Genomic DNA, 111,259 nt, shown 5'->3' on the forward strand with positions numbered 1-111,259 from the left:
GTAAAATATGGAACTGACGCCAGGTTTTTTGATGCGCATGATGCGTGACACGCTTGCAGCCCCGCGTGTGGCCGCGTCCACCATTCTGGGATTTGGTTTTGCGCCGGTGGTCGGTTGGCTGTCGTTGTTGTTGATGGCCGTTGCCTCTACGCTTTTGACCCATGTCAGCTTTGCGATGATGCCAGCCGATGCGCAGGCGTTTTGGGGAACTGCGATGGGCAGCCCGTTGCGCACGGCGATGCTGCAATGGGTGGTTTTGCTGCTCTCGGTGCACGCAATCCACAAAGTCGGGCGCAAGCTGGGCGGTAAAGGCGACCTTGGAGATGCGGTTGTTCTGCTCGCCTGGTTGCAGTTCATCTTGCTTTGCGTGCAGATCGCACAACTGGTTGCACAAGCCCTGGTGCCGCCTTTGGCCGATCTGTTGGGCATTCTTGGGCTGGTGCTGTTTTTGTGGTTATTGACCAATTTTACCGCCCAATTGCATGGGTTTAAAAGCCTTGGGCTGGTGTTCTTGGGGATCATACTTACGATTTTCAGTGCCTCTGTCGTATTGGCCTTTGTCTTTGCGATGGTGATCGGCGCACCTGTCGTGGGAGAGTAAGCAATGTTTGATGTGCAGAAAATTCGTTCCGACTTTCCCATTCTATCGCGTCAGGTGAATGAAAGGCCCTTGATTTACCTGGATAACGGGGCGTCAGCGCAGAAACCGCAAGTTGTGATTGACGCAATGAACCAAGGTTATTCGCATGAATATGCCAATGTTCACAGGGGCTTGCACTATCTTTCCAACTTGGCGACCGATAGGTATGAGGCGGTTCGTGGCAAAGTCGCCCGTTTTTTGAACGCGCCATCTGAAGATGAGATTGTCTTTACCACCGGCACGACCGAAGGCATAAATCTGATTTCCTATGCGTGGGCCGCCCCACGGTTCCAGGCGGGCGATGAGATCGTGCTGTCGATCCTTGAGCATCACGCCAATATCGTGCCCTGGCATTTTTTGCGCGAACGCTTGGGCGTGGTGCTGAAATGGGTGGACTGTGACGCCAATGGCGATCTGGACCCGCAGGCGGTGATTGACGCGATCGGGCCGCGTACCAGGCTGGTGGCAATTACCCAGATGTCCAATGTTACCGGCACCGTGGTTGATGTCGCCAGCATTTGCCAAGCCGCACGGGTGCGGGGGGTGGCAAGTTTGGTTGATGGCTCGCAAGCGGCTGTGCATATGCCGGTGGATGTGGCCGCGATGGGCTGTGATTTTTACACGATCACCGGGCATAAGCTATATGGGCCAAGCGGTTCCGGGGCGATCTTTATCCATCGCGACCGCATGGCCGAAATGCGCCCGTTTCTTGGTGGCGGCGATATGATCCGCGAGGTGACACGCGAATCGGTAAGCTATAATGATCCGCCAATGAAGTTTGAGGCCGGCACCCCCGGCATTATCCAGCAAATCGGCATGGGCGTGGCGTTGGATTATATGATGGGCATCGGGATGGAGGCCATCGCCACGCATGAGCGCGCCTTGCGAGATTATGCGCGCGACCGATTGGCAGGCCTTAACTGGCTGAATGTCCAAGGAAATTCCTCTAACAAGGGCGCTATCTTCAGCTTTACGCTGGACGGGGCAGCCCATGCGCATGACATCTCGACCATCCTTGATAAACGCGGCATCGCGGTGCGCGCGGGGACCCATTGCGCCATGCCGTTGCTGGATCATTTGGGGGTAGGCGCCACCTGCCGCGCGTCATTTGCGATGTATAATACGCAAGACGAGGCCGACAAGCTGATCGCTGCGCTGGAATTTTGTCATGAGCTCTTTGGATGAGCGTTTGACGCGATAAACCCGTTGCAACCCGGCTCTGGTTTCGCTACCTAGTCCCTGTCCGCACCCGTAGCTCAGCTGGATAGAGCGCTGCCCTCCGAAGGCAGAGGTCACTGGTTCGAATCCAGTCGGGTGCGCCAATCATTTCAATGATTTAGCGGTGTCGATGCGGGCCAGAATGGCCGTGCAATCAGTGACACGTCACAACAACGCGCCAAATCACCCCAAGACATAGAAAACCCCGGCGCGCTGCCGGGGCAAATTGAAAGAGCATCAAAAGCCTTGCGGACGAATCGGACATTGAACGCCTTGACTGCGGCCAGTGTCTCGGGGCTTTATGGCGCTTCGCCTTTGGCCTGTTACATAACGCGTTGAAAACCTTGATGTCAGCCCGCGCTATGTGAGGAAGGTTTCAAGACGAAATACTTTAATCGGTATTTACGATGCCTGTTTGTGTGGCTATATTTCCAGCGTCGTCTGTTTTACGATGCGAAGACTGGTTTAAGCGTGCCATCAGCCTGGCTGTGGCCTGTCGTCTGAACCAACAAAAGCGTGGAAGGCTCAGGATGTTGCGCTGCTGCTTTGGCTATCCCCGACCGGAGGTTTTTTCGCAAGGAATTGGTCGCGGATTTCAGGGTTCTAACCACCACAGGGCAGGGCGATAAAGATGGATGAGACGTCAGCATTGTTACCTTGTCAGCATCACAGTGCGCCAACCGAAGGCCCTGCACAACGGGAAGCCGATTGCAAAAAGCTCTCCCACGAAAAGATTACTGTCAACCCTGCGGTTATACTCGTTGATGTCGAGGTTTGTCCGCCGAACAAAAGTCACACCGATGGTGATCTTGAGCGCCTGATCGTTGCTATTGCGGAAAAGACCGGGTTGGAGCCTGACATCGAATTTGAGGTGCTGGCGTCGTTGCAGTCAACGCTGCGCGCCGCCGATTGGCGCGTAACCTGTGTGATAAGGCGTGGCAACCGGCGCCACGGCCCCAAAGTGATCGACATTTGGCCCGGTGATTGCACACAAAGCGCCTATGGAATTGCCGTCGACATCGGCTCAACAACGATTGCGGTATATCTGTGCGACCTCGTGACGGGTAAGACGCTGGGCACATCCGAAATGACCAATCCGCAAGTGTCTTATGGCGCGGATGTGATGTCGCGCGTAAGCCATTCGATGATGCATCCGGGCACGCATCTGGATATGACAGCCGCCGTGCGTGAGGGTTTGCGCCAGTTGATCGGGGAACTGACCGAAAAACACCGCGTCTCTTCCTCGCAAGTGTTGGATGCGGTCGTTGTTTGCAACCCTATCATGCATCACCTTTTTCTGGGGTTTGATCCCTATGAGTTGGGGCAGTCACCGTTTACCTTTGCGACGTCCAAGGGCCTGAGCGTTGCGGCGCGCGACGTCGGTTTGCCAATTCATCCACGGGCGAACGCCTATCTTCTGCCCGCGGTTGGCAATCATGTTGGCGCAGATGCCGCCGCGGTTTTGCTGTGTGAAAACCTTCAATCAGCGGCAAGCATGACGCTGATCATCGACATCGGCACCAATGCCGAGTTTTTCTTGGGCAATAGCGCCGGCATCGTTGCCTCGTCTTCACCGACCGGGCCTGCCCTGGAGGGCGCGGAAATCACCCATGGGCAAAGGGCGGCACCCGGTGCAATTGAGCGTGTTCGCATTCACCCGGTCACAAAACATATATGTTTCAAGGTGATCGGGTCGGATCTATGGTCAGACGATCCCGCGTTCGAGGCGTCTATCCGTGGCATCGGCGTCACCGGCATCTGCGGTTCTGGGGTGATTGAGATGGTGGCCGAAATGCGCATGGCAGGCATTATTGACCAGACGGGCCGTATCGGTGGGCGCGAGGAAACGGGTTGCGCGGCCTGCTTTCAAGATGGCCGGACGGTTGCAGTATTGGTGTATCAAGGAACAACCAAGATCATTTTCACCAATAATGATGTTCGCGAAGTGCAAATGGCCAAGGCCGCACTTTACGCAAGCGTCCGTTTGCTGATGGATGCATTGGGCGTGCAGGCCGTCGATCGGATCGTTCTTGCTGGTGCCTTTGGCAGCCATATTTCCATCAAACACGCGATTGTTCTGGGGTTGATTCCTGATTGCGCGTTTGAAAACGTAACGGCTGTGGGTAATGCGGCGGGGGCCGGTGCCTGTGTCGCCCTGCTGGATATTGACGCTCGATACCAGATCGAAAGCGCCGTGCGCCATATCACCAATGTTGAAACTGCAACCCACCCGGATTTTCAGCGCTATTTCCTGAGTGCGTCAGACATTCCAAACGCCGATGACCCATTTTTGCTGCTGGCAAAACATCTGGCATTGCCCAGGGTTGATTTTCGCAAACGCTCCAACCGTCAGCGCGCCAGGCAATAGGCGTTTCGGAGGAAAGCTGAAGCGCCAATACCCTGCCGCGCTACGCGCTCGGTGATCTTGTTACGATCGCGTTCTGGTCTCTCAACTCATTTAAAGCGTTTCGATTGAGGGCTAGGGGGCTTTTGCTGCCTGATTATGAATGTCGGTGGCGCGGGTTATGGAACCCATTGATATAGTGCAAGATAGCACCTTCGGCTTGGCGGCATGTGCCCCAGCGGTTGCGCCAGATCAGTTCAGCCTTGATGGTTTGAAGGCCGTCTCAACCCTGACTTGCCCCCCCCCTCGCAGGCTTGCGTTGCCGGACAACGGGACGGGGCCTGTTTTTACATGCCCGACAAGGGGGCCAGCGGGCCCCCGCCTATTTAGGGCGCTCATCGCCTTGCCATTTCATATCTCTTTCATGGCAAATAGTGCTTGGAAGAGACAGGAACCAAACCGGGGCAAGACCAACAGGTCACGGGGCCAAATTTGCCGCGCCACTTCGGGCCGTTACACAGCAAAGATGAAACGCATTATTTGCCTGGGCGCAGGCGCATCTTCGGTCGTACCGCCGCTTGCACCCATCCACGCCTCAAGTTAAACGGGGGAAACGTTGAAAAAAGGGGCCGTCATGTCCATTGATATCGCTACCGCGCGCAGGGTCGCGAAACTTGCCCGGATCCGGGTTGAAGAGGCCGATTTGCCAGCCCTTGCAGGCGAGCTTTCTGGCATTCTCGGCTTTATGGAACAGCTGAACGAAGTGGATGTGGAGGGGGTCGAGCCGATGACCTCTGTCACCCCTATGCGCCTGAAGCGCCGCGAAGATGTGGTGACGGATGGCGATATCCAAGCGCAAATTCTGAAAAACGCGCCAGACGCGCGCGAAGGGTTTTTTGCAGTGCCGAAGGTGGTGGAATGACACATCTGAATGAGCTTACCATCGCTGCTGCCCGCGATGCCCTGCGCTGCGGCGAGATTACGGCGACAGATTTGACCATGGCCTGTCTGACCGCGATTGATGCGGGCGATGGATTGAATGCTTTTGTCCATAAAACGCCCGAAATCGCGCTTGAGATGGCCCAGGCCGCCGATGCCCGGATCAAGGCAGGCAATGCGCCCGACATGTGCGGCATTCCGCTGGGGATCAAGGATCTTTTCTGCACCAAGGGCGTGCCGTCTCAGGCGGCAAGCGCCATTCTGAAAGGCTTCAAGCCAGAGTACGAATCAACGGTCACGACCCGGCTTTTCGACGCTGGCGCGGTGATGTTGGGCAAGCTGAACATGGATGAATTCGCGATGGGCTCATCCAATGAAACATCTTGTTACGGAAACGCGATCAACCCGTGGAAGGTGGATGATCGCACCCTCACACCGGGCGGGTCCTCTGGCGGGTCGGCGGCGGCGGTGGCGGCGGATATGTGCCTTGCTGCGACGGGAACCGACACCGGCGGCTCCATCCGCCAGCCTGCGGCCTTTACCGGCATCGTTGGAATCAAACCGACCTATGGTCGCGTCAGCCGCTGGGGCGTGGTGGCCTTTGCCTCGTCGCTTGATCAGGCGGGGCCGATGACGAAATCGGTGCGGGATGCGGCCATCATGCTGGGCGCGATGTGCGGACATGATGCCAAGGACAGTACCAGCGCGGATTTGGCCGTGCCGGATTTTGAAGCCGCGCTTACCGGCGATATCCGCGGCAAGAAAATCGGCATCCCGCATGAATACCGTATGGACGGCATGCCTGCGGAAATTGAAAAGCTGTGGGCCGATGGCACGGCGATGCTGAAGGATGCGGGCGCGGAAATTGTTGATATTTCCCTGCCGCACACGAAATATGCCTTGCCCGCCTATTATGTGATCGCCCCGGCCGAGGCATCTTCGAACCTGGCACGTTATGATGGGGTGCGCTATGGCCACCGCGCGGCGCTGGGGGCGGGTGATGGCATCACCGAGATGTATGAGAAAACCCGCGCCGAAGGCTTTGGCCCAGAGGTGCAGCGCCGCGTGATGATCGGGACCTATGTGCTTTCTGCCGGGTTCTATGATGCCTATTACAATCGTGCGCGGCGCGTGCGTGCGCTGATCAAGCGCGATTTCGATCAGGTGTTTGCGGCAGGCATTGATGCGATTCTGACGCCCACAACCCCATCTTCTGCCTTTGGCTTGGGCGAGATGGCAAATGTGGACCCGATTCAGATGTATCTGAATGACGTGTTCACCGTGACCGTTAACCTTGCAGGCCTGCCCGGAATTTCAGTGCCCGTGGGGCAAGATGCGCAGGGCCTGCCGCTGGGCCTGCAAGTGATCGGCAAACCCTGGGATGAGGCTGGTTTGCTAAATCACGCCTATGTGCTTGAACAGGCCGCCGGTTTTGTGGCCAAAGCCGAAAAATGGTGGTAGATGCCAGTGCTGACCCAAATGCTACCGGAGCAGCACATGCATTCGCCTAAATTGCTTCTGGCCTGTCTGGCCCTTGCCGCGTGTTCAACCGCCGTTCCCGATAGTGGGGCCGGGGTTGGTTTTGGCGACTATTCCAGTTATGTGCGCCAGCGTGAGGCGGCTGCATCCGGGCAGGGGGCGCAGCCCTTGGGCGCGGCGGCAAGCCAGCCGGTTTTCTCGACCGATGCTGTTGGCGCGGCGATTGATAATGCCGCAAACAAAACCACCCCGCCCACGGGCCGCGTCATCGGGCAGGCCGCTGCGGCGCAAACCCCTTATGCCGCCAACCGCCCGCGTGGCGATGCGCCCGCTGGGATAAAGCAGGAAGCTGGCGAAATGGTGGGCGGCGGCCGTATTTCGGATGAGCAGGATTTCAGCGCGGTTGCGGCGCGCGAGAGTATTGAAAGCGATGCCGAGCGCCTTGCCGAACAGCGCGCGCAATATGAGGTGATTGCGCCGACTGCGCTGCCACAGCGTAGCGGCGGCCCGAATGCCAGCATTGTGCAATACGCGCTGTCCACGACAAACGCGCCGGGCGTGCAAATCTATGACCGCAGCAGTTTTTTCAAACGTGACCCCCTGAAAACCTGCGCCAAATATTCATCCCCCGACTTTGCGCAAGAGGCGTTCCTGGCGAATGGGGGGCCGCAAAAAGACCGAGACGGGCTGGACCCGGATGGCGACGGCTTTGCCTGCGGATGGGATCCGCGCCCGTTCCGCAACGCGTTGAAGTAAACCGCCCCATGCCGCTATCCCCGAATTTTGGCGAGCGGCGGGGTGGGCTGTTGCCAGAATTTGTGGTGCTCCACTATACGGCGATGGAAAGCTGCAAGGCGGCGATGGCGCGGCTGTGTGACCCGGCCTCTGAGGTTTCTGCGCATTACCTGATTGATTATGATGGCACGGTTCACGCGCTGGTCCCCGAGGCCGCGCGGGCCTGGCATGCCGGTGCCGGGCAATGGCGCGGGCTGGATGACCTCAATTCCCGCTCGATCGGGGTTGAGCTGGCGAATGACGGGGCTGAACCCTTTGCCGCGCCGCAGATGGCCGCGCTGGAACGGCTTTTGGCCGGGATCATGGGCCGTTGGGGCATCGAACCTGCCGCGGTGATCGGACATTCAGATATGGCGCCGGGCCGAAAATTTGACCCCGGTGCGCGATTTGATTGGCGGCGTCTGGCGCGGTCTGGCCTGTCGGTCTGGCCTGATGAGATGGCGTTGGCGCGGCCAGAGGGCCATTTTGCAGCGGCAAAGACCCATGATGCCTTTGCCGATGCGCTGCGGGCGTTTGGCTATCCTGTTCCCCCAGATCTGGCGGCAGGCTCTGCCCTTGCGATCTCCTTGCTGGATACATTTCGCAAGCGGTTCAGGCCGGGGGCCGGGTTTGGGGCAGGGCGGCCCGTTGAGCCCGCAGATATCTTGATTGCCCAAAACCTTGCCATGCGGTTTGGAGTTGAACACGGCCCCCTGAACGCTTAAGTATCGCTTTGCGCGGATGGCCGGATGACCGCGTGTTTGGCGTAGTCTTGCAAGAGAAACCGTCAGATGCGAGGAAAGTCCGGACTCCATGAGGCAAGGGTGCCGGGTAACGCCCGGCTGGGGTAACCCAAGGGAAAGCGCCACAGAGAAGAGAAAGCCTCGGTGTTTTGCGTGCAAAACGCTAAGGCAATGGTGAAACGGTGGGGTAAGAGCCCACCGCAGACGTGGTAACACGGATGGCAAGGCAAGCCCCACCCGGAGCAATGCCGAATAGGGACCTCATGCATGCGCTCTTTTGGGCAAATGCAGGGACGCTTCAGCCCCGAGGTCCGGGTTGGCAGCTAGAGCGCGTCAGTAATGGCGCGCCCAGAGGAATGGTCATCGAAGGGAGGCAACTCCCGGAACAAAATCCGGCTTACAGGCCATCCGCGCAGATTTTGGCCGCAAAGCATCTGTATTCCTTGGTTTTCAGGCTTTTGGGCCGGGCCTGCGGGCGATTGCAGCAGAGTGAAAATACTTCGGTTAAAAACAGGAATATCGCGTTGACTCGGGCCGCTGAGATGGGCATAAGCGCGTCTCATAAGGATTTCGCGTGGAAAGGTCTGTTTCCCACGCACGCAGGAGAAACGACTATGGCGAAGCCAGCGACAATCAAAATCCGCCTGAACTCGACGGCAGGCACTGGCCACTTTTATGTGACCAAGAAGAATGCGCGTACGCTGACCGAAAAGATGGTTGTACGCAAGTACGACCCGGTAAAGCGTGAGCATGTCGAGTATAAGGAAGGCAAGATCAAGTAAGATCTTGCCAAAACGAACAAAGAACAAGGCCGCACCGTTTGGTGCGGCTTTTTCTATTTCACCCTTGCAGTTAAAAGGCGGCGGCTGATCTTAGCGGTTCAAACTTGGCCCGCCGCCGGGGTGTTCGGCGGCTGACAGCGCCGTGTAAATCCGCAAACCAGCCTGTAAAAAGAAAAGGGCCGCCCGAAGGCGACCCCAGTCATCCGTCAATGTTGGGTGCTTATTCGCGGTTGCCCATGAAGCTGAGCAAGAACATGAACATGTTGATAAAGTCGAGGTACAGGCGCAGCGCACCCATGATTGCAGACTTTGCCAGCCATTCGCTATTGGCCTGTTGCGCCTGTGCGACATATTCAGTCTTGATCGACTGGGTGTCATAGGCGGTAAGACCCGCAAAGATCAGCACGCCGATGGTCGAGATGGCAAAGGCCAGCGCCGAGGAGGCGAGGAAGATGTTCACGATCATAGCAACGATCAGCCCGATCAGGCCCATCATCAGGAAGGTGCCCATGGCCGACAGATCTTTTTTTCGTCGTGTAGCCGTAAAGCGACAGACCCGCGAAAGCGATTGCGGTGATCAAGAAGGTCTGCGCGATCGACGCGCCTGTGTAGATGAGAAAGATCGACGAGATCGAGACGCCCATCATCACGGCAAAGCTGTAAAAGAACAGTTGTGCCGCGCCATAGGACAGACGGTTGATCATTGCACTAAAGGCAAAAACCATGATCAGCGGCGCAAACATGATCACCCATTTCAGCGGCGACAGGTAGATTGCCTGACCAAGGCTGGTCAAGAGGGTGCCATTGCCAAGCTGTACGGTCGCCAAATTGGGGTCCAGCGTGGTGGAAAGGCCCGCAATCGCCCAAGCCGCCGCGCCCGTCATCAACATGCCGACCGACATCAGCCCGTAGACCTTGTTCATATGGGCGCGAAGCCCCGCGTCGATCTGTGCAGAACGGGTGCCTGCGCCGACCGAATTGATGGTGTGATACTCAGCCATTAAAGCCTCCGTTATAATTCCAGTGCGAGGGATGCATTCGCAAACCTACCTGCCACAGGATATTGGAGGGATGGGCCGCAATATCAAGTGTTTCCATCTGCATTTCTTCATTTAAGCGCCGTATTTGTCTAAAATTGATTGGGCGCTGGGGGTAAGCGATTTCAGCGCACCCGATGCGGCGGCGCCTTTTCAGGTTGCGCGGTGGCTTTTGCCGGTGGGCGGGGCCGGTAACGTGCCGTTGTTCCGAAACGTGCCGCCACGCCGGGGCCGGCACGTTGCGCCGGCCTCTGTTTGCCACGCGTGTCAGGTCGTTCTGCCAAGTTGAGACACCGCCGAGGGCAATACCCGCAGATCAGATTGCGGCAACCATCTGGTATCCGGGGGCATAGCAAAGCCGAACTGCCGTGATTGGCAGGGCCCCGGCCCAAGTGGTTCGATCCACGGTGAAAAGGGCGGCGCCGGGCGCGCAGTTCAAATGCTTGGCAACGCTGTCCGGCGCGTTGATGGCACCAAAAGCAAAGTCACCAAGAGAGAAGGTCGCGTTTTGTACCAGCCATTCATTGGCGCTGATGGTGGTTAGATCTGCCTCGGCAATCTCGGGCACGGCGGTTGGGTTGATCCAGCGATCCTCAAGGCAAAAAGGGGCGTCATCGGCCAGATGCAGCGCCAGCACATGAATCATCGGGGCTGTGGCATCCAGTTTGAATTGGCTGCAAACAGCAGCAGGCGGGGCGGCATCGCTATGGCTTAGCAATCTGTAGCTATAGCTGTGGCCGCGCTCCTCGATGTTCTGGCGGATGATCGGGATGTCCAGCGTTGCCTTGCGTACCGGGTTCATGGGTACGCGTGTGCCGGCCTTGCGGCGGCGTTCCAGCAGCCCCGCCTCGGCCAGTTCACGCAGCGCCCGGTTTACCGTGCCCCGCGCGCAGCCAAGTTCCGCCGCCAGATCGGCCTCATGCGGAATTTGCCCACCGGGCGGCCATTCGCGCGACCGAATACGCCGCAAGGCCTCGGCCTGAACCGATTGCCAGGTGATCGTGGTCACAGCGCGCGCAGTTTGGTCACGGTGGCAGTATAGCCAGCCGTGATGGCGTCATGCGCATGGTGCCGCCCGCCGGTTACCAGATGGCGGCCTGCCGACCAAAGATCGGACACCATGCGGTCATCCCCGGCAAAGATATAGGCGTCAAGCGTGGTATCGCCCTGATGCCCCGCCATATCTGGGCCAGTGCTGTTCAATGCGACCAGATCGGCCAACTTGCCAACCGCAATCACGCCGGCATCGCGGCCCGCCGCCTGTGCGCCGCCCCGTGCCGCGGTTTCAAACAGAACCCGCCCGGTGGATTTATCAGCACTGGCAAGGGCCGCGCGCGACCGATCACGCAGGCGTTGGCTGTAATCCAGCGTGCGCAGCTCCTCGGACAGCGCGATGCGGATATTGCTGTCAGAGCCGATGCCCCAGCGGCCCCCTTGGGCGGCATAGCTGACGCCATCGAATATCCCGTCGCCCAGTGATGATTCGGTGATCGGGCACAGGCCCGCAACCGCGCCCGATGCAGCCAGACCGCTGGTTTCATGCGGCTCCATCTGTGTGCAGTGGATCAGGCACCAGCGGGCATCAACCTGCGCATTCGCCAGCAGCCATTCGGTGGGCCGTGCGCCGCGATGGGCCAGCAGCTCATCCACCTCGGCCACCTGTTCGGCCAGATGCATATGGATCGGCGCGTTGGGGCGCAGGCTGGCGGCAAAACCCAACCCATCAACCGACACGGCGCGCAGGGAATGGGGGGCAACGCCCAGCACGGTATCTGTTGGCAGGGTGGCCAATGCGGCCTCGGCCCCTTGCATCAGCAGGGCAAATTCATCGGGTGTATTGCCAAAGCGGTTCTGGCCGGGGCCAAGGCTGCGGCCATCGCAGCCGCCAAATTCATAGAGCACCGGCAGCAGCGTCAGGCCCAGCCCGGTTTGTTCGGCCGCAGCGGCCACCCGTGCCGCCATTTCAGCAAGGTTGGCATAAGGCGTGCCGCCGGGGCCGTGGTGCAGATAGTGAAATTCAGCCACGGCAGCATAGCCCGCCTCGGCCATTTCCATCTGTACGAAGGCGGCAATCGCCTGCACATCCTCGGGCGTCAGCCGATCAAGAAAGCGGTACATCAACTGCCGCCAGGTCCAGAAACTGTCGCGCGGGTTGGGGCCACGCCTTTCGGTCAACCCGGCCATCGCGCGCTGAAAGGCGTGGGAATGCAGGTTGCTGGGGGCAGGCAGCAGCACGCCAACGCGCTGGCCCTGCGGGGCAGCACCCACAGCGATGTTCGCAATCTTGTCGCCCTGCAGGGTAATGGCCACGTTTTTCGCCCAGCCATCCGCCAAAAGTGCCTGCTCTGCCCAGAGTATCGTCATGCTGTAGCCCATCCCAATTTCACGCGCAGCGTGTTGACAGATTTAATATGTATGTACATAATAACCGAAATGCGGGAGGAATCAAGATGGAAATCGGGACGCAAACGGTCATCCTTGGCGGCGGTGTGACGGGCGCGGGGGCGTTTTTGCCGCAAGGGGCTGTGGTGCTGGATCAGGGGGTGATCCGCTGGGCCGGGGCACAAGCAGACCTGCCGGCGGAATACGCAAGCTGGCAGCGCAGCGACTTGCAGGGCCGCTTGCTGACCCCGGCTTTCATTGATTGCCATACCCATATCGTGCATGGCGGCCACCGCGCGCGCGAATTTGAAATGCGGCTACAAGGCGCAAGTTACGAAGAAGTTGCCCGCGCCGGTGGTGGCATCATCTCAACCGTCACCGACACCCGCGCGGCAGATGAAGACAGCCTTGTGGCGCAGGCCTTGCCGCGTCTGGATGCGCTGATCGGCGAGGGGGTTTCTTGCGTCGAGGTGAAGTCCGGCTATGGGCTGGACGTAGAGACCGAATTGCGGATGCTGCGCGCGGCGCGGCGCTTGGGGCAAATGCGCCCGGTGCGTATACGGACCAGCTTTCTGGGGGCGCATGCGGTGCCTGCCGCCTATAAATCCCGCGCTGACGCCTATATTGATGATCTGTGCATCCCCGCCCTGCGTGCTGCCCATGCCGAAGGGCTGGTCGATGCGGTTGATGGGTTTTGTGAGGGAATAGCCTTTGATACCAAGCAGATCGCCCGCGTCTTTGATGTAGCGCGCGAACTTGGTTTGCCGGTAAAGCTGCACGCTGAACAACTGTCGCATATTGGCGGAACCGCGCTTGCGGCACGGTATGGCGCGATGTCGGTCGATCATGTCGAATATGCGACGGAAGCGGATGCCAGGCTGCTGGCCGCCTCTGGCACAGTGGCGGTGCTGCTGCCCGGCGCGTTCTATGCCATTCGCGAAACCCAGATGCCGCCGGTCGCGGCCTTTCGCGCCCACGGTGTGCCGATGGCGCTGGCGACCGATTGCAACCCCGGCTCCTCGCCTTTGAATTCGCTTTTGCTGACGATGAATATGGCCTGCACCCTGTTCCGGCTGACCCCGGATGAGGCGCTGCGCGCGGTGACGGTGAATGCCGCCCGGGCGCTGGGCCTGAACGATACGGGCAGTATTGCGCCGGGGATGCGCGCCGATCTGTCGATCTGGAACGTCGAAACCCCGGCCGAACTGGCCTACCGCTTTGGCTTTAACCCGCTGCATCAGCGGATCTTTGGAGGCGCGATATGAAGCTGACACCGGGTGCTACCACGCTGGAGCAACTTGAAACCTTGTGGCGCGGGGACGGTATCGCGGTGCTGGACCCTGCCGCGCGGGGGGGCGTTGAGGCTGCCTGTGCGCAGGTTGCCGCCGCCGCTGCCGGAACCGTCGCAGTCTATGGCGTCAACACCGGCTTTGGCAAACTCGCCAGCGTCAAGATCGCGCAAGAAGATACCGCGACGCTGCAACGCAATCTGATCTTGTCGCATTGCTGCGGCGTGGGTGAGGCGCTGGATGAGGGCGCGACCCGCCTGATGATGGCGCTGAAGCTGCTGTCACTGGGCCGCGGTGCGTCTGGTGTGCGCTGGGCGGTGATTGAGCAGATCGAGTCGCTGCTGGCGCAGGGCGTGATTCCGGTCATTCCGGCGCAGGGTTCGGTTGGGGCGTCGGGCGACTTGGCACCCTTGGCCCATATGACCGCAACCATGATCGGCGCGGGCGAGGCAATCTATAAAGGCAAGCGCATGGCCTCGGGCGAGGCGCTGAAGGCGGCGGGGCTGACCCCGCTGGTGCTTGGCCCCAAAGAGGGGCTTGGCCTGATCAACGGCACCCAGTTTTCCACGGCGCTGGCCTTGGTCGGCCTGTTTGAAGGCTGGCAGAATGCGCGCGCATCGCTGGTGACAGCCGCCATGTCGACCGATGCGATCATGGGGTCTACCGCCCCGTTGCAGCCCGAAATCCATAGCCTGCGCGGCCATCGTGGCCAAATCGACGTGGCCCATGCCTTGCGCATGATCATGGAGGGCTCGATCATCCGCGAAAGCCACCGTGAGGGTGACACCCGCGTCCAGGACCCGTATTGCATCCGCTGTGTGCCGCAAGTGGTGGGGGCCGCCGTAGACCTTTTGCGCTTTGCTGCCACAACGCTGGAAACCGAGGCGAATGCGGTTACCGACAACCCGCTTGTTGTCAGTGCGGGCATCATTTCCGGTGGTAACTTCCACGCAGAACCCGTTGCTTTTGCTGCCGATATCATTGCGTTGGCCCTGGCCGAAATTGGGGCGATTGCGCAGCGCCGCGTGGCGCTGATGGTGGACCCGACGCTGAGCCACGATCTGCCGCCGTTCCTGACGCCGGCACCGGGCCTGAACTCTGGCTTCATGATCGCCGAGGTTACAACGGCGGCGCTGATGAGCGAGAACAAGCATCTTGCCAACCCCTGTTCGACTGACAGTACCCCGACATCCGCCAACCAGGAAGATCACGTTTCCATGGCCGCCCATGGCGCGCGCCGCTTGGGGCGCATGAACGCCAATCTTTCGGTGATCCTGGGGGTAGAGGCGCTGTGTGCTGCGCAGGGCATTGGCTTTCGCGCGCCTTTGGAAACGTCATCCGCCTTGCAAGCGGCAGTGGCCGCGCTGCGTCAGGTTTCGCCCGCGTTGAAAGAAGATCGCTACCTTGCCCCCGATATCGAGGCCGCTGCCGCCCTTGTCCGCACCGGCGCGCTGACCGCTGCTGCCGGGTTGCAGGTGACACTTTGAAGCCGCTTGCAGGCATCCGGGTGCTGGACCTGACCCGCGTTCTGGCAGGCCCTTTCTGTACCGCGTTGATGGCTGATCTGGGGGCGGAAATCATCAAGGTAGAACCCCCGCAGGGGGATGATTACCGCCATATCGGCCCGTTTGTGGATGGCCATTCGGCGCTGTTTGCCTTGACCAATCGCGGCAAATCTTCGGTCGTGCTGGACCTCAAGACCGCCGAGGCGCAGGCGCTCGCCCGCCAGATCGCCGCAACCTGCGATGTGGTCGTGGAAAACTTCCGCCCCGGCGTTGCTGCCAAACTGGGCTTGGGGGCCGATGCCCTGCGCCATGAGAACCCCGCGCTGATCTATTGCTCGATTTCTGGCTTTGGCCAGGATGGTCCGTTCAGCGACCTGCCCGCCTATGATATCGTGGTTCAGGCGATGTCGGGCCTGATGGAGGCGAATGGCGAAGAAGGCGGCGCGCCGCTGAAAGTGGGCGAGGCGCTGGGCGACCTGATGGCGGGGCTTTACGCCGCCTGGGGTATCGCTGCGGCGCTTGTGGGGCGGGCGCAAACCGGGCAGGGTGCAAGCCTTGACGTTGCGATGTTCGACGCGTTGTTTTCGCTGCTGCCAACCAGCCATGCCATTCATTTCTATGCGAAATCTGCGGTGGAACGGGTCGGCAACCGCCACCCGCTTTCCACCCCCTTTGGCGCCTATGCCACCTTGGATGGCCACGCGATTATCGCCGTGCTGGGCGACCGCCAGTTTGCAGCCCTGTGCGGCGTGATCGGCGTGCCCGAGGCGGCAAGCGACCCGCGTTATGCCACCGATACGACGCGCACCCAAAATGAACCCGCGCTAAAAGCGCTGATCGAGGCGTGGTCGCGCCAACACACAACCGCACAGGCAGTTGAGGCCCTGCGCGGCGCCTATATCCCGACCGCGCCCATTCTGACGCTGGCGCAGGCCGCAAACAGCCCGCATGCCGCCGCGCGCGGTCTTGTCTCTGACCTGCCGCATCACGGGCTTGGCACCGCGCCCATCATCGGCCAACCCGTAAGATTTAACGGCGAAAAGCCGGTTGCCAGCACCGGTGCGCCCGCATTGGGCGGGGGATCACGCGATGTGATGGCCGCGCTTGGCCTGACCGAAACCCAAATCAGCGGCCTGATCGCCGCCGGAATAGTGAGGGCCACATGACCGACATGTATTATATGCTGGATGAGGGCGAAGCCGCTTTCATCACCCAACTTGAACGCTTTGCCAGCGATGAGCTTGCGCCAAAGGCCCATGCCACCGACGAATCCGGTGCTTTCGTGCATGAGCAAATTCGCGCGCTTGCCCAAACCGGGATGATGGGCGCCAACCTGCCCGAGGTTTGGGGCGGCGCAGATATTTCGGCGCAAGCGCTGCTGCGGGCCGTCAGCCTTATTGCGGGTGCCTGTGGCTCTACCGTTTCGGCCCTGACAGCGCATTACCTTGCAACCGATTCCATTCTGCTTGGCGGTGATGATGCCATTCGCGCGCGCTATCTTCCCGATGCAGCCACCGGCGCCAAGCTTGGCGCTTTTGCACTAACCGAACCTTTTGCGGGGTCAGACCCGGCAGATATGCGCACAAAATCTACAAAAACCGAACAAGGCTGGCATCTCAAGGGGCGCAAGTGCTTCATCTCGAACGGCGGTGTGGCCGATTTTCTTGTGGTTTTCGCTGTCACCGATCCTGCCGCTGCACATCGCGGTATCTCGGCTTTCGTGGTTGATAAAGGCACCCCCGGTCTGGAACCGGGCCGCGCCGAAAAAACCATGGGCCTGAAAGGGGGCCATGTCTGGGAATTGGATTTTGATTGCCATCTGCCCGCAACCGCGATGCTTGGCCCCGAAGGCTCGGGCTTCAAGACCGCGATGAAAGTGCTGGACAATGGTCGGCTGGAGGTGGCTGCCATGTGTATCGGCATCGCCCGTGCCGCCCTTGCGGCTGCGACCGAATGGGCCAAGACCCGCATCATCGGCGGCGAGGCCCTGGCGCAAAAACAAGGTATCCGCTGGCAATTGGCCGATATGGCGCTGGACCTGCATGCATCCGAGACGATCGCGCTGGAGGCAGCCCGTCTGCGTCAGGCCGGAACGCGCTTTTCCATGCAAGCGAGCATGGCCAAACTTCACGCCTCGGAAATGGCCGGGCGCGTCACGGACGGCGCAATTCAGATCCACGGTGGCTATGGCTTTACCCGCGATTTCCCGCTGGAACGCTATGCCCGCGATGTACGGATCATGCGCATCTATGAAGGCTCTTCCGAAATTCAACGCAATATAATCGCCGCCCATCTGCTGGCTTGAACGGAGAATATCATGACAAATCCCCCAAATAATCCGCGCCACAACACCCGCGATATCTATCCGGCAACGGGCACCGAGATCAGCGCGAAAAGCTGGCTGACCGAAGCCCCCTTGCGGATGCTGATGAACAACCTGCACCCGGATGTGGCCGAAAACCCGCATGAATTGGTGGTGTACGGCGGCATCGGCCGCGCTGCCCGCACATGGGAAGATTTCGACCAGATTTGCGCCAGCCTGCGCGACCTGAACGATGACCAGACCCTTTTGGTGCAATCGGGCAAACCCGTCGGCGTGTTTCGCACCCACAAGGATGCACCGCGCGTGCTGATCGCCAACTCCAACCTCGTGCCGCATTGGGCGACCTGGGATCATTTCAACGAGTTGGATAAGCGCGGCCTTGCGATGTATGGCCAGATGACCGCTGGTTCATGGATTTACATTGGCACCCAGGGCATCGTGCAAGGTACCTATGAAACCTTTGCTGAGGCTGGCCGCCAGCACTACCAAGGCTCGCTGAAAGGCAAGTGGATATTGACCGCCGGTCTTGGCGGCATGGGCGGCGCGCAGCCGCTGGCCGCTGTAATGGCAGGCGCGTGCTGCCTTGCGGTGGAATGTGACGAAACCCGCGCCGATTTCCGCATCCGCACCCGCTATTGCGACGAAAAAGCCCATACGCTGGATGAGGCATTGGCCCTGATTGACAAATGGACCAAGGCAGGCGAGGCGAAATCCGTAGCCCTGATCGGCAACGCCGCCGAGGTATTCCCCGAACTTTACGCCCGCATGAAAGCCGGTGGGCCGCGCCCCGATATGGTCACCGACCAAACCTCGGCGCATGACCCGATCCATGGCTATCTGCCCTTGGGCTGGACCGTGGCCGAATGGCGCGCCAAGCAGGAATCCGACCCCAAAGCGGTAGAAAAAGCCGCCCGCGCCAGCATGAAAACCCATGTTGCGGCGATGGTTGATTTCTGGAATGCCGGCGTGCCAACACTGGATTACGGCAACAATATCCGCCAAGTGGCACTGGAAGAGGGCCTTGAAAACGCCTTTGCCTTTCCCGGTTTCGTGCCCGCCTATATCCGCCCGCTGTTTTGCAAAGGCATCGGCCCGTTCCGCTGGGTCGCGCTGTCGGGCGATCCCGAAGATATCTACAAAACCGATCAGGCGATGAAAGAGCTGTTCCCGGAAAACGCACATTTGCACAATTGGCTGGATATGGCCCGCGACCGCATCGCCTTTCAGGGCCTGCCCGCCCGCATCTGCTGGATCGGCCTCGGTGATCGCCACAAGGCTGGCCTGAAATTCAATGAAATGGTCGCATCCGGCGAACTCAAGGCGCCCATCGTCATCGGCCGTGATCACCTCGATTCAGGCTCTGTCGCCTCGCCCAACCGTGAAACCGAATCCATGAAGGACGGCTCCGACGCAGTATCCGACTGGCCACTGTTGAACGCGCTGCTCAACACCGCTTCGGGCGCAACCTGGGTCAGCCTCCATCACGGTGGCGGCGTTGGCATGGGCTTCTCGCAGCATTCGGGCATGGTGATCGTTGCTGATGGCACCGAAGATGCGGCGCGCCGTCTGCATAACGTGCTGTGGAACGATCCGGCGACCGGCGTCATGCGCCACGCCGATGCTGGCTATGATATCGCGCTCGATTGCGCCCGCGACCATAACCTGAATCTCCCCGCCATTTTGAAATAATGCGCGGCCCCTGCTTTCTTTTCGGCACAAATATCCCACGGGGGTCCGGGGGCGTGAAGCCCCCGGCGCTTGCCACATAAAGGACCGTAAACATGTTTCTCAAAAACGCCTGGTACGTCGCCGCATGGGACCATGAGGTTTCCAATACCCTCAAGCAAATCATGGTTTTGGGGGAAAAGATCTGTATCTACCGGAACAGCAGGAACGAAGTCATCGCGCTCGATGATGCCTGCCCACATCGCAAGCTGCCCCTCTCCAAAGGCCGCTTGAAAGGCGATCAGGTTGAATGTGGTTATCATGGCCTCACCTTTGATTGTGCGGGCAAATGCGTCTGGGCGCCGGGTACCGGGCGCATTCCCTCCAACGCCAATGTCCACGCCTATCCTACCCATGAAAAATACGGGCTGGTCTGGATCTGGATGGGCAACCCCGCCATGGCCGACGCCACGGAAATCTTCGAGATTGAGCATTGGGGCGACCCCGCCTGGGGCATCAACCGCGGTCAGGCGATGGAACTGCCCTGCAATTACCTGCTGATGTGCGACAATCTGCTTGATCCGACCCATGTTGCCTGGGTCCATGCCGGATCCTTTGCGCAAGATGCAACCAAGGATACCCCGCTGCGGGTCACCAAAACCGACAATGGCATCATTGTGCATCGCTGGATGATGAATGTCGAACCCGCCCCGTTTTACAAAAAAGTCGTGCCCTTCACCGGCAATTGCGACCGTCTGCAGCATTATGAGGTGCGCTATCCCAGCCATGCCCTGATCCGCGCGGTGTTCACGCCCGCCGGCACCGGCGGCCCGGATGGACCACTTCACAAAGACACGTTCATCATGGACAGCCTGAATTTCATGACGCCGACCAGCGCCACGGAAACCCGCTACTATTGGTTCCAACTGCGCAACATCCGCCCCGATGATGACGCGCTGAGCGCGATGATGACCGAAGACGTGCAGCACGCGTTTGAGGAAGATCGCGCCATCCTGACCGAAGTGCAAATCGGTATGACCAATAAAACCACGCCGCATATTGACTTGCCGATCGACGGCGGCCAACTACGCTTTCGCCGCAAGCTGGAGGCGATGATCGCTGAAGAACAGGCTGTCGACATCAAAATGCAGCAATGACAAAGATCAAGGCAGGCCCTCAAGACGCCCGTCTGTCTGATACCGAAGACGACCATCCAAAAAAGGGAGAAGACCTATGAAAAGACGTAACTTTATCACCGCCGCAGCGGGTGCCGGTATCGGTGCTGCCGCATTGGCCACACCTGCCATCGCGCAAGACGTGCGCAAGTGGCGCCTTGTGTCGGCCTGGCCGAAAAACCTTCCCGGTCCCGGTGTTGCAGCCCAAATGCTGGCTGACCGCATCACCGCGCTTTCGGGTGGCCGGATCGAGGTCGAGCTTTTCGCCGCAGGCGAAATCGTTCCCGGCCCCGGCGTGTTTGACGCGGTGGGCGAAGGCACCGCCGAAATTTATCACGCCGTTCCCGCCTATTGGGGCAGCAAATCCAAAGGCATCCTGCTGTTCGGCAGCCAGCCCTTGGGCCTGACGGCTATTGAGCAGCAAGGCTGGATGATGCAGGGCGGCGGGCAGGCGCTTTACGATGAAATGTACGCGCGCTTTAACGTCAAACCTTTCCTGACCGGCAACTCCGGTCCGCAATGGGCTGGCTGGTTCCGCAAGGAAATCAAGTCGTTGGACGATCTGAAGGGCCTGAAATACCGCACCACCGGCCTGAACTCTGAAGTCATGTCCAAACTTGGCGTCGCGGTTGAGGCGATGTCGGGCCCCGCCATGTTCCAGGCCCTGCAATCCGGTGCGCTGGATGCGGGTGAGTTTATCGGCCCCTGGACCGATAGCGCGCTCGGCCTTTATCAAGTCGCCCCCTATTTCTACGGCCCCGGCCCCGGCGAGCCTTGCTCGGCCGAGGAATGTGGCATCAATCTTGCGGCATGGAACGACCTGCCGGATGATCTGAAACAGGCGGTCGAGGCCGCAACGCAGTCGATGTATAACCCGGTTCTGACCGAGTATAACACCAAGCATGCGCTGGCCCTGCGCGAACTGGTTGCGACCCACGGCGTGCAGTTGCGCCAATGGCCCGAAGAAATCACCATCGCCATGGGCAATGCCATGGGTGAAGTGATCACCGAGCTGCGCAACTCTGACGATGAGCTGGTGCGCCGTATCACCGAAAGCTTCCTTGAGTATCGCCGCCTGATGGTTGAATACATGCCATGGGCCGATAACGGCCAGATGAACGCCCGCAATCTGGCATTCAACTACGGCGACTGATCAAGTTCGCGGCCCCTGACAATTCGGGGGCCGCAGCCACTTAAAAGGGCGAAACAAGGGGGTACAGGATGGAGCGTTTTGCAGATCGGTTGGATCAGATCAACCGCGCCGTGGGCGGCGTGGTGATGTGGACCGCCCTTGCCATGGTGCTGCTACAATTTGGCATCGTGCTGCTGCGCTATGTCTTTGGCTACACGTCTATTTTTATCAATGAAACGGTGCTGTATCTGCATGCCTCGCTGTTCATGCTGGGCGCGGGCTATACCTTGTTGATGAATGGCCATGTGCGGGTTGATATTTTCTACGCCCCGCTTTCGGCCCGTAAAAAGGCGATGGTCGATATCTTTGGCCATCTGTGCTTGATGCTGCCATCCCTTGCGATCCTGCTTTATTACAGTTGGCCTTCGGTGCGCCGTGCCTGGGCAATTCTGGAAGGGCCGATTTCGGTCGGCGGGGTGCCTGCCTCGTTTTTGCTTAAATCCCTGATCCCGGCCTTTTGCGTTTTACTGCTGATCCAGGGTCTGTCGGCGCTTATTCGTGATGTTATCCGGCTGGGAGGCCCAGAATGACCCTGCCACTTGACCTGATGATGTTTGCGGCCCTGATCATCGTGATCCTTATGGGCTATCCGGTGGCCTTTTCCATCGCGGGCGTTGCCACGGGTTTTGCCTTGCTGGGCTGGGCGCTTGGCGTGTTTGACCTTGGGTTGATGGGCGCGCTGGCGCAACGCTTTTTTGCAGTGATGACCAACCCGGTGCTGACCGCGATTCCGCTTTTCGTGCTGATGGGGGTGGTGCTGGAAAAATCCCGTATCGCCGAGGATTTGCTGGAAACCATGGGCCGCCTGTTCGGTGCCATGCGCGGGGGCTTGGGCGTGTCGGTGATGTTGGTCGGCGCGCTGCTGGCGGCATCGACGGGCATCGTTGGCGCCACGGTGGTCGCCATGGGCATGATCGCGCTGCCTGCGATGCTGCGCAATGGTTACAACCCGCGCCTTGCGGCGGGTATGGTGGCGACAGCGGGCACATTGGGGCAGATCATTCCGCCTTCCACCTTGCTGATCATTCTGGCCGAGGTGATGTCATCGGCCTTTCAGCAAGCGCAATATGAGCAGGGCAAGTTTTCGGTTGAAACCATTTCGGTCGGCCAGACCTTTGCCGCCGCCCTGGTGCCGGGGTTGCTGCTGGTGGTGATCTACATCCTTTATATCTTTGGCCGTGCCTGGCTGATTCCCAAAGACGCGCCCGCGATGCGTGAACGAGCCATCAAGCCCTCAGTCGTCGAGGTGTTCGGTGCGATCGTCCCGCCCGTGCTGCTGATCTTTGCCGTGCTGGGGGCGATCCTTGGGGGGGTGGCCAGCCCGAATGAGGCGGCATCGGTTGGCGCTGTCGGCGCAATCTTGCTGGCGGGTCTGCGCCAGGGGGCGCCGCGCTGGCTTATCCTTTCGGGGGCGGGGGCGCTGCTGATCCTTGCCTTTGCCGCAGGGCTGGCCCCGGTGCGGTTGCAACGCTCCGATGCCGGGGTTTTGGAATATGCGATGGCGGCCACCTATACCGGCCTTGCGCTGATCGGCGTGGCCGCGATTGCGGCGGCGCTGTTGGCGACGTTTCGCAAAGGCATCATGTTCGCGGCGATGGGGCAAACGCTGATCGTTACCTCGATGATCTTTGCGACCATCCTCATGGCTTCCTATTTCAGCCTTGTTTTCGTTGGTTTGGGCGGCGAGCACCGCGTGGCTGACATTTTGCAATCGCTGCCGGGCGGGCCAACGGGCGCGCTGATCTTTGCCATGGCGTTCATCTTTGTTCTTGGTTTTTTCCTTGATTTCGTTGAAATCTCGGTGATCTTGCTGCCGCTTCTGGTGCCACCGCTTATCTTGATGGGGCATGATCCGATCTGGCTGGCGGTGCTGATTGCGGTGAACCTGCAAACCTCGTTCCTGACGCCGCCTTTCGGATTTTCGCTGTTCTACCTGCGCGGCGCGGCCCCGCCCGAGATCACGACCGGCATGATTTACCAAGGCGTTGCCCCGTTCATCTTGCTGCAAATCGTTGCCATGGCGCTGATCTGGGCCTTTCCCACCATCTCAACCTGGCTGCCGAACCTTGTGTTCTGAAACATAAAGGGGGCCCCGGTGGCCCCCTTCAAACCCAAATCAACCGTCGATCCGCGCGCCCATGATCGAGATCGCCTCTTGGTACACGCTTGCAGCGTTCCAGTCCTTTAGAACAGCATAATTGGGCTGGCCTTTCTGATAGCCTTGCCCCGGCTGCCAGCCCTTTTGCCGCAGAAAGTTGGCGGTAGAGGTCAGCGCATCAACGCGGTTGTTCAAATCCACCCGCCCGTTGCCATCGCCATCAACCCCGTATTTCAGCGCATTGCCCGGCAGGAACTGCGTATGCCCCCATTCGCCATGCTTGGCCCCGACTGTCTCGGCGCTGATCGACCCGCGATCCACCAGGATCAGCGCCGCCATCATATGCGGGTGAAAGAAATCAGAGCGCCGACAATCATATGTCAGCGTTGAAATGGCCGCGACAATCCTTGTATTGCCCATGAAACCACCAAAGGCCGTCTCCATCCCGTGAATCGCAATCAGCACGCCAGCCGGCACGCCATATTGCCGTTCGACCGCCGCAAAAAATGCGGCATTCTTGGCCTTGTGGCCGCGCCCTTGCTTGATGATTGTATCCGCGCCGCGCAGCTGCATGAACTTTTCAAGACTGTATTTGAAGCTTTTCTGGTTGCGATCAGCCGCAATGGTTTCGCGCGAATAACTGGTTCCCATCAGTGCTGCGATCCCCTTGGCCCCCACGCCTTGCGCAGCGGCCTCTGCAGCAATTTCTGCTTTCCAGCCGTCATACCCGTTGCCCGAATCAGAGCAGGAGGCCGCCACCGCAGCCCCCCCCCGCCATGGACAGCCCAGCTACGACCGCAAGTGTCATCAGAACGGGTTTCATTTTTGGCATATGCACACTCCCAAATCAATCTGGCGCAAGTTTACGGGGAAGCTACAGCCATTCAAGGGCCTGATTTCAATAAGATACAGCATAAAGCGCTTGCCAAGAAGAATGTTGCGCCTGCGTTCGCTTTTGACCAGCTACGCCTTGTCCTGACAGGCGTGTCGCGCCTCATCGCTTTTGGCGCCATGGCAAAAGCCATTGCTTTCATCACGCATCTTTTCGGCGGCCCGTCTTTCGGCGGATTTTTCCTTTTTGCCAGCCTGTTGGGTTTGCTGCGTAGTCGCTGCCATGCACAGGTCCACATTTCTTGCACGCGCGGCGGTTAGATGGGGGGCGGGGCGAAGGCAGCATGTGCCGCGCCCCCATTTTGTCCCATCGCCAAGGCTTGCGCGCAGCTTAGAAACAACAAAACCCCTTACGGGGCTTTGCCAGCGGGCAGTAGTATTTGGGAAATATGGTGGAGCCAGGCGGGATCGAACCGCCGACCTCTTGAATGCCATTCAAGCGCTCTCCCAACTGAGCTATGACCCCACCGGATGTAGCCCCGTTTGGACTACTTGGGCTATTTAGGTGAGGGAGGCGGGCGCTGCAAGAGGAAAAATCATTCTTGCGGCGCAATTTTCTCTCACGTCGTTTCAGGCGTCGTGGTTAAGTGTTGCCGCCTCAGCTATCATCGTCAGGGTTGCTGACATCGGCGATCTCATCCAGCGAAACGCTGTCATCATCTTCATCTTCAAGCAGATCATCGTCGACGCCATCCGTATCGTCGTCTTCGACAACGGAAAGCAGATCGTCATCTGTATCCAGATCATCAATCACGGCATCCTTTTCCGTGGCCTTGGCCGCAGCAGGGCGGCTGGCAGCCGAAGAGATGATCTTGCGCCGAGCGCTTTCAATATCCACGACTTCGCCCGTATAGGGGCTGATGATCGGGGTTTTGTTCAGGTCGTAAAAGCGCTTTCCGGTGGTGGGGCAAAGGCGCTTGGTGCCCCATTCTTCTTTGGGCATGGTTTTTCCCTTATGTCATCAGCATCAAACGGGGTCCGTGATGGGCCCAGCAATTCCAGCAAAAACGTCGCTTGCCACAGGCGCGGGCGGGTGTCAAAGCCTTTTGCATGAAAACCGATATGGCCTAGATTCCGGGGCCAATCAAGGTGCAGCGGTAAATTGCACAGCGGATGGCCTGCGGCCGCAATCAGGCTTGCGGCAGGCGGCCTGTACGGGCATCCTGCGGCCCATAATGACAAGAGGGTATATGCCGATACTTCCCGGATCGCCGCCCGTTGAGGTGACCTTGCGCCGCACCGCGCAGGCAAGGCGCATGTCTTTGCGTGTGTCGCGGTTGGACGGGCGCGTCACGTTGTCCATGCCAACGCGCATGCGTGAGGCGGAAGCGATGGCATTCTTGCGGGCGCAAGAAGATTGGATCCGGCAGGCGCTGGTGGCTGTTGTGCCAAGCGGCGTGGTGGCAATCGGCTCTCAAATCCCGGTCGAGGGGCGGGCGCTGCGTCTGGTGGCAGGCAAGGGCCGCAGCCCGGTGGTTGCCGGCGATGAGTTGCAGGTGCCGGGGGATGAAGCCCGCGCAGGGGTGCGGGTTGCGGCCTATCTGAAACATCTGGCGCGTGACCGGCTTGCGCTTGCGTCTGATCACTACGCGCAGCGGATCGGGCGGCGCTATCACCGGCTGACATTGCGCGACACGCGCTCGCGCTGGGGGTCTTGCACCGCCGATGCGGGGTTGATGTATTCGTGGCGGCTGATCATGGCCCCGCCTTTGGTGTTGGATTATGTGGCCGCGCATGAGGTGGCGCATCTGGCTGAAATGAACCATTCTTCACGGTTCTGGGCGATCGTGGCCGATCTGATGCCAGATTATGAACGCCACCGCCGCTGGCTGAAAACCGAAGGCCATGCCCTTCACAGCTATCGGTTCACGGATCGGGGGGCGGCATGAGCGCCGGCATCCCAAACCCTGTGGCAAGGGGCAGACGCGGTGGTGCGCCATGCTGAGCGCGCGCGCCACGTCGCTTTCCCGCCCGGTTGACCCGAACGCTGCCGCACATGAACGGCTGTATCGCACCCTGCGCAGTCAGGTGATGCATGGCGAGTTGCCGCCCGGTCAGGCGCTTACGCTGCGCGGCCTTGCGCGCACCTTTGGCGTTTCCATGACCCCCGCGCGCGAGGCGGTGCGGCGCTTGGTTGCGGAAGGCGCATTGTCGCTGTCGTCATCCGGGCGGGCCGCTACGCCGGAACTCAGCCCGGAACGCATCGAAGAGCTGGCCTCTATCCGTGCCTTGCTGGAGCCGGAACTGGCCTCCCGCGCGCTGCCGCGGGCGCATTTCGCGCTGATTGATCGGCTGACGGCGATCAATGCCGCGAATAGCGAGGCGGTGCTGAAGCAAGACGCAGTGGCCTATATCCGCACCAACCTGGAGTTCCACCGCACGCTTTATCTGCGTGCCCAGGCCCCGGCAATGCTGGCGCTGACTGAAACTGTCTGGCTGCAGCTTGGCCCTACAATGCGGGCGCTTTATGGCCGCTTGCGCCGGAATGAGCCGCCACCGTATCACCGCCTGATTCTTGCCGCGCTGAAGGCCGGGGATGAGCCGGGGCTGCGGCTGGCGATTCGTACCGATGTGACCCAAGGCTTGCGGCATTTGACGACCTGACACGGCCTGCCGCCAAGCCGTTTCAGGTAACCGTGCAAATGATCTGGATCATGGCCCGCGCGTGGAAAAACTGTTCCCCTAAATCTGGCGGATATCCGACCGAGGGGGCTTTTGATGTTCGATATTCTGAAAATCACCTTCGCACGGTGGCGTAAACAGGCCGAGCTGGACAGGCTGACAGATCAAGATTGTGCCGATCTTGGTGCCAGTCGAACCTCCCTGCGCAATTATGTCGCGATGTCTGCGGCGGTGCCAAAGCGCTTGGCACAAATGGCCGTGGTTTTCGGCGCCGATCTGACCAAGCTGCAGCACAGGCGCGATAGTTACCTTAACGCGCTTGAGGTCTGTCAGGGCTGCGGCGCAGTGAAAAGCTGCAAGGCGCTTCTGGCCAATAGGGGGGCAAATATGGTGTTGCCGGCCCAAGCCGGGTTTTGCCCCAACGCAAGCCTTTACACGCAGCGCCGCTTTGCGCAGGCCGCTGGCCCCAAACACTGACCCGGCCTGCGTTTTGGTCTTTCCTATGGGCTGCTTCGTGCCTATCCTGCCCCAAGATACAGGAGAGCATGATGACCGTTCATATTGGTGCCAAACTTGGCGAGATTGCCGAAACCGTTCTGATGCCCGGTGATCCCTACCGCGCGCGTTGGGCTGCCGAAACATTTCTGACTGATGCCAGGTTGGTCAATGAAGTGCGCGGCATGCTGGGCTATACTGGCACATGGCAGGGCCACCGCGTCACGATTCAGGGATCCGGGATGGGGATGCCATCGCTGTCGATCTATGCGAATGAGCTGATCCGCGATTACGGCGCACAAACCCTGATCCGCATCGGCTCGGCAGGGGCGATGCAGCCAAATATCAAGGTGCGCGATCTGGTGCTGGCGATGTCGGCCTGCACGCTTTCAACCCCGTCTCGTGGAATTTTCAAAGAGCTGAATTTTGCCCCGACCGCCGATTTTGGCCTGTTGCAAGCGGCCTGGACGGCGGCGGCGGGGCGCGATGTGGCGACCCATGCCGGGCAGATCTATTCGTCCGATGTGTTCTATGACGAACGCCCCGACCTGACCGAACAGATGCAGCGCCATGGCGTTCTTTGCGTGGAAATGGAGGCGGCCGAACTTTATACGCTTGCCGCCCGCTATGGCCGCCGCGCCTTGGCTATTCTGACCATTTCCGACCATCTGCTGACGCATGAGGCCCTGCCATCGGACCAGCGTGAACGCAGCTTTGGCGATATGGTGGAAATAGCTCTGAAAGCGGCCTTTGCATGACATCTTGCAGCAATTTGGCGACCTTACGGCGTGCCGCACCGCTGCCAAGACGACCGCAAAGGCTGCCATAAAATCCCTTTCGGGACCAATCCTCGTTCTTGACCAAGGACCATGCAATGCCCCATCTCGCTCCACGCCCTTGGGTGCCAGCCGCCTGCGAAGCCCTGATTCAACAAATTGCCACCCAGACGGCAGGCACGTCGGCGCAGGTGGCGACGCGCCTGGAGGCGCTGATCGCCCGCAACACCGAAATCCACGATTTTGAGTGTTTCAACCTGAATCCCGCCACAAATGTGATGAACCCGGTGGCCGAGGCTGCCCTGTCGCGCGGTCTTGGCTCTCGTCCCAGTCTTGGCTACCCCGGTGACAAATATGAAATGGGGCTGGAGGCGATTGAGGAGATCGAGGTGATCGCCGCCGAACTTGCTGCCGAAGTTTTCGGTGCAAGATACGCCGAGATCCGTGTCGGCTCTGGCGCGTTGGCCAATCTTTACGGCTTCATGGCGCTGACCAGGCCGGGGGATGCCATCATCGCCCCGCCGGGCTCGGTGGGCGGCCATGTCACGCATCATGCAGCCGGTTGTGCTGGTCTTTACGGGCTTCTCAGCCATGCCGCCCCGGTGAATCCAGATGGCTATACCGTTGATCTTGTTGCCCTTCGCAGGTTGGCGCACAAGGTCAGGCCAAAGCTCATTACAATCGGCGGCTCGTTGAACCTGTTTCCGCATCCGGTAGCCGAGGTGCGTGCGATTGCCGATGAGGTTGGCGCATCAGTGCTGTTTGATGCGGCCCATCAATGCGGTATTATCGCCGGGGGGGCCTGGGCCAATCCGCTTGACCAAGGGGCGCATCTGATGACGATGAGCACCTATAAATCGCTTGGTGGCCCGGCGGGTGGCTTGATTGTAACAAATGACGCTGCCATTGCCGAACGCCTGGACGCAATCGCCTTTCCCGGCATGACCGCGAATTTCGATGCAGGCAAGACGGCCGCGCTGGCGATCAGCCTGCTGGATTGGCGCGACCATGGCGCAGCCTATGCAGGCGCGATGATAGAGGTGGCGCAGACCTTGGCCGCAGAACTTGCCAGCCTTGGCCTGCCGGTCTTTGGTGCTGATCGTGGCATGACCCAAAGCCACCAATTCGCGATTGAGGCGGCGGGTTTTGGCGGAGGCCAGACCGCCTCCAAAAGGCTGCGCAAGGCGGGCTTTCTGGCCTGTGGCATCGGCTTGCCGATTGCCGAAGTGCCGGGAGATATGAACGGGTTGCGCATCGGAACGCCAGAATTGGTGCGCCGTGGTGTGACGCCTGCGGATGTTCCGGCCCTGGCTGCGCTGATCGCCGAGGGCCTGCGCGCAAACAACCCGGCCAGTGTTGCGCCGCGCACAAAGGCGTTGCGTGCGCAGTTTCAGGACATGCATTTTATACGTCGGGCCTAGGCCAAACCGCGCCTGCAGGCTGTCTTTTGTGGCCGGTTCAGGGCTGCCTTTCAGGCAGAGTCGGGGCGCTTGCGCAAACAATCGCGCGGCAGTTTACCGGGGGCGGTATCTGTTTCGGCATCGCAGGCAGCGCAACGATAGTGGTTTGCCCCGCCCGCCTTGTCGAGTCGCCAGCGGCAGGCGCGGGTAAGCGTGGAGTTGCGGCGCGACAGCCACATATACAGCAAAGTGCCAAGCAAGAGGACGAGTAACAGAAGGGGCATGCCGCGCCTAGGCCATGCCCGTTAGCAAGCGCAAAGCCAACAGCATTTCAAGCGGCGGCAAAGTATTCGAAATACTCTTGCGGCTCTGGCTGTGTTGCTTGCGTAGCTTTTGGCGCATCATAATAGGCATAGGCTTGATCAAGAACCTCCAGCGCCAGGGCTGCGGCAGTTTCAGTTTGGTTTTCCATGTGAACCTCGGGTATCGCGGGGTTCCTCCCGGTTGCAACCTAAGTCTGCATGGGGGGCGGCGCAACCATCGTTTTTGCAACGCAGCACTGCTGTGACGTCAGGTCTTACCCTAGGGCAAGGCGGTTTGGTTTCAAGCGGTTGGCGGAAATCACCACGGCTTTCGGGGCGCGTGGGCAGCGCAAGAAAAGGCACCGCCGGGCCGGGGCCGCAGCGATGCCTTTGTGTTGCGCAATCGGCCCTATACCACGCGTTCAACCATTTTCTTCTTGATCTCAGCGATTGCCTTGGCCGGGTTAAGCCCCTTGGGGCAGGTTTTGGCGCAATTCATGATGGTATGGCAGCGATACAGCTTGAACGGGTCTTCCAGGTCGTCAAGCCGCTCTGGGGTCGCCTCATCGCGCGAGTCGATGATCCAGCGATACGCGTGAAGCAAAGATGCCGGGCCAAGATAGCGATCAGAGTTCCACCAATAGGACGGGCAAGAGGTAGAGCAACAAGCGCACATCACACATTCATAAAGCCCGTCAAGTTTGGCGCGATCCTCGATGCTTTGCTTCCATTCCTTGGCGGGGGTGTTGGTTTTGGTTTCCAGCCAGGGCATGATCGAGGCATGCTGCGCGTAGAAATGCGTAAGATCGGGGATCAGGTCCTTGACCACTGGCATGTGGGGCAGGGGGTATATTTTTACGTCGCCCTTCACTTCGTCGAGCCCATAGATACAGGCCAGCGTGTTGATGCCGTCGATATTCATGGCGCAAGAGCCGCAGATACCTTCGCGGCAGGAGCGGCGAAAGGTAAGGGTCGGATCAATCTCATTCTTGATCTTGATCAGCGCGTCAAGAACCATCGGGCCGCAGCTATCCATATCGACAAAATAGGTATCGACCCGCGGGTTTGCGCCATCATCCGGCGTCCAGCGATAGATGTTGAATTTGCGAACATTGCTGCCGCTGGGTTTCGGCCAGGTTTTTCCAGTGCGGATGGTCGAATTTTTGGGCAGGGTGAACTGAACCATGGGTCCGTCTCCTTTAAGAAGCGAGTGTTGTAGGGGCCGGGGCGCGGGCGTGCCACCGGGTAAACAGAACATCCATCAGGCGCGGCGCGCCGCCGCCTTTGCCATCGCCGGTCATTCGCAGAACGTCGCGAAATTCAAGGCCAGCGGCGGCAAGGCGGGTGATGAGGCTGGAGGGCGGGGCGATACCTTCAAAGCGCCGGATCAGCGACATCTCAAGGATCACAAAGTCAGTGCGCAGCAGGGTTTCGGTGGCGCCTGCCAGCACCTCATCCTCAAACCCTTCGGTATCAATCTTCAGGCCGACGCGGCCTTTGAAAGCGCTGGCGATCGTGTCAAGCGTGGTGACAGGAACCTCGCGCGCGTCTATCCGGTTGAATTTGTCCGACAAACTGTCGGTACGGTGGCGCAGGCTGGCCATCGCCCCTTGTTCGCCCTTGTCGGAATGGGGGATGTGGAGGGGCAAACTGCCGGGAATCGCCCCCAGCGCCGTTTCAAAGAAGACAGCAGAGCGGGGGGCATTTGGCCCGCTAAGGGCCACACGGGATTCGGCGCGCGGGTCGATCAGCACGAAATGCGCGCTGGGGAAAGCCTGGTACAGGAATGGCGTGCCCAGATCGACACCAACGTCAAAGACGATCTCGGGCGCAAGGCCAAAGCTTTGCAGATGAGCGGCCTGTGATTTATCGGCGATGGCCGTCAGCCCCTTGCGCCGCAAAAAGCGGTTTACCTGGGCGCGGTCGATCAAGCTGGGGTCTGGTGCCATGCGCTACCCCTTCCAATCGGGATGAGAGTAGAGGGGGCGCGTGGGGGGCTGACCGGATTTTTGAAAGACGCATTGATCATACAGCGCCGAGGGGTCGCGCCCCATCAGATAATCGCTGGTGATACCAAGTTTGACGCGGCCGCGCGCCTTGCCATCGGAAATACCCACGGCCACTTCGCCATGGGGGCCGGTGGCGTCATGGGCGCGTATCAGGCATTGGCGCTCGGCGTCTTGTACCGGGATCGGGCCGCAGGCGGCTACCAGAACCAGCGCGAGCATCAAGGCAAGTGGCCGCGTCATAGCGCCAACCCCGGAAGGCCGGCCCCTAGCACGCATTGCACGGTGTTGGGGCGTTGCAGGATGGTGGCGATAGTTTGCACCGTGCGGCTGCCCGCGCGGTTGCCGACATCCTTTGCCAGGGTCATGATTTCATCCGTGTTGGCATTGTCGATAACGCAAACGGCGACCGCCTCGGCCTGCGGGCCGGGAAGGCGTTGCTGAACCACCGGCAAGACCACCGATTTCGCGGTGCTGCGGGCGATTTGCTCAACCGGGTTGACGGTGGTGCAGGCCGCAAGCAAAGCCAATGGGATGAAGATGCGGATCATGCGGGCCCTTTCAGCGGTTTGCCATGACGATGCCGTGATCGTTCAGGCAGCGTTGTGTTTGCGCACGGTGGATGATGGCCCGCGCGATGCGGCGTGTGGCCGCGTTGGGTGCGGTGGCAATCGCGCCTTGCAGGCGGTCAAGCTCGGAAGCGGTGGCGTTGCTTGCGGCGCAGGTGGCGATTGCGGGCATCAGATTTTGCGGCGCGGTTCCCACCAAAGACGCCGCGATCACCGCTTTGGCCCGCTGCGCGGGTGTATCGGGCATGCTGACGGGGGCGGTACACCCTACGGCAAGCAGGCCCAAAGCAATGATCGCGGCGTGATGCATCAGTACACCCGCGCTTTCGGCGCGATTTTCTTCAGGTCAATCCCGCCGTCTTCTTGTTTGGTCAGGGGGGTCATATGCACCGGCCGCGACGACAGGGTCACCTTGTTGCCGTTGACATGGGCCAGCGAATGGACGCGCCAGTTCTTGTCGTCTCGGTCTGGGTAATCCTCATGCGCGTGGGCCCCGCGCGATTCCTTGCGCGCCTCGGCGGCGACGATGGTGGCAAGGGCGTTGGGCATCAGGTTGCCCAGCTCCAATGTCTCCATCAGGTCCGAGTTCCAGACCATTGAGCGGTCTGTGACCTTGAGATCATCCATCTTGGCCGCGATTGCGGTCATTTTCACCACGCCTTCCGCCAGCGTTTTATCCGTGCGGAACACGGCGGCATCGGCCTGCATGGTTTTTTGCATTTCCAACCGCAGATCTGCGGTGGGGATGGCGCCGTTGGCGTGGCGCACAGCGTCGAAACGCCCCAGCGCCTTGTCAACCTCGACCTTGTCAACCGGATGCGCGCGCTCGCCGGGCTTCAGGATTTCACCGGCACGGATCGCGGCGGCGCGGCCAAAGACCACGAGGTCAATCAGCGAGTTGGAGCCGAGACGGTTTGCACCATGCACGCTTGCGCAGCCCGCCTCACCCACAGCCATCAGGCCGGGGAAGACGGCGTCGGGGCTGTCTTTGGTCGGGTTCAACACTTCGCCAAAGTAGTTGGTCGGAATGCCGCCCATGTTGTAATGCACGGTCGGCAGCACCGGGATCGGCTCTTTTTGCAGGTCCACCCCGGCAAAAATGCGGGCAGATTCAGAAATGCCGGGCAAGCGCAGATCAAGCGTTGCCTTGGGCAGGTGGTTCAGGTTCAGGTGGATGTGGTCCTTGTTCGGGCCAACGCCGCGCCCTTCGCGAATTTCAATCGTCATGCAGCGTGATACCACGTCGCGCGACGCCAGATCCTTGTAGGTTGGCGCATAGCGTTCCATGAAACGCTCGCCTTCGGAATTGGTCAGATAACCGCCTTCGCCGCGTGCGCCTTCGGTAATCAGACAGCCCGAACCGTAGATGCCGGTTGGGTGGAATTGCACGAATTCCATATCTTGCAGCGGCAGGCCAGCGCGGGCGACCATGCCGTTGCCATCGCCGGTGCAGGTATGGGCCGAGGTGGCGCTGAAATAGGCGCGGCCATAGCCGCCGGTGGCCAGCACAACCATCTTGGCGTTGAAAACATGGATGGTGCCATCGTCAAGCTTCCACGCGACGATGCCGGTGCAACGCCCATCGGTGATGATCAGGTCAAGCGCGAAATATTCGATGAAAAATTCGGCGTTGTGCTTAAGGCTTTGGCCATAAAGCGTGTGCAAAATGGCGTGGCCTGTGCGGTCGGCGGCAGCACAGGTGCGTTGCACCGGCGGGCCTTCGCCAAATTCGGTGGTGTGGCCGCCAAAGGGGCGCTGGTAAATCTTGCCCTCTTCGGTGCGCGAAAACGGCACACCGTAATGCTCCAGCTCATACACCGCCTTGGGGGCTTCGCGGGCAAGGTATTCCATCGCATCGGTATCGCCCAGCCAGTCAGACCCCTTTACCGTGTCATACATATGCCACTGCCAGTTATCGGGCCCCATGTTGGACAGGCTGGCCGCAATGCCGCCCTGTGCGGCCACGGTATGCGAGCGGGTCGGGAAAACCTTGGTCACACAGGCGGTGCGCAGGCCTTGTTCCGCCATTCCAAGTGTTGCGCGCAGGCCAGCACCGCCAGCCCCCACGACAACAACGTCATATTCATGCGTTTCATATTCGTAAGCGGTCATGGTCAGTCCTTCAGAGCGCGATGCGGATCAGGGCGAAAAGCCCGGTCGCGGTGATCGCGTAAGAGAGTGAAATGGCGAGGATAACGAGCGCCTTGCGAACGGAGCCCTGGGTGTAATCCTCAATCATCATGGTGGCGCCTTTGGCAAAGTGGCGCATGCCGACAAAGATCACCAGCCCGGTCAGAACAGCGGGGAAAGGCCGCGAGAAGGTGGCGAGCACTTGCTCATGCGTGCCGCCAAGGGCCGAGCCGAAGATATAAAGCCATGTCGGCACCATGAAGGCGAGGCCGACGGCCGAAACGGTCATATGCCAGTGATGTTCGGTGCCGGAATGAGCCGAGCCCTTGCCCATGGCGCGCTTGCGGTCGGTTAGGTAACGCATGGTTGCCCCCTTATTGCACAAGAATGATGGTGATGATGGTCAGCACAACCGACCCGATGATGACAGCCCAGCCCGTCTTTTCAGCCGTGGGAATGTCAAACCCTTTGCCTGCGTCCATGTAAAGGTGACGTAGCCCGGCGAGGTAGTGATACCAGATCGCCCAAAGTGAGCCGGTAAAGACCAGATCACCGAACCAAGAGGTGGCCACCGCGTTGGCGGTTGCAAAATGCTCGGGCGAGGTCGCCGCAGCCGCCAGCCACCAGACTGCCAGCAAGGTGCCAACAATCAGCCCATTGCCCGTGATGCGCGTCAAAATCGAGACGATCGCCGTAAGTGGCATGCGGTATATTTGTAAGTGGGGGGAAAGGGGGCGTTGCACCCGCTTTACTTCGGCCATTGTCTATCCCTCGTGGCTGTGCCCGGCGGGATCGGCCCGCGCTTAGGCTTTCTGCTTTGCCTATGAATACCGTATTTTTTGCCCGAGTCACGAGTGCTGACACAAATAAACACGGCTTTTCCAAGCTGCGCTTGCAGAAAGATGGGTAACGTGATCACACAGCCGCCAAGTGTGATCACAAAAGGCGCGCGTATCGCGGCGCAGATTGCCTGTCACTGTCAGCAGATTGCCTGTCACCGTCAGGGTAAATCGCCGTTTCTGCAAAGCCGGGTGCAGCCAGGGGCGGGTTTACACAGTGAGTCACGGAGCGTTGTGATCACAAATCATTCGCAATCGCCTGCCGTTCCAGAAAATCAACATATTCGGTGCAGATCGTTATGGTCGCGGTATTAGCGTCATAAAACGCGTTCTCTTCCCCACAAGCGGCAAGTTCCACCGTCACCGTATAAGGCAGGGTGTAGATCGCGTTCAGGTCATTGACCTCATCAGCCAAAAGCGCACCGACTTCGCTTGTTCGGTCGCCGCGGAACCGAATGCTATTGCCGGGCGTATCGGCCTCCAGCGGTTCCAGCACGCCGCCCCAGGACGCTGCGGCAAGCTCAAACTCCTCAACGCAGGTCGCGGCACGCTCTGCGGGCAGATCAAAATCATCAATGAGGGATGCGCGCGCCTCGGGGTTGGCACCGTAAAACAAGCAGACCTGATTGTAATAGCGTTGAATATCAAGGCCATGAACATCCCAATAGGCAGGATCTTCGGCTTCTTGGGCGGCAAGCACAAAGGACAGTGCGGTAAGCGCAAGGATAAATTCCGCCGAGTCCTCTTCCCACAGCGCATCCAGCAACACCACCGACAGAATATCGGCGGCATCTTCTTCGCGGCCCAGAACAGGGGCGTCGGTCAGGTGAATCACCGCATGGCCAAATTCGTGGTAAAGCGTCGAGATGATATTGGCTGCCACAAAATCCTGCGACTCATCGGCGCAAACGGGGGATGCAAGGAGGAAGGCAAACGCAAGGCTACGGATCATTTTTGTCTCTAAGCTCTTTGAGTGAGGGCCCTGCGGGCACAGATGGCCAGTTTGCCAGTTTTGCCCCGCAAAGCAAAGGGGCTGGTTCAGTCAGGCATTGCCCCGGCCGTGATCAGGGTTTGAATCAGGCGGTCATCCTTGCCGCTTTCGCGTGCGTAGAATACGGCGTTATGGCCATTGCTGTCACGCAAAGAGGCGTCAGCGCCCGCATTGACAAGGGCCTGCACCATGGCCGCGCCATCGGGGCTTTGGGTAGATCATAAGGGGGGTGCGGCCAAACGTATCAGGCAGATTGATGTCGGCCCCAGCGGCCAGCGCTGCAGGCAAGAACGCAGGGTCGGTCAGGATATGAATAAGGCCGATACCATCCGTGGTGCGGGTGTTGATATCGGCCCCATGGCGCTGCAACAACGCCAGCTTTGGTTCAAAGTCGGCGTGATCCAGCATATGGATCGCCGCGAACCCATCGGGGTCGCGGGCAGTGGCAAGGGTGGGCGTCTCCTCTAGGGCGGCTTGGACTGCGGCGGTCGGGCCAACGGCCACCAGTTCAAAGAACACCTCCAGGTCTTCCATTGCGATGTCAGCGGCACGAAGCGGTGACGCCAGCATCACGACGGCGAGAAGGCAAAGCAGCAGGCGCGTCATTTTATACTGGCATCAAGGCCCAATAATCGAGGTCCAGCAGTACAGAGGGGTCATATTTGCCGTCGTTGTCGCGCAGAACAAAGGGGGCGCTGCCATGTTTCACGGCAACCAGACGCAGGCGGATCGCACCAACACCCGGCGCGGCCGTCTCGGCCTTGTCCAGCACTTCAGACCAGGCGCGCAGGGTATCGCCGGCAAAACAGGGGTTGGCATGCGCGCCCGCATTCAGCGCCACGATCATCTGCGCGTTTGCCAGCCCATTAAAGGATAGGGCCCGCGCCAGGCTGATGATATGGCCACCATAGATCAAGCGGCGGCCGTCGTCGCGGTTGGTCGCATCGAAATGCACTTTGGCGGTATTTTGCCAAAGGCGCGTGGCCAGCATATGCTCTGCCTCTTCAATGGTGACGCCGTCGACATGGTCGATTTTCTCGCCAATCGCGTAATCGCCCCAGCGGTGGGGTTCACCCGCCAGTGTAAAGTCATAATCGCTGAAATCGAGGCCATCGGGGATGACCAGACGATCGGGGGTGACGACAGATGGCAAGTCAGGGACCACGGTTGTGGGTGCGGGTGTGTCCCGGTTCTTGCGAACCATGACCCAGCGGACGTAATCCAGCACGGCTTCCCCCCTTTGGTTCAGGCCGCGCGTGCGAACGTAGACCACACCTGATTTTCCATTGGAGTTTTGTTTGAGCCCGATAATCGTGCTTTCCGAGCGCAGCGTGTCGCCGGGGTAGACCGGGGCAAGCCAGCGCCCATCGGCATAGCCAAGATTGGCAATGGCATTAAGCGAGATATCGGGGACAGTTTTGCCGAAAACGGTATGGAAGGCGATAAGATCATCAAGCGGAGAACCTTCCAGCCCACAGGCACCGGCAAAATCATCCGAGGAATAAAGGGCGGTGCGGGCGGGATAAAGCGCATGATACAGCGCACGTTCGCCTTCGGCCACGGTGCGCGGAACGGCGTGTTGGATGGTTTCGCCCAAGGTGTAGTCTTCGAAAAAACGGCCGAGGTTGGTTTTCATGGCGGTGGTCCTTGGGAGGCGGAGGGCAGGAGGGGGGCAAAAATGCAGCCGGCGCAGGGGGGTAGCGGTGCGTAGTGCCGCACCGCTACGCGTGCTATTGCTGGCCCAGTTTGGTATCGGCGGTGTAAGTGCCGGGGGCATCCTTGATCACGGCCTGGCCGCAGCGCATCACGCCCTTGGCGGCATCCCACGCATAGGTGGGTGCGCCATACAGCTCCCACCCTTTGTTCAGCGCGTCGGTGACTTTGTGGCAAAAGGCCGAGGTGTCTTCTTCGGTCAGCAGGCGGTAAAGTTTCATGATCTATCCAAACGGGTTGTAGCCAAGCCAGATATGGATGGCAGCGGTGAGGGAAAAGGCAACCACTGTTGCAACAATGGCGGTGATTTCTTTTTTGACCGGCACGACATGGTAAGGGCCGGGAGGGGACACGCGGTTAAGTACGATCACCTCGGCCAATGCCCAGGCGAATAGCCCGCCGAACAGCAGGAATGACGGCGTATCGCCGTTGACCAGCAGATGCGCGATGGCAAAGACCTTGACGGCGGTCAGTTGCGGGTTGCGCACCCATTTGGTGACGCGGGTTTTCGCACCCGATGCGGCAAAAAGGTAAAAGGCGAAAAGCATCAAAAGGTTGTTGATGCCGGTCGTGGCCGGATGGCGGCCCCAGAAGAAGGTGCCTTCCGCCGTGCTATAGCCGAAATACATCAGCACAATGGCTACAACCGAGCCAAGCGCCACGATGATCTTGCCCTTGTCGCCAAAACGGGCGCGGTGCGCGGGGGCGATGCGTTTCCAGAAATGCGTGCCGGACCAGAGGAGAAGGCCGAGAAGAATAAGAAACATAAGGTGCCTTTGGGGTTAGGTCATTGCCGCGATGGCTGCAGCTTTTGCCAAAGTCGCCTCTGCGGTGACAATATGCAAGTTCTCTACGATTTTACCATCTACGACCGCCACGCCCTGACCAGCGGCTTTCGCTGCGGTGAAAGCCTCTATCTGGCGCTGGGCGAGGGTGATTTCGGCCTCAGTTGGGGCAAAGGCTGCGTTGGCGATAGCAAGCTGTGCAGGGTGGATCAGGGTTTTGCCGTCAAAGCCCATATCACGGCCCTGGTCACATTCGGCGCGCAAGCCGTCATCATCCTTGAAGGCGTTATAGACCCCGTCGATGATGGTCAGGTTATGCGCCTTTGCGGCCAGCAGGCACAGGCCAAGCCCCGCCTGCATCGGCAGACGGTCGGCGCGGAAACGGCTGTTGAGTTCCTTGGCCAGATCATTGGTGCCCATGACCATGCCGACAAGGCGTGGATGCGCGGCGATGGACGTGGCGTTCAGCATGCCAAGCGCTGTTTCCATCATCGCCCAAAGCGGGGTGTCGGGGATGAGGCTGGCCACGGCATCAAGGTCTTTGGGGGTGGAGACCTTGGGGATCAGCAGCGCGTCGATTTTTGCGCCGGTGAAAGCTGCGATATCATCGGCGCCCCATTCGGTATCCAGCCCGTTCACCCGCACGATTTTCGCACGGTTGCCATAGTCGGCCGTGGCCAGCGTCTCAATCAACAGCGCACGGGCGGCGGATTTTTCATCCGGGGCGACCGCATCTTCCAGATCAAAGATGATCGCATCGGCGGCAAGGGTTTGCGCCTTTTCCAGCGCGCGGGTTTTTGAGCCGGGGATGTAAAGCGCAGAGCGGTAGGGGCGAATGGGGGGCATGATTCTCTCACAGGCAATTTTGTTGCGTCATGGGGTATGATTTTGGCACTATCTTCAACCCTAAATGCGCCGCGGTGCAGCATGGTGGGGCGGGGGATTAACCCTTTTTGCGTATTTCAGGCGCAGAGTTTTGGCAAGATATGGATGATTTTTCGCTCTGGGTCGTTGCCTTGATCCAAGCCAAACAGAAAGGTTCAGCGATGAAAGAGAAACTGTTTGCCCTGTCTTTGGGATTTGGTGCGCTGATCCTTGTGACACAGGCGCATGCGCAAACCCCGACTCTAACCGCGCTGCAATGCGGCCCACGCGGTGCCGTGATGGAACAGCTTGCAGATCGGTTTGGCGAAACGCGGCGGGCTATGGGCCTTGCTGCCAATAATATGGTGATGGAGATATTTGCATCCGATACTTCGCAAAGCTGGTCGATTACGGTGACGACGGCGCAGGGGCAAACCTGTCTGGTTGCCTCGGGGCAGGGGTTTGAGGCGATGAAAGATGCATTCCCCGCTAAGGGTGAGCCGGTGTAAGCAAGGGAATAACCGCAACCCACAGCATCCGCAAAGACAGCAGCAAAAGCGCCCATAGCACCAAAGTATAGAACAGCTTTTCGGGCAGGAGCCGCACCAGCCGCACCCCGGCGAACACCGCAAGCGTTGCGGGCGCAAACAGCCAGGCCGCGATTGGCAAGCTGTCAAGGGACAAGATGCCGATAGACCAATAGGCGGGCAGTTTGACGGCATTCACCCAGGTAAACAGGATGGTTGAGGTGCCGGCAAATACCATCTTGGGCAGGCGCAGCGGCAGGGTGTAAATCTGGAATGGCGGGCCGCCGGCATGGCTGAGAAAGCTGGTGAACCCGGCGGTCGCGCCCCAAAACAGGCCCGGCGCGATGCGCGCCTCTTGCGCGCCCGCTTTTGCCCCCCACCCCAGTAGACGACTGGCGGCAAAGCTGCTGCCCAATGCCCCGATCATGCCACCGACCAACTGTTCTGAAATCAGGTTCACGGTGGCCCAGCCCAGCCCGATGCCAAGCGCGGTGGCGGGAAACATGATTTTCAAGATGCGCAGGTCATAGTCACGCCGATAGGCCCAGACGCCGAACCAATCGGATACGATATAGATCGGCAGCAACAGCCCCGCAGCCTGCAACGGTGGCATCACCAGCGACAGAATCGGAACCGACATCATCGCCACTACGGGCAAACCGCCCTTGGACAGGCCGACCGCGATTGAGGCAATCACGGCCGCGATCCAAAATGCTGTGCCGTCCATTTCGCTCTCCCTCATCTGTCTTGTGGCAGCTTTCTTGCCGCTTTAGCGCAAACATCCTGTCTCGAACAGGGCGGGTGGCTATGCCGCATCGCAGCGCCCTTGCGCAATTCCCGCCAAGGGTCTAGGCATCCCCCATCAAACAACCCGACCCGGAGATTGAAATCATGGCCAGACCCAAGATTGCACTTATCGGCGCGGGGCAGATTGGCGGAACGCTCGCCCATCTCGCCGCGATCAAGGAACTGGGCGATATCGTCCTGTTCGATATTGCCGAAGGCACCCCCCAAGGCAAAGCGCTGGATATCGCGCAATCGGGCCCGTCCGAGGGCTTTGACGCCGTGATGAAAGGCGCCAATGACTATGCCGATATCGCAGGCGCCGATGTCTGCATCGTGACCGCAGGCGTTGCCCGCAAACCGGGGATGAGCCGCGATGACCTGCTGGGCATCAACCTGAAGGTGATGAAATCCGTCGGTGAAGGCATTGCCAAACATGCGCCGAATGCGTTTGTGATCTGCATCACCAACCCGCTTGACGCGATGGTATGGGCGCTGCGCGAGTTTTCGGGCCTGCCGCATAACAAGGTTGTGGGCATGGCTGGCGTATTGGATAGCGCCCGTTTCCGCCATTTCCTGTCGGTGGAATTCAACTGTTCCATGCGCGATGTGACCGCGTTTGTGTTGGGCGGCCACGGCGACACCATGGTGCCTCTGGCGCGCTATTCGACCGTTGGCGGCATCCCGCTGCCTGATCTGGTCGAAATGGGCTGGACCACGCAAGACAAGCTGGATGCGATCATCCAGCGCACCCGCGACGGTGGCGCTGAAATCGTTGGCCTGCTGAAAACCGGTTCGGCATTTTATGCACCGGCGACCTCTGCCATTGAAATGGCCGAAGCCTATCTGAAGGACCAAAAGCGTTTGCTGCCTTGCGCGGCCTATTGCGATGGTGAGCTGGGCGTGAAGGGCATGTATGTTGGCGTACCGACCATCATCGGCGCTGGCGGAATTGAGCGGATTGCCAATATCAAGATGAACCCGGCAGAGCAGGCGATGTTCGACAAGTCGGTTGATGCCGTAAAGGGCCTTGTGGCCGCCTGCAAAGAGATTGACCCGTCACTGGCCTGATCCGCCTTTGACGCCAGAACCATGGGGGCATCCGTTGGGGTGCCCCTTTTTCATTGCGCGCCTTTTCGATTGCCCCCCTTTACCATTGTGCGGCGGGCCGGCTTTTGCCACTCTTGCCCGAAATGGAGCAAAAGATGTGGTTTCAAGACCTGACAGGATTGACGCGGGATGATCCGGTAGCGGTGCGGGGCGCTGTTTCGGTAGAGGGCGACTGGCTCACCTCGGCCGCCAATGGGCGGCGCATGCGGGCCGGGCGGTTGACACTGCCGAGCCTTGCCGAACTGCGGGCGCTGCCTGTGGAGACTTCTGGGCGGGGTGAAAGCCAGTTGCGTGAGGTGGTGGGGGATGTGCGGGCGCTGCATGCCGACCCGGCGCATGCGGGGGCGGTATTTCAGGTGGCCTCGCAATTCAATTTGCTGGAAATGCCCGGACCGGATGTGGGGCCCGAGGATGGGATTGCGGGCTATGCCTATGATCGCACTCAGGGCCCGGCCTGCGCAATGGCCTGCGGCGCGGGAACGCTGTATCGCAATTATCTGATGCCGATGGGCAAACAGCAGGGCCAATCCGCGCTGGCGCAGGTGGATTGTCTGGCCGGACTGGGTGCTGCCTTGGGCAATGACGCGGGGCGGTTGTGGCGAATGAAAAATGGCTATGCACTGCCTACGGCAACGGGTTTGGCCAAGGTTTGTGCCAAGATTGACGCGCTGGGCACGGCAGAGCGTGAGGCGCTGAAAGGGCTGTTGCGCATCGGGGTACAGGCCGAAACGGAGGTCACGCTGAAAGGCGCCGGGCATCTGGTGACACAAGCCTATTGCAGCGCGCTGCCGATAGCCTATTCCGGTCTGCCCGCAGCTGCGTGGCAGGGCTTTGCGCGGCTTGTGTTGGAGGCAAGCTATGAGGCGTGTTTTCGGGTTGCTGCGCAGAATGCGCCCGGTAAACCACTGTTTCTGACCTTTATTGGGGGGGGCGCGTTTGGCAATCCGAGGCCCTGGATTTTGGATGCTTTGGCCAAGGGCTTTGCCGCAACGCGCGGCGCCGGGATTGACGCGGTTTTGGTCAGCTATAGCCGGGCCGGGGGGGCTGCGGATTGGCTTAGGGACATAAATTCCGGGGGGAATCCAAGCGCGGAGTAGCGAAACCGCGCCGGTTTTGACCTATCGAATCATAACGAAGTTTTAAGGCCGACAGCTTTGTGATCACAGCCTTGAAGGGTGTGATCACAAATGTCAGAATTATTCCTCAAAAGGTGATTTTTCAAGAAATGCCATTTGAAATTGCCTGTTTCTATGGCATTACAGGGCAAATTCCTTACCGATGGGACAGTCGATGAACATTCACGAATACCAAGCCAAAGCCCTGTTGCGCAGTTATGGGGCGCCTGTGTCCGATGGTCGCGTTGTCCTGCGTGCGGAAGAGGCGAAGACGGCAGCGGGCGAAATGGATGGCCCGCTTTGGGTGGTCAAGGCCCAAATTCACGCTGGCGGCCGCGGCAAGGGCCATTTCAAAGAGGCGCAGGCCGGGGAAAAGGGCGGTGTGCGGCTGGCGAAATCAGTAGGTGAGGCGGCCGAGATGGCCAAGCAAATGCTGGGCCGTACCCTTGTCACACATCAGACCGGGCCGGCTGGCAAGCAGGTGAACCGGATTTATATCGAAGATGGCTCTGACATCGCGCGCGAATTGTACCTTGCGCTGTTGGTGGATCGTCAGTCCAGCCGCGTCTCCTTTGTCGCCTCGACCGAGGGCGGGATGGATATTGAGGAGGTCGCAGCCAATACACCCGAAAAGATCGTGTCCTTTTCGGTCGATCCTGCCTCGGGTCTGTCCGATTTCCATGGCCGCCGCGTTGCCTTTGCGCTGGGTCTGACCGGCGGGCAGGTAAAACAATGCGTGGGCCTGATCAAGATCTTGTATAAAGCCTTCATCGAGAAGGATATGGAGATGCTGGAGATCAACCCCTTGATCGTGACGCCCGATGGCAACCTGAAATGCCTCGATGCCAAGATGAGCTTTGACGGTAACGCGATGTATCGCCACCCCGATATTGCCAGCCTGCGCGATGAAACCGAGGAAGACCCAAAGGAATTGGCGGCCTCCAAGTTCGATCTGAACTATATCGCACTAGAGGGTGAGATTGGCTGCATGGTCAATGGTGCGGGCCTTGCGATGGCGACGATGGATATCATCAAGCTTTACGGCGCCGAGCCTGCGAACTTTTTGGATGTTGGCGGTGGGGCCACGCGCGAGAAGGTGACCGAGGCGTTCAAGATCATCACCTCGGACCCGAATGTGAAGGGGATCCTTGTCAACATCTTCGGCGGTATCATGCGCTGCGATGTGATTGCCGAAGGTGTGGTGGCTGCGGTCAAGGAAGTCGGGCTGAAGGTGCCGCTGGTCGTGCGTCTGGAAGGCACCAATGTTGAAGAGGGCAAGGCCATCATCAACAATTCCGGCCTGAATGTGATCGCCGCCGAAAACCTGAAAGACGGCGCGCAAAAGATTGTAAAGGCGGTCAAGGGGTGACCCCCGCGCGCCACAAAAAGCCGGCGGGCCCATGGCCAAATGATAAGCCCGCAAAACGGCCAAAGGCCTGCGGATAACGTCAACAGTGATGAATGGGTGGGGAATGAAGAAAATTGTAATTGGATCATTGGCTTCATTGATGCTTGCAGCCTGCGGAGGCCCGGTGGTCCATGGGCAAACCGGCAGCGATGGCAACCCAGAGGCTGTTTGCAACCAGCAATCCGATTGGGCGCGCAGCGGCAAGGTCGGTGGTGAGGATATTTATATCACCTGTCCCGGAAACGCCCGCCCTGCCTACTGATAATCGGCACCGCTTGGTGCTTACATGACTGCATAAGGAGGCCCGAATGGCCGTACTCGTCAACAACAATACCCGCGTTATCTGTCAGGGCTTTACGGGAAGCCAAGGGACATTCCATTCCGAACAAGCAATTGCTTACGGGACGAAGATGGTCGGCGGCGTGACCCCCGGCAAGGGCGGCACCACGCATCTGGACCTGCCCGTGTATAATTCCGTGCATGAGGCGCGGGCTGCCACGCAGGCCAATGCGTCGGTGATTTATGTACCGCCACCCTTTGCCGCTGACAGCATCCTTGAGGCGATCGACGCCGAGATGGAGCTGATCGTTTGCATCACCGAAGGTATCCCGGTGCTGGACATGATGCGGGTCAAGCGCGCGCTGGAAGGCACAAAAAGCCGTCTGATCGGGCCAAACTGCCCCGGCGTCATCACCCCGGGCGAGTGCAAGATCGGCATCATGCCGGGCCATATTCATCGCCGCGGCTCGGTTGGTGTTGTGTCGCGCTCTGGTACGCTGACCTATGAAGCGGTGAAGCAGACCACAGATCTTGGCCTTGGCCAATCCTCGGCGGTAGGTATTGGCGGCGACCCGATCAAAGGGTCTGAACATATCGACATCCTGGAAATGTTCCTGGCCGACCCCGAAACCCAGTCGATCATCATGATCGGCGAGATTGGCGGCAGCGCCGAAGAAGAAGCGGCGCAGTTTTTGGCGGATGAGCGTAAAGCGGGCCGTTGGAAACCGACTGCCGGCTTTATCGCGGGGCGTACTGCCCCCCCCGGCCGCCGTATGGGCCATGCCGGCGCGATTGTTGCCGGTGGCAAGGGCGACGCGGAAAGCAAGATCGAAGCGATGAAGGCGGCCGGTATTGTCGTTGCCGAAAGCCCTGCCCATCTGGGTGAGGCCGTTATGGCTGCGATCAAGGCGTAAAAAAACAAGGGCGGGGGAAACTCCGTCTTTTCACCCATTCAGGAGCGGTGGGGGTTTTCCCTGCCTAGATCCGGCCCCAACCTTAGATGAGGTCCAGCAATGACCGAACACTCCCCTAACTCTCAGTTTCGCGCGCAAGATTTCCTTGATGGCGCCAATGCCGAATACATCGACCAGATGGCGGCAAAACATGCGGCGAATCCTGCGTCGGTCGATGCAAGCTGGGCCGCGTTCTTTGCAGGGCTGAACGAGTCGGCCCAGGTGGTGGGGGCCGCTGCGGCGGGTCCAAGCTGGGCACGGGCCGATTGGCCACCGATGCCGACCGATGATCTGACGGCTGCGCTGACTGGCGAATGGCCGGTGATGCCATCGAAAGAGGGCAAGGCGGCCGGAGACAAGATTGTCGCCAAAGCGGCCGAGGCCGGGGTGTCGCTGTCGGATGTGCAGGTGCAACGCGCGGTATTGGATAGCATCCGTGCCTTGATGATCATCCGCGCCTACCGTATCCGGGGGCATCTGGCCGCCGATCTTGACCCGCTGAACATGCGTGATGAGACCAACCACCCGGAACTTGACCCGAAATCCTACGGTTTCACCGATCAAGACATGGATCGTCCGATCTTCATCGACAATGTGTTGGGCCTGCAAATGGCCTCGATGCGGCAGATCATTGATATTGTCAGGCGAACCTATTGCGGCACATTCGCGCTGCAATATATGCATATTTCAGATGCCGAGCAGGCAGCCTGGCTGAAAGAGCGGATTGAGGGCTACGGCAAGGAAATCGCCTTTACCCGTGAAGGCCGCAAAGCCATTTTGAACAAGCTGGTCGAGGCCGAGGGGTTTGAGAAATTCCTGCATGTGAAATACATGGGGACAAAGCGCTTTGGGCTTGATGGCGGCGAAAGCCTGATTCCGGCGATGGAGCAGATCATCAAGCGCGGCGGCGCGCTGGGGGTGCAGGATGTTGTGATCGGCATGCCGCACCGGGGCCGGCTGAGCGTGCTGGCCAATGTGATGCAAAAGCCGTATCGCGCGATTTTCAACGAATTTCAGGGCGGCAGTTTCAAGCCCGAAGACGTGGATGGTTCGGGTGATGTGAAATACCACCTTGGCGCCTCTTCGGATCGCGATTTTGATGGCAATGTTGTTCACCTGTCGCTGACCGCCAACCCAAGCCACCTGGAGGCGGTGAACCCGGTGGTTCTGGGCAAGGTGCGGGCCAAGCAAGACCAGTTGAACGACCCGAACCGTGAAAAGGTTCTGCCGATCTTGCTGCATGGTGACGCGGCCTTTGCGGGTCAGGGCGTTGTGGCAGAGTGTTTTGGCCTGTCGGGGCTGCGCGGGCATCGCACCGGCGGCACCATTCATATCGTGGTGAACAACCAGATCGGCTTTACCACCGCGCCGTCATTCAGCCGGTCTTCGCCCTATCCCACCGATATCGCATTGATGGTCGAAGCCCCGATTTTCCACGTCAACGGCGATGACCCCGAAGCTGTGGTACATGCGGCGCGCGTGGCAACCGAGTTCCGCCAGAAGTTCCACAAGGATGTGGTTCTGGACATCTTCTGCTATCGCCGCTTTGGGCATAACGAAGGCGATGAGCCGATGTTCACCAACCCGGCGATGTATACCGAGATCAAAAAGCACAAGACCACGCTGTCGCTTTATACCGAACGGCTGGTCAAGGACGGGTTGATCCCGGAAGGCGAGATCGAGGATATGAAGGCCGCGTTCCAGGCGCATCTGAACACGGAATTCGATGCGGGCAAGGATTACAAGCCGAACAAGGCCGATTGGCTGGACGGCCGCTGGAAAAACCTGTCGCGTGAAGGCGAGGATTACGAGGCCGGAAAAACCTCGATCTCGGCTGAGACCATGGCCGAGGTGGGCGCAGGCCTGACCCGCGTGCCGGATGGGTTTGACCTGCATAAAACCGTTGGCCGCCAGTTGGAGGCCAAGAAAAAGATGTTTGCCGAAGGCAAGGGCTTTGACTGGGCGACCGCCGAGGCGCTGGCCTTTGGCTCGCTGGTGACCGAAGGGTTTCCGGTGCGCCTGTCGGGGCAGGATTGTACCCGTGGCACCTTCAGCCAGCGCCATTCGGCCTTTGTCGATCAAAGCACCGAAGAACGGTATTACCCGCTGAACCACATCAAACCGGGTCAGGCGCGGTATGAGGTGATTGACAGCATGCTGTCGGAATATGCGGTGTTGGGCTTTGAATATGGCTATTCGCTGTCCGAACCCAACGCGCTGACAATGTGGGAGGCGCAGTTCGGCGATTTTGCCAATGGCGCGCAGATCATGTTTGATCAGTTCATTTCCTCGGGCGAAAGCAAGTGGTTGCGGATGTCGGGCCTCGTCTGCCTGATGCCACATGGCTATGAGGGGCAGGGGCCGGAACATTCCAGCGCCCGGCCGGAACGCTTCTTGCAGCAATCGGCGAATGATAACTGGATCGTGGCGAATTGCTCTACCCCCGCCAATTATTTCCACATCCTGCGCCGTCAGCTTCATCGTAATTTCCGCAAACCATTGATGTTGATGACGCCGAAATCCTTGCTGCGCCACCCGATGTGCATCTCGAATGCGGATGATTTCACCACCGGTTCCGCCTTTCACCGCGTGCTGTGGGATGATGCGCAAAAGGGCCATTCCGACCTGACGCTGAAAGAGGACGCCAAGATCAAGCGCGTCGTGCTGTGTTCCGGCAAGGTGTATTTTGATCTGCTGGCCGCGCGGGATGAGCAGGGCTTGGATGACGTCTATCTGCTGCGGTTGGAACAGTTTTATCCCTTCCCGGCGATGTCGATGGTCAGAGAACTGGATCGGTTCAAAGAGGCCGAGATTATCTGGTGCCAGGAAGAGCCAAAGAACCAAGGCTATTGGAGCTTTATCGAGCCGAATATCGAATGGGTTCTGGGCCGGATCAAAGCCAAATCCAGCCGTCCGCGCTATGCGGGGCGTGCGGCCTCGGCCTCGCCTGCAACCGGCTTGGCAAGCCGCCACAAAGCCGAGCAAGAGGCGCTGATCGTTGATGCGCTGACGGGGGGCTAGGGGCGCATGGCAACCGAAATACGGGTTCCCACGCTGGGCGAAAGCGTCACCGAGGCGACCGTTGCCACCTGGTATAAAAAGCTGGGGGATACGGTCGCGGTCGATGAAATGCTGTGCGAGTTGGAAACCGACAAAGTCACCGTTGAGGTGCCAAGCCCGGTGGCTGGCACCCTGATAGAGATTGTCGCCGCCGAGGGCCAGACCGTGGGCGTTGCCGCGCTCTTGGCCCAGATCGGGGCGCAATCTGAAAATACCGGGGCTGCTAGCCCGAAAACCAATGACAAAATAGTCGCGGCCGAGGCCAGCGCGAAAGAGGGTAAAATGACTGATGTAAATGTGCCGACCCTTGGCGAATCCGTATCCGAAGCCACTGTTTCCACCTGGTTCAAGAAGGTGGGTGATACGGTTGCACAAGATGAAATGCTGTGCGAGCTGGAAACCGACAAGGTGTCGGTTGAGGTGCCAAGCCCGGTTTCAGGGGTGTTGACCGAGATTATCGCCGCCGAAGGCGAAACCGTTTCCGCCAATGCCAAGCTGGCGGTAATCGCCGAAGGCGAGGCCGCGCCAAAGCCCATCGACGCCGGCCCCGAAGAGGTGAAGCCGCGCAAAGCCGAAGATACCATCAAGGCCAAGGACGTCGAAGATGCGCCTTCGGCCAGGAAAGCCATGGCTGAGGCGGGGCTCAGCCGCGATCAGGTTCAGGGCTCGGGCCGCGATGGCCGCGTGATGAAGGAAGACGTGGCCAAGGCCGCCACCGCCCCGGTCGTAGCCCCAGCCCCCGCAGCCCCGCGGGCGCCCGCGACGGCCAGTGACGCCAGCCGCGAAGAACGGGTGAAGATGACCAAACTGCGCCAGACCATCGCGCGCCGGTTGAAAGAAAGCCAGAACACCGCCGCAATGCTGACCACCTATAATGAGGTGGACATGTCTGCGGTGATGGCGCTTCGCAACCAGTACAAGGATGAGTTTGAAAAGAAACACAAGGTCCGTCTTGGCTTTATGTCTTTCTTTACAAAGGCTTGCTGCCATGCGCTGAAAGAAGTGCCAGAGGTGAACGCCGAGATTGACGGCACCGATGTAGTCTATAAGAACTACGTCCATATGGGCGTTGCGGCAGGCACGCCTGCGGGTCTTGTGGTGCCTGTAATCCGTGACGCGGATAGCATGTCCTTTGCCGAGATCGAAAAAGCGATTGCCGAAAAGGGCCTGCGCGCCCGCGATGGCAAGCTGTCAATGGCCGAGATGCAGGGCGGCACCTTTACCATTTCCAACGGCGGGGTTTACGGCTCGCTCATGTCCTCGCCCATTCTGAACCCGCCGCAATCGGGGATTTTGGGCATGCATAAAATCCAGGATCGCCCGGTCGTGGTGAAAGGCGAAATCGTCATCCGCCCGATGATGTATCTGGCGCTAAGCTATGACCACCGGATCGTGGACGGCAAAGGGGCTGTGACGTTCTTGGTGCGCGTGAAAGAGGCGCTGGAAGACCCACGGCGGTTGCTGATGGATTTGTGAGGGTGGCGGGAAATCCCGCCACTATTTGACGTGAAAGGGTTGGTTACGGTGTTTGGCATTTTTAGGGGTGCAGGAATTCAATTGAGAAAGGCGGAGGCAGCCTCTGCACTCGAGAATCTGATAAAGATGCAAGTAGCGGTCGGAAATCTTGAGGGCAATCCATCGCAAATGGCAAACTCTATGATTTCTGAAACTTGGGCGCAATCTAAGAAGCATGTCGATTGGCGGAAGACTGAGCGGCCGCACAAAGTGGCTCTTGTCGCTTTGGCCCTTGCAGAGCGCATCGAGAAGTCTGGCGAAAATGATTTTTCGACACTTGGCTATGGGATTGCACTGGGTACGGTTCTTAATACGGCCTACAGAAATCGAGACAGCTTTAATTTCTCTCGCCTAGATGATTTAATGCTCTCCAAAGCAGCAAACACTCAAACAAAGGAAGTAGAGAAATTGGCAGGCCGTCCCATTGTGGAGGAACTGAAATCAATTTTAGCAGCCGACAAAGGTGGAAATCATGAAAGCTAGATGCACGATTAGTTTGGTCAACTGGCGTGTTCTCCGGTGACCCCAGAACTCACCACCCTTGCCCTCGCGGCGCTGCTGCAAGCGGTCCAGTTCATCCTCTTCGCTGTTCCGGCAAACCGCGAGCTTGGCACCGGCTACACCTCCTCGGCGCGTGATCGCCCGCCCAGCCGCCCGCTGTCGGACCGCACAGGGCGCTTGCAGCGCGCGATGAACAACCATTTTGAGGGGCTGATCCTGTTCACCATCGCCGTGGTCGTCGTCACGCTTGGCGGCCAATCCACCGGCTTCACCGCCGCTTGCGCCTGGACCTATCTTGCCGCCCGCGTCTTGTTCATTCCCGCCTATGCCTATGGCTGGCGCCCTTGGCGTTCCGCGATTTGGGGCGTAGGCTTCTTTGCGACACTGGCGATGATCGTCGCAGCCCTCGTGTAATTCATCTGTTCAAAAATATCCTCGGGGCTCCGGGGGCAGGCAGCCCCCGGCTCTGAGTTCAAAAAAGGAGCCTACCCATGGCAAGTTTTGACGTCATCATCATCGGCGCTGGCCCCGGCGGCTATGTTTGTGCCATCCGCTGCGCGCAACTTGGCCTGAAAGTGGCCGTGGTTGAAGGCCGCGAAACGCTGGGCGGCACCTGCCTGAACGTCGGTTGCATCCCCTCCAAGGCGCTGCTGCACGCAACCCATTCCCTGCATGAGGCAGAGCATAATTTTGCCAAAATGGGCCTGAAGGGCAAAAGCCCGTCGGTCGATTGGGACCAGATGAAAGCCTATAAGCAGGATGTGGTTGACGGCAACACCAAGGGCATCGAATTTCTGTTCAAAAAGAACAAGATAACATGGCTGAAAGGCTGGGCAACCATCCCCGCGGCAGGTCAGGTCAAGGTCGGCGATGAGCTGCATGAGGCCAAGAATATCGTCATCGCCACCGGGTCAGAGCCGTCGACGCTGCCGGGGGTTGAGGTTGATGAAAAAACCGTTGTCACCTCCACCGGCGCGCTGGTGTTGAACAAGATCCCGAAAGCGCTGGTGGTGATTGGCGCGGGCGTGATCGGGCTTGAAATGGGCTCGGTCTATGCGCGGCTGGGGTCAGAGGTGACGGTTGTGGAATATCTGGACGCGATCACGCCGGGGATGGACGCCGAAGTGGCCAAGACCTTTCAGCGTATTCTTGGCAAACAAGGCATGAAGTTTATTATGGGGGCCGCCGTTCAGGGCGTGACCACCAAGGGCGGCAAGGCCAAGGTCACCTATAAACTGCGCAAAAACGATACCGAGGCGACACTTGACGCCGATTGCGTTCTGGTCGCCACGGGCCGCAAGCCCTATGTCGATGGCTTGGGGCTGGAGGCGTTGGGCGTTGCGATGGAACAGCGCGGGCAGATCAAAACCGACCATTTCGCTACCAATATCAAGGGGCTCTATGCCATTGGTGATGCGATTGTTGGCCCGATGCTGGCGCATAAGGCCGAAGATGAGGGCATGGCGCTGGCCGAAATTCTGGCGGGCAAATCGGGCCATGTGAATTATGATGTGATCCCCGGCGTGGTCTATACGACGCCAGAAGTGGCAAGCGTCGGCAAGACCGAAGAGCAGCTGAAAGAGGCGGGGCGCGCCTATAAGGTCGGCAAGTTCTCCTTTATGGGCAACGCGCGGGCCAAGGCGATTTTCCAGGCGGAAGGTTTTGTGAAAATCCTTGCCGATAAGGAAACCGACCGGATTTTGGGCGCGCATATCATCGGGCCGATGGCGGGTGATTTGATCCATGAGGTATGCGTCGCGATGGAATTTGGCGCATCGGCACAGGATTTGGCGCTGACTTGCCACGCCCACCCAACCTATAGCGAGGCGGTGCGTGAGGCCGCCCTTGCCTGCGGTGATGGTGCCATCCACGCCTGAGGGCGGTTTTTACGGACAGATCTGAGCCTTTGGCTGAGGTAATTTTCCAAAGATGAAAAGGGGCGCCAGGTTGTGTGGCGCCCCTTTCTTTAGCTGATTATTCGGCGGCAACCGGCGCCTGATCCACCATCACCACGATATCCATCATGATCCGGTTCAGCTCAAAATCCTTGGGCGTATAAACGGCGGCAACACCCGCCGCGCGCAGTTTGGCGGCATCGTCTTCGGGGATGATGCCGCCGACGACCAGCGGAATATCCGCCAGACCATTGGCGCGCATCAGCTCCAGCGTTTCCGTGATCAGCGGCATGTGAGAGCCGGACAGAATTGACAGGCCGACCACATGGGCCTTTTGTTCAATCGCCGCATCCACGATTTCGGAGGGGGTCAGGCGGATTCCCTCATAGTGAATATCCATGCCGCAATCGCGCGCGCGGGCAGCGATTTGCTCGGCGCCGTTTGAATGGCCGTCAAGCCCCGGTTTTCCAACCAGAAATTTCAACTGCCGTCCAAGCTTTGCGGAAACCGCCTGCACGGCTTCACGGATCGGCTCCAGCCCCTCGGTGCGGTTTGAAGGGTTGCGAGAAACGCCCGTGGGCGCGCGGTATTCGCCAAAGGCGGCGCGGATTGTCGCGCCCCACTCGCCGGTTGTCACCCCTGCTTTTGCACAGATAATAGACGGGGGCATGATGTTGGCGCCACTCTGCGCGGCGCTGCGCAGCGCGATGAGTGCGGCCTCAATGGCCGCCGAATTGCGGGCCGCCTTCCAAGCGGTCAAACGTTGAATTTGATCGGCTTCCGCTGCGGGGTCGGCAACCATGATCGCGCCGTCACCAGCAGTCAGCGGGCTTGGCGTGGTTTCAATCCAGCGATTCACCCCGACGACCGTCGTTTCGCCGGACTCGATGCGCGCGATGCGTTCGGCGTTTGCTTCGACCAGACGGCCTTTCATATAGTCAATCGCGGCCACGGCGCCCCCCATCGCGTCGATCTGCGCCAACTCCTCACGTGCACCTTGCTTTAACGCATTGACCTTACGGTCAACCGCAGGGTTGCCATCAAAGAGGTCGTCATATTCCAGCAAATCGGATTCATAGGCCAGAATCTGCTGCATCCGCAGTGACCATTGCTGATCCCATGGGCGCGGCAGGCCAAGCGCCTCGTTCCAGGCGGGCAGTTGCACGGCACGGGCGCGGGCATTTTTCGACAGGGTTACTGCCAGAGACTCGATCAGAATCCGGTAAACGTTGTTTTCCGGCTGTTGCTCCGTCAGGCCAAGTGAGTTTACCTGCACCCCATAGCGGAAGCGACGGAATTTCGGGTCTTGCACGCCGTAACGCTCCAGACAAATCTCATCCCACAAATCCACAAAGGCGCGCATTTTGCACATTTCTGTCACAAAACGGATGCCTGCATTGACGAAAAAGGAAATTCTTCCGACCATGTCGGGGAAGTCTTTGGCTGGTACTTTGCCCTTCAGATCATCCAGCACAGCGCAGGCGGTTGCCAAGGCGAAGGCCAGTTCTTGCTCTGGCGTGGCGCCGGCCTCTTGCAGATGATAGGAACACACATTCATCGGGTTCCATTTTGGCAGGTTTTTTTGGGTATAGGCCGCGACATCGGTAATCATGCGCAGGCTGGGCGCCGGCGGGCAGATATAGGTGCCGCGGCTCAGGTATTCTTTGATGATATCATTCTGCACAGTTCCATTTAGTGCAGCAATATCAGCGCCTTGTTCTTCAGCGGCGGCAATGTAAAGGGCCAACAGCCACGGCGCTGTGGCGTTGATCGTCATTGATGTGTTCATCTGTTCAAGCGGAATATCGGCAAAAAGGGCCCGCATATCGCCAAGATGGCATATCGGAACGCCCACCTTGCCGACCTCTCCGCGTGCCAGTTCGTGGTCGCTGTCATAGCCGGTTTGCGTCGGCAGGTCGAAGGCCACCGACAGCCCGGTCTGGCCCTTTGCAAGGTTGCCACGATACAAGGCATTTGAGGCGGATGCCGTGGAATGGCCCGCATAGGTGCGAAACAGCCAAGGCTTGTCTTTGACTGGAACTGGGGCAGGAACTGCAGCTGCGGATTGGGCGGTCATGGCGGGCTTCCTTGGTACGGGGCGCGCGTGAAAGGTGTCGCGCAATTTTATTACGTTAGCGGATTGATAATCGACACTTTATGCCCATGTCAATTCGCTGCGATGCAGCGCTTTGAAATTTGCAGTTGCGGCATTGAAAGTAAAGATCTTCCTTCGCGCAAAGGGAAAATAGCCGCGAACAGGAGCCGCGGCTTGCCCATCCGTGCCGCGCGGTTTGTCATGTCCAACCGCATCAGGGCTCTGCTTTGGTTATTGATTTTGGAGTTAGGGTGCGGCGCGATCATCTTTGTCTTGCATTTTCTATGCCCCTTGATGCACCGGTTTTTTTTCGCAGGCGGGCAGGGCGGGGGCCTTGCCGTTTGGCGATGCAACAGAAGTTGCGCAGAATGGTCTAGGCCACTGATTGAGTGTGGGAGTGTGACCGCGGGCGCGGGCCAGATGCAGCTGGTCGGCCGGGGCCATGCCCTCATCTGGCTTTACCAGTGCCAGTTTTGCAAGCCTTGGGCTGACAAGACGGGGATGCCGCAACGCGGCAGACATAAAATTACAAAAACTGCATCCGCATCTATTGCAAAGTTGCGTAAATCGCCGTATCCCTCGTCTCAACGCCGGCGTAATTCTGCGTTGCGGCATGGATGAACAGGAACAGGAGGCCCGCATGGCTCTGGATACGCAGCTTGATGTCGTTGCCTATGAGGCACCAAAAAAGGACCTTTACGAGATCGGTGAAATGCCGCCGCTGGGCTATGTACCACCGCAGATGTTTGCTTGGACCATTCGCCGTGAACGCCATGGCGAGCCTGATACGGCGATGTTGGTCGAAGTGGTGGATACGCCAAAAATCGACAGCAATGAGGTGCTGGTTCTGGTTATGGCGGCGGGCGTGAATTACAATGGCGTTTGGGCCGCTTTGGGCCTGCCGATCAGCCCGTTTGATGGCCATAAACAACCCTATCACATCGCCGGTTCAGATGCGGCGGGTATCGTTTGGGCTGTGGGTGACAAGGTACGGCGCTGGAAGGTTGGCGATGAGGTGGTGATCCATTGCAACCAAGACGACGGTGATGATGAGGAATGCAACGGCGGTGACCCGATGTTTTCCACCAGCCAGCGGATCTGGGGCTATGAGACGCCGGACGGATCGTTTGCGCAGTTCACCAATGTCCAGGCGCAGCAGTTGATGCCGCGCCCCAAACACCTGACATGGGAAGAATTGGCCTGCTACACGCTGACATTGGCCACCGCTTACAGGATGCTGTTCGGGCATGAACCCCATGACCTGAAGCCGGGGCAAAACGTGCTGGTCTGGGGCGCGTCGGGGGGCCTTGGCTCTTACGCGATCCAATTGATCAATGCGGCAGGCGCCAATGCGATTGGCGTGATTTCCGAAGAGGACAAGCGCGAATTTGTGATGGGGCTGGGCGCGAAAGGCGTGATCAACCGCAAGGAATTCAAATGCTGGGGCCAGTTGCCCACGGTTAACACCCCGGAATACAAAGAATGGTTCACCGAGGCGCGTAAATTCGGCAAGGCGATCTGGGACATTACCGGCAAGGGCAACAATGTCGATATGGTGTTTGAACATCCGGGCGAGGCGACCTTCCCGGTGTCAACGCTGGTGTGCAAAAAGGGTGGCATGGTGGTGATTTGCGCCGGAACCACCGGCTTCAACTGCACCTTTGACGTGCGTTATTTGTGGATGCACCAAAAGCGTATTCAAGGCAGCCATTTCGCGCATCTCAAACAGGCGTCTTCGGCCAATAAGCTGATGTTGGAACGCAGGCTTGATCCGTGCATGTCCGAGGTGTTCCCGTGGGAAGAGATTCCGGCGGCCCATATGAAAATGCGCCGGAATGAGCATAAGCCAGGCAATATGTCCGTGCTGGTTCAAGCGCCGCGGACGGGATTGCGGACTTTCGCAGACACATTGGAGGCCAGCAAGAACCGCTGAACGCCGCGTAGGAGCTATAAAAGCCGCCAGTCCCGCCGGGGCGTGGCGGCTTTTTTCTTTTCCCGTTTTTATCTGGTGCGTGGTTACCATTTATTGACGGATGAGCCGCTAATCTGAAGGGGCCAAGGGCTATGATTTGGTGGTGTTTTCGTAATTTTGTATTGGGGGCGCAATGCGCCATGACTGGATCTTTGACGTATTGGCTGATCTTCGTGCCTATGCGGAACAAAATGACCTGCCTGCACTCGCGACTCATGTTGCTGCCACGTTGCGGGTTGCAGAACTGGAAATTCAGGCCGGCGGCGCTGGCCTGCGGCCACGGCCCGATGTGCTGTCAGCGATGGGAAAGGCAAAGCAGCTGCGGCGCCCGAATTAGGGAGGGGCACAGAAATAAAAGCGTGAGAGTGGCGATTTATGGTCTGCCCGCTGGTCTTGGGGCGGGGGCTTGGATATGGTCGCGCGATGAACACAACCGCGCTTACATTTTCGGACGATCAGGCAGAGGCCTGGGACAGGCTTGCTGATCAGTTTCGCGGCATGGGCATTGATATGGATAATGCCACCCTGACCCCGGCTATGGAGGGAAAAGCCAGCGTGATGGCTGTGGTTGGCAAGGCTGGCTCGGGCAAGACAATGCTGCTGGCCAAGGTGTACAAGGCGATGGTCGCGGCGGGTGTCGACGTGGTTTCGGGCGATTATGAGGGTAAAAAGCGCAAAGACCGGCGTACTTTGGCGATTTTGGCGCCAACGAACAAGGCGGCTTCCGTTTTGCGGTTGCGTGGGGTGCCTGCGACCACAATCCACCGCATTTTGTATACACCGCTTTACGACCCGCAATATGAGAAAATCGCCGAATGGTTGGCTGGCAATGGCCCGCGCCCCGAGGTTGAGGGGCTGAGCGAAGTGGCGCTGGACCGGGCGAAGGCGTTTTATGAGACGGTCGCCTCTATCCCCGGCGCTTTGGCGGCGGCGGGCTTGCGGGGGAGTGACTTCATCAAAGGGTGGAAGCGGCGTGAAGAGCCGCTTGATGTCGGCTTCGTTGACGAATCCTCGATGCTTGACCAGCGCCAGTTTGATGACCTGCGCGAAATTTTTCCAACGCTTGTGCTGTTCGGTGATCCGGCGCAATTGGCCCCGGTGGGCAGTTCGGGCGAGATGGTCTTTGATACGCTTGGCCCGACCCGACGGCTGGAGTTGAGCCGGATTCACCGGCAGGTTGAGGGCAACCCGATTCTGGATCTGGCGCATGCTTTGGCTGACCCCGGCCTGACGTTTGACACTTTTGAGCGCATGGTCGAAGACGCTGCAGCCCGTGACCCAAGGGTTGAGATGGCGCAGCGGGTGGACAGTGATCTGATGGCGCGGTCCCCGGTTCTGGTGTGGCGCAATGCCACCCGCATCCGGCTGATCACTGCCTTTCGCGCCGCCCATGGGGCACCGGATTTTGAGTTGATCCCCGGTGAGCCGCTGATCTGTGACGGCATTGAGCTGCCGGCGAAACACCGCAAAAAGCGCATCGACCTGGAGGCGCGGGGCCTGATCAAAGGCGCGCAGGTGATCTATATGGGGCCGGGAAACCGCGATGGGTTTGCGCGGTTGCATGTGGTTGGCGCAGAGGAGCCGCAGGTTTCGGCGGCAAGCATCATCAAGATCGAAAAGCCAGGCGAGGAAGAACCGTTTATCCCATCGGCTGCCCGTATGGGAGCGGCATTTTTGCACGGGGCGGCGGTGACGATCCATAAGGCGCAGGGGTCGCAATGGGATACCGTGCAAGTGTTTGCGCCCGACCTGTGGGCCGCGGCGCAGGCAGGGCGATCAGAGGCGGGAATCCCGTTGTGGAAGCGCCTGGCCTATGTGGCGATCACACGGGCGCAGGACCGTTTGCTTTGGGTGGTGCGCAACCGTTTGGGGCGGCCAGTGGAGGCGTTGGGCGTCTCGGACCTGGTGGCCCGGCCCGCGCGGCTGGAATTGCAGGCCGAGGAATAGGGCTTTCACCAACCCGCGCCCAAGCCTATGTTTCGTGAAAAAGAGGAGAGTGCCATGACCGCCGTTTTTGTCCAGTTCCGCTGCACCCCCGGCAAGACCTATGAGGTTGCCGACGCGATTTATGACCGCGAAGTGGTGTCAGAGCTGTTTTCCACCAGTGGCGAATATGACCTGATCGCCAAGATCTATATTCCTGAGGGGCAGGATGTCGGGCATTACCTGTCGGAAGCATTGTTCGATATTCCGGGCATCGTGCGGACGTTGACGACGATGACGTTCAAGGCATTTTGACGATACCCGACGATACCCAGGGTATTGGCCAAAGGCGCCGACCTGCGGAACAGCTTTAGCGCCGGGGGGCCAGCCCCCCGGACCCCCCGGGATATTTTTGCCGAAAAGAATGCGGGGCTGGGGTCAGAGCCAGAGATCGCGCTTTGTGCCTATGGCTGCCGTAATGGTTGTGTGGCCGTCACGTTCCAGCAACGCATCGAGCTCCCTGGCGATTTTTGAGACCAGGCTGAGCCCGTGATAGACCATTGCGGTATAGAGCTGCACAGCCGCGGCGCCGGCCTGAATTTTGGCGTAGGCTTGTTCGGCGGTGGTGATGCCGCCAACCCCGATGAGGGGAATTTTGCCATTGGTGAATTGGGACAGTTGCGCCAGGATCCGGGTCGATTTTTCGAACAAGGGCGCGCCCGAGAGGCCGCCGCTTTCGACCTTGTGGCGGCTTTGCAACCCGTCGCGCGCCAGGGTGGTGTTGGTGGCGATGATGCCGGAAAGGCCCGAGGCAAGGGCGATCTCGGCTATCTGCGCGAGGTCATCGGGCGACAGATCAGGGGCGATTTTCAGGAAGATCGGTATCTGGACTGGAAGCTGTTCGCGCACCTCCATCACCCCGGCGAGAAGGGTCGTCAGGGCTGCCGGCCCTTGCAAGTCGCGCAGCTTTTCGGTGTTGGGGGAAGACACGTTGACTGTTGCAAAATCGGCAAATGGACCGCAGCGGGCCAATACACGGGCAAAATCCTGGGCGCGGTCGGCTGAGGTCTTGTTGGCGCCAAGGTTCAGCCCGACGGGAACACCTGTTGGCGGGCGGGTGGCGAGGCGGCCAGCGATTGCCTCCATCCCCTGATTGTTGAAGCCGAAACGGTTGATTGCGGCGTGATCTTTGGTCAGGCGGAACAGGCGCGGCTTTGGGTTGCCCGGTTGCGGCAAGGGGGTGGCGGCGCCAACCTCTAGCCAGCCGAAACCTGCGGCCATCAAGGCGGGCAAACTTTCCGCATTCTTGTCAAAACCGGCGGCAAGCCCCACGGGGTTGGGTAGCGCCATGCCCGCCAGTGATGTCGCAAGTCGGGCGGTCGTGTAAGGGCCGGGTGCAGGGGCAAGCCCCATGCGCAGGGCTGCAAGCGACAGGCCGTGGGCGCGCTCGGGGTCAAGCCTGTGCAAGGCGGCAAGCGCCAGACGCTCGGCCAGTTTCATGGTTTTGCCCTTGAAAACATGTGGGTTTCGGGGAAGATATGCCCGGATGCGCCGCGTGGTAGTGCCTTGTCCCATAGCACATCTGTCAGGCGCAGATTGCGGTACAGATGCGGGAACAAGGCCCCTCCGCGTGAGGCTTCCCACTTCAAGGCATCGCCCAGCGTTTCCGCCTCAACCGCGACCAGAACCAGATCGGACTGATCGGCGAAATGCTTGGCTGCGGTTTCGGCGACCTGCGCGGCGGTTGAAAAATGCACATAGCCATCGGCCAGATCAATCGGCGCACCGGCGGTTTCGCCAGTCTCGTGCAGGTGGTTCCATTCGGGGCGGCGGAAGATTTTGAATATAAGCATGAGCTTGTACATGCACCGGGTATAAAACTGCGTCAATGGGCAGCTTTGGGTTGGAATGCGGAGATATGGCGTGTTTCCTGTTCATCTTGCAACGCTTTCGATGCCCTATCTTGTGCAAGGGCTTTGACACAATGCGATTGGGGCGCAATGATACGCGCCATAAACCGGATAGGGAGACTGGCAATGAACCTGCTGACCAAACGATTTTCTGCGATGCTTTTGGGGGCGACGGCCTTGGTGGCGGTGCCGCTGACCGGGGCAATGGCCGAAACGATCAAACTGACGTTTCTGGGCGTTGGCGATGTCTATAATTTTGCTGATGACAATGGCCGTGGCGGGTTTGCGCGCCTGAATGCGGTTGCCAAGGCCGAGCGCGCCGCCAATCCCAATACGATCTATGTATTTGATGGGGATATGTTGTCGCCGTCGATTTTGTCGGGGTTTGATCAAGGGCAGAACACAATTGATCTGACCAACCTTGTGCCATTTGATTTGGCTGTTCCGGGCAACCATGAATATGATTTCGGGCCAGAGAATTTTGCGGCAAAGTTGGCCGCCTCGAAATATCCTTGGGCTGCCATCAACATCACGCTTGCGGATGGTTCGCCGGTGCCGGGGCTTGGCGGTGTGATGGTGAAAGAGGTTGCGGGCTTGAAAGTGGCGTTGATTCCGGTTGCGCAAGATACCTCGCCGACGGTGGCATCGACGGGTGATCTGAAGTTTGGGCCAACGGTTGACATGGGAATTGCTGCGGCGCAGCAGGCGCGCGAAGACGGGGCCGATCTGGTTGTTGGCGTGGTGCAGACCGACAAGGCCAATGATGCGTTGCTGATCGCATCCAAGGCGTTTGACGTGATTTTGTCGGGTGATGACCACAGTTACGGCACGTCTTATGATGGCATCACCGCATATGTCGAAACCTCGATTGATGCGCGGTATCTGGCCCCTTTGGATCTGATGGTGGATGTGTCGGAAAAAGATGGCAAACGCTCGGTGAAATGGACTCCGATTTTCCGTTTCATTGATACTGCAAATGTCGAGCCTGATCCGGAAAGCCAGGCGATGGTGGAAGCGTTTCAGACCAAGCTGGACGAAAGCCTGAACATTGAAATCGGGGCTACCGAAGGTGAGCTTGATTCGCGTCGCAACGTGATCCGCGCCGAAGAATTGGCCATGGGCAACCTGATTGCCGATGCGCTGCGCGCTGCGACCGGGGCCGATATCGGGCTGGCAAATGGCGGTGGTATTCGGGGGGATACAACGTATGAAGCAGGTAAGATACTGACTCGGCGTGATATTTTGACCGAATTACCCTTTGGCAACGTAACCGTTCTGACGGAAATACCGGGCAGTCAGGTTCTGGCCGTCTTTGAAAATGGGGTAAGCCAGGTGGAAAAGGGCGCGGGCCGGTTTTTGCAGCTTTCGGGGGCGACGATTGTCTATGATCCGACAGCCCCTGCCGGGTCGCGTATTGCCGAGGCGATGGTTGGCGGTGAACCGCTGGACCCGAACAAACTGTATAAAGTGGCGGCCAATGACTACATCCTTGGTGGCGGTGATGGTTTTGCCGCTTTGGGTGGCGGCAACGTGCTGATCAACGCCGGCAATGGCAATCTGATGGCGAATGATGTGATGGATTATGTTGTCAAGATGGGGGGCGTGACCAGCAAAGTCGAAGGCCGCATCAAGAAGGTTGGCGAATAACCCCTTTTCAGGTCTGTACAAATGTTTGGCAAAGGCTGCGCCTAAAGCGTGGCCTTTGTGCGTTTGGCGCGGGTTGGCCCATGCGGTTGAAACGGGATCACCCCTTGCCAGGCTCCACGCCATGAGGGCGCGATGGGCGGGTAATTCCGGCCCCATTCTTTTTCGACATCATCAAGGGCTTTTGCGGCCTCGATCCCATCCGTGGCCTGATAAATTCGCTTCAGGCCTTTGGCACAGCCTTGCGATCTTTCCAGCCGCAGAGGTTCGGGGAATGGTGCAGCAGATGGCCTGCAACCCCAAGATGTTCATCAGGCGGCGCATGCGGTGCTGCCCGGATAAGAAGCCCGATTGGGGAGATACGCCGCGATCTGGCGGCTTCCGAAACACGGGTATTTGGTGAACACCCTATCAATCTCATGCATCAGCTCAAGTGTCTCGGCATTCACCCCAACTGGTGCCTAATAGATCAATGAACGGCCGATCTTGAGCAGTTTATACTGACGGGTCAGGTTCAGCCATACATAAAAGTCCGGACACGCGCCTGCTATCCGGCTCAGGCGCTTGGATTGCGCCCCCTCCTCTTTGCTTTTTTTGTGCGGGCGGGGCGTTTGATCACATTTGCCACCACTCCTGCTTGCGCCCCGTGATTGGGGCGCTTATAGTGGTGAACGCGCGGGTGTTGTGTAATGGTAAGACCCTAGCCTTCCAAGCTAGAGACACGGGTTCGATTCCCGTCACCCGCTCCAAGAAATTTATCAACATGTTGATTTCATAAAATTTTTGATAATTGTCGTTTTGAGGTCACCCTTAAACCCACCCTTTGAAAATACCCTTCTTTCCTGTGCGCTTGCCCAGAAAGTTGAAAGACCGAGACAATCTGCCCAGGCCTTCCGTTTGCATGCCCGCGCAACAGTTCGGGGGCTGCCGGGGTTTTCGCATGTCTGCGCTACAGCCGCGGCTAATCCGCATCTGCCTACTGCCCTAAAACGCTTCGGTTTCAACCTGATACATATCCGGCCGCGTTGAAATGGTTGCAGCATTCTTGGGGGCGTATAGGGCGCAGATCGCTTTGATGGCCTTGAACATATCGGTGAAGGTCCTGGCCCGATCTGTCGCAGATGGGCTTTCCGTTTGGAAAATGCCTGTTCGATGGGGTTGAGGTCGGGCGAATATGGCGGCAGCAAGAGGAACCGGCACGCTGCTGGCTTACCTTGGCGCGGCGGCGCTCAGCCGCGACCAACGTCTTTTTTGTATGTGACCCCGAGGCGCGGCAGCAAAGCGGCGATGGATGCGTGATGAACCTGACCCCCCTCAGCATCGGCCAGCACATCAACCCATCTTCAATCTATCTTTGAAAACGCGCCCGAAGCGCCAATGGCAAAGCTGCGGACATGACCGACCCTTCCACATAAGATGAAACACAAACATGACCCCATGGGAACCAACCGATTCAAGTTTTCTTTGAAACGCTTTAAATTCTTTTTGGCCAACCGTGGGTAGAAACCAATCATCTGGTTTTCCATGCCACTATCCAAGACACGAAACCCCAGCCCTTCGTTGAAAAGCGCCCGGAGACGCGTGGCAGAAAATGAAAGAGATTCCATGGCCGCTCATGTGCCGCCAAGAAAAATGAGTCTCAACGAAACTCTGCGCCATTCATGCCGGTTCGGCATTGCGCCTTTTCATCATCTCTACAAAGGCCGGGCGGGCCTGGCAGCGGGCCAGCCAGGCAAAGGTTTTGGGATAGGCTGCGTGCAGCGGTGCATGGGGTTGGGAATAGCGCAGACATTCCGCAAGCATGATATCAGCCACGGTGAAGCGGTTGCCAATCAGGCGGTCGTGGGTGCTGAAATGCGTCTCCAGCCGTGCAAGCGGGCGCGAGAGGCGGTCAACCGCGGCGGCGATTTTGGCAGCGCCTTCAGCAGTATCGGCCAGGCCATCGGCATGGGTGTAAAGAATATCAAGCCCCGGCGGGTCAATAGCGATGCCGGCAAACAGCGCCCATTGCTCGGCCTGCGCCAGTTCGGATGCGTTTTGTGGGCCAAGCGTGCCGCCGTATTGGCGCGCAAGGTGCAGCGTGATGGCAAGCGATTCCGTCAAGGTCAGATCGCCGTCCACCATCACCGGAACCGCCGATTGCGGGCTGATCGCAAGGAAGTCGCGAGAAAGCGTGTTAAGCGGTGCATCCGCCGCCAGCGGATCGGCCAGCCGATAGCTCTGGATCACGGGAACATGGGTAAAGGCGGTTCCAGTCTCGGCCAAAAGCCACAGGGGGCGGGTCGCACGAGATCGAAGGACTTCGTAGATCGTAAGCATGGCTGCCTCATGATGATGCTGGGAATTTTGGCTGACCGGATCTTTGAACCGAGTGTTGCGGAATGCTTGGCCAAGCACAAGGGCCATCAGATCAGCGCCGTTCTGATCGGGATCATGGCGGCGGATTTGAAAATAGCGGATACTGCGGGCAAAGCTGCCGTGACACATGACACGCTGGCCAATCCCGGCGTTCCCTTCAATCGGAGATAGCATGACCACACCAACCAGGACCGACCCCGCAGCGCCTCATGCAGCCGAGGTAACGACGACAGAGGCAGAGGCCGACACCGATATTTCGCCTGGTGAAATGCCAAAGCCCGTGCCGCAAAGGGCCAGACGCAAGGTTGCGCAGGCCGAGGCGGTGCGGATGACGTTTGAGCAGGGAAAATTCCCCTATGGGCGCAAGCTGTCGCGCAAGATCTATGAGACCGAGAAGGCCCGGCTACAGGCAGAATTGCTGAAGGTACAGATCTGGGCGCAGGAAACCGGGCAGAAGTTTGTGATCTTGATGGAGGGGCGGGATGCGGCCGGCAAGGGCGGCACGATCAAACGGTTCATGGAGCATTTGAACCCGCGCTACGCCCGCGTGGTCGCCCTGAGCAAACCCGGCGAAAAGGAAAAGGGCCAGTGGTTTTTCCAGCGGTATCTGGAGCATCTGCCAACCAGTGGCGAGATCGTATTTTTTGATCGGTCCTGGTACAATCGCGCAGGCGTTGAGCGCGTGATGGGGTTTTGCACGGCGACCGAATATCTGGAATTCATGCGCGAGGCGCCAGAGTTGGAGCGGATGTTGGTACGGTCTGGGATTCAGCTGTACAAATACTGGTTCTCGGTCACGCAAGAAGAACAGCTTGCACGGTTTTCAAGCCGGGAAACGGACCCGTTGAAACGGTGGAAACTGTCACCGATTGACAAGGCATCGCTGGATAAATGGGATGAATATACCGAGGCCAAGGAGGCGATGTTCTTTTATACCGATACCGCCGATGCCCCGTGGACCGTGGTGAAATCAAACGACAAAAAGCGGGCGCGCTTGAACTGTATGCGGCATTTCCTGATTAGTCTCGATTACCCCGACAAGGATGTGGCGGCGATTGGAACCCCTGACCCCCTTATCATCGGCAAGGCGGGGCAGGTTATTCGGGGGGTAGAGGGGCTGAAAGATGCCGCCGTGCCACGCGAATTGCGCAAGCCCAAGGCCGTTGCCAAGGCCGTTGCCAAGGCCGAAGACAAGGCAAAAGGCACTGAAGGCTAAAGCTTTTTTGCGGCGCAGCCGGTAGGGCAGATGCCCGTCGCGGCAAGGGCGCGGTAGTTGTACTGGCGGGTTACTTTGTATAGGGGGGCAAAATTGCTTTCTGCATTGCCTCTGCGCTGCGGTTGGGCTTTCTAAAGGCTTGCCCAAGCGCTCTGGCACGGGTAAGCCGTTTTGATGGCCATATTTCCCACCCTGACCAAAACCGATCACGCCCGCGCCTTGCTGACGCTTGGCTTGCCGCTGGTCGGCAGCCATTTGGCGCAGATGGCGCTGCATGTCACCGATACCGTGATGCTGGGGTGGTATGGCGTGGTAGAACTTGCCGCTGTGGTGCTGGGGGCTGCGGCGTTTTTCATTGTGTTCATCCTCGGCTCGGGTTTTGGCCAGGCGGTGATGCCGATGGTCGCGCAGGCGCTGGGGCGCGGCGATGAGGTGCAGGTACGGCGTGATACGCGGATGGGCCTGTGGTTGTCGATCGGCTTTGGCATGGTCTGCTATCCGGTGTTTTGGTGGTCCGAGGCGATTTTGCTGGCGCTGGGCCAACAGCCCGATGTGTCGGCGCTGGCGCAGGACTATCTGCGGATTGCGGGCCTTGGCATCATGCCCGCCTTGCTGGTCATGGCGCTGAAAAGCTATCTTGCGGCGCTGGAGCGAACCCAGGTGGTTCTGTGGATCACATTGGCCGCCGTGGTGCTGAATGCGGGCATCAATTATGCGCTGATTTTCGGCAATTGGGGCGCGCCGGAACTTGGGGTGCGCGGGGCGGCGATTGCTTCGGTGCTGACACAGGCCGTAACCTTTGCGGCCCTTGCCTTTTACGCCCACTGGCTGCCGGAATTGCGGCGGTTTGCGTTGTTTCAGCGGTTTTGGCGACCTGACTGGCAGGCCATGCGGCAGGTTTACCGGATCGGCTGGCCCATTGGCTTGACCGGGTTGGCCGAGGGCGGCATGTTTCAGGCATCGGCCATCATGATGGGCTGGATTGGCACGATCGAACTGGCCGCGCATGGCATCGCGCTGGAAGTGACCGCGCTGGCCTTCATGGTGCATCTGGGGCTGTCGAATGCGGCGACGATACGGGTTGGGCGCGCGATGGGGCAGGGCGATGCAGCGTCATTGCGCGGTGGGGCCAAGGTGGCGCTGATCCTGTCGCTGGGCTTTGGCGTGACGATGATGGTGCTGTTTCTGGCGCTGCCGGGGCCGATCGTGGCCTTGTTTCTGGACCGGGAAAACCCGTCCAGCGGTGCGATCATTGCCTTTGGCACGGTGCTTTTGGCCCTGTCAGCGCTGTTTCAACTGGTGGACGCGACCCAGGTCATGGCGCTGGGGTTTTTGCGTGGATTGCAAGACACCCGTGCCCCGATGTGGATGGCCGCGCTTAGCTATTGGGTAATCGGCATTCCGGCAAGCTATGCGCTGGCCTTTCCCTTGGGGTTTGGCGGGGCGGGTTTGTGGCTTGGCCTTACCGTGGGGTTGAGCGTGGCTGCGGCATTTTTGATGACACGATTCTGGCGTAACGCGCCGCACCCTGTGCAACGCGATTGAGTTGACACCCGCCGCCGATCCCTTGGCACGGTTTTCAGGCCTTGCTGAAACCGCCTTGGCTGGCGCTTCAATGCAAACGGGAAAGGCGATAGCGCGTTCAAATCCTCAGGGTCAGCCGAGGTCGTGCAAATGGGGCCGCGCCAAACGGCTGCCGGCGATGTCAGGCGGTGGCCACAAAGACAGGCATGGGGGGCAAACCCCAGGCTAGCCGTCATAGCCTTCAACGATCAGGCAATCGCCAGTGGAAACCGGGTCGCGCAGCGCCTTGGCCGCTTGGTATTCGGGGCTGTGATAGCAATCAAGCGCGGCTTGCACGCTGGGAAATTCGATCACCACGGTACGGCTGCGGCAGGCGCCCTCAAGCTGAATTTGCGGCGCACCGCGGATCAGGAATCTGGCCCCGTATTTGGCAAAGGGGGCGGCATTGGCTGCCTTGTATTTCTCATAGGCTGCGGGGTCTGCAACATCGACATGCGCGACCCAATATCCTTTGGCCATGGTTCTATCCTTATGCTTTGAAAATCCTGGTCAGCCGTGCGGCCTCATCCGCAATCCCATAGGGCGGATTCACGATGAACATACCAGAGCCGATCATACGGTGGCCTTCACGGACGGGCCCAAAGCGGACCTCGTGGCGCAGGGCCTCGGGAAACTGCGCCATGAGCTGGCCAAGCATCGCCCCATGGCTGCCCGAGGTCAAAAGCGGATACCACAACGCCAGAATACCCACATTCCACTTGCGCGCGATATTCGCCAACTCTTTGGGAATACTGTCATAATCTGCCTTCACCTCATAGCTGGGGTCGATCAGGGCCAGCCCGCGCCGAGGGGTGGGGGGGGCAGATGGCCTGGGCCAGCTTAAAGCCGTCCTGGCGGTGGATATGCGCCTCCCATTGGGTCAGATGTTCGGACAGGATCACATGCTCTGCGGGGTGAAGCTCGGCAAGGTGGATGGTGTCGCTCTCGCGCAAGCTCATCGCGGCAACAAGGGGCGAGCCGGGATAGGCCAGCGGCCCATATTTGAAGCGCGTCTCATTCAGCCGTTGGCGGTAGGGATGATCGTCTGGAAAGCACGGTTCGTATTTGCCAACGCCTTGCGCGGCCTCACCGGTTTTCAGCGCCGCCTCATCGCCAAGGTCATAAAGACCGCGGCCGGCATGGGTTTCGATATAGGTCATCGGCTTGTCTTTTTGGACAAGGTAATCCAGCATCCAGGCAAGCAAAGCGTGCTTATGGACATCTGCGGGATTTCCGGCGTGATAATGATGTTGATAACTGAGCATAAGGCTTGGTAGCAGGCGGCGCCGGATGAGGGAAGATCAAGTGATCATCCAGACCCAAGAAACCTGGCAGAAATACCAGGGAGCCTGGGCAATGGCCAAGAGGGGATGGAGTGGCGGTGGCGAAAAAGGGCAGATGTACCGCTTCTGCCAGTGGTGTTGCTGAAAAAACCCGCCCTGCGTCACGCGCCTGCCACATTGGCGCTACACATTGTAGCAACTATGACCAGAAGCGGTTTACCCTCTCTGTCGCAAGGGGCCTCGGTCGAAGGCGCCGCCAGAGGGGGCGGGCGTTTGAGTTATGGCCGAGGCCAAGGGGGGCGCACCGCGACCAGCTTTGATATGAGGGTAGTTTGACAATGAATGCGCAGGAAGCCCCGCAGGGCATGATCCCGTCACTGGACGGGTTGCGGGCTGCGGCAATCGTGATTGTCTTTGCCTCTCATGCAGGGCTGAGCGCGGCGATTCCCGGCGGCTTTGGCGTGACGGTGTTTTTCTTTCTGTCGGGCTATCTGATCACCACATTGTTGCAGCGCGAATATGACCGGACGGGCGGCGTTGATCTGGGTGCGTTTTACATGCGGCGGGTGCTGCGGCTTGGCCCGGCAATTCTGGTGACGCTGACATTGGGGTCCGTGCTGGTCTGGCTGGGTATCTTTGGTGGCGAGGTCGAGTGGCGCACCCTGTCGAGCCAGTTGTTTTTCTACTACAATTATTTCACCCAATTTGGCGAAGTGCATGAGATAGCCGGGACCGGGGTTCTTTGGTCCTTGTCGGTTGAGGAGCATTTCTATTTGCTCTGGCCCGTGCTGTTTTTGGGAATTGCGCGGGGGTGGTATGGGGGCAGGGCGGTGCTGGCGCTGCTGCTTGGCAGTCTTGTCTGGCGTTGGGTCAGGTTTTCGCTATTGGGCCATGATGAATGGACAATTTACCAATCCTCTGACACGCGGATGGACAGCCTGCTTTTTGGCTGTCTGTTGGCCCTGATGCAGGCGCGCGGGGTGGCCGCGCGCTGGATGCCGCAAGGGGCCGTGCGAATTTGGATAGTCATGGGCGCGGCAGCGGTGATTCTGCTCGGGTTTGTGATCCGCGACCCGATGTTCAGATCAACGTGGCGCTATTCTGTGCAAGGGGCCGCGCTGATGCCGCTGTTTCATTATGCGGTGACGCGGGCCGATGATTGGTATTTCCGCCCTCTGAACTGGCCTTGGGTAAAGTGGATCGGGATTTATTCCTTTACCTTTTACCTGTGTCATCACAGCGTCATTCTGGCGATGGAACGCTTTGGCATTGCCTCGGGGTCAGTGCAGATGGCGTTGGCGGCGGGGACCGTTTCTCTGGGCTATGCCGCCTTGGTTCATTGGCTGATAGAGCGGCCAGTGATGGTGTTGCGGCGACGTTTTGCGCGGTAAGACGGGGCCGTTGGGGTAAACCCAGGCCTGCCCGCGTCATGCCAAACCTGCAAGCCGCCGCAAGACATCGGCGGCGGCGCTTTTGCCAGGCTTTGGGCGGCCCTTAAACCAACCTGCTTGCCTCTACCGCAGCGCGCACGAAATCAGCAAACAGCGGGTGCGGGGCGAATGGCTTTGACTTCAATTCCGGGTGGAATTGTACGCCAATAAACCACGGGTGGTCTTTGATCTCGACAATCTCGGGCAGTTTTCCATCGGGGGAAATGCCCGAGAAGATAAGCCCGCAGCTTTCCAATTTGTCGCGGTAGGTCATGTCGACCTCATAGCGGTGGCGGTGGCGTTCTTCGATTTCGGTTGTGCCGTAAATTTCGGCAACGCGCGATCCGGGGGTCAGATGCGCGCTATAGGCCCCAAGGCGCATAGAGCCGCCTTTGTCATCCGTCACCTTGCGTTCCACAACATGATTGCCCTGCACCCATTCTTTCAGGTGATAGATCACGGGGGTAAAGCGCTTTGCGCCGGCCTCATGGTCGAATTCCTCGGACCCGGCGTTTTTAAGGCCGGCAAGATTGCGGGCGGTTTCAATCACCGCCATTTGCATGCCCAGACAGATGCCCAGATACGGCACTTTGCGGGTGCGGGCGAATTCCACCGCCTTGATCTTGCCCTCGGTGCCGCGTTCGCCAAAGCCGCCTGGAACCAGGATCGCGTGGAAATGTTGCAGATGCGGGGCCGGGTCTTCGCGTTCAAACAGCTCGGCATCGACCCATTCGACGCGCACGCGGGTGCGGTTGGCCAAGCCGCCATGGGTCAGCGCCTCGGCGATGGATTTATAGGCATCACCAAGCTGGGTGTATTTGCCAACGATGGCCACGCGCACCTCGCCCTCGGCATTGGTTATGCGGTCCATCACATCTTCCCAACGCGTCAGATTGGGGCGTGGCGCGGGCGCGATATTGAACGCATCCAGAACGGCCTGATCAAGGCCCTCGCGGTGATAGGCCAGCGGGGCCTCATAGATGGTTTTCAGATCATAAGCGGCAATCACCGCTTCTTTGCGAACATTACAGAACAGCGCGATCTTTTCACGTTCCTTTTCTGGGATCGGATGTTCCGAACGCAGCAGCAGCACGTCAGGCGCAAGGCCGATGCTTTGCAATTCCTTGACCGAATGTTGGGTCGGTTTGGTTTTCAACTCGCCCGAGGCGGCCAGGTAGGGCAGCAGGGTCAGATGCACCAGAATACATTCACCGCGCGGGCGTTCATGGATGAACTGGCGGATCGCCTCAAAGAACGGCAGGCCTTCGATATCGCCGACGGTGCCGCCGATTTCACACAGCATGAAATCCACCTCATCCTCGCCGATGCGCAGGTAGTCTTTGACTTCATTGGTAACATGCGGGACGACCTAAATCGTCTTGCCCAGATAATCGCCGCGACGTTCCTTTTCCAGCACGTTGGAATAGATGCGGCCCGAAGAGACGCTGTCGGTCTTGCGGGCGGGAACGCCGGTGAATCGCTCATAGTGACCAAGGTCAAGATCGGTTTCGGCGCCATCATCAGTGACGAACACCTCGCCATGTTCAAAGGGCGACATGGTGCCGGGGTCGACGTTCAGATAGGGGTCAAGCTTGCGCAGCCGGACCGAGTAGCCGCGTGCTTGCAACAGCGCCCCCAAAGCGGCCGAGGCAAGGCCCTTGCCCAATGAGGAAACAACACCGCCGGTGATGAAAATATAACGTGCCATGTGCTGGGCCCCCGTGAAAAAAAATGAACATGCGATTCGGCGTCTCAAAATCGCACCATCACGGGAGAAGAGACATAACCGAAAACCAAGCGATCCGCAACAGAACCGCTAGATGATGAGGAAATCTTTTGGGCGGCCCCAAGTTATGGGGCCTGCCAGGTTGTCAGGATCAGTTGCCCGCTGCGGGTGCTGGCACCGCAGGTGTTGCTTCGGCCGGGGCAGGCACCTGAACAGGGGCCGCGTCTGGCGCAGGCGGCGGCGCTGCAACTTCGCCTGACGGCGCCGCGGCGGGTTCTGACGGCGCTGCGGCTGGTTCTGACGGTGCTGCAACTTCGCCTGACGGCGCTGCGGCGGGGGCCGCATCATCCGCGCGCGGCGGGGTCAGGGGCGCATCGGCAGGCATCGGCGGCAGCAGATCGGCGCCAAGCGGTGCCGTGGGCACGGTTGGTGCCGGGGCAGAGCCGCCGAACTGGTCAACCACCGACGTTCCTGTGGCATTCTGCGCGGCGATCAGGGTCAATGAGATCGAGGTGATGATAAAGCCAATGGCGAAAATCCAGGTCAACTTGGTCAGGGCTGTTGCCGCGGCACGGCCCGACATGGCACCGCTGCCGCCGCCACCCATGCCAAGCCCACCGCCTTCCGAGCGTTGGAGCAGCACGACGCCAATCAGGCACAGTGCAAGGATCAGGTGGATGGTAAGAACGACGTTTTCCATAGGGCTTTGGGCTTTTCGTTTGGCTGACGCGTCTACTTAGGCGCAGTTTCGTGTGGGGGCAAGCCCTTGGTGACGATCTGCAGGGGCAAACCTTTGCAATTGACCCGGCACGCGGCGATCTTGCTGTGATCTTGTCGGGATATTGCGGTGCGGGCGGTCATGGCGATGCGCCTGTGCCACAAGGCACTTCCCGCCATCGCCTGCTGCGGCCCAACCCGGAACCACATGTAACTGCGCCGCATTTTGCGCCGCCAGCCACGCCCCGGCGACCAGCACCCAAATCAGCCGGGCCTTCACGTCGCGGCGCAGCCCGCGCCTTCGCCAAAAAGCCGACACATGATTCTTGTTCAACGTCCTTGGTGCGGTGGCAAGCGGGCTGCCTTGAGTTTTCAGCTTGCGCTGATGCCTTTGCGGCGGGGTTTGTTTGGCCCGAACCTGGGTCGCGCAGGTTTTTCCGGGGCAGGAACCAAACCCTTTCACGCCACAGCGCAGGCCCCCGCAGCTAGCAGGCACAAGCTGGTTTTCCCCATAAAGGCCCTGCAAAGACCCGTTGAAAGCCGTCGCAGGGGGCCTGAAATGCCCTTGGGGTGAAAATGCAGTATTTTCGCCTTGTCCGGTGCGCCATCGTGTTTGGCGGCGGCTGCGGCGCGAAATAGTGGTTTCCCACCGGCGGTAAGGCGGTTATACCCCAATCGGTTTCAACCGGACCAAAGCTTGAAGGGATCATCAGCATGGCCAATGTCGTTGTCGTCGGCGCCCAATGGGGTGATGAGGGAAAAGGCAAGATTGTTGACTGGCTGTCAGAGCGCGCCGATGTGATCGCGCGCTTTCAGGGCGGTCATAATGCGGGCCATACGCTGGTCATTGATGGCAAGGTTTACAAGCTGTCGCTGCTGCCGTCTGGCATCGTGCGCGGCGGCAAATTGTCGGTGATCGGTAATGGCGTTGTGCTTGATCCGTGGCATCTGGTCATGGAAATTGAAAAGCTGCGCGGCCAGGGGGTGGAAATTACCACCGAAAATCTGATGATCGCCGAAAACGCACCGCTCATCCTTCCCGTGCATGGCGAGTTGGACCGCGCGCGCGAAGATCAGACGAGCGTGGCCAAGATCGGCACCACCGGGCGCGGCATTGGCCCCGCCTATGAGGATAAAGTCGGGCGCCGCGCCATTCGTGTGGCCGATCTGGCCGATGAGGCAACTTTGGAACTGCGTGTGGACCGTTTGCTGACCCACCATGACGCCTTGCGCCGTGGGCTGGGCCTGGAGCCGATTGACCGCGATGCGCTGTTGGCGCAGCTGCGCGAAATTGCGCCGCAAGTGCTGCCCTATGCGCAGCCGGTCTGGAAAGTGCTGAATGAGGCGCGGCGTGCGGGCAAGCGGATCTTGTTCGAAGGGGCGCAGGGGGCCTTGCTGGATATCGACTTTGGCACCTATCCTTTTGTTACCTCATCCAACGTGATCGCGGGGCAGGCGGCGACCGGCACGGGCCTTGGGCCGGGGGCGATTGATTTTGTTCTGGGGATTGTCAAAGCCTATACAACCCGCGTTGGCGAGGGCCCGTTCCCGGCCGAGTTGCACGATGCCGATGGCGTGCGTCTGGGCGAGCGCGGCCATGAATTTGGCACCGTGACCGGCCGCAAGCGCCGGTGCGGTTGGTTTGATGCGGTCTTGGTGCGCCAGACCTGCGTGACCAGCGGTGTGACCGGGATTGCCTTGACCAAGCTGGATGTGATGGACGGTTTTCCGGTCATCAAGATTTGCGTCGGCTATGATCTGGACGGCAAGCGGTTGGATTACCTGCCCACGGCCGCCGATCAGCAAGCCCGCTGCCAGCCCATCTATGAGGAGATGGAAGGCTGGACCGAGGATACCGCAGGCGCGCGATCCTGGGCCGATCTGCCGGGGGCGGCGATCAAATATGTGCGTCGGATTGAGGAATTGATTCAATGTCCGGTCGCCTTGTTGTCGACCAGCCCGGAACGCGATGATACGATTCTGGTCACCGATCCGTTTGCGGATTGATCAGATCAATCCGGGTGCGTTTGGGGCGGCATTTGTCGCCCCTGTCCATGCGGGTTGTAATAAGACAGGCTGTAATAAGACAGGCTGGACAAAAAAGATGAGGGCGGAATGACATTATCCTACAAGGCGCGGCGGCGGTGGTCTTTGGTGCTGCTGCTGATCGGTTTGCCGCTCTACATTGCCTTGGCGCTGTTTGTCGTGTCCTTGTTTGACCGCCCGCCATTTTGGCTGGAGCTGGTGGTCTATGCCTTGCTTGGCTTTTTGTGGATGCTGCCGTTCAAGTTTGTATTTTTGGGCGTGGGCAAGCCCGACCCTGCGACGATGGCAGATACGGCCCCCGATACAGCCAAATAAAATGCGGGGCATGGGCCCCAGCCTTGTTTTCCTTGAAAGCGCCCAGTTCAGCTATTGGCGACCTTGCGGGCTTCGGCGTGAATGGGCGAAGTTTTACCCAGCGAGAAATGGCCGCGCCGGGCTTTTTCTATGCGGCCTTCGCGCAGCAAGGTGCCAAAGCTGCGCAGCAGGGTTTCGCGATCTTGTTCCAGCGCCGGCATAACCGATTGTAGGTGCTTGATCATTTCGGGGCGTGAAACATCGGCGTGACCTTCGATATGGGCGGCATAGGCGACGGCGGCCTCAAGCAGGCTGGGCAAGGACTCGGCCCCCAGTGATCTCGGCGTAGACGGCAAAGCTGATGGTTACGCCAAAGACATTGCGCGCCTCTGTGCCCTCGGTTGGCGCGTCAATATCTCGGTTCTCTTGATCGCCATCGCTGGGGCCGAGGTTGCCGGTTTTCGCAGGCCGCGGGTGCACGGCGGTAATATGGCTTTGCCCGGCACTTGGTTTGTTGCGTGGCGTATCAATGCGCTGTTCCGATACCAATATCAATGGGGCCGGGCGGGTGCCCGCGTCTGCACCCGCACCCGAGTCAGCACCTTTGGTGGCAGGCCCTGTGGCCGGTGCCGGGCGGGCACGCACGACGCGCTCCAGATCATTGCGATAGGGGTTCATTCGCATTTCTTCGGTTGGTCCCCGGTCACCGCCCGATTTGCGATCAGCGACCGTGGCTGCAACGGCCGCTTTCAGATGTGCGATGGCCGACAGGCGGCGGCGGTTTTCAGTGCCTTCAAATTCGGTATTGGCCTGGTCAAGCAGGCGCTTCACCGAGGCGTCCTCTTCCTTGGCGGCCAGTTCGCTGGCGCGGCGACGATTGGAGACGGGGCGCTGCGGGCGCACCGGGCCCGCGCTATCGGTTGATTTCGCTTTTGCGACTGGTGGCGGAGGGGCCTGGGGTTTTGCGGATGCGGGCCGGGGTTGCTCGGCCTCGACACTTTCAAGTTCGCGCATCAGATCGGCTTCGGCCTCGGGCGAGAGTGCGGCGGATTCGGTTTGGGCCCCGGCCAGGGGGGGTGTGGCACCGGCGGAATGGGGGGCTGGCGCGCCGTCTTCGGCTGGCGCGCGGCGGATTTTGATGACGCGGGCACGGGCCCGCTGCAGCGTCGGATTGACGGCGTCGTCACTGGCCTGGGCTGGCCCCTCTGGCAGGGGGGCTTGCGGTGAGGCGGCATCCAAAGCAGAGGAAACATCAGGATCGCCCTTGCCTGCGCTGGCCTGCAGCGGCTTTTCAGCAGGCTTGATGGTTGCTGCTGGCCTTGTCTCGGGTTTCGCGGTTGGTAGGGGGCCAGTTGGTGCCGGATCGGCCAGCGCGGCAGCCAGCGAAGCCATAAACATATCGTCGCCGTCGCTGTCAGATTTATCCAGCGGTGACAGGTCTGTATCAAGGTCTTCTTCAAAACGGCTGTCGGCTGCGTGGCTTTCATCTTTGAGCGGATCAGAAAAGGATGCCAGAAGCGCGGCCTCTGATGAGGCCTCGGCTTTTTCTTTTGCTGCCTTTGCCTTGGCTTCGGCCGCCGCCTTCAGCCTCGGCCTTTGCCTTGGCTTCGGCTTCCGCCGCTTTGGCTTTTGCTTCAGCCTCGGCCTTTGCCTTGGCTTCGGCTTCTGCCGCCTTGGCTTTCGCTTCAGCCTCGGCCTTTGCTTTGGCTTCGGCTTCCGCCGCCTTGGCTTTCGCTTCAGCCTCGGCCTTTGCCTTGGCGTCGGCCTCCGCCGCCTCGGCTTTTGCTTCAGCTTCAGCCTCGGCCTTTGCCGCCTCGGCTTTCGCGGCTTCTTCGGCTTCGGCGGCGGCCAGAGCCAGGGCGAGGCTGATGGGGGGGCGGGTGGTTTCACCCGTGGCGCGGGTTTCGGCCATGGCATTGCGAATGCGTGACAGCTTTGCGGCAACACTGTCTGAAATTGTGCTATCGGCGGGGGCTGTTGGCGTGCGTGCGGCGTGCTGATCCTCAAACAAAGCCTCGGGGGGGGATTTGCCTGTCAGGGGGGCCGATAGCGGCGCTGCGGTTTCGGGTTTTGGGGCCGGCCGCGATAGCGTGCCGGCTGCAGAGTGCGAATCAGAGGCTCGCAAGATCACGCCATTGTCTTCTATCCGCGCCTCAACCCGGCGCTTCATTTCGCGTTCGGCAATCTGATGCAGCATGGCGGCATCAGGCGTCGGTGGTTCTGCCCCGAAATATCGGTCATCTGCCGCCAAATCACGGAAATACTCGGCAATCGCTTTCATCGTGTTGAAAGGTTCGTCAAACCCCTCCAAGGTGCAAGAGAAAGTGCCGTATGAAACCGTTAGAATTTTGCTCGCCCCGACCATTGGATGCTCGCCCTTCATTACCAAACTGATGCCTTACAGAACCGCAAGGGATGTTCAATTCCATGGACACTTAAGGGTAATTTGAAGGATTGTTTGTGTCCAAGCGGCAAGATCTTGCCTTAATCTGGATACAGTATCGCGATGAATCATGGAATTGTCGAATCCGAAACCGGCGTTACGCTGATTGCGGGCGGCTCTGTTCTGGCGCAAGATTTGCGGGCGGCACTGGCCTTGGCCCCGCTGTTGGTCGCAGTAGATGGCGGGGCAGACCGGGCCTTGGCGCTGGGCGCGCGGCCTGTGGCGGTGATCGGCGATCTGGACAGTATAAGTGCGAGCGCACGCGCAAGCCTTGGGGCGGTGCTGCACCGCGTTGCAGAACAAGAGAGCACCGATTTTGACAAGGCGCTGCGCAATATAGATGCGCCTTTTGTGCTGGCTCTGGGGTGCCTGGGGGGGCGGGTTGACCATGAACTGGCGGCGTTGTCGGTGCTGGTGCAGCGCAGGGCACAGCCCTGTGTGTTGATCGGGCGAGAGGATGTGATTTTTGCCGCCCCGCCGCAGTTGGAAATTGCGATGGTGGCGGGTGATCGGTTCAGTCTGTTTCCGCTGGCCCCGGTGACAGGGCGCAGCGAGGGGTTGGAATGGCCGATTGCCGGATTGGCGTTTGCGCCCGGCGGGCGGGTTGGTACGTCCAATCAGGCAACTGGCCCGGTGCGGTTGACGATGGATGCGCCGGGGATGTTGGTGATTGTGCCGCGCGCGCGGCTTGGCGTGGTGTTGCAGGCTTTGCGGGCTTGTAGCGTTTCGACGTCACCTTGAAACCCGACTCATCACATACCGCGCTGAGGTTAGCGCTTTTGTTTTGGCGGGGTGATGGTGGCGCGGGCTGTGACATGTTCGCGGTAGATGATATACAGCCCTGATCCGGTGATGATACTGATACCGGCCCAGGTCATCAGGTTTGGAAAGTCGCCAAACACCAGATAGCCCAGCGCAACCGCCGAAATCAGCTCGGCGTAATGCAGCGGCGCCAGCGTGGCCGAGGGCGCGAATTTCAGCGCATAGGTCATGCACATATGGCTGCAGGTTGACCAGAAACCGACGCCAAACAGCCACAACCACTCGATGCCGATGGGCAAGATCGCGTCCAGCTCTCGGATGCCGCTGCCGTCAAACGCCACCATCAGCGGCAGGCAGATCGCCGAACCTGCAAGGGCCGTATGCAATTGCATGGTAACGGGGTGTATCGCGCGCGACATTGCCCGCGTGATCAGCATATAGGCGGCAAAGGTAAAGGCGGTGCCAAGCGGGAACAGCGCGACCCAACCAAAGGCAGAAATCGAAGGTTGAATAACCAGAACCGCACCAAGAAAACCTATGGTCGAGGCGATGATGCGGCGCGGCCCAACCTCATCGCCAAAAAGCAGACTGCCCAGCACCAGCAAGATAAAGGGTTCCACAAACACGATCGCCAATGCATCGGCAATCGGCATCACGGCCACGGCGGCAACGAAACAGTAGGTTGCCAGCATCAAAAACAGCGCACGGGCAAAGACAAGGCCCAGGCTGCGGCGGCTGATCCGCCAGTCCAGCCGCATTACCAGCACAAAGGGCAGCATCAGCAACGCCTGAAACACAAATCGCGCCACCACGATTTGACCCACCGGCAGGGTCGCCGTGGCCAGTTTTGACGAAACATCAAGCAAAGGGGCCAAAACGCAAAAGGCGAGCATCAAGGTGACGCCAGTCAGAATGCGGTCATTATGCGGGGCGAGTGATGTGATATTTGCCATGATAAGCAACGAGTAGCGGCCGGTTGCCAAGGCGGCCTGCCTGATACGGCCATCAAAAGGCCCAAAAGCGGCATTTGGGGCAGTATGACAATGGCTTGAAACCGGGCCAATCATCCAATGCGTTGAAATCTTTTGACGTCGGGCTGCGCTATGCAAATAGGCATTGTATCGAAATGCCGTGGGGGGCTGGTGCAGCGCATGCCTTGGGGCCGGGCAGAGGGCTTGCGGAACCGGGGCCATTGCGCTTTGCTTAGCGGCGGCGCCGAGACTCGGGGTGTGCAAAGGTTGGCTGTGTCGAAAACGCCCAGGCCCGGCTTTTGGGCGCTGTGTGCGGTTTTGGCGATGAAAAGGGGGGCGGGTGCTGATACTTGGGGTGCAAAGGTTGGCGGTGTTGGAAACGCCCAAGACCGGCTCTTTGGCGTTGCGCGCGATGCTGTTGCCTTACACCGTGCCGCCCCACGCGCTGCCCCTGCCGAATGAGGCGGCGCGGCATGTCGGGCATCGTGGTTTTGTGCAAAAATATGCCGCCCCGTTGGCGCAGGCCTTTGGTGATGCGCTGGAAACCGTGGCGGTTGTGCGTGCGCCATTGGAACGGATGCAAAGCTGGTATCGTTATCGGATGCGGCCACGGGTCGCGGATTTGCCGGTCAGCACGCGCGGCACCAGCTTTGACGCTTTTATGCAGGCCTATCTGGCGGGCACTGGCAGCCAGATGGCCAATCTGGGGCGACAAGACCGGTTTGTTGGCTGGACCGGACGCGCGGCGCGGGTGGATCATGTGTTCGCTTATGACCGGCTTGATCTGCTGGAGGCGTTCTTATCGGCGCGCACCGGCGATGTGCTGACTTTGCCGATGCGCAACATGTCGCCCCTGAGCGACGGGATTGATTACGCGCTGAGCGAGGCGGTGCTGGCCCGTTATCACGCCGCAAACGCCAAGGAGTTCGCGCTTTATGCAGCGGTATCCAAAACGGGGTATTTGCAGCGCGCTGGGCTGGGCTAGGCCGGTTTTCAGCAATTCGGCACGTTGACGGCCAGCCCCCCGAGCGATGTTTCCTTGTATTTTTCATGCATATCCTGCCCGGTCTGGCGCATGGTTTCAATACAGGCATCAAGGCTGACCAGATGCACCCCGTCACCGCGCAGCGCAAGGCTGGCGGCTGCCACGGCCTTGATCGCGCCCAGCCCGTTGCGTTCAATGCAAGGCACCTGAACCAGGCCCTTCACCGGATCGCAGGTCATGCCAAGGTGGTGTTCCAACGCAATTTCGGCGGCGTTCTCAATATGCTCGGGTGAGCCGCCCAAGACTGCCGCCAAACCGGCGGCAGCCATGGCGGCAGCCGAGCCGACTTCGGCCTGACAGCCCAGTTCGGCGCCGGAAATACTGGCGTTATGTTTGCAAAGCCCGCCGATCGCGGCGGCGGTCAGCAGAAAATCGGCAACCTTGCTGGCCGAGGCCCCCGGCACATGGTCTAGGTAATAGCGGATCACCGCAGGCACCACGCCCGCCGCCCCATTGGTTGGTGCGGTCACCACTTGCCCACCCGCCGCGTTTTCCTCATTCACGGCCATCGCATATAGCGACATCCAGTCATTGATCGTATGCGGCGCGGTCATGTTCAGCCCGCGTTCGGCCAGCAGTTGTTCATGGATACCTCTGGCCCGCCTGCGCACCTTCAGCCCGCCGGGCAGGATGCCCGTGCCCTCCATCCCGCGATTGATGCAATCGTTCATCACTTCCCACACCCGCGCGATGCCGCTGTCCAGCGCCTCTGCCGTGCGAAAGCGCAGCTCATTGCGGCGCTTCATCTGGGCGATGGTCAGCCCCGAGGTTTTGGCCATCGCCAGCATCTCGACCCCGTTTTGAAACGGGAACGGCACGTCCGAGCGGGCATCAGCCTTTAGCTTGCCCGCCGCCGCATGTTCGGCCTCGGTCAGCACAAAGCCGCCGCCGATGGAATAATAGGTTTCGGACAGGATCACATCGCCCTGCGCATCCGTGGCGCGGATCACCATACCGTTGGCATGGCCGGGCAGATTGGGGCCGTAGTCAAAAATCAGGTCGGTCTTGGGGTCGAAGGCAAGCGGGCCAAGGCCGGGCGCGTCGATGATCTTGCGTGCATTTATCTCGGCCAGCACCGCATCCGCGCGGGCGGCGTCATAGGTTTGCGGCTCAAACCCGGCCAGCCCGAGGATGGTGGCGCGGTCGGTCGCGTGGCCAACCCCGGTAAAGGCAAGGCTGCCATGCAAGGTGGCGCGCAGGCCGTGGGCGTGAAACGGGCTGCCCCTTAGGGTTTGCAAGAACTGCGCTGCGGCCACCATCGGCCCCATCGTATGCGAAGACGACGGGCCGATGCCCACTTTGAACATATCAAGGACAGACAGAAACATTGCGGCTCTTTCCGGTAGGCGCTGCCGTAAAGCAGGCAAATCATGAGGCGGCGTTCATACCCCGCTTCTTCATGCAGGCCTAGCTTGGCCGCGCAAAAAGCAATGTCAAAAAAGCGACATATCTAATGGGATCGCGGCATTCAGCGGGTTTGCCGCCGCAAAATCCACCCCGTAATCGCCAAAGGTATGGCTTTGGGTCCAATTGCCCCCTCGCACCGCGCGGCTGCCTCGCCTATAAGCAGGGGGTAACTGATAGCGGAGATACATCATGGCGGCAGAGCTTTCCCCGATCGACAAGGCCAAATTCGTAGCGGCCAAGCGGGCCGTTGAATTTGTCGAAAATGGTATGAAGCTGGGGCTTGGCACTGGCTCGACTGCGGCGTGGATGGTGCGCTGTCTGGCTGAACGTATCCGTGAGGAAGGGCTGCGGGTGACGGGTGTTCCCACCTCCAGCCGCACCGCCGAACTGGCGCGCAGTCTGGGTATTCCGATCACCAGTCTGGATGAGGCACGCTGGCTTGACCTGACGATTGATGGCGCGGATGAGTTTGACCCCGAGTTGAACCTGATCAAAGGCGGCGGGGCAGCCTTGTTGCAAGAAAAAATCGTCGCAACGGCCAGCGATCAGATGATCGTGATTACCGATGCGGCAAAGGAAGTGAAACAACTGGGGGCCTTTCCGCTGCCGGTTGAGGTGATTCCCTTTGGCTGGCAGACCACCAAGGCGCTGATCGAGGAAATGCTGGTGGGCATGGATGTGATGAGCCGTGAATGTACCTTGCGCATGAATCACGACGCGCCTTTGGTGACGGATGAGGCAAATTATATCGTCGATCTGCACCTGAAACGCATTGGCAACCCGCGCCAGTTGGCGATGGTTTTGAACCAGATCCCCGGCGTGGTGGAAAACGGCCTTTTCATTGATATCTGTGACATCGTGATTATCGGCCACGGCGATGGCCGCGTCATCTTGCGCGATATCAACTCGGGGCAGGTGGAAGATGACCGGGTTGAGTTCGTGCCGGCCGACAATATCTTTGCCGATCTGGGGGACTGAGGTTTGATCTGCGAGACGCGGCACCGCAATCGCGGGTTTACATCATGGGCCAGAGCAGCGGCACCGAAACCCAATGCTTTGGTTGCAACATGGAGCCGAGAGACATGAGCTTTGATTACGATTTATTCGTCATTGGTGGCGGCTCGGGTGGGGTGCGTGCGGCGCGGATTGCGGCGGGTACGCATGGCGCAAAGGTGGCGCTGGCCGAAGAATACCGGATGGGCGGCACCTGCGTGATCCGGGGCTGTGTGCCCAAAAAGCTGATGGTTTTTGCCAGCGAATATCCGGATATGGTGGCAGAGGCGCGCGCCTATGGCTGGGATGCGCAAATCGGCAGCTTTGACTGGACGGCGTTTCGCGCCAAGCTGGATACCGAATTGACGCGGCTGGAAAAAGCCTATCGGGGCGGCCTTTCGGGGGCGGGCGTGACGGTATTTGACAGCCGCGCGGTGCTGGTTGATCCGCATCGGGTCAAGCTGGCCGATGGCCAGACGGTCAGCGCCAGGCATATTTTGGTGGCAACGGGCGGTGCGCCCTTCGTGCCCGATATTCCGGGGCATGATCTTGCCATTACCTCAAACGAGATCTTCAATCTTGACAGGCTTCCGCAACGGGTTCTGGTGGTGGGCGGTGGCTATATTGCCTCAGAGTTTGCGTGTATTCTGAACGGCTTGGGCTGTGAGGTTGCGCAATACTACCGGGGTGCGCAAATTTTGCGCGGCTTTGATGACGAGGCGCGGGGCCATGTGGCCGAAGCCATGCGAGACAGCGGTGTCGATATCCATTGTGGTAACGATGTGATGCGGCTTGAACCGGTGTCTGACGGTATTCGTGCCGTGGCGACCAACGGCTCTGAGCGGGTGTTTGATGCGGTGCTTTTTGCCACGGGGCGCAGGCCCAATACGCAAGGTCTGGGGCTGGAAGCGCTGGGCGTGGAACTGGGCCGCAACGGGCAGATTGTGGTTGATGATTACAGCCAGACCGCCGTGCCGTCGATCTTTGCGGTGGGCGATGTCACGGATCGCATCAACCTGACTCCGGTGGCCATTCGTGAAGGCCATGCCTTTGCCGATACCATTTTTGGCGGTCAGCGCCGGAAAGTTGATCATGGCCTGTTTGCCAGTGCCGTCTTTACCCAGCCGGAAATGGGCACGATTGGCCTGACCGAGGAAGACGCGCGCGCGCAAGAGCCGATCGAGGTTTACGCCACCGCCTTTCGCCCGATGCAGACCGCCTTTGCCGGCCGTCCGGACCGGGTGTTGATGAAGCTGATCGTATCGCAGGCCAGCCGCAAGATTTTGGGCTGTCACATTGTCGCCCCCGGTGCGGCCGAGATGATCCAGCTTGTGGGAATTGCGGTCACGATGGGGGCCACAAAAGAACAATTCGACGCAACAATCGCGGTGCATCCGACGATGGCGGAAGAATTGGTGACGATGCGCAGCCCGGTTCGTACCGGCTAAACTTGAAATTCTGGTGAAAACCACCAGTTAGAACAGAACTGAAGTAGATAGGGTATTCACATGGCGGGAAGCGGAGGCCCTTGGGGCGGCGGCAGTGGCGGCGGCAATCGGGGCGATGATGGCAACGAGGAAAACGGTCGTCCAGGTGGTGGGCGGCGTCCGGGCAAGGACGGGCCACAAATTCCTGAAATCGAAGAGATCATGAAAAAGGGGCAGGAACAGTTGCGCGTGTTGATGGGCGGCCGTGGTGGCACCGGCAACCGGCGCAATGGCGGCGGGGCGGGCGGCGGCGGCGGCATGGGCCCGGCGTTTTCAAAGCAGGGGCTTGCACTGGGCGGCGTTATCGCACTTGGGCTTTGGGCCTTTGCGTCGTTTTACACGGTCAAACCCGAGGAACGCTCGGTCGAGCTGTTTCTGGGCAGTTTCTCTACGGTCGGCAATCCCGGCCTGAACTTTGCGCCCTGGCCATTTGTTACGGCCGAGATTGTGCAGGTTACGGGGGAACGCCAAACCGATATCGGCACGGGCCGCGGTGGGGTGATGGACAGCGGGTTGATGCTGACCCGTGACCAGAATATCGTGGATATCGAATTCCAGATCGTTTGGAACGTATCGGACCCGGCGCAATATCTGTTCAACCTTGCGGAACCTGCAGACACGCTGCGCGCGGTCGCTGAATCCGCGATGCGTGACATTATTGCACGGTCTGAACTGTCGCCGGTTCTGAACCGGGATCGGGGTGTGATTGCCTCCGATCTGAAGGCGGCTGTGCAACGCACGTTGGACGAATACAGGGCTGGCATCAATGTGGTGCGCGTGAACTTTGACAAGGCCGACCCGCCGCGCGAAGTGATCGACAGTTTCCGTGAAGTGCAGGCCGCGCAGCAAGAGCGCGACCGTCTGGAGAAAGAGGCCGACGCCTATGCCAACCGCGTAACAGCGGCGGCACGGGGGCAATCGGCCCAGTTGACCGAAGAGGCCGAAGGCTACCGCGCCCGCGTTGTGAATGACGCGCAGGGTGAGGCAAGCCGGTTCCTGTCGGTTTACGCCGAATATGTCAAAGCGCCAGAGGTAACGCGGCGCCGGATGTATCTGGAAACCATGGAAGGGGTGCTTGGCGGGATGAACAAGGTGATTCTTGACGGGGTTTCTGGTGACGCAGGGGGTGGGCAGGGCGTTGTGCCATATCTGCCGCTGAACAACCTGACACCCACACCGCGATCGGCCACAGGAGAAAGCAACTGATGAAAAAGACAGCATTCATTCTGCCAGTTCTGGCAATTGCCGTCGCAGGCCTTTTGTCGTCGGTCTATATTGTGGATGAGCGTGAAAAGGCGCTGGTCTTGCAATTTGGTGAGGTGAAAACCGTGCGCGAGACGCCCGGCCTTGGCTTCAAAGTGCCGTTGCTGCAAAACGTGGTGAAATATGATGGCCGGATTTTGGGCCTGTTCACCCAGCCGTCCGAAGTAACCCCGGCCGATGATCGGCGTTTGGTGGTTGATGCCTTTGCCCGCTGGCGGATCACCGATCTGGTCAAGTTTCGTCAGGCTACCGGCACTGGCGGCGTGCGCACGGCACAGGCGCGGATAGAGCCTATTCTGAACGCGGCGATCAAAGAGGTGTTGGGCGCGGTGCCATCGCAGCGCGTGCTGTCCGAGGATCGGACCAGCCTGATGAACCTGATCCGCGATCAGGCCCGGCGTCAGGCGGCCTCGTTGGGGGTGGATGTGGTTGACGTGCGTTTGACGCGCACCGATTTGCCCGAGCAAAACCTGGCGTCCACCTATTCACGGATGCGCGCCGAGCGGGAACGTGAAGCCGCCGACGAGATAGCACGCGGTAACGAGGCCGCGCAGCGGGTTCGCGCCAGTGCTGACCGGACCGTGGTCGAGCTGACATCCGAGGCGCGCAAGCAATCCGAGGTGATCCGCGGTGAGGCGGACGGGCAGCGGAACGCGATCTACGCCGAGGCGTTTGGCCGTGACCCTGAATTCTTTGCCTTTACCCGGTCGCTGACCAGCTATGAGCGGGCGTTGAAGGGGTCGAATTCGTCGATTGTGATGCAGCCGGACAGCCAGTTCTTTGAATATTTGCGCAGCGACCAGGCGCCAGACGCCGCAAACTGACCAACCTGCCTAACCCTGCCGAACCTCGCCTTGAAAAAGACGGGGTGACCGATAGCGTGGCTTTTGACCGGGGAAATGGTTTACCAGACCCCGGTCAAAAGCCGCGCTTTTCGCTATGCGCTGTCGCTGCCAAGGTGACAAAGCCGTTCACATCCTGTTGAGCGTGCGCGAGGGGGTTTGTATTGCGCGCAAACCCGCCTAGGTTCAAACTACCACTGCAAAGCCATCCCGCCCGTAAACCTGTCGGGACTCAGGGCCGCGAGACGCAAGAAAAGGAGTTTCGAGTGCATTCGAAAAGCAAGACTGCCACCCGGTTCGGCGCCGATCGCCGCCAAACCGGAATGATGCGCGGGCTGACCGCGCTTATCCTCAGCGCTGCCCTTGTATTGGGGCAGGCCATGTATGTCGAAGCGCGGGGCGCCCCCGACAGCTTTGCCGATCTGTCAGCGTCAATCAGCCCGGCGGTTGTGAATATCACGACATCAACCACCGTTGCTGCCAGCGCCGAAGATTCGCCACAAGTGCCGCCAGGGTCGCCGTTTGAGGATTTCTTCAAGGATTTTCTGGATCGTAACGGCAATGGCGGCGGCAAACCGCGCCGGTCCGAGGCGTTGGGGTCGGGCTTTGTGATTTCCGAAGATGGCTATATCGTTACCAATAACCATGTGATCGACAAAGCTGATGAAATCGAGATCGAGTTTTTTTCCGGCAAACGTCTGGAAGCGAAACTGATCGGCACCGATCCGAAAACCGATATCGCCCTGCTGAAGGTGGAAAGCGATGTGCCGCTGGCCTTCGTGCCCTTTGGCAATTCTGACCTGATGCGCGTTGGCGATTGGGTTATTGCGATGGGCAACCCGTTGGGGCAAGGGTTTTCGGTCTCTGCGGGCATCATCTCGGCCCGTGGCCGCGCGCTTTCTGGGACCTATGATGACTATCTGCAAACCGATGCGGCGATCAACCGGGGCAATTCGGGTGGGCCGCTGTTCAATATGGATGGTCAGGTTGTGGGGGTGAATACCGCGATCCTGTCACCCACTGGCGGCTCGATCGGGATCGGCTTTTCCATGGCGTCGAATGTTGTCGCCAAGGTTGTGGGCCAGCTTAAAGAGTTTGGCGAAACCCGTCGCGGCTGGCTTGGCGTGCGCATTCAGGATGTGACGCCGGATGTGGCCGAGGCGATGGGTCTTGCTGATGCCAAAGGCGCGCTGATCACCGATGTCCCTGATGGTCCGGCCAAGGATGCAGGGATGATGTCGGGCGATGTGATCACCTCATTCGGTGGGGCATCCGTGGCTGATACCCGCGAATTGGTGCGCCGCGTGGCGGATGCCCCGGTGGGCCAGGCGGTGCGGGTCATCGTGCTGCGCGATGGCAAGACGGAAACGCTGTCGGTCACCTTGGGGCGCCGCGAAACCGCCGAGGGCGAGTCGGTGCCTGCAGTTGGGGCCCCCGCGCCCGAACCGGAAAAATCCGCCATTCTTGGCATGACCGTGAAACCTTTGACCCCAGAAGAGGCCACAGCGCTTGGCCTGTCGGCGGGGGCTGAAGGCCTGGCGGTACTGGAAGTGGATGAGGTTTCCGAAGCCTATGCCAAGGGTCTGCGCGTTGGTGATGTGATTACCGAGGCGGGGCAGCAAAGGGTTGTTCGGATCAAGGATCTGGAGGACCGCGTCGAAGAGGCCCGGAACGCAGGCCGCAAATCGCTGTTGTTGCTGATCCGCCGGGCCGGTGACCCGCGCTTTGTGGCGCTGGGAATTGACAGGTAAGTCTTTGCAATGTGCAAGGCCGGGGCGGCGGGGAAACCTGCCGCCCCTTTTTCATGCCTGGGTGAACGGGCCTTGCCTTAGCCGAAAGCGATAGGGGCGTGGCCGTTTCACCGGATATTATCCGGCAAACGCCGCAGGGTTTTGCGCCTGTGGGGCGGGGCTTATCGTTTGAACTCGGTGGCCGAGACGCCAAGGCGTTGCGCGGCGGCCAGGGAAAGGCGCTCGCTATCCAATCCCAAAGGGTCTTGAAACTGACGGATGGCGCGGCGGGTCTGCGGATCAAGCTGGCCGGTCAGGTCACCACGGTAATACCCCCGTGCTTTCAGCGCACGCTGCAACGTGGCAACATAATCAAGCGTCAGATCTTCGGGGCAGGGGGCACGGAACCAGACGGCGCGGCGGTCTTGCACGATGCGCTGCGCCGCTTCTGATTGAAACACGGCGGCGCGCAGTATCGCGCCATCTGGCCCGCGTATTTCAGGGCGCAGCAGCACTTGTTCTGTTACGGTCTCGATGATTGCCGGGGTCACATCCTCTGCCCAGCAAATTCCCTTGCCCTTGGAGGGGGGGGTGTTGCCGGTCTTGGTCACCAGCTCTTTTTTCAAACTGGTGATGGCGGGGGCTGCGGGGACAGCGGGCTGGCATCCCGACAGGGCAAGGGCCAATATCAGCGGCAAGGCGGAATGGTACATAAAGGGATGCTCGGCATTTTTCGTTGGATGCGGCAACCATAGCGGCATTCACAGCGAAGGAAAGCCGCAGCTTGCGCAGTTTGAACAAGGCGTTGCGCATTGGCAGCGCAGGCAAGGGCCAGCCACGGCGCGGCCGATAAATGCGCCCAGCTTGGAAAAATAGCCTTGAAATACCTTGAAACCGGCGTGGGACAGGCTGGCAAACCGGCGCAATTTGCCCTAAATCAGCGCTAGGGTCTAATTGGCCAACTGGAAAAGATAAGGGATGAGCATGGCGAAGATCACCTATGTGGAATTTGGCGGTAAAGAGCATGTGGTTGACGTGAAAACCGGGCTGACCGTGATGGAAGGCGCGCGCGACAATGGCATTCCGGGGATCGAGGCTGATTGCGGTGGGGCCTGTGCGTGTTCAACCTGCCATGTCTATGTGGATGCGGCCTGGGTCGACAAGCTGCCTGCCAAGGACGGTATGGAAGAAGACATGCTTGATTTCGCTTATGAGCCGGACCCGGTACGGTCGCGCCTGACCTGTCAGCTAAAGGTCACCGATGCGTTGGATGGTCTGCGCGTGCAGATGCCTGAAAAACAGATCTGAGGGGGGGCCTATCTGTCCCGGTGGGCGGGCGGGCGGCGCTTTGCTTGGCGCCCGTTCGCCCCAGTGGCCTGATCGGCATGTGATTTCTTGGGCTGACCCGGCTGGTTTTTTGCTGGCCGCCACATTCTGCGCCCAAGGGAAATGAAACCGGCCCCGACCGCCTTACAGTGGCGGTGGGTGTTTGCCCGGCCAATCGCTGGCTTGGTGATAGGCTTGTCCCATCGCCAGAATGTGGCGATCGGCCCCACTTCGCCCGATCAGTTGCACGCCCATCGGCAAGCCGGTCTCGCCAAACCCCGCAGGTAAGGCCAAGGCCGGCAGGCCGATCAGGCTGGCAGGAACCACGACCTCCATCCAGCGGTGGTAGGTATCCATCTTGTGCCCGTCGATCATCTGCGGCCAGCGCCACCCCACCGGAAACGGCCAAACCTGCGCCGAGGGCAAGACAAGCGCGTCAAACTGGTCAAACAGCCCTGCGGCCACCGCAAACCAGCGTGAGCGGCACACGGAGGCATCATAAACCGCTGCAGCGGTCAGGGCCAAACCCTGCTCTATCTCCCAGATCGTTTCGGGTTTGGTCTGCGCTCGCTGCGCCGGGTCCTCATACAGCGCCCGCTTGCCGCCGGCGCTCAGCATGGCGCGCAAGGTGATCCAGGCCTGCCACAGATTTTCGGCGGGAAAGGGCGGCGGAATTGGCACAATCTCGGCGCCCAAGCCTTCAAAGACGCGCAGCGCCGTTTCTGATTGCGCCAATATCCCCGGCTCCATCGCATAGGCCCCGCCCCAATCACCCAGCCAGCCAATCCGCTTGCCTCGCATATCTGCTGCGACAGGTGTGGTGAACCGCTCTGATCGGCCGAATGGCACCAAAGGGTTTTCGCCCGCCTGTACATCCAGCAACAGCGCCAGATCTGCGATGTTGCGGGCCATCGGCCCCTCGGTCGCAAGCGTCGCCAGAAAGCTGTCGCCATCGGCATCGCCCGGCACCAGGCCCCAGGTCGGGCGAAAGCCGTAGACGTTGCAAAAGGCCGCCGGATTGCGCAAGGAACCCATCATGTCCGATCCATCGGCAAGCGGCACCATATGCGCCGCCAGCGCCGCCGCCGCGCCCCCCGAAGACCCGCCCGCACTGCGCGCCAGATCATAGGGGTTGCGCGTGACCCCATGCACCGGGTTGAAACTATGAGAGCCTTGCCCCCATTCCGGCGTATTGGTCTTGCCAATGAATATCGCCCCTGCGGCCCGCAATCTGGCGGCCAAAAGATCATCCTGCGCCGGCACATGATCGGCAAACACCGGCGATCCGTAGGTGGTCCGCAGCCCCTTGGTCGCCACCAGGTCCTTTACGGCAAAGGGCAATCCGTGCAACGGCCCACGCTTTGATGCCTTATCGGCCGCCCGCGCCTCGGCCATCACGCTATCGGTATCGCGCAGGCTGACAATCGCATTCACCTGCCCGTTCACCGCAGCAATCCGCGCCAAAAAACTTGCCATCACCTCAGCGCAGGAAACATCACCTTGCGCAATCCGGCCGCGCAATTCTAGCGCCGAAAGCGAAGTCACGTCCATCTGCCGCTCCTTCATTCTGGAAAAAATACCTTGGGGGCAAACCCCATTGCAGCCAATGGGGTTTGCGGCGGGCGCGCGGATCGTCGGGGGGGGCCGCCGATCCGGGCTGCCTTATTTCTGCAATTCGGTCCAGATCGCGGTCAGATATTCCTGCGATTTCTGCCCGCAGGTCGGCAAGAACCGCCCCGCTTTGGCATGCTCTTCGGGTGCAACAACCTCAGGCGCGGTTTTCATGTCATCGGGCATGAACTCTTCCGATCCCGCAATCCCGTTGGCATAGCGCGCAAAGGCCGAAATCATCGCCGCATTTTCCGGCAGCATGATGAAGTCAATGAACTTATAGGCATTCTCGACATTCTTGGCGTCCGCCAGCAATGCAACCGAATCCATGAACAACGGGTAGCCTTCGCGGGGGTAGCCAAATGCCACATCCGGGTTCGCGATACGCGCGCGCATACTTGATCCGTTCCAGTTCACACTCGCCGCCCAGTCGTTGTTCGACAGCTTTTCGGTTGCGCCGTAATCCATCGACAGCCAGTCTTTCTTGGCCTCGATCACCAGATCACGCACCTTTTTCAGAACTTCGGTATCTTCGGTGCAGGCCTCGCCGCCGACATTGAAAATCGCCATGTTCAATACATCGGTCATTTCCGGCACGACGTTGATCTTGCCCTTCAGCTCATCCGGGACCCGCAAAAACACGTCCGAGGTGTTGATGTCACCCTTGTACACGGATGTATTCACCGCCACCCCAACCGAGCCCCACTGCCACGGAACCGAAAACTTGCGCCCCTCATCCCAAGGCACATTCACCCATTGCGGCGCGATATTGCCCTTGTTGGCCAGCTTGCTGTCGTCCAGCGCGACAATCAGGCCTTTCTCGACCCAGATCTGCATGTAGTTGGCCGAGGGAACCACAAGGTCAAAGCCAGATCCACCCGCCTCTACCTTGGCCAGTGCGGCGGTGTTGCTGTCATAATCGGTCACGGTCACGGTGATGCCGGTCTCAGCCTCAAACTTTTTCAGCAGCTCGGGCGAGGTGTAGTTGCCCCAGTTATACAATTGCAATTCGCCTTCGGCAGCGGCAAGCGAGGTGCTGGCCAGCAGCAAGGCGGTCGCGGTCAGGAATTTTTTCATCAGTCGTCTCCCAGAGTTGGTTTTTTGTTTTCAGTCGTTCTTGCGCGTCAAAAGGAAAAACGCGGTCAGCAATACCACCGTCAGCGCCAGTAATACCGTCGATATGGCATTCACTTCGGGGGTTACAGCCCGGCGCATCTGGCCCAGCATGTAAGTCGGCAGTGTATCTTGTCCGCCGGATTTTACAAATTCGGTGATCACCACATCATCAAGGCTGATCACAAAGGCCAGCATTGCGCCTGCAATGATCCCCGGCAGCATCAAGGGCAGGGTGACACGCCGAAAGCTGCGCCAATGGCTGGCGTAAAGGTCGGCAGCGGCGGTTTCCAATGTCAGGTCCATGCCCTCCAGCCGCGCCCGGATCGGCAGATAGGCGAAGGGAATACAGAATGCGGCATGGGCGATTACCAGGTAAATCAAGCCGTTATAGCCGGTTGCCACCTTGATCGAGGCAAAGAAGATCAGCAGCGCCACCGCCGTCACGATCTCGGGCACCATTAACGGTTGGTTGATCATTACATAGATAAAGGTCTGCCCCTTGAACGCCTTGCGCCGTGTGGTGCCAAGCGCTGCCATCGTCGCCACCGTGGTTGCAATCGCCGAGGCGCTGGCGGCGATGATCAGCGAGCGGATCGTCGCCCCTTTCACCGCCTCATTGGCCCAGGCCTTGGCGTACCAATCCAGCGAGAATCCTTCCCACACCGCAACCGACGCGCCGCCGTTGAAACTGTAAACCACCAGCGTGATGATCGGCAGATACAGCAGCACAAAAGCAGTGATCGCGATGAATTTGAAGCCCGGCAGGCGGGCGACCTCAAAGCTGCGCTCAGCCATGCGGGGTGCCTCCTTTATTCGCGGCGCGCACATAGACCAGCAGCGCCACCATGACCACGACCAGCAAGGTCATCGACAACGCTGCCCCAAGTGGCCAGTTGCGCCCCTGTCCGAATTGCAATTCGATGAAATTGCCGATCATCATATTCTTGCCGCCGCCCAGCACGCGCGGCGTTACATAAGCGCCCAGCGACGGCACGAACACCAGAATAGACCCCGCCACAATCCCCGGTTTCACAATCGGCAGGATTACCCGGCGCAGCACCCGCAACCGGCTGGCATAAAGGTCATAGCCCGCCTCCAGCAGCCGCATGTCAAAACGGTCAATCGCGGCATAAAGCGGCAGCACCATCAGCGGCAGATAGACATAGGCCATCCCGATCAGCACCGCCGTATCGGTGTAAATGATGCGGATCGGCTCGGCTATCACGCCCAACCAGATCAGAAAGGTGTTCAGCAAGCCTTCATTGCGGATGACCTCATTGATCGCGACCGTGCGGATCAACAGGTTGGTCCAGAACGGAATCGTGATCAGAAACAGCCACAGCGCGCGTTGCGTGGGCGGGCGCGTGGCGATGAACCAGGCGGTTGGGAAACCGACAGCAAAGGTGATTGCGGTGGTCATCAACGACAGCTTGATTGACCGCCAGAAGATCGACAGATGCGCATCTGCAAGCCCCCAGGTGCCATCAAAAATATCCTTGGTGAACAGGATGCCGATCCAGCCGTTCAGATCGAAATCCCAGATCACATTGCCATATTGGCCCGGCGTCAGAAACGAATAGGTCAGCACGATCAGCAGCGGCCCCGAGGCGGCAAACACCAGCACAATCAGCGCCGGCGTTGACAGCAACCAGGCAGAACGGGTGCGCGCCGCCTCAGCCTTGGTTTCAGCGTCTGAAGACATGGCCTAATCCCCCAACACTTGCAGCGCGTCCTGCGCCAGCACCACGCCAACCTGCGCACCCTTTTGCGCATCGACGCCGCCCGACGCCGGGCTTTGCTGGCGGGCAACGATGATCGTGCCATCGGACAGTGTCAGGTGCAAATGCGTGTCGGTGCCAAAATACACGGTCGAGTCAACGGTTGCAGGCATTGCCCCCGCCTCGGTTGCCGCCACCACCCGCACCTGTTCGGGCCGAATGGCAAGGCCGACCGGGCCTTTGGGCGCGGCCACCGAAAACGCCGCCCCATTGCCAAGCACCACGCGGGCACCATCGCTTTGCGCGCTCAGGAAATTCGTTTCGCCAATAAAGCTGGCGACAAAGCGGTTGGCGGGGCGGGTGTAGATTTCACGCGGGGGGCCGACCTGTTGGATGTGCCCCGCGCTCATCACGGCAATCCGGTCGCTCATCGTCAGCGCCTCTTCCTGATCATGGGTGACGAAGACAAAGGTGATCCCGGTTTCCACCTGCAAGCGTTTCAATTCGATCTGCATTTCCTTGCGCAGCTTCAGGTCCAGCGCCGACAGCGGTTCATCCAGCAGCAGCACCTTGGGCGCGGGGGCCAGCGCACGGGCGAGGGCGACGCGCTGTTGCTGGCCGCCCGAAAGCTGGCTGGTCTTGCGGTCGGCCATTGGTTCCAACTGCACAAGGGCCAGCATCCGCGCCACGGTTTCTTTTATCTCGGCGCGCGGGCGGTCCTGCATTTCCAGCCCGAAGGCGATGTTTTGTGCCACGCTCAGATGCGGAAACAGCGCATAGCTTTGAAACACCGTATTCACCGGGCGCTTGTTTGGCGGCAGATGGGTTATATCGGCCCCGCCCAGCAAAATCTGCCCCGAGGTCGGTGTTTCAAACCCGGCAATCAGCCGCAGCAGCGTCGTCTTGCCACAGCCCGACGGCCCCAGCAGGGTGAAGAACTCACCCTGTCGGATTTTCACCGACACATTATCCAACGCCTTGACCGCAACCGCACCTTGCCCAAAGGTCTTTACCGCATTGCGGGCTTCGACGGCGATCGGGGTTTCAGGCATGCTTTGCTCCTTTGGGTGAGTGCCTTAGCCTATGCCGGGGGTTTTGCTGTTGGCAAGGGCCTTGACCGAATGGCCGGTGTTATCCGCCCCGAACCTCGGGGGGCGATGCGCCCCAAACTGGTGCAAAGCGCCATCAACGCTTTATCGGCGTCGTAGCGTTAGCGTGCGGCCAGCCCCACCCCCGTGATCTGGCCCCCCGTGATCTGGGGCCGTGAAAACGCTGTGTCGGGCATGGCGTAACCTGTGCGAATGGGTTGCCCTAATCCGTAGGGGCGCGGCCGGATTTGCCCAGCACGGCGTTGATTTCGGCTTCTATGCGGGCCGGGTTTATGGGCTTGGCCAAATAGCCATCCAACCCGTTTGCCATATAATGTGCGCGGTGTTCGGCCAAGGCATCGGCGGTCATCGCGATAACTGGCAGTTTGCCCGCCCCGCCCGGCAAAGCGCGGATTTTCGCCAGCGTTTCCAGACCGTCCATTTCGGGCATATTCATATCGAGCAGCACCAGATCGGGCTGCGTGCTGGCCAGAATGGTCAGGGCCTGCGCCCCGCTTTCGGCCTCGATCATCGTCGCCCCCAACATTCGAAGATAGGTCGATGCAACCAGCCGGTTGGTTGCGATGTCGTCGATGACCAATACCCGCAGGCCCGTCGTGCCTTGCACATGCTGTGGCCCGCCTTTCGGGGGCTGGTCTTGGTCTTGCTCGACAGGTTTGGGGTCTTTGGCGGGGTTCAGTTGCAGCGTCAGAACAAAGCGCGCACCGCTTTGGCCGGGTTTGTTGGGGCGGATGATCAGGTCACCGCCCATCTGCCGCGCCATTGACCGGCAGATCGACAGGCCAAGCCCGTTGCTTTCGGCCCCATCCGCAGGCCTGCGCGCCTGTGAGAGCGGCTCGAACATCAGGCGGTGCAGGTGGTTGGGAATGCCCGGCCCGGTATCGGCAATCTCTACGCTTAGCATCGGGGGGCGCTGTTGCTGGGCAATCAGGCGTGCGGTAACGTGGATACCGCCATGCTTGGTATTCTTTACCGCGTTCGACAACAGGTTCGACATGCATTGCCGCAGGCGTTGCGGGTCCAGCATCCAGGCTGTGCCCAGTTGTGGGCTGATGTCATGGGTCAAGCGCAGGCCCGCCTCGGAAACGCCCGGATGAAACAGGGCCAGCGTGGCGCTGATCTGTTCGCTGGGGATGACCTTTTGCGGGCGGATCGGCAGGCGGCCCTCCTCTATCGCGGACATATCCAGAATATCATCAAGGATGGTGGAAAGCCCCTCGGCCGCGATGATCAGAACCGAAAGACGATTTTGGCTTAACGCATCCTTGTTGCGGCGTTGTTCGGCATGGCCCATGCCCAGAATGGCATTCAGGGGCGTGCGCAACTCATGGCTCATCTGGGCCAGAAAGCGGCTTTTGGCCCGGTTGCTGGCCTGAGCCGCCTTGCGATCAAGGGCGGCTGCGCGGTGCAGCCGGTTGTTCGATTTCATCGCGATCAGCGTATAGGCCAGCGCGCCAACCGCTGCGATCGTTGAAAAGATCAGGCCCGGCACGTTGTCATTGTTGATCCAATAAAAGGCATTGCCCGCCAACGCAGGCAGCGCCACAGCGGCAAAGCCAATATAGCCAAAAGGCATATGGATTGTGCGGGCTGAAATAATCTGCATCAGCGTGGTCATGATCATGCCCACAGCAAAGGACTTGGCGTAATTTTCATCGCCTTGCCAGATCAGCAGGGCCGGGAGGGAATAGGAAAACTCCATCAAGAACATGCAGACCATCACAAAACCATAGCGCTTTGGATGGCGCTTTGGGTCGAGCGCGCGCATGTAATGCATCGCCAGCAGCTCTGCCCCGATGTCAAGGGCAAGGCACAGCAGGGAAAACCAGACTGGCAGGTAAAGCATGGTCAGCGCCAGCGCCAGCACGGTCAACGGTAAACGCCCCCAGCGCTCGCCCCACAACAGGTCACGCTGTCGCTTGATTTCCTCTATTACGGTTGGGCCGTTTTTCAACATTGGCACTGGCGTGATCCTTGGGTCGTGTCATGGCGCTCTGACCGAACCCTCGTGCCAGACAACCGATCGCTGCCACAGCTAAGCCTGCAACTAATCCTTAAGTAAAGAAACTTCCTGTCGCAATTCACCCGTAGCGGAAAAGATCAGGATGCGGTTATCATTGGTGACGACGGCGATCCAGCCTTTGCCAAAGGTCACGGCCTGGGCCACGGCACCGTCAGGCAAGGCAAGGCTGGCGGGTAGATCGAAACTGGCCGGTAAATCGGCAGCCGCCGGACTGGGCTGTTCGCCAAAGCTTTGCGGCATGCGGGTGACAATCACCGCAACCACCGTTATGACGCCGATAATCATGGTGAGCGTCAGCACGATCACCAACCCTTTTAGAAACCTGAGGCTGGGCGGAAGCCCATCCGGTGCCGGAGCCTGATCCATGGCGAATACGTCCTTACCTGTCTTGCTAGTCACAATCGGGGAGGCCCCGCCTGACCGCCTTGATAAGGCGCTTGCCCGTGAAGTGCCAGAGACAGCGTCGCTGTCGCGCTCGCGGCTGATGAAGATGATTGCGGAAGGGCTGGTTTTGCTGGATGGCGTGGCCGTGACCGACCCAAAGGCCAAGGTCGTCGAAGGGCAGACCTATGCCCTGACGCTGGAACCCGCTGCCGATGTGGACACGCTGGCCGAAGATATTGCGCTGGATATCCTGTGGGAAGATGACGATCTGATCGTCGTCAACAAACCTGCGGGCATGGTGGTGCACCCCGCGCCGGGGTCTTGGACGGGCACGCTTGTCAACGCGCTGCTGCATCACTTTGGCGGCAATCTGTCGGGTGTAGGCGGCGAAAAGCGGCCCGGTATCGTGCACCGGATTGACAAGGAAACTTCTGGCCTGCTGGTCGTCGCCAAATCAGACCGCGCGCATCACGGGCTTGCCGCCCAGTTTGAGGCGCATACCGTGCAGCGCCGTTACCTTGCGGTGGTCAACGCTGCCCCGGATGCCGCCGACCCACGCCTGCGCGGGGTCAATGGTGTCAGCTTTGAGCCCGGCAATATCTTGCGCATCGCCACCAACCTTGCACGGCACAAGACCGACCGCCAACGGCAAGCCGTATTCTTTGAAGGGGTGGGCCGCCATGCCGTAACCCGCGCCCGTACCCTGGAAAGTTTTGGGACACCCCCGGTGGCCGCCTTGATTGAATGTTGGCTGGAAACCGGGCGCACCCATCAGATTCGCGTCCATATGGCGCATGCCGGCCATGGGCTGATCGGCGACCCGACCTATGGCGGCAAGCGCAAGCTGTCTGAAAAAGCGATCGGGGCGGCCGCCGTGGCTGCGGTGGCCGCATTTCCCCGCCAGGCCCTGCATGCAGCGACCTTGGGCTTTGCGCATCCGGTCACAGGTGAGATGCTGGAATTTTCGGCGCCTTTGCCGGATGACATCGCGGAATTGCTGGTCGCATTGGGTCACACGGTCTGACATATTCGTGATAAGACCGACATAAATCTGGAACTGGAACGGAACGGCAATCATTTAGCGTATAGAATATCAGAAATGCCTGCCCTTGCGGCAGGACAGTAAACTGATAGATTGCCGATCCCCGGCACGGGAATGACCGAAAATGGGACCGACAGTGAACGGAGGATGATGATGAGTACCTATGCAAATCTGCCAGCCCCAAGCCCGGAACAGGGCCTGAACCGTTACATGCAGGAAATTCGCAAATTTCCGCTGCTGGAACCGGAAGAAGAATACATGCTTGCCAAGCGCTGGGTTGACCACCAGGACAGCACTGCCGCGCATAAAATGGTAACCTCGCATCTGCGTCTGGCCGCCAAGATCGCCATGGGCTATCGCGGTTACGGATTGCCGCAGGCCGAGGTGATATCCGAGGCGAATGTGGGCCTGATGCAAGCGGTCAAACGCTTTGACCCCGAAAAGGGCTTTCGCCTTGCGACCTATGCAATGTGGTGGATCAGGGCGTCGATCCAGGAATATATCCTGCGGTCGTGGTCCTTGGTGAAAATGGGCACCACCTCGGGGCAGAAAAAGCTGTTTTTCAACCTGCGCAAAGCCAAGGCAAAGCTGGGGGCGCTGGAAGAAGGCGATCTGCGCCCCGAGAATGTGACCCAGATTGCCACCGATCTGAACGTGACCGAGGCCGAGGTCATCTCGATGAACCGGCGGCTTTCGGGGGGCGATGCCTCGCTTAACGTGACCGTGGGGTCGGATGGCGAAGGATCAACCCAGTGGCAAGATTGGCTGGAAGATGAAGACAGCGATCAGGCCGGCGATTATGCCGAAAAAGATGAGCTGGATACGCGGCGTGAGATGATGGTGCAGGCAATGGCCGTGCTGAACGAGCGTGAAAAAGACATCCTTATCCAACGCCGCCTGCAAGATGTGCCTATCACGCTGGAGGAACTGTCCGAAACCTATAGCGTCTCGCGCGAGCGTATTCGCCAGATCGAGGTGCGGGCCTTCGAAAAGCTGCAAGCCAAGATGCGTGAATTGGCCTTTGAAAAAGGCATGGTAATCCCGGCGTAACCGCGCCGCCCCAACAGATGGCCCCCGCGCGGATACAGACTTTCCTTGCCGTGCGGGGCGGCCTAAGCTGGCCTTGCCGCACGGGCGACCTGATCCGGCACAAAGGCAAAAGGGGACGTGATATGACCAAACCAATCCGCTGGGGCATCCTTGGGGCCGCCAAATTCGCGCGGGACCACATGGCCCCGGCCATTCATGCGGCGCGTGGCGCAGAACTGGCAGCGCTTGCGACCTCGGACCCGGCCAAGGCCGATGGGTTCAAGGCCTTTGCGCCCGGCCTTGCGGTTCATGCCAGCTATGACGCGCTGTTGGCGGATGCCTCGATTGAGGCTGTTTATATTCCGCTGCCCAATCACCTGCATGTGGAATGGACGCTGAAGGCGCTGGCGGCAGGTAAACATGTGCTGACGGAAAAGCCGATCTGCCTGAAGGCGGATGAGATTTCGCAGATCATCACGGCCCGCGATGCCAGCGGTTTGCTGGCTGCCGAAGCCTATATGATCGTGCATCACCCACAATGGCAGCGCGCCCGTGCCCTTGTACAATCGGGGGCGATTGGCACGCTGAGCCATGTGGACGGCGTTTTCACCTATGACAACCGCACCGACCCCGGCAATATCCGCAACAAGCCGGAAACCGGGGGGGGCGGAATTTATGACATTGGCGTTTATACTTACGGCTCGGCCCGCTTTGTCACCGGGGCCGAGCCCGAGGCATTTCAGGCCCGCATCCGGCAAGAAAACGGCGTGGACGTTTGGGCGCAGGCAACAGGCATCATGGCGGGGCCGGGAAAAGGGTTTGCGGGGGGGCGGTTTACCTATTCCGCCATCACCTCGATGCGGCTGCACAACCGTCAGGAAATGACCTTTCACGGCGACAAGGGGCTGATCCGGCTTACGGCACCTTTCAACGCCAATGTCTTTGCCGAGGCCCAGTTGGAGCTGCGGCAGGGCATGTCGGTTACCACCGAACGCTGGCCCGGCGTGAACCAATATGTGCTGCAAGTGCAAAACTTCGGTGACAGCATCCGCAACGGCACGCCCTATGCCTGCCCGCTGGAATTCACCCATGGCACGGCGGCGATGATTGACAAAGTGTTCGCCGCCGCTGAAGTGATATCCTTGGCGTGAGCGGCTTTACCTTCCATCTTCCCGGTTCCGTGTTGCGGGACCGGGCCGAGATGAAACCCTATTACGTCAAATTGACCGAAGGTCTGGCGGCGCGGGGCCACACCGTTGGCCTTGCGCTGCATAACCGTGAAACCCTGCTGGCCGAGGTTGCTGCGAGCACCAATTTCCACATCGTCGATCATGGGGCGGCACGGCACCCGAGGGTGCTGAATACCGGCATTGCCTATGTCTATCCGTTTTGGAACCTTGACCCGTGGGGCATCCGCGCGCTGTCCTCTATCGCGGAAAAACCCTTTGATCCCAGCAGTATCGACAAGGAGCAGGCCATCGCGTTCACCAATCGCCTGCGCAAACGCTGGGTGATTGCACGCAAATCGCGCTATGAACAACCCATGCAGCGCGTTGAGGTTCCAGCCGATTGCATCGCGGTATTCTTGCAATCCGAAGGCCACCGGGATGTGATGGAAACCTGCCACCTTGACCTGCGCCAACTGCTCAAATCGCTTATGGCCCGCGCTGACCCGCGCGCCATCATCGTCAAACCGCATCCCCGCGACCATGATCCAACCACCCGCCGCTTTCTGAACCGTATCGCTGGGCGTGATGCCCGGATTCGCATCGTCGATGCCAATATCCATGACATCCTGGCCAAGGCGGCGGTCTGCGTGACGATCAATTCTGCGGTGGGAATAGAGGCGATGATGCAGGGCGTGCCGGTTGTGCTTTGTGGTAAGACCGATTTTCACCATTGCGCCGTGACGGTGAAAACCCCCGCCGAAATGGAGGCGGGCCTAAACCGCGCCATCGTGACGCCATGGCCGCATGACGCGTTTTTGTACTGGTATTTCGGCATGAATTGCATGAACGCAGGCAAGGAGACGCTGGTTGATGATTTTCTGGACCGGGTGGCAGGGACCGGATTTGCCCTAAGCCCGTAACTCGGCCTGTTTTTTCTTGGGCAATCCTGCGAACACCATGTCATAGGATGCGGTGATATGGGCTTGCAACGCCGCATCCGAAAGCCCGCCGGCCCGCCCATTCGGCAGCCCGTAATGTTGCAGCCACTTCAACCCCCGCGATGCCATATAGGGGGCAGGGCGGATGCCCTCTTCATGCCGCAAAACCTCAAACGCCATATCCGAGGCCTTGAACACGACTGCATCACTGTCCCAGCCGGCAATCGCAAAGACTTTGCCGCCAACTTTCCAGACATCCGCCCCGCCCCATTGCACCACATGGGTTGCCGCGCGAAGAGAGGCGCAAAAACCATTGATCTCCTCGCGCGTCATGGCTTAGCCTTCCATCGCTTCCAGCTCGTCAATAAAGCCGGAAATCATGTTCAGCCCCTTGTCCCAGAAAGCCGGGTCGCTGGCGTCAAGGCCAAAGGGCGCCAGAAGCTCTTTGTGATGCTTGGACCCGCCAGCCTTCAGCATCTCGAAATACTTTTCCTCGAACCCCGGCAAACCATCAGCATAGGCGGCATACAGCGCGTTCACCAAGCCATCGCCAAAGGCATAGGCATAGACATAAAACGGCGAATGCACGAAATGCGGGACATAGGCCCAGAAGGTTTCATAGCCGTCCATATAGTCAAACACCGGGCCAAGGCTTTGCGCCTGAACGCTCATCCACAGCGCGTTGATATCGTCCGGTGTCAACTCGCCCTCGCGCCGGGCGGCATGCAGCTTGCATTCAAAATCATAGAACGCGATTTGGCGGACCACGGTGTTGATCATATCCTCTACCTTGCCTGCCAGCAGGGTCTTGCGTTCGGCTGGGGTTTTTGCCCCGTCCAGCAGCTTGCGGAAGGTCAGCATTTCGCCAAAGACGCTTGCGGTTTCGGCCAGGGTCAAGGGGGTGGCTGACAGCAACTCGCCTTGGCCTGCTGCAAGAACCTGATGCACACCATGCCCCAACTCATGCGCCAAGGTCATGACATCACGCGGTTTTCCCAGATAGTTCAGCATGACATAGGGGTGCACGGTTGTCACTGTCGGGTGCGCAAATGCGCCGGGGGCCTTGCCCGGTTTCACGCCCGCATCAATCCAGCCCTTGGTGAAAAACGGCTCGGCCAGTTCGGCCATCTTGGGGGAAAACGCGGCATAGGCCTCGGTCACGGTTTTGCGGGCTTCTTCCCAATCGACCATGCGGGGATCTGCCTGCGGCAAGGGGGCGTTGCGGTCCCAGACCTGCAGCGTTTCTAGCCCCATCCACTTGGCTTTCAATGCATAATAGCGATGCGACAGCTTTGGGTAAGCCGCCACAACCGCATTGCGCAGCGCCTCGACCACTTCCGGTTCGACATGGTTGGACAGGTGCCGGCCCGTCTGCGGGGTCGGCATTTTGCGCCAGCGGTCTTCGACCTCTTTTTCCTTGGCCAGCGTGTTGTGAACCCGTGCGAACAGTTTGATGTTCTTGTCAAACACCAAAGCCATGGCCCGCGCCGCCGCCTCGCGTTTTTCACGCTTGGTATCGGTCAGCAGGTTCAGGGTCGCTTCAAGGTTCAGGGGCTCATCCTCGCCCGCCACCTCAAACATCAATCCTGCCATGGTTTCATCAAACAACCGGTTCCACGCGGCGGCGCCGACTGTGGATTGGTCGTGCAGAAACTTTTCCAGCTCATCCGACAGTTGATGCGGGCGCATGGCGCGCATGCGGTCAAATACCGGCCTGTAGCGGGCCAGATCGGCATTGGCCGCCAACAGGCCGGTCAGATGGGCCTCATCCAAACGGTTGAACTCAAGGCTGAAAAACACCAATGGCGTGGTGAAAGCCGTGATCTGGTCTTGCGCGTCGGCCATGAATTTGGCGCGCTCACTGTCCATGGTGTTTTGGTAATAGCGCAGGCCAGCGTAAGACATCACGCGCCCCGCAGTCACGTCAATCGCTTCATAGGCATGCACACAGGCCAGCATTGCTGCGGCATCCAGATCTGCCAGCTTGCCCTCATAACTGGCTGCAAAATCGGCACAGGCCTTGTTCAGCCATGCCATATCTTGCATGTATTCGGCGGAATCGGGGGCGGGATAAAGGTCGGTCAAATCCCAATCGGGAAGTTTGCCAAGCCCCCCCGATCCGGTCGCATTGGCGTCAAATACGGGGCGGCGATCAAACAGCGTCATGGGTAAACCTCACTTCATGCATTTGTCCTTATCTAAGGTCGCCCTGCCGTCGGGTGCAACCCTGCGCGGGTCGCATCTTTGTGTCTGGCCCAAATTGTCGCTTGGGCCAGCTTGTGTCAGGTTCAGCTTGCAGTTCGGCAAAGCGGGCTTTAGCTGTTTGCGCATCCGATCCCATTTCCCGAGCAGCGGAGCATCCCATGACCTATTGTGTTGGCCTTTTGCTGGATGCAGGCATTGTGCTGTTGTCCGATACCCGTACCAATGCGGGCCTGGACAATATCGCGACCTATCGCAAAATGTTCGTGTTCGAGGAACCGGGCGAGCGTGTGATCATTGTTCTGACGGCGGGCAGCCTGTCGGTTACGCAAACGACGATGGCGCGGTTGCGTGAAATTGCGGATGACCCGAATGCCAGCGAAGAAACCTCACTGATGAAGGCGCCGACCATGTTAAAGGTAGCGGATATCGTCGGTGCGAAACTGGCCGAAGTGCGGGCCGATGTGGACCAAAAGCTGGCGATGTCGCAAGGGGTTTCGGCGTCGATGATCGTTGCCGGACAACGCAAAGGGGACGAAATGCGGATGTTTCTGATCTATCCCGAGGGAAATTACATCGAGGCGACCGAAGACACCCCGTTCCTGCAAATCGGTGAGCATAAATACGGCAAACCCATTCTTGACCGCGTGGTGACAACGCGAACCAGCCTGAAAGATGCACAAAAAGCGGTGCTGTTGTCGATGGATTCGACGCTGCGCTCGAATCTGACGGTGGGGATGCCGCTTGATCTGGCGGTGATCGAACGTGATAGCTGCAAGATCAGCCAACGTCGCCGCATAGAGCCGGGGGATGAAAGTTTCCGTGCAATGTCTGAAGCCTGGTCGACCGCGCTGCGCGACGGCTTTTCGCAGATTTCGCTGTGATGGGCCGCCTCGTTCTGATCACCGAACCAGTCCACGCCGATGCGGTAGCCTTGCTGCGCGCCCAGGGGTTTGAGGTGATCGGCCCGGCCGCGCCGTTTCAACCCGCCGATGCGCTGCTGGTGCGGACCCGTGCGATTACAGCGGCAGAGGTGGTGCAATTCTCGCTTGTTTCCAAACATGGTGTTGGCGTCGATAACATCCCGATGGCGGCGGCCGCAGCGGCAGGGGTGGCGGTGATGAACACCCCCGGCGCCAATGCCAGTGCCGTGGCCGAACAGGCGCTGATGTTGATGCTGGCCTTGGCCCGCAATCTGGATGGACAACGCGCAGCGGTGCCGGGCGGGCCAATGCCGCCCGTGCAAGGGCTGGAAGGGCGGCGCTTGCTGGTTGTGGGCTTTGGGGCAAGCGGCAAACGTGTGGCCGCGTTGGCCAAGGTTTTGGGCATGGCCGTGACCATCCATTCGCGTGACCTGAAAGAGGCCCGCCATCTGGGCTATCCCGTTGCCCCCGATTTTGACAAAGCCTTGACGCAGGCCGATATTATCAGCCTGCATTGCCCGCTTACCGCCCAAACCCAGAACCTGCTGGATGCCGAGGCTTTTGCCCGCATGCCCCAAGGGGCGATGGTGGTGAACTGCGCGCGGGGCGGGTTGATCGACGAGGCCGCCTTGATTGCCGCGCTGAACTCCGGCCATCTGGGCGGCGCGGGGCTGGATGTGACGGTGCAGGAACCCTTGCCGATGGACGCCCCAATGCGCCACACGCCGAATGTGATCTTGACCCCCCATGCCGCGACGCTTTCGGATGGGGCGTTTCGGCGCATGGGAATGATGGCGGCGCAGAATATCATTGATTTCTTTGCTGGCCGAGCCCAAAGACGCGCACAGGCTTTTGCCCAAGGATTGAAGCGTTTTCCGCTTTGGTTTACATATGTGCAGGGGCCTTTGAAACGCCTTGGCGGGCGTCATGGGCAATTGAGGATGCATCTGCCCAAAGGTGAATTGGCTGAATACGGGAACCTGACCAGGCGCAACAGGCCCTAGCTGGATTGCGCAAACAGTGCGGTTGTCAGATCATAAAATCGGCGGCGGGTTGATGGGATTTCCATCATGATTTCATGTTCGGCATGCGGCACCAGTTCAAGCCGACCTTTGGGCCAGTTTGCCATACGGACAGCAACGGGCGCGGGATCAACGACCTTTTCCTCGGCCCCCAAGAAACACAGGCACGGCAGATCGGGCGCGGGTAGCCTCGCCAGATCACGACATTCGCGCAGCGCCTCATCCAGCCAATGCAAACCGGGGCCCCCCAAGGCCAGTTCCGGCTTTTGCGCGACCTGATTTTGCATCCAGGCATAGGTTTCCGCATCGCGCGTCAACACATTGCCCACAAATGGCGCGATCTTGACATAGGTCGCGCCATTGGTGCCGGGCGCATAGCGCTGGCCCTGGCCAAGCACGCGCGCGCCATGTGACAAGCAGCGCGCCAGCGGCGCAACCCCCGGCGAAAAGCGAATCCCCCACATCGGGGCCGAAAACGCGGCCGCCTTGACATCCAAGCCGCGGGTCAGGGCCCGCAATCCAATGCAGCCGCCCATCGAATGGGCCACCAGAAAGAAGGGGCCGGGTTGCCCAAGCTCATGCAGTTTGGCAAGAACGGCTGCCAAGTCGTTTTGATAGTTGGAAAATCGTTCAACATGGCCAAGCATGTGATCCGGCGTGGGCCGGTCAGACAGCCCTTGGCCGCGCCAGTCAACGACCACGCTGGCATAGCCGCGCGCACCAAATTCAGCAGCCGCGCGGCCGTATTTTTCAATGTATTCTGTCCGCCCCGGAAACAGCAAAACCGTTCCCTTTTCGCCTTTCGGCCAAACCGCCATGCGCAACCGCACGCCATCGCTGGCCGTCACCCAATAGGCGCCCCCGTCATCCGGGCCCTGCGCCAGATCGTTGAAAAGCGGGGCGTTGGGCATCAGCCAAGCGCCGAGGCCAGTTTCATCGCCAGCCCCATTGACCCATCAACCGACAATCTGCCGGTCATGAAGGCTGTGGTCGGGTTCATATCCCCTTCCAGAATCGCCTGAAACACTTCGGCACTTGCTGTCAGTGTAACATCCGCGTCTTCATCGCCCGCCCTTACGCCGGTCTCGTCGATCATGATGGCGCCTTCGCCCTTTACGACAAATTTCGCAACGCCGTTAAAGGTTTGCACTTTTTTGGTCAGAGCCACCACGGCGGTATCAATCACAGCACTCATCGAATTTCCTTTCCATCCTCGCCTGAAAGTGAGCCGTGGGATATGGCTTTTCCCAAAGCACACGCTACAGTTAACTGTATGAAACCACTGCGCCCATTTAACAATCGTATCGTTGCGGCACTTTTTCCGATTCTTGTGGGGCTTGTGGCCTTGCCAGCCTCGGGGGCAGGGCTGGATGAGCTGTTTGACAAGCTGCAAACGGCTGAACCCGGCCCCGCCGGGCGGATAGAGCGGCAGATTTGGCGCGAGTGGTCAAAATCGGGTTCCGCGGCGATGGATTTATTGCTGCAACGGGGGCGCGATGCGATGGAGGCGGGGGATGTTGCGGCTGCAATTGACCACTTTACCGCGCTTATTGACCACGCCCCCGATTTCGCCGAAGGCTGGAACGGGCGGGCCACCGCCTATTTTCAGGTTGGCAGTTTCGGGCCCTCGGTGGCCGATATTCAGCACGTTCTGGCACTTAATCCCCGGCATTTCGGGGCATTGGCGGGGTTTGCCCGTATCCTTGAAGATACCGACCAGCCCGCACGCGCCTTGCAGCTTTACAAGGCAGCGCTTGCTATACATCCCAATCTGGACGGGGTAAGGGACGCGGTAGACCGGCTGCAAGCTATGGCCGCCGGGCAAGAAATGTAACACAGGCCAGATCCTATGCGCAGTACAGCGCGGGTGGTGGCGGTTCTGGGACCGACCAACACCGGCAAAACCCATTACGCAATTGAACGGATGCTGGGCCACCGCACGGGGGTTATCGGCCTGCCGCTGCGCCTGCTTGCGCGCGAAGTCTATGACCGAATCGTCGCCCTGCGGGGGCCGGGCGTGGTGGCCCTGGTCACGGGTGAGGAACGCATTGTCCCCGACCGCACCCAATACTGGGTCTGCACGGTCGAGGCGATGCCGCTGGAGATCGGCGCCGATTTCATCGCCATTGACGAGATCCAGCTTTGCGCCGATGCCGAACGTGGCCATGTGTTTACCGACCGCCTTTTGCGCGCGCGCGGATTGCATGAAACCCTGTTTCTGGGGGCCGACACCATGCGCCCCGCGATTGCCGCCCTGGTGCCGGGGGTGCAGTTCATGGCGCGGCCCCGGCTATCGGAACTGACCTATTCCGGGTCGAAAAAGCTGAGCCGGATGCCGGAACGCAGCGCAATCGTCGGGTTTTCGGTTGAAAATGTCTATGCCATCGCCGAACTGATCCGCCGTACCAAAGGCGGCTGCGCGGTGGTCATGGGGGCGTTGTCGCCGCGCACCCGCAACGCGCAGGTAGAGATGTACCAAAACCGCGATGTCGATTATCTGGTCGCGACCGATGCGATCGGCATGGGGTTGAACCTTGATATCCATCACGTCGCCTTCTCATCGACCGTCAAATTCGATGGCCGCCGGATGCGCGCGCTTTTTCCGCAAGAGCTGGCGCAAATCGCAGGCCGCGCAGGGCGGCATATGACCGCAGGCAGTTTTGGCGTCACGGGCGAGGCGCGCCCCCTGAGTGATGAAGTGGTGGGCGCGATCGAGGATCACCGCTTTGACCCTGTGCGCAAACTGTCCTGGCGCAATGAGCAGCTTGAATTCGGCACGATCCCCCGTCTGATTGCGGCGTTGGAGCGGCATACAGATGTTGAATGGCTGTCACGCGCCCGCGACGCGGATGATGTGATCGCCCTTAAGGCCTTGTGGGCGCTACCCGAAATTCATGATCACGTTAAAACGCCGCAAGATGTGCGGCTTTTGTGGGACGTCTGCCGCATCCCTGATTTTCGCGGCATTTCCAGCACCGAACACGCGACGCTGCTGCAAGGTTTGTTCGAATATTTGCGCAAAGGGCAGATTCCCGCCGATTGGATGGCGGCCCAAATCAAGCGTATTGACCGGACCGAGGGCGACATTGACACTTTATCCAAGCGCCTGGCCTTTATTCGCACCTGGACTTATGTTGCCCAACGCAAGAATTGGGTTGCAGACGAAGCCCATTGGCGGCAAGAGACGAGGGCTGTAGAAGACCGCTTGTCAGACGCGCTTCATGCCGGGCTGACCCAACGATTTGTTGATCGGCGCACTTCTGTGCTCATGCGCCGGTTGAAGCAGAAGGAGAGCCTTGTGGCCGAGGTGAATGACAAAGGCGAAGTGACGGTAGAAGGCGAATTTGTCGGCAAGCTGGAAGGCTTCCGGTTTCGCCAGGATTTTACCGCCACGGCAGATGAGGCGCGCACGCTGCGCATGGCGGCGCTGCAGGCGCTAAAGCCTGAATTCCACCTGCGCGCGGACAGGTTCTATAACGCGCCCGATACCGAGCTGGATTTTACCGAGCAGGGCGGCCTCATGTGGGGCAATTCTGCGATTGGTAAGCTGGTCGCCGGGGCCGACGCCCTGCGCCCCGGTGTCGAGGCGTTTGTAGACGAGGACGCGGGCCCCGAAATCGCTGAAAAGGTAAAGCGCCGCTTGCAGCATTTTATCGACCGCAAGGTGGCGACCTTGTTTGAACCCCTGTTGAACATGAGCCGGGATGAAACCCTGACCGGCATGGCGCGCGGCTTTGCGTTTCAGATGGTCGAAGCCTTGGGGATATTGCCGCGTGAGACTGTGGCCGAAGACGTCAAGGCGCTGGACCAGGAGGCGCGCGGCCAGTTGCGCAAGCATGGCATCCGCTTTGGGCAATATACCATCTTTCAACAGCTTTTGCTGAAACCCGCGCCTACCCGTTTGCGGCTGGTTTTATGGTCGCTTGCCAATGGCTTGCAGGAATTTCCCGAAAGCCCGCCGCCCGGTTTGGTGACCATCCCGAACATCCCAGATGTGCCAATGCAGCACTACACGCTGGCAGGCTATCGCCCCGCAGGCAGCCGCGCGATCCGCATCGACATGCTTGAACGTCTTGCCGATCTTTTGCGCGGCCAAGACAGCCGCGGCGGGTTTGAAGCAATCCCCGACATGCTGTCGATCACAGGCATGACGCTGGATCAGTTTGCTGATTTGATGACGGGTCTGGGCTACAAGGGCGAAAAGGCCGAGCGACCAAAGGCTAAACCGCCAGCCCCCAAAGAGCTGACCGCCGAGGCGATTGCCGAAGCCGCAGCTTTGGCAGCGGCCGCGTCAAAAATCATCGTTCCGGATGACGTTCCGGCCCAGGCACCCGCGCCAGGCGCAGAGCCCACGCCAGACAGCCCCGCCCAAGCTGCCCCCGAAAGCACCGCCGAAAGCACCGCCGCCGCGCCCGCTGCCGAAGCCGCTGTTGAAATGGAAAGCTTTATCACTTTCACATGGGCCCCGCGCCCGCGTGCCGACCGCCGCCCGCAACGCCCTGACGCAAGGCCGGAAGGTGCTGCAGCTCAGCCCCGTGATGGCGAAAAGCGCGAAAGGGGCCGGCGTGACGGGGCCAAGCGTGACGGCACCAAGCATGATGGCGCCAAGCGCAGCGAACGTGGCGCAGGGCAGGGGGCGACGCCCCCCCCGTACTGAAGCTGCTGCCGGTGGCCGCAATGACGCTGGCCGCCCCGAAGGTGGTCGGGGCCCACGCCCCGAGGGCGGTTTCAAGGGCAAGGGTAAAAAAGGCGGAAAGCCACCGCAAAACGCCCCGCAGAAATATGAATCCCGCCCCGCACGGACCGAGAAAAAAATCGACCCCGATAATCCTTTCGCGGCACTTGCTGCCCTGAAGGGCAAGATCTGACCCTTTGGCGGGTCGCAACGACACCACGGCGGGCGCAAAGCCCGCCGATACTGCCGAAAACGGGCACGAAACCATGCGTCTCGACAAATGGTTGTTTTATGCGCGTTTTTTCAAAACACGTGCGCTTGCTTCGGCTGTCATAACCAAGGGCCGCGTGCGGCTGAACGGGCAGCGCCAATCCAAGCCCGGCCATGTGGTTCGCCCCGGCGATGTTCTTACGTTTCCGATGGGCGATCAGGCCCGCGTCATCCGTGTGCTTGCCCCCGGCACCCGCCGTGGCCCGGCAACCGAGGCACAGACGCTGTATCTTGATCTTGCGCCAATCGCCCCTGCGACCTCTTCCCCGCTTGAATGATCGGCTTGGGTGATTTATCCACAATCCCAATACCGACGCGCCTGCCAGAAAATACCTCAGAGACACCGTACAAAGACAAGGCCTGCCATGACCTATATCGTGATCGACAATTGCATCGCCTGCAAATACACTGATTGTGTTGAGGTTTGCCCCGTGGACTGCTTTTATGAGGGGGAAAACATGCTGGTTA

Annotated in this window: 111 protein-coding genes, 3 tRNA genes, 1 other RNA gene and 5 pseudogenes (2 of these 120 cut by a window edge); 66 read left to right on the forward strand and 54 right to left on the reverse strand. The window is 59.6% G+C overall.

Annotated elements, in window-relative coordinates; all coding sequences use genetic code 11:
* The 5 genes from VDP61_RS03290 to VDP61_RS03310 all read left to right on the forward strand — a co-directional run.
* Window positions 1–4: the final stretch of a Yip1 family protein gene (locus VDP61_RS03290; RefSeq protein WP_323005528.1), read on the forward strand. Its footprint begins 473 nt before the window's first position; 4 of the gene's 477 nt are visible here — the last part of the coding sequence; the start codon falls outside the window, past its left edge; the stop codon is at window positions 2–4.
* Between the two features lie 3 nt (window positions 5–7).
* On the forward strand, window positions 8–601 hold the full coding sequence (locus VDP61_RS03295; protein ID WP_323005529.1) for a YIP1 family protein: 594 nt from the start codon (window positions 8–10) through the stop codon (window positions 599–601).
* Between the two features lie 3 nt (window positions 602–604).
* Window positions 605–1,825, forward strand: coding sequence for a cysteine desulfurase (locus VDP61_RS03300; protein ID WP_323005530.1), 1,221 nt, complete (start codon window positions 605–607; stop codon window positions 1,823–1,825).
* 60 nt (window positions 1,826–1,885) lie between these two features.
* Window positions 1,886–1,962, forward strand: a tRNA-Arg gene (locus tag VDP61_RS03305).
* Between the two features lie 527 nt (window positions 1,963–2,489).
* Window positions 2,490–4,226 carry an ASKHA domain-containing protein gene (locus VDP61_RS03310; protein ID WP_323005531.1) on the forward strand — a complete coding sequence of 579 codons (1,737 nt, stop codon included), beginning with the start codon at window positions 2,490–2,492 and terminating at the stop codon, window positions 4,224–4,226.
* Between the two features lie 133 nt (window positions 4,227–4,359).
* Here the strand turns inward: VDP61_RS03310 and VDP61_RS03315 are convergent.
* Window positions 4,360–4,476 (reverse strand): annotated as a pseudogene (locus tag VDP61_RS03315) (IS3 family transposase); the annotation flags it as partial.
* A gap of 360 nt (window positions 4,477–4,836) precedes the next feature.
* Between VDP61_RS03315 and gatC the strand changes: the two are divergent.
* The 6 genes from gatC to rpmG all read left to right on the forward strand — a co-directional run bounded on the left by gatC (window position 4,837) and on the right by rpmG (window position 8,919).
* Window positions 4,837–5,124, forward strand: coding sequence for an Asp-tRNA(Asn)/Glu-tRNA(Gln) amidotransferase subunit GatC (gatC, locus tag VDP61_RS03320; RefSeq protein WP_323005532.1), 288 nt, complete (start codon window positions 4,837–4,839; stop codon window positions 5,122–5,124).
* Complete coding sequence (gatA, locus tag VDP61_RS03325) at window positions 5,121–6,602, forward strand: Asp-tRNA(Asn)/Glu-tRNA(Gln) amidotransferase subunit GatA (RefSeq protein ID WP_323005533.1); 1,482 nt, start codon at window positions 5,121–5,123, stop codon at window positions 6,600–6,602. Before gatC ends, gatA begins: the two co-directional genes overlap by 4 nt.
* Window positions 6,603–6,638: 36 nt before the next feature.
* Window positions 6,639–7,376 carry a hypothetical protein gene (locus tag VDP61_RS03330; RefSeq protein WP_323005534.1) on the forward strand — a complete coding sequence of 246 codons (738 nt, stop codon included), beginning with the start codon at window positions 6,639–6,641 and terminating at the stop codon, window positions 7,374–7,376.
* An 8-nt stretch (window positions 7,377–7,384) separates the two neighbouring features.
* Window positions 7,385–8,119: an N-acetylmuramoyl-L-alanine amidase gene (locus VDP61_RS03335; protein ID WP_323005535.1), complete on the forward strand. Its 735-nt coding sequence runs from the start codon at window positions 7,385–7,387 to the stop codon at window positions 8,117–8,119.
* A gap of 12 nt (window positions 8,120–8,131) precedes the next feature.
* Window positions 8,132–8,553, forward strand: an RNA gene (rnpB, locus tag VDP61_RS03340) — RNase P RNA component class A.
* Between the two features lie 198 nt (window positions 8,554–8,751).
* Window positions 8,752–8,919, forward strand: a complete 168-nt coding sequence (gene rpmG, locus VDP61_RS03345; RefSeq protein ID WP_323005536.1) for a 50S ribosomal protein L33 — start codon at window positions 8,752–8,754, stop codon at window positions 8,917–8,919.
* 220 nt (window positions 8,920–9,139) lie between these two features.
* Here the strand turns inward: rpmG and VDP61_RS03350 are convergent.
* The 3 genes and pseudogenes from VDP61_RS03350 to VDP61_RS03360 all read right to left on the reverse strand — a co-directional run bounded on the left by VDP61_RS03350 (window position 9,140) and on the right by VDP61_RS03360 (window position 12,320).
* Window positions 9,140–9,920: pseudogene (locus VDP61_RS03350) on the reverse strand (Bax inhibitor-1 family protein).
* A gap of 352 nt (window positions 9,921–10,272) precedes the next feature.
* Entirely contained in the window at window positions 10,273–10,965 is a 693-nt protein-coding gene (locus tag VDP61_RS03355; protein ID WP_323005537.1) for a GntR family transcriptional regulator, read from the reverse strand.
* A complete protein-coding gene (locus tag VDP61_RS03360) occupies window positions 10,962–12,320 on the reverse strand; it encodes a formimidoylglutamate deiminase (RefSeq protein ID WP_323005538.1) in 1,359 nt (452 codons plus the stop codon). The genes VDP61_RS03355 and VDP61_RS03360 overlap by 4 nt, the downstream gene beginning before the upstream one ends.
* 86 nt (window positions 12,321–12,406) lie before the next feature.
* Between VDP61_RS03360 and hutI the strand changes: the two genes are divergently transcribed.
* From hutI to VDP61_RS03405, 9 genes are all read left to right on the forward strand, one after another.
* Window positions 12,407–13,603 (forward strand): imidazolonepropionase, encoded by a 1,197-nt coding sequence (gene hutI, locus VDP61_RS03365; protein WP_323005539.1) that lies wholly within the window; start codon window positions 12,407–12,409, stop codon window positions 13,601–13,603.
* A complete protein-coding gene (hutH, locus tag VDP61_RS03370; RefSeq protein WP_323005540.1) occupies window positions 13,600–15,114 on the forward strand; it encodes a histidine ammonia-lyase in 1,515 nt (504 codons plus the stop codon). The genes hutI and hutH overlap by 4 nt, the downstream gene beginning before the upstream one ends.
* A complete protein-coding gene (locus tag VDP61_RS03375) occupies window positions 15,111–16,298 on the forward strand; it encodes a CoA transferase (protein ID WP_323005541.1) in 1,188 nt (395 codons plus the stop codon). The genes hutH and VDP61_RS03375 overlap by 4 nt, the downstream gene beginning before the upstream one ends.
* Window positions 16,295–17,437 (forward strand): acyl-CoA dehydrogenase family protein, encoded by a 1,143-nt coding sequence (locus VDP61_RS03380; RefSeq protein ID WP_323005542.1) that lies wholly within the window; start codon window positions 16,295–16,297, stop codon window positions 17,435–17,437. Before VDP61_RS03375 ends, VDP61_RS03380 begins: the two co-directional genes overlap by 4 nt.
* A gap of 12 nt (window positions 17,438–17,449) precedes the next feature.
* Window positions 17,450–19,144 (forward strand): urocanate hydratase, encoded by a 1,695-nt coding sequence (gene hutU, locus VDP61_RS03385; protein ID WP_323005543.1) that lies wholly within the window; start codon window positions 17,450–17,452, stop codon window positions 19,142–19,144.
* 92 nt (window positions 19,145–19,236) lie between these two features.
* Entirely contained in the window at window positions 19,237–20,277 is a 1,041-nt protein-coding gene (locus tag VDP61_RS03390) for an aromatic ring-hydroxylating dioxygenase subunit alpha (protein ID WP_323005544.1), read from the forward strand.
* Between the two features lie 76 nt (window positions 20,278–20,353).
* On the forward strand, window positions 20,354–21,448 hold the full coding sequence (locus VDP61_RS03395; protein WP_323005545.1) for a TRAP transporter substrate-binding protein: 1,095 nt from the start codon (window positions 20,354–20,356) through the stop codon (window positions 21,446–21,448).
* Between the two features lie 68 nt (window positions 21,449–21,516).
* Entirely contained in the window at window positions 21,517–22,017 is a 501-nt protein-coding gene (locus tag VDP61_RS03400; protein WP_323005546.1) for a TRAP transporter small permease subunit, read from the forward strand.
* Window positions 22,014–23,564, forward strand: a complete 1,551-nt coding sequence (locus tag VDP61_RS03405; protein WP_323005547.1) for a TRAP transporter large permease — start codon at window positions 22,014–22,016, stop codon at window positions 23,562–23,564. Before VDP61_RS03400 ends, VDP61_RS03405 begins: the two co-directional genes overlap by 4 nt.
* Before the next feature lie 39 nt (window positions 23,565–23,603).
* On the opposite strand, the gene VDP61_RS03410 is transcribed toward VDP61_RS03405, so the two are convergent.
* Window positions 23,604–24,374, reverse strand: a complete 771-nt coding sequence (locus tag VDP61_RS03410; RefSeq protein WP_323005670.1) for a lytic transglycosylase domain-containing protein — start codon at window positions 24,372–24,374, stop codon at window positions 23,604–23,606.
* Between the two features lie 36 nt (window positions 24,375–24,410).
* Here VDP61_RS03410 and VDP61_RS03415 point away from each other — a divergent pair, with 36 nt between their 5' ends.
* Entirely contained in the window at window positions 24,411–24,737 is a 327-nt protein-coding gene (locus tag VDP61_RS03415) for a hypothetical protein (RefSeq protein WP_323005548.1), read from the forward strand.
* 129 nt (window positions 24,738–24,866) lie between these two features.
* Here the strand turns inward: VDP61_RS03415 and VDP61_RS03420 are convergent.
* Both VDP61_RS03420 and VDP61_RS03425 read right to left on the reverse strand, forming a co-directional pair.
* A tRNA-Ala gene (locus VDP61_RS03420) sits at window positions 24,867–24,942 on the reverse strand.
* Between the two features lie 132 nt (window positions 24,943–25,074).
* Window positions 25,075–25,419, reverse strand: a complete 345-nt coding sequence (locus VDP61_RS03425) for a TIGR02300 family protein (RefSeq protein WP_323005549.1) — start codon at window positions 25,417–25,419, stop codon at window positions 25,075–25,077.
* 247 nt (window positions 25,420–25,666) lie between these two features.
* Between VDP61_RS03425 and VDP61_RS03430 the strand changes: the two genes are divergently transcribed.
* The 5 genes from VDP61_RS03430 (at window position 25,667) to glyA (ending at window position 29,790) form a co-directional block, all read left to right on the forward strand.
* Window positions 25,667–26,365, forward strand: coding sequence for a SprT family zinc-dependent metalloprotease (locus VDP61_RS03430; RefSeq protein WP_323005550.1), 699 nt, complete (start codon window positions 25,667–25,669; stop codon window positions 26,363–26,365).
* A gap of 49 nt (window positions 26,366–26,414) precedes the next feature.
* Window positions 26,415–27,080 carry a GntR family transcriptional regulator gene (locus VDP61_RS03435; RefSeq protein WP_323005551.1) on the forward strand — a complete coding sequence of 222 codons (666 nt, stop codon included), beginning with the start codon at window positions 26,415–26,417 and terminating at the stop codon, window positions 27,078–27,080.
* A gap of 114 nt (window positions 27,081–27,194) precedes the next feature.
* Window positions 27,195–27,575, forward strand: a complete 381-nt coding sequence (locus VDP61_RS03440; RefSeq protein WP_323005552.1) for a DUF6455 family protein — start codon at window positions 27,195–27,197, stop codon at window positions 27,573–27,575.
* A 71-nt stretch (window positions 27,576–27,646) separates the two neighbouring features.
* Window positions 27,647–28,351, forward strand: a complete 705-nt coding sequence (gene deoD / locus VDP61_RS03445; RefSeq protein ID WP_323005553.1) for a purine-nucleoside phosphorylase — start codon at window positions 27,647–27,649, stop codon at window positions 28,349–28,351.
* Between the two features lie 116 nt (window positions 28,352–28,467).
* Entirely contained in the window at window positions 28,468–29,790 is a 1,323-nt protein-coding gene (gene glyA / locus VDP61_RS03450; RefSeq protein WP_323005554.1) for a serine hydroxymethyltransferase, read from the forward strand.
* 50 nt (window positions 29,791–29,840) lie between these two features.
* Here the strand turns inward: glyA and VDP61_RS03455 are convergent, their stop codons facing one another.
* The 17 genes from VDP61_RS03455 to VDP61_RS03535 all read right to left on the reverse strand — a co-directional run bounded on the left by VDP61_RS03455 (window position 29,841) and on the right by VDP61_RS03535 (window position 39,950).
* Window positions 29,841–30,053: a hypothetical protein gene (locus VDP61_RS03455; RefSeq protein ID WP_323005555.1), complete on the reverse strand. Its 213-nt coding sequence runs from the start codon at window positions 30,051–30,053 to the stop codon at window positions 29,841–29,843.
* 47 nt (window positions 30,054–30,100) lie between these two features.
* On the reverse strand, window positions 30,101–30,241 hold the full coding sequence (locus VDP61_RS03460; RefSeq protein ID WP_323005556.1) for a hypothetical protein: 141 nt from the start codon (window positions 30,239–30,241) through the stop codon (window positions 30,101–30,103).
* Between the two features lie 239 nt (window positions 30,242–30,480).
* The gene (locus VDP61_RS03465) at window positions 30,481–31,257 is read right to left on the reverse strand and encodes a succinate dehydrogenase iron-sulfur subunit (protein WP_323005557.1); all 777 of its coding nucleotides are present in this window, start codon (window positions 31,255–31,257) and stop codon (window positions 30,481–30,483) included.
* Between the two features lie 13 nt (window positions 31,258–31,270).
* On the reverse strand, window positions 31,271–32,020 hold the full coding sequence (locus VDP61_RS03470) for an FkbM family methyltransferase (RefSeq protein WP_323005558.1): 750 nt from the start codon (window positions 32,018–32,020) through the stop codon (window positions 31,271–31,273).
* A gap of 3 nt (window positions 32,021–32,023) precedes the next feature.
* Window positions 32,024–32,320, reverse strand: a complete 297-nt coding sequence (locus tag VDP61_RS03475; protein ID WP_323005559.1) for a hypothetical protein — start codon at window positions 32,318–32,320, stop codon at window positions 32,024–32,026.
* Complete coding sequence (locus VDP61_RS03480; RefSeq protein WP_323005560.1) at window positions 32,317–32,628, reverse strand: hypothetical protein; 312 nt, start codon at window positions 32,626–32,628, stop codon at window positions 32,317–32,319. Before VDP61_RS03480 ends, VDP61_RS03475 begins: the two co-directional genes overlap by 4 nt.
* Window positions 32,629–32,638: 10 nt before the next feature.
* A complete protein-coding gene (locus tag VDP61_RS03485; RefSeq protein WP_323005561.1) occupies window positions 32,639–32,956 on the reverse strand; it encodes a hypothetical protein in 318 nt (105 codons plus the stop codon).
* A complete protein-coding gene (gene sdhA, locus VDP61_RS03490) occupies window positions 32,956–34,758 on the reverse strand; it encodes a succinate dehydrogenase flavoprotein subunit (protein WP_323005562.1) in 1,803 nt (600 codons plus the stop codon). Before sdhA ends, VDP61_RS03485 begins: the two co-directional genes overlap by 1 nt.
* 10 nt (window positions 34,759–34,768) lie before the next feature.
* Entirely contained in the window at window positions 34,769–35,140 is a 372-nt protein-coding gene (locus VDP61_RS03495; RefSeq protein WP_323005563.1) for a succinate dehydrogenase, hydrophobic membrane anchor protein, read from the reverse strand.
* Between the two features lie 10 nt (window positions 35,141–35,150).
* On the reverse strand, window positions 35,151–35,537 hold the full coding sequence (sdhC, locus tag VDP61_RS03500; RefSeq protein ID WP_323005564.1) for a succinate dehydrogenase, cytochrome b556 subunit: 387 nt from the start codon (window positions 35,535–35,537) through the stop codon (window positions 35,151–35,153).
* Window positions 35,538–35,853: 316 nt separating this feature from the next.
* Complete coding sequence (locus tag VDP61_RS03505; RefSeq protein WP_323005565.1) at window positions 35,854–36,567, reverse strand: DUF4344 domain-containing metallopeptidase; 714 nt, start codon at window positions 36,565–36,567, stop codon at window positions 35,854–35,856.
* Between the two features lie 86 nt (window positions 36,568–36,653).
* Window positions 36,654–36,797 (reverse strand): hypothetical protein, encoded by a 144-nt coding sequence (locus tag VDP61_RS03510; RefSeq protein ID WP_323005566.1) that lies wholly within the window; start codon window positions 36,795–36,797, stop codon window positions 36,654–36,656.
* Entirely contained in the window at window positions 36,766–37,212 is a 447-nt protein-coding gene (locus VDP61_RS03515) for a hypothetical protein (RefSeq protein WP_323005567.1), read from the reverse strand. The genes VDP61_RS03510 and VDP61_RS03515 overlap by 32 nt, the downstream gene beginning before the upstream one ends.
* 1 nt (window position 37,213) lies before the next feature.
* On the reverse strand, window positions 37,214–38,242 hold the full coding sequence (locus tag VDP61_RS03520) for a MaoC family dehydratase (protein ID WP_323005568.1): 1,029 nt from the start codon (window positions 38,240–38,242) through the stop codon (window positions 37,214–37,216).
* 94 nt (window positions 38,243–38,336) lie between these two features.
* A complete protein-coding gene (locus VDP61_RS03525; RefSeq protein WP_323005569.1) occupies window positions 38,337–38,540 on the reverse strand; it encodes a DUF1737 domain-containing protein in 204 nt (67 codons plus the stop codon).
* Window positions 38,541–38,543: 3 nt separating this feature from the next.
* Window positions 38,544–39,086, reverse strand: coding sequence for an NnrU family protein (locus VDP61_RS03530; protein ID WP_323005570.1), 543 nt, complete (start codon window positions 39,084–39,086; stop codon window positions 38,544–38,546).
* A gap of 15 nt (window positions 39,087–39,101) precedes the next feature.
* Window positions 39,102–39,950 carry a CoA ester lyase gene (locus VDP61_RS03535; protein WP_323005571.1) on the reverse strand — a complete coding sequence of 283 codons (849 nt, stop codon included), beginning with the start codon at window positions 39,948–39,950 and terminating at the stop codon, window positions 39,102–39,104.
* 200 nt (window positions 39,951–40,150) lie between these two features.
* On the opposite strand from VDP61_RS03535, the gene VDP61_RS03540 reads away from it, so the two are divergent.
* Window positions 40,151–40,477: a hypothetical protein gene (locus VDP61_RS03540; protein ID WP_323005572.1), complete on the forward strand. Its 327-nt coding sequence runs from the start codon at window positions 40,151–40,153 to the stop codon at window positions 40,475–40,477.
* Here VDP61_RS03540 and VDP61_RS03545 read toward each other — a convergent pair.
* On the reverse strand, window positions 40,458–41,222 hold the full coding sequence (locus VDP61_RS03545; protein WP_323005573.1) for a sulfite exporter TauE/SafE family protein: 765 nt from the start codon (window positions 41,220–41,222) through the stop codon (window positions 40,458–40,460). The genes VDP61_RS03540 and VDP61_RS03545 overlap by 20 nt on opposite strands.
* A gap of 164 nt (window positions 41,223–41,386) precedes the next feature.
* Between VDP61_RS03545 and mdh the strand changes: the two genes are divergently transcribed.
* The 10 genes from mdh (at window position 41,387) to lpdA (ending at window position 53,096) form a co-directional block, all read left to right on the forward strand.
* Entirely contained in the window at window positions 41,387–42,349 is a 963-nt protein-coding gene (gene mdh, locus VDP61_RS03550) for a malate dehydrogenase (RefSeq protein WP_323005574.1), read from the forward strand.
* A 134-nt stretch (window positions 42,350–42,483) separates the two neighbouring features.
* On the forward strand, window positions 42,484–43,485 hold the full coding sequence (locus VDP61_RS03555) for a hypothetical protein (RefSeq protein ID WP_323005575.1): 1,002 nt from the start codon (window positions 42,484–42,486) through the stop codon (window positions 43,483–43,485).
* Between the two features lie 193 nt (window positions 43,486–43,678).
* A complete protein-coding gene (gene sucC, locus VDP61_RS03560) occupies window positions 43,679–44,872 on the forward strand; it encodes an ADP-forming succinate--CoA ligase subunit beta (protein WP_323005576.1) in 1,194 nt (397 codons plus the stop codon).
* A gap of 103 nt (window positions 44,873–44,975) precedes the next feature.
* The gene (locus VDP61_RS03565) at window positions 44,976–45,173 is read left to right on the forward strand and encodes a hypothetical protein (protein WP_323005577.1); all 198 of its coding nucleotides are present in this window, start codon (window positions 44,976–44,978) and stop codon (window positions 45,171–45,173) included.
* A gap of 46 nt (window positions 45,174–45,219) precedes the next feature.
* A complete protein-coding gene (gene sucD / locus VDP61_RS03570; protein WP_323005578.1) occupies window positions 45,220–46,104 on the forward strand; it encodes a succinate--CoA ligase subunit alpha in 885 nt (294 codons plus the stop codon).
* Window positions 46,105–46,203: 99 nt separating this feature from the next.
* The gene (locus VDP61_RS03575; protein ID WP_323005579.1) at window positions 46,204–49,164 is read left to right on the forward strand and encodes a 2-oxoglutarate dehydrogenase E1 component; all 2,961 of its coding nucleotides are present in this window, start codon (window positions 46,204–46,206) and stop codon (window positions 49,162–49,164) included.
* A gap of 6 nt (window positions 49,165–49,170) precedes the next feature.
* A complete protein-coding gene (gene odhB, locus VDP61_RS03580; RefSeq protein WP_323005580.1) occupies window positions 49,171–50,679 on the forward strand; it encodes a 2-oxoglutarate dehydrogenase complex dihydrolipoyllysine-residue succinyltransferase in 1,509 nt (502 codons plus the stop codon).
* A 48-nt stretch (window positions 50,680–50,727) separates the two neighbouring features.
* On the forward strand, window positions 50,728–51,201 hold the full coding sequence (locus VDP61_RS03585) for a hypothetical protein (protein WP_323005581.1): 474 nt from the start codon (window positions 50,728–50,730) through the stop codon (window positions 51,199–51,201).
* A 36-nt stretch (window positions 51,202–51,237) separates the two neighbouring features.
* Entirely contained in the window at window positions 51,238–51,633 is a 396-nt protein-coding gene (locus VDP61_RS03590) for an MAPEG family protein (RefSeq protein ID WP_323005582.1), read from the forward strand.
* A 77-nt stretch (window positions 51,634–51,710) separates the two neighbouring features.
* The gene (gene lpdA / locus VDP61_RS03595; protein ID WP_323005583.1) at window positions 51,711–53,096 is read left to right on the forward strand and encodes a dihydrolipoyl dehydrogenase; all 1,386 of its coding nucleotides are present in this window, start codon (window positions 51,711–51,713) and stop codon (window positions 53,094–53,096) included.
* A 97-nt stretch (window positions 53,097–53,193) separates the two neighbouring features.
* On the opposite strand, the gene VDP61_RS03600 is transcribed toward lpdA, so the two are convergent.
* Entirely contained in the window at window positions 53,194–55,191 is a 1,998-nt protein-coding gene (locus VDP61_RS03600) for a protein meaA (protein ID WP_323005584.1), read from the reverse strand.
* A 658-nt stretch (window positions 55,192–55,849) separates the two neighbouring features.
* Here VDP61_RS03600 and ccrA point away from each other — a divergent pair.
* The 4 genes from ccrA (at window position 55,850) to VDP61_RS03620 (ending at window position 59,419) form a co-directional block, all read left to right on the forward strand.
* Window positions 55,850–57,142, forward strand: a complete 1,293-nt coding sequence (ccrA, locus tag VDP61_RS03605) for a crotonyl-CoA carboxylase/reductase (RefSeq protein WP_323005585.1) — start codon at window positions 55,850–55,852, stop codon at window positions 57,140–57,142.
* Between the two features lie 172 nt (window positions 57,143–57,314).
* Window positions 57,315–57,518, forward strand: a complete 204-nt coding sequence (locus VDP61_RS03610) for a hypothetical protein (protein ID WP_323005586.1) — start codon at window positions 57,315–57,317, stop codon at window positions 57,516–57,518.
* An 86-nt stretch (window positions 57,519–57,604) separates the two neighbouring features.
* A complete protein-coding gene (locus VDP61_RS03615) occupies window positions 57,605–59,128 on the forward strand; it encodes an ATP-dependent DNA helicase (protein ID WP_323005587.1) in 1,524 nt (507 codons plus the stop codon).
* A 54-nt stretch (window positions 59,129–59,182) separates the two neighbouring features.
* Entirely contained in the window at window positions 59,183–59,419 is a 237-nt protein-coding gene (locus VDP61_RS03620; RefSeq protein WP_323005588.1) for an Lrp/AsnC ligand binding domain-containing protein, read from the forward strand.
* A 123-nt stretch (window positions 59,420–59,542) separates the two neighbouring features.
* On the opposite strand, the gene VDP61_RS03625 is transcribed toward VDP61_RS03620, so the two are convergent.
* Window positions 59,543–60,604, reverse strand: a complete 1,062-nt coding sequence (locus tag VDP61_RS03625; RefSeq protein ID WP_323005589.1) for a quinone-dependent dihydroorotate dehydrogenase — start codon at window positions 60,602–60,604, stop codon at window positions 59,543–59,545.
* Window positions 60,601–60,957: a DUF952 domain-containing protein gene (locus VDP61_RS03630; RefSeq protein ID WP_323005590.1), complete on the reverse strand. Its 357-nt coding sequence runs from the start codon at window positions 60,955–60,957 to the stop codon at window positions 60,601–60,603. Before VDP61_RS03630 ends, VDP61_RS03625 begins: the two co-directional genes overlap by 4 nt.
* A 183-nt stretch (window positions 60,958–61,140) precedes the next feature.
* On the opposite strand from VDP61_RS03630, the gene VDP61_RS03635 reads away from it, so the two are divergent.
* Window positions 61,141–62,661, forward strand: coding sequence for a bifunctional UDP-sugar hydrolase/5'-nucleotidase (locus VDP61_RS03635; RefSeq protein ID WP_323005591.1), 1,521 nt, complete (start codon window positions 61,141–61,143; stop codon window positions 62,659–62,661).
* 41 nt (window positions 62,662–62,702) lie between these two features.
* Here the strand turns inward: VDP61_RS03635 and VDP61_RS17815 are convergent, their stop codons facing one another.
* The gene (locus VDP61_RS17815) at window positions 62,703–62,921 is read right to left on the reverse strand and encodes a transposase (RefSeq protein ID WP_415234027.1); all 219 of its coding nucleotides are present in this window, start codon (window positions 62,919–62,921) and stop codon (window positions 62,703–62,705) included.
* Window positions 62,922–63,333: 412 nt separating this feature from the next.
* Between VDP61_RS17815 and VDP61_RS03640 the strand changes: the two genes are divergently transcribed.
* Window positions 63,334–63,407: transfer RNA gene (locus VDP61_RS03640), tRNA-Gly, on the forward strand.
* 251 nt (window positions 63,408–63,658) lie between these two features.
* Here the strand turns inward: VDP61_RS03640 and VDP61_RS03645 are convergent.
* From VDP61_RS03645 to VDP61_RS03655, 3 genes and pseudogenes are all read right to left on the reverse strand, one after another.
* Window positions 63,659–63,863 (reverse strand): annotated as a pseudogene (locus tag VDP61_RS03645) (transposase); the annotation flags it as partial.
* A gap of 138 nt (window positions 63,864–64,001) precedes the next feature.
* A complete protein-coding gene (locus tag VDP61_RS03650) occupies window positions 64,002–64,265 on the reverse strand; it encodes a hypothetical protein (protein WP_323005592.1) in 264 nt (87 codons plus the stop codon).
* A 52-nt stretch (window positions 64,266–64,317) separates the two neighbouring features.
* On the reverse strand, window positions 64,318–65,190 hold the full coding sequence (locus VDP61_RS03655; RefSeq protein WP_323005593.1) for a glutathione S-transferase family protein: 873 nt from the start codon (window positions 65,188–65,190) through the stop codon (window positions 64,318–64,320).
* A gap of 94 nt (window positions 65,191–65,284) precedes the next feature.
* On the opposite strand from VDP61_RS03655, the gene ppk2 reads away from it, so the two are divergent.
* Window positions 65,285–66,232 carry a polyphosphate kinase 2 gene (gene ppk2, locus VDP61_RS03660; RefSeq protein ID WP_323005671.1) on the forward strand — a complete coding sequence of 316 codons (948 nt, stop codon included), beginning with the start codon at window positions 65,285–65,287 and terminating at the stop codon, window positions 66,230–66,232.
* 174 nt (window positions 66,233–66,406) lie between these two features.
* Window positions 66,407–67,777: an MATE family efflux transporter gene (locus VDP61_RS03665; RefSeq protein ID WP_323005594.1), complete on the forward strand. Its 1,371-nt coding sequence runs from the start codon at window positions 66,407–66,409 to the stop codon at window positions 67,775–67,777.
* A gap of 204 nt (window positions 67,778–67,981) precedes the next feature.
* On the opposite strand, the gene VDP61_RS03670 is transcribed toward VDP61_RS03665, so the two are convergent.
* Together VDP61_RS03670 and rlmJ are read right to left on the reverse strand one after the other, a co-directional pair.
* Window positions 67,982–68,275, reverse strand: coding sequence for a DUF1330 domain-containing protein (locus VDP61_RS03670; protein ID WP_323005595.1), 294 nt, complete (start codon window positions 68,273–68,275; stop codon window positions 67,982–67,984).
* A 10-nt stretch (window positions 68,276–68,285) separates the two neighbouring features.
* Window positions 68,286–69,060 (reverse strand): annotated as a pseudogene (rlmJ, locus tag VDP61_RS03675) (23S rRNA (adenine(2030)-N(6))-methyltransferase RlmJ).
* A gap of 356 nt (window positions 69,061–69,416) precedes the next feature.
* Here rlmJ and VDP61_RS03680 point away from each other — a divergent pair.
* Complete coding sequence (locus VDP61_RS03680) at window positions 69,417–70,469, forward strand: acyltransferase (RefSeq protein WP_323005672.1); 1,053 nt, start codon at window positions 69,417–69,419, stop codon at window positions 70,467–70,469.
* A gap of 103 nt (window positions 70,470–70,572) precedes the next feature.
* Here the strand turns inward: VDP61_RS03680 and VDP61_RS03685 are convergent.
* The 3 genes and pseudogenes from VDP61_RS03685 to VDP61_RS03695 all read right to left on the reverse strand — a co-directional run bounded on the left by VDP61_RS03685 (window position 70,573) and on the right by VDP61_RS03695 (window position 73,285).
* A pseudogene (locus VDP61_RS03685) lies at window positions 70,573–72,216 on the reverse strand (CTP synthase).
* A 169-nt stretch (window positions 72,217–72,385) separates the two neighbouring features.
* Entirely contained in the window at window positions 72,386–72,934 is a 549-nt protein-coding gene (gene secG / locus VDP61_RS03690) for a preprotein translocase subunit SecG (protein WP_323005596.1), read from the reverse strand.
* Between the two features lie 36 nt (window positions 72,935–72,970).
* The gene (locus tag VDP61_RS03695) at window positions 72,971–73,285 is read right to left on the reverse strand and encodes a hypothetical protein (protein WP_323005597.1); all 315 of its coding nucleotides are present in this window, start codon (window positions 73,283–73,285) and stop codon (window positions 72,971–72,973) included.
* Window positions 73,286–73,665: 380 nt separating this feature from the next.
* Between VDP61_RS03695 and VDP61_RS03700 the strand changes: the two genes are divergently transcribed.
* Window positions 73,666–74,958, forward strand: coding sequence for an adenylosuccinate synthase (locus VDP61_RS03700; protein ID WP_323005598.1), 1,293 nt, complete (start codon window positions 73,666–73,668; stop codon window positions 74,956–74,958).
* A 108-nt stretch (window positions 74,959–75,066) separates the two neighbouring features.
* Complete coding sequence (locus VDP61_RS03705; protein WP_323005599.1) at window positions 75,067–75,312, forward strand: DUF2842 domain-containing protein; 246 nt, start codon at window positions 75,067–75,069, stop codon at window positions 75,310–75,312.
* 47 nt (window positions 75,313–75,359) lie between these two features.
* Here VDP61_RS03705 and VDP61_RS03710 read toward each other — a convergent pair whose 3' ends face one another.
* The 3 genes from VDP61_RS03710 to VDP61_RS03720 all read right to left on the reverse strand — a co-directional run bounded on the left by VDP61_RS03710 (window position 75,360) and on the right by VDP61_RS03720 (window position 77,680).
* Window positions 75,360–75,611: a hypothetical protein gene (locus VDP61_RS03710; RefSeq protein WP_323005600.1), complete on the reverse strand. Its 252-nt coding sequence runs from the start codon at window positions 75,609–75,611 to the stop codon at window positions 75,360–75,362.
* Window positions 75,595–76,689, reverse strand: coding sequence for a hypothetical protein (locus VDP61_RS03715; RefSeq protein ID WP_323005601.1), 1,095 nt, complete (start codon window positions 76,687–76,689; stop codon window positions 75,595–75,597). Before VDP61_RS03715 ends, VDP61_RS03710 begins: the two co-directional genes overlap by 17 nt.
* Before the next feature lie 100 nt (window positions 76,690–76,789).
* Window positions 76,790–77,680 carry a hypothetical protein gene (locus VDP61_RS03720; protein ID WP_323005602.1) on the reverse strand — a complete coding sequence of 297 codons (891 nt, stop codon included), beginning with the start codon at window positions 77,678–77,680 and terminating at the stop codon, window positions 76,790–76,792.
* Window positions 77,681–77,797: 117 nt separating this feature from the next.
* On the opposite strand from VDP61_RS03720, the gene VDP61_RS03725 reads away from it, so the two are divergent.
* Window positions 77,798–78,475 carry a thiamine diphosphokinase gene (locus VDP61_RS03725; RefSeq protein WP_323005603.1) on the forward strand — a complete coding sequence of 226 codons (678 nt, stop codon included), beginning with the start codon at window positions 77,798–77,800 and terminating at the stop codon, window positions 78,473–78,475.
* 29 nt (window positions 78,476–78,504) lie between these two features.
* Here the strand turns inward: VDP61_RS03725 and VDP61_RS03730 are convergent, their stop codons facing one another.
* Entirely contained in the window at window positions 78,505–79,449 is a 945-nt protein-coding gene (locus VDP61_RS03730) for a DMT family transporter (protein ID WP_323005673.1), read from the reverse strand.
* 358 nt (window positions 79,450–79,807) lie between these two features.
* On the opposite strand from VDP61_RS03730, the gene VDP61_RS03735 reads away from it, so the two are divergent.
* Complete coding sequence (locus VDP61_RS03735; RefSeq protein WP_323005604.1) at window positions 79,808–80,452, forward strand: hypothetical protein; 645 nt, start codon at window positions 79,808–79,810, stop codon at window positions 80,450–80,452.
* An 8-nt stretch (window positions 80,453–80,460) separates the two neighbouring features.
* Here VDP61_RS03735 and VDP61_RS03740 read toward each other — a convergent pair whose 3' ends face one another.
* The gene (locus VDP61_RS03740; protein WP_323005605.1) at window positions 80,461–81,840 is read right to left on the reverse strand and encodes an L-serine ammonia-lyase; all 1,380 of its coding nucleotides are present in this window, start codon (window positions 81,838–81,840) and stop codon (window positions 80,461–80,463) included.
* Between the two features lie 268 nt (window positions 81,841–82,108).
* Between VDP61_RS03740 and rpiA the strand changes: the two genes are divergently transcribed.
* The 5 genes from rpiA to VDP61_RS03765 all read left to right on the forward strand — a co-directional run bounded on the left by rpiA (window position 82,109) and on the right by VDP61_RS03765 (window position 88,255).
* A complete protein-coding gene (gene rpiA, locus VDP61_RS03745; protein ID WP_323005606.1) occupies window positions 82,109–82,897 on the forward strand; it encodes a ribose-5-phosphate isomerase RpiA in 789 nt (262 codons plus the stop codon).
* A 104-nt stretch (window positions 82,898–83,001) separates the two neighbouring features.
* The gene (gene gor, locus VDP61_RS03750; RefSeq protein WP_323005607.1) at window positions 83,002–84,360 is read left to right on the forward strand and encodes a glutathione-disulfide reductase; all 1,359 of its coding nucleotides are present in this window, start codon (window positions 83,002–83,004) and stop codon (window positions 84,358–84,360) included.
* A 60-nt stretch (window positions 84,361–84,420) separates the two neighbouring features.
* Window positions 84,421–85,605 (forward strand): FtsH protease activity modulator HflK, encoded by a 1,185-nt coding sequence (hflK, locus tag VDP61_RS03755; protein WP_323005608.1) that lies wholly within the window; start codon window positions 84,421–84,423, stop codon window positions 85,603–85,605.
* On the forward strand, window positions 85,605–86,486 hold the full coding sequence (locus VDP61_RS03760; RefSeq protein ID WP_323005609.1) for a protease modulator HflC: 882 nt from the start codon (window positions 85,605–85,607) through the stop codon (window positions 86,484–86,486). The genes hflK and VDP61_RS03760 overlap by 1 nt, the downstream gene beginning before the upstream one ends.
* 341 nt (window positions 86,487–86,827) lie before the next feature.
* Complete coding sequence (locus VDP61_RS03765; RefSeq protein ID WP_323005674.1) at window positions 86,828–88,255, forward strand: Do family serine endopeptidase; 1,428 nt, start codon at window positions 86,828–86,830, stop codon at window positions 88,253–88,255.
* Window positions 88,256–88,416: 161 nt separating this feature from the next.
* On the opposite strand, the gene VDP61_RS03770 is transcribed toward VDP61_RS03765, so the two are convergent.
* A complete protein-coding gene (locus VDP61_RS03770) occupies window positions 88,417–88,947 on the reverse strand; it encodes a peptidoglycan-binding domain-containing protein (protein WP_323005610.1) in 531 nt (176 codons plus the stop codon).
* Between the two features lie 271 nt (window positions 88,948–89,218).
* On the opposite strand from VDP61_RS03770, the gene VDP61_RS03775 reads away from it, so the two are divergent.
* Window positions 89,219–89,542 carry a 2Fe-2S iron-sulfur cluster-binding protein gene (locus tag VDP61_RS03775; protein WP_323005611.1) on the forward strand — a complete coding sequence of 108 codons (324 nt, stop codon included), beginning with the start codon at window positions 89,219–89,221 and terminating at the stop codon, window positions 89,540–89,542.
* A 162-nt stretch (window positions 89,543–89,704) separates the two neighbouring features.
* Here the strand turns inward: VDP61_RS03775 and VDP61_RS03780 are convergent, their stop codons facing one another.
* The 7 genes from VDP61_RS03780 to VDP61_RS03810 all read right to left on the reverse strand — a co-directional run bounded on the left by VDP61_RS03780 (window position 89,705) and on the right by VDP61_RS03810 (window position 97,503).
* Window positions 89,705–91,111 carry an amidase gene (locus tag VDP61_RS03780; RefSeq protein WP_323005612.1) on the reverse strand — a complete coding sequence of 469 codons (1,407 nt, stop codon included), beginning with the start codon at window positions 91,109–91,111 and terminating at the stop codon, window positions 89,705–89,707.
* Window positions 91,112–91,222: 111 nt separating this feature from the next.
* Window positions 91,223–92,248: an extracellular solute-binding protein gene (locus VDP61_RS03785; protein ID WP_323005613.1), complete on the reverse strand. Its 1,026-nt coding sequence runs from the start codon at window positions 92,246–92,248 to the stop codon at window positions 91,223–91,225.
* 30 nt (window positions 92,249–92,278) lie between these two features.
* Window positions 92,279–93,082: an ABC transporter permease gene (locus VDP61_RS03790; protein WP_323005614.1), complete on the reverse strand. Its 804-nt coding sequence runs from the start codon at window positions 93,080–93,082 to the stop codon at window positions 92,279–92,281.
* A complete protein-coding gene (locus VDP61_RS03795) occupies window positions 93,075–93,989 on the reverse strand; it encodes an ABC transporter permease (protein WP_323005615.1) in 915 nt (304 codons plus the stop codon). The genes VDP61_RS03790 and VDP61_RS03795 overlap by 8 nt, the downstream gene beginning before the upstream one ends.
* A gap of 3 nt (window positions 93,990–93,992) precedes the next feature.
* On the reverse strand, window positions 93,993–95,057 hold the full coding sequence (locus tag VDP61_RS03800; protein WP_323005616.1) for an ABC transporter ATP-binding protein: 1,065 nt from the start codon (window positions 95,055–95,057) through the stop codon (window positions 93,993–93,995).
* A gap of 259 nt (window positions 95,058–95,316) precedes the next feature.
* The gene (locus VDP61_RS03805; RefSeq protein ID WP_323005675.1) at window positions 95,317–97,071 is read right to left on the reverse strand and encodes a response regulator; all 1,755 of its coding nucleotides are present in this window, start codon (window positions 97,069–97,071) and stop codon (window positions 95,317–95,319) included.
* 90 nt (window positions 97,072–97,161) lie between these two features.
* Window positions 97,162–97,503, reverse strand: coding sequence for a DUF6476 family protein (locus VDP61_RS03810; protein WP_323005617.1), 342 nt, complete (start codon window positions 97,501–97,503; stop codon window positions 97,162–97,164).
* Here VDP61_RS03810 and VDP61_RS03815 point away from each other — a divergent pair.
* The 4 genes from VDP61_RS03815 to VDP61_RS03830 all read left to right on the forward strand — a co-directional run bounded on the left by VDP61_RS03815 (window position 97,502) and on the right by VDP61_RS03830 (window position 101,681).
* Window positions 97,502–98,545, forward strand: a complete 1,044-nt coding sequence (locus VDP61_RS03815; protein WP_323005618.1) for an RluA family pseudouridine synthase — start codon at window positions 97,502–97,504, stop codon at window positions 98,543–98,545. The two genes, VDP61_RS03810 and VDP61_RS03815, sit on opposite strands and share 2 nt — an antisense overlap.
* A 171-nt stretch (window positions 98,546–98,716) precedes the next feature.
* A complete protein-coding gene (rpoH, locus tag VDP61_RS03820; RefSeq protein WP_323005619.1) occupies window positions 98,717–99,613 on the forward strand; it encodes an RNA polymerase sigma factor RpoH in 897 nt (298 codons plus the stop codon).
* Window positions 99,614–99,735: 122 nt separating this feature from the next.
* Entirely contained in the window at window positions 99,736–100,743 is a 1,008-nt protein-coding gene (locus VDP61_RS03825) for a Gfo/Idh/MocA family oxidoreductase (protein ID WP_323005620.1), read from the forward strand.
* Window positions 100,740–101,681 (forward strand): hypothetical protein, encoded by a 942-nt coding sequence (locus tag VDP61_RS03830; protein ID WP_323005621.1) that lies wholly within the window; start codon window positions 100,740–100,742, stop codon window positions 101,679–101,681. The genes VDP61_RS03825 and VDP61_RS03830 overlap by 4 nt, the downstream gene beginning before the upstream one ends.
* Here the strand turns inward: VDP61_RS03830 and VDP61_RS03835 are convergent.
* Together VDP61_RS03835 and VDP61_RS03840 are read right to left on the reverse strand one after the other, a co-directional pair.
* Entirely contained in the window at window positions 101,670–102,032 is a 363-nt protein-coding gene (locus VDP61_RS03835) for an MmcQ/YjbR family DNA-binding protein (protein WP_323005622.1), read from the reverse strand. The two genes, VDP61_RS03830 and VDP61_RS03835, sit on opposite strands and share 12 nt — an antisense overlap.
* 3 nt (window positions 102,033–102,035) lie before the next feature.
* On the reverse strand, window positions 102,036–103,865 hold the full coding sequence (locus VDP61_RS03840) for a M3 family oligoendopeptidase (RefSeq protein ID WP_323005623.1): 1,830 nt from the start codon (window positions 103,863–103,865) through the stop codon (window positions 102,036–102,038).
* A 197-nt stretch (window positions 103,866–104,062) separates the two neighbouring features.
* Here VDP61_RS03840 and VDP61_RS03845 point away from each other — a divergent pair, with 197 nt between their 5' ends.
* The gene (locus VDP61_RS03845) at window positions 104,063–104,785 is read left to right on the forward strand and encodes a proteasome-type protease (RefSeq protein WP_323005624.1); all 723 of its coding nucleotides are present in this window, start codon (window positions 104,063–104,065) and stop codon (window positions 104,783–104,785) included.
* A complete protein-coding gene (locus VDP61_RS03850; RefSeq protein WP_323005676.1) occupies window positions 104,785–105,828 on the forward strand; it encodes an NAD(P)-dependent oxidoreductase in 1,044 nt (347 codons plus the stop codon). Before VDP61_RS03845 ends, VDP61_RS03850 begins: the two co-directional genes overlap by 1 nt.
* Here the strand turns inward: VDP61_RS03850 and VDP61_RS03855 are convergent.
* Entirely contained in the window at window positions 105,825–106,757 is a 933-nt protein-coding gene (locus VDP61_RS03855; protein ID WP_323005625.1) for an alpha/beta hydrolase, read from the reverse strand. The genes VDP61_RS03850 and VDP61_RS03855 overlap by 4 nt on opposite strands.
* A complete protein-coding gene (locus VDP61_RS03860) occupies window positions 106,757–107,041 on the reverse strand; it encodes an SCP2 sterol-binding domain-containing protein (RefSeq protein WP_323005626.1) in 285 nt (94 codons plus the stop codon). The genes VDP61_RS03855 and VDP61_RS03860 overlap by 1 nt, the downstream gene beginning before the upstream one ends.
* 78 nt (window positions 107,042–107,119) lie before the next feature.
* Here VDP61_RS03860 and VDP61_RS03865 point away from each other — a divergent pair, with 78 nt between their 5' ends.
* The 4 genes from VDP61_RS03865 to fdxA form a co-directional block, all read left to right on the forward strand.
* Window positions 107,120–107,680 (forward strand): tetratricopeptide repeat protein, encoded by a 561-nt coding sequence (locus VDP61_RS03865; protein WP_323005627.1) that lies wholly within the window; start codon window positions 107,120–107,122, stop codon window positions 107,678–107,680.
* A gap of 15 nt (window positions 107,681–107,695) precedes the next feature.
* On the forward strand, window positions 107,696–110,503 hold the full coding sequence (locus tag VDP61_RS03870; protein WP_323005628.1) for a helicase-related protein: 2,808 nt from the start codon (window positions 107,696–107,698) through the stop codon (window positions 110,501–110,503).
* Window positions 110,504–110,787: 284 nt separating this feature from the next.
* The gene (locus tag VDP61_RS03875) at window positions 110,788–111,069 is read left to right on the forward strand and encodes an RNA-binding S4 domain-containing protein (protein ID WP_323005677.1); all 282 of its coding nucleotides are present in this window, start codon (window positions 110,788–110,790) and stop codon (window positions 111,067–111,069) included.
* A gap of 87 nt (window positions 111,070–111,156) precedes the next feature.
* Window positions 111,157–111,259, forward strand: partial view of a ferredoxin FdxA gene (fdxA, locus tag VDP61_RS03880; RefSeq protein ID WP_323005629.1) — the start only. It continues 236 nt past the right edge of the window; the window shows 103 of its 339 coding nt (coding positions 1–103); it begins with the start codon at window positions 111,157–111,159; its stop codon lies off the right edge, out of view.

Source organism: Pseudorhodobacter sp. (assembly GCF_034675685.1).
Taxonomy (GTDB): domain Bacteria; phylum Pseudomonadota; class Alphaproteobacteria; order Rhodobacterales; family Rhodobacteraceae; genus Pseudorhodobacter.

Excerpts from the sequence above, each read along its gene's own strand:
- VDP61_RS03855 (WP_323005625.1), bottom strand. The coding sequence starts at position 106,757 with ATGCCCAACGCCCCGCTTTTCAACGATCTGGCGCAGGGCCCGGATGAC.
- VDP61_RS03670 (WP_323005595.1), bottom strand. The coding sequence starts at position 68,275 with ATGGCCAAAGGATATTGGGTCGCGCATGTCGATGTTGCAGACCCCGCA.
- VDP61_RS03715 (WP_323005601.1), bottom strand. The coding sequence starts at position 76,689 with ATGTTTATGGCTTCGCTGGCTGCCGCGCTGGCCGATCCGGCACCAACT.
- VDP61_RS03405 (WP_323005547.1), top strand. The coding sequence starts at position 22,014 with ATGACCCTGCCACTTGACCTGATGATGTTTGCGGCCCTGATCATCGTG.
- hutI (WP_323005539.1), top strand. The coding sequence starts at position 12,407 with ATGGAAATCGGGACGCAAACGGTCATCCTTGGCGGCGGTGTGACGGGC.
- VDP61_RS03515 (WP_323005567.1), bottom strand. The coding sequence starts at position 37,212 with ATGACGCGCCTGCTGCTTTGCCTTCTCGCCGTCGTGATGCTGGCGTCA.
- VDP61_RS03510 (WP_323005566.1), bottom strand. The coding sequence starts at position 36,797 with ATGGTGCAGGCCCTTGTCAATGCGGGCGCTGACGCCTCTTTGCGTGAC.
- VDP61_RS03400 (WP_323005546.1), top strand. The coding sequence starts at position 21,517 with ATGGAGCGTTTTGCAGATCGGTTGGATCAGATCAACCGCGCCGTGGGC.
- VDP61_RS03335 (WP_323005535.1), top strand. The coding sequence starts at position 7,385 with ATGCCGCTATCCCCGAATTTTGGCGAGCGGCGGGGTGGGCTGTTGCCA.
- VDP61_RS03495 (WP_323005563.1), bottom strand. The coding sequence starts at position 35,140 with ATGCGTTACCTAACCGACCGCAAGCGCGCCATGGGCAAGGGCTCGGCT.
- VDP61_RS03865 (WP_323005627.1), top strand. The coding sequence starts at position 107,120 with ATGAAACCACTGCGCCCATTTAACAATCGTATCGTTGCGGCACTTTTT.
- VDP61_RS03875 (WP_323005677.1), top strand. The coding sequence starts at position 110,788 with ATGCGTCTCGACAAATGGTTGTTTTATGCGCGTTTTTTCAAAACACGT.
- VDP61_RS03680 (WP_323005672.1), top strand. The coding sequence starts at position 69,417 with ATGAATGCGCAGGAAGCCCCGCAGGGCATGATCCCGTCACTGGACGGG.
- VDP61_RS03520 (WP_323005568.1), bottom strand. The coding sequence starts at position 38,242 with ATGAAAACCAACCTCGGCCGTTTTTTCGAAGACTACACCTTGGGCGAA.
- rpmG (WP_323005536.1), top strand. The coding sequence starts at position 8,752 with ATGGCGAAGCCAGCGACAATCAAAATCCGCCTGAACTCGACGGCAGGC.
- VDP61_RS03800 (WP_323005616.1), bottom strand. The coding sequence starts at position 95,057 with ATGCCTGAAACCCCGATCGCCGTCGAAGCCCGCAATGCGGTAAAGACC.
- glyA (WP_323005554.1), top strand. The coding sequence starts at position 28,468 with ATGCCCCATCTCGCTCCACGCCCTTGGGTGCCAGCCGCCTGCGAAGCC.
- VDP61_RS03360 (WP_323005538.1), bottom strand. The coding sequence starts at position 12,320 with ATGACGATACTCTGGGCAGAGCAGGCACTTTTGGCGGATGGCTGGGCG.
- VDP61_RS03390 (WP_323005544.1), top strand. The coding sequence starts at position 19,237 with ATGTTTCTCAAAAACGCCTGGTACGTCGCCGCATGGGACCATGAGGTT.
- VDP61_RS03770 (WP_323005610.1), bottom strand. The coding sequence starts at position 88,947 with ATGTACCATTCCGCCTTGCCGCTGATATTGGCCCTTGCCCTGTCGGGA.
- VDP61_RS03630 (WP_323005590.1), bottom strand. The coding sequence starts at position 60,957 with ATGCTTATATTCAAAATCTTCCGCCGCCCCGAATGGAACCACCTGCAC.
- VDP61_RS03455 (WP_323005555.1), bottom strand. The coding sequence starts at position 30,053 with ATGCCCCTTCTGTTACTCGTCCTCTTGCTTGGCACTTTGCTGTATATG.
- lpdA (WP_323005583.1), top strand. The coding sequence starts at position 51,711 with ATGGCAAGTTTTGACGTCATCATCATCGGCGCTGGCCCCGGCGGCTAT.
- VDP61_RS03565 (WP_323005577.1), top strand. The coding sequence starts at position 44,976 with ATGAAGAAAATTGTAATTGGATCATTGGCTTCATTGATGCTTGCAGCC.
- VDP61_RS03460 (WP_323005556.1), bottom strand. The coding sequence starts at position 30,241 with ATGGAAAACCAAACTGAAACTGCCGCAGCCCTGGCGCTGGAGGTTCTT.
- VDP61_RS03620 (WP_323005588.1), top strand. The coding sequence starts at position 59,183 with ATGACCGCCGTTTTTGTCCAGTTCCGCTGCACCCCCGGCAAGACCTAT.
- VDP61_RS03295 (WP_323005529.1), top strand. The coding sequence starts at position 8 with ATGGAACTGACGCCAGGTTTTTTGATGCGCATGATGCGTGACACGCTT.
- VDP61_RS03505 (WP_323005565.1), bottom strand. The coding sequence starts at position 36,567 with ATGATCCGTAGCCTTGCGTTTGCCTTCCTCCTTGCATCCCCCGTTTGC.
- VDP61_RS03615 (WP_323005587.1), top strand. The coding sequence starts at position 57,605 with ATGAACACAACCGCGCTTACATTTTCGGACGATCAGGCAGAGGCCTGG.
- VDP61_RS03300 (WP_323005530.1), top strand. The coding sequence starts at position 605 with ATGTTTGATGTGCAGAAAATTCGTTCCGACTTTCCCATTCTATCGCGT.
- VDP61_RS03430 (WP_323005550.1), top strand. The coding sequence starts at position 25,667 with ATGCCGATACTTCCCGGATCGCCGCCCGTTGAGGTGACCTTGCGCCGC.
- VDP61_RS03705 (WP_323005599.1), top strand. The coding sequence starts at position 75,067 with ATGACATTATCCTACAAGGCGCGGCGGCGGTGGTCTTTGGTGCTGCTG.
- VDP61_RS03765 (WP_323005674.1), top strand. The coding sequence starts at position 86,828 with ATGATGCGCGGGCTGACCGCGCTTATCCTCAGCGCTGCCCTTGTATTG.
- odhB (WP_323005580.1), top strand. The coding sequence starts at position 49,171 with ATGGCAACCGAAATACGGGTTCCCACGCTGGGCGAAAGCGTCACCGAG.
- ccrA (WP_323005585.1), top strand. The coding sequence starts at position 55,850 with ATGGCTCTGGATACGCAGCTTGATGTCGTTGCCTATGAGGCACCAAAA.
- VDP61_RS03730 (WP_323005673.1), bottom strand. The coding sequence starts at position 79,449 with ATGGCAAATATCACATCACTCGCCCCGCATAATGACCGCATTCTGACT.
- VDP61_RS03535 (WP_323005571.1), bottom strand. The coding sequence starts at position 39,950 with ATGCCCCCCATTCGCCCCTACCGCTCTGCGCTTTACATCCCCGGCTCA.
- VDP61_RS03425 (WP_323005549.1), bottom strand. The coding sequence starts at position 25,419 with ATGCCCAAAGAAGAATGGGGCACCAAGCGCCTTTGCCCCACCACCGGA.
- VDP61_RS03805 (WP_323005675.1), bottom strand. The coding sequence starts at position 97,071 with ATGTTGAAAAACGGCCCAACCGTAATAGAGGAAATCAAGCGACAGCGT.
- VDP61_RS03440 (WP_323005552.1), top strand. The coding sequence starts at position 27,195 with ATGTTCGATATTCTGAAAATCACCTTCGCACGGTGGCGTAAACAGGCC.
- hutH (WP_323005540.1), top strand. The coding sequence starts at position 13,600 with ATGAAGCTGACACCGGGTGCTACCACGCTGGAGCAACTTGAAACCTTG.
- hflK (WP_323005608.1), top strand. The coding sequence starts at position 84,421 with ATGGCGGGAAGCGGAGGCCCTTGGGGCGGCGGCAGTGGCGGCGGCAAT.
- gor (WP_323005607.1), top strand. The coding sequence starts at position 83,002 with ATGAGCTTTGATTACGATTTATTCGTCATTGGTGGCGGCTCGGGTGGG.
- VDP61_RS03540 (WP_323005572.1), top strand. The coding sequence starts at position 40,151 with ATGAAAGAGAAACTGTTTGCCCTGTCTTTGGGATTTGGTGCGCTGATC.
- VDP61_RS03780 (WP_323005612.1), bottom strand. The coding sequence starts at position 91,111 with ATGGACGTGACTTCGCTTTCGGCGCTAGAATTGCGCGGCCGGATTGCG.
- gatA (WP_323005533.1), top strand. The coding sequence starts at position 5,121 with ATGACACATCTGAATGAGCTTACCATCGCTGCTGCCCGCGATGCCCTG.
- VDP61_RS03655 (WP_323005593.1), bottom strand. The coding sequence starts at position 65,190 with ATGCTATCTCCGATTGAAGGGAACGCCGGGATTGGCCAGCGTGTCATG.
- VDP61_RS03790 (WP_323005614.1), bottom strand. The coding sequence starts at position 93,082 with ATGGCTGAGCGCAGCTTTGAGGTCGCCCGCCTGCCGGGCTTCAAATTC.
- VDP61_RS03310 (WP_323005531.1), top strand. The coding sequence starts at position 2,490 with ATGGATGAGACGTCAGCATTGTTACCTTGTCAGCATCACAGTGCGCCA.
- VDP61_RS03600 (WP_323005584.1), bottom strand. The coding sequence starts at position 55,191 with ATGACCGCCCAATCCGCAGCTGCAGTTCCTGCCCCAGTTCCAGTCAAA.
- VDP61_RS03870 (WP_323005628.1), top strand. The coding sequence starts at position 107,696 with ATGCGCAGTACAGCGCGGGTGGTGGCGGTTCTGGGACCGACCAACACC.
- VDP61_RS03845 (WP_323005624.1), top strand. The coding sequence starts at position 104,063 with ATGACCTATTGTGTTGGCCTTTTGCTGGATGCAGGCATTGTGCTGTTG.
- VDP61_RS03840 (WP_323005623.1), bottom strand. The coding sequence starts at position 103,865 with ATGACGCTGTTTGATCGCCGCCCCGTATTTGACGCCAATGCGACCGGA.
- VDP61_RS03330 (WP_323005534.1), top strand. The coding sequence starts at position 6,639 with ATGCATTCGCCTAAATTGCTTCTGGCCTGTCTGGCCCTTGCCGCGTGT.
- sucC (WP_323005576.1), top strand. The coding sequence starts at position 43,679 with ATGAACATTCACGAATACCAAGCCAAAGCCCTGTTGCGCAGTTATGGG.
- VDP61_RS03810 (WP_323005617.1), bottom strand. The coding sequence starts at position 97,503 with ATGGATCAGGCTCCGGCACCGGATGGGCTTCCGCCCAGCCTCAGGTTT.
- VDP61_RS03635 (WP_323005591.1), top strand. The coding sequence starts at position 61,141 with ATGAACCTGCTGACCAAACGATTTTCTGCGATGCTTTTGGGGGCGACG.
- VDP61_RS03815 (WP_323005618.1), top strand. The coding sequence starts at position 97,502 with ATGGCGAATACGTCCTTACCTGTCTTGCTAGTCACAATCGGGGAGGCC.
- VDP61_RS03610 (WP_323005586.1), top strand. The coding sequence starts at position 57,315 with ATGCGCCATGACTGGATCTTTGACGTATTGGCTGATCTTCGTGCCTAT.
- VDP61_RS03530 (WP_323005570.1), bottom strand. The coding sequence starts at position 39,086 with ATGTTTCTTATTCTTCTCGGCCTTCTCCTCTGGTCCGGCACGCATTTC.
- sdhA (WP_323005562.1), bottom strand. The coding sequence starts at position 34,758 with ATGACCGCTTACGAATATGAAACGCATGAATATGACGTTGTTGTCGTG.
- VDP61_RS03785 (WP_323005613.1), bottom strand. The coding sequence starts at position 92,248 with ATGAAAAAATTCCTGACCGCGACCGCCTTGCTGCTGGCCAGCACCTCG.
- VDP61_RS03740 (WP_323005605.1), bottom strand. The coding sequence starts at position 81,840 with ATGTTTCTGTCTGTCCTTGATATGTTCAAAGTGGGCATCGGCCCGTCG.
- VDP61_RS03625 (WP_323005589.1), bottom strand. The coding sequence starts at position 60,604 with ATGAAACTGGCCGAGCGTCTGGCGCTTGCCGCCTTGCACAGGCTTGAC.
- gatC (WP_323005532.1), top strand. The coding sequence starts at position 4,837 with ATGTCCATTGATATCGCTACCGCGCGCAGGGTCGCGAAACTTGCCCGG.
- VDP61_RS03850 (WP_323005676.1), top strand. The coding sequence starts at position 104,785 with ATGGGCCGCCTCGTTCTGATCACCGAACCAGTCCACGCCGATGCGGTA.
- VDP61_RS03480 (WP_323005560.1), bottom strand. The coding sequence starts at position 32,628 with ATGATCCGCATCTTCATCCCATTGGCTTTGCTTGCGGCCTGCACCACC.
- VDP61_RS03760 (WP_323005609.1), top strand. The coding sequence starts at position 85,605 with ATGAAAAAGACAGCATTCATTCTGCCAGTTCTGGCAATTGCCGTCGCA.
- hutU (WP_323005543.1), top strand. The coding sequence starts at position 17,450 with ATGACAAATCCCCCAAATAATCCGCGCCACAACACCCGCGATATCTAT.
- VDP61_RS03465 (WP_323005557.1), bottom strand. The coding sequence starts at position 31,257 with ATGGTTCAGTTCACCCTGCCCAAAAATTCGACCATCCGCACTGGAAAA.
- rpoH (WP_323005619.1), top strand. The coding sequence starts at position 98,717 with ATGAGTACCTATGCAAATCTGCCAGCCCCAAGCCCGGAACAGGGCCTG.
- VDP61_RS03575 (WP_323005579.1), top strand. The coding sequence starts at position 46,204 with ATGACCGAACACTCCCCTAACTCTCAGTTTCGCGCGCAAGATTTCCTT.
- ppk2 (WP_323005671.1), top strand. The coding sequence starts at position 65,285 with ATGCCAAAGCCCGTGCCGCAAAGGGCCAGACGCAAGGTTGCGCAGGCC.
- VDP61_RS03380 (WP_323005542.1), top strand. The coding sequence starts at position 16,295 with ATGACCGACATGTATTATATGCTGGATGAGGGCGAAGCCGCTTTCATC.
- VDP61_RS03725 (WP_323005603.1), top strand. The coding sequence starts at position 77,798 with ATGAATCATGGAATTGTCGAATCCGAAACCGGCGTTACGCTGATTGCG.
- VDP61_RS03860 (WP_323005626.1), bottom strand. The coding sequence starts at position 107,041 with ATGAGTGCTGTGATTGATACCGCCGTGGTGGCTCTGACCAAAAAAGTG.
- VDP61_RS03795 (WP_323005615.1), bottom strand. The coding sequence starts at position 93,989 with ATGTCTTCAGACGCTGAAACCAAGGCTGAGGCGGCGCGCACCCGTTCT.
- VDP61_RS03665 (WP_323005594.1), top strand. The coding sequence starts at position 66,407 with ATGGCCATATTTCCCACCCTGACCAAAACCGATCACGCCCGCGCCTTG.
- VDP61_RS03470 (WP_323005558.1), bottom strand. The coding sequence starts at position 32,020 with ATGGCACCAGACCCCAGCTTGATCGACCGCGCCCAGGTAAACCGCTTT.
- sdhC (WP_323005564.1), bottom strand. The coding sequence starts at position 35,537 with ATGGCCGAAGTAAAGCGGGTGCAACGCCCCCTTTCCCCCCACTTACAA.
- VDP61_RS03435 (WP_323005551.1), top strand. The coding sequence starts at position 26,415 with ATGCTGAGCGCGCGCGCCACGTCGCTTTCCCGCCCGGTTGACCCGAAC.
- VDP61_RS03555 (WP_323005575.1), top strand. The coding sequence starts at position 42,484 with ATGTGGTTTCAAGACCTGACAGGATTGACGCGGGATGATCCGGTAGCG.
- VDP61_RS03475 (WP_323005559.1), bottom strand. The coding sequence starts at position 32,320 with ATGACGCGGCCACTTGCCTTGATGCTCGCGCTGGTTCTGGTAGCCGCC.
- VDP61_RS03395 (WP_323005545.1), top strand. The coding sequence starts at position 20,354 with ATGAAAAGACGTAACTTTATCACCGCCGCAGCGGGTGCCGGTATCGGT.
- VDP61_RS03700 (WP_323005598.1), top strand. The coding sequence starts at position 73,666 with ATGGCCAATGTCGTTGTCGTCGGCGCCCAATGGGGTGATGAGGGAAAA.
- VDP61_RS03825 (WP_323005620.1), top strand. The coding sequence starts at position 99,736 with ATGACCAAACCAATCCGCTGGGGCATCCTTGGGGCCGCCAAATTCGCG.
- VDP61_RS03525 (WP_323005569.1), bottom strand. The coding sequence starts at position 38,540 with ATGAAACTTTACCGCCTGCTGACCGAAGAAGACACCTCGGCCTTTTGC.
- deoD (WP_323005553.1), top strand. The coding sequence starts at position 27,647 with ATGACCGTTCATATTGGTGCCAAACTTGGCGAGATTGCCGAAACCGTT.
- rpiA (WP_323005606.1), top strand. The coding sequence starts at position 82,109 with ATGGCGGCAGAGCTTTCCCCGATCGACAAGGCCAAATTCGTAGCGGCC.
- VDP61_RS03775 (WP_323005611.1), top strand. The coding sequence starts at position 89,219 with ATGGCGAAGATCACCTATGTGGAATTTGGCGGTAAAGAGCATGTGGTT.
- VDP61_RS03650 (WP_323005592.1), bottom strand. The coding sequence starts at position 64,265 with ATGGAATCTCTTTCATTTTCTGCCACGCGTCTCCGGGCGCTTTTCAAC.
- VDP61_RS03485 (WP_323005561.1), bottom strand. The coding sequence starts at position 32,956 with ATGCATCACGCCGCGATCATTGCTTTGGGCCTGCTTGCCGTAGGGTGT.
- secG (WP_323005596.1), bottom strand. The coding sequence starts at position 72,934 with ATGGAAAACGTCGTTCTTACCATCCACCTGATCCTTGCACTGTGCCTG.
- mdh (WP_323005574.1), top strand. The coding sequence starts at position 41,387 with ATGGCCAGACCCAAGATTGCACTTATCGGCGCGGGGCAGATTGGCGGA.
- VDP61_RS03835 (WP_323005622.1), bottom strand. The coding sequence starts at position 102,032 with ATGACGCGCGAGGAGATCAATGGTTTTTGCGCCTCTCTTCGCGCGGCA.
- VDP61_RS03545 (WP_323005573.1), bottom strand. The coding sequence starts at position 41,222 with ATGGACGGCACAGCATTTTGGATCGCGGCCGTGATTGCCTCAATCGCG.
- sucD (WP_323005578.1), top strand. The coding sequence starts at position 45,220 with ATGGCCGTACTCGTCAACAACAATACCCGCGTTATCTGTCAGGGCTTT.